Origin of the sequence: Streptomyces sp. NBC_01471 (genome assembly GCF_041438865.1) — a bacterium.
GTDB lineage: Bacteria > Actinomycetota > Actinomycetes > Streptomycetales > Streptomycetaceae > Streptomyces.
The window spans coordinates 1-109752 of the sequence record NZ_CP109451.1; the positions used below are offsets into that span (position 1 = coordinate 1).

118 protein-coding genes and 14 pseudogenes are annotated in these 109752 nt (G+C 68.1%); 51 read left to right on the forward strand and 81 right to left on the reverse strand.

Annotation, left to right across the window (positions count from 1 at the left end):
• Positions 1-764: 764 nt before the first annotated feature.
• Both OG285_RS35685 and OG285_RS35690 read right to left on the reverse strand, forming a co-directional pair.
• On the reverse strand, positions 765-1256 hold the full coding sequence (locus OG285_RS35685) for a GNAT family protein (protein ID WP_331759983.1): 492 nt from the start codon (positions 1254-1256) through the stop codon (positions 765-767).
• Between the two features lie 562 nt (positions 1257-1818).
• Positions 1819-3021: an MFS transporter gene (locus OG285_RS35690; protein ID WP_331759984.1), complete on the reverse strand. Its 1203-nt coding sequence runs from the start codon at positions 3019-3021 to the stop codon at positions 1819-1821.
• Positions 3022-3165: 144 nt separating this feature from the next.
• Here OG285_RS35690 and OG285_RS35695 point away from each other — a divergent pair, with 144 nt between their 5' ends.
• Positions 3166-3987, forward strand: a complete 822-nt coding sequence (locus OG285_RS35695; protein ID WP_331759985.1) for a helix-turn-helix transcriptional regulator — start codon at positions 3166-3168, stop codon at positions 3985-3987.
• Positions 3988-4197: 210 nt separating this feature from the next.
• On the opposite strand, the gene OG285_RS35700 is transcribed toward OG285_RS35695, so the two are convergent.
• The 6 genes and pseudogenes from OG285_RS35700 to OG285_RS35725 form a co-directional block, all read right to left on the reverse strand.
• Positions 4198-4563, reverse strand: coding sequence for a transcriptional regulator (locus tag OG285_RS35700; protein ID WP_331759986.1), 366 nt, complete (start codon positions 4561-4563; stop codon positions 4198-4200).
• Positions 4550-5068 (reverse strand): hypothetical protein, encoded by a 519-nt coding sequence (locus OG285_RS35705; RefSeq protein ID WP_331759987.1) that lies wholly within the window; start codon positions 5066-5068, stop codon positions 4550-4552. The genes OG285_RS35700 and OG285_RS35705 overlap by 14 nt, the downstream gene beginning before the upstream one ends.
• Positions 5069-5247: 179 nt before the next feature.
• The gene (locus tag OG285_RS35710; RefSeq protein ID WP_331759988.1) at positions 5248-6711 is read right to left on the reverse strand and encodes an amidase; all 1464 of its coding nucleotides are present in this window, start codon (positions 6709-6711) and stop codon (positions 5248-5250) included.
• A 190-nt stretch (positions 6712-6901) separates the two neighbouring features.
• Positions 6902-7378: pseudogene (locus OG285_RS35715) on the reverse strand (MFS transporter); the annotation flags it as partial.
• Between the two features lie 64 nt (positions 7379-7442).
• Entirely contained in the window at positions 7443-7868 is a 426-nt protein-coding gene (locus OG285_RS35720) for a RidA family protein (protein ID WP_331759989.1), read from the reverse strand.
• Positions 7869-7937: 69 nt separating this feature from the next.
• Positions 7938-8636 (reverse strand): HD domain-containing protein, encoded by a 699-nt coding sequence (locus OG285_RS35725; protein WP_331760526.1) that lies wholly within the window; start codon positions 8634-8636, stop codon positions 7938-7940.
• A 72-nt stretch (positions 8637-8708) separates the two neighbouring features.
• On the opposite strand from OG285_RS35725, the gene OG285_RS35730 reads away from it, so the two are divergent.
• Positions 8709-9653, forward strand: a complete 945-nt coding sequence (locus OG285_RS35730; RefSeq protein WP_331759990.1) for a DJ-1/PfpI family protein — start codon at positions 8709-8711, stop codon at positions 9651-9653.
• 454 nt (positions 9654-10107) lie between these two features.
• Here OG285_RS35730 and OG285_RS35735 read toward each other — a convergent pair whose 3' ends face one another.
• On the reverse strand, positions 10108-10320 hold the full coding sequence (locus OG285_RS35735; RefSeq protein WP_266862434.1) for a hypothetical protein: 213 nt from the start codon (positions 10318-10320) through the stop codon (positions 10108-10110).
• Positions 10321-10530: 210 nt separating this feature from the next.
• Between OG285_RS35735 and OG285_RS35740 the strand changes: the two genes are divergently transcribed.
• From OG285_RS35740 to OG285_RS35755, 4 genes are all read left to right on the forward strand, one after another.
• Positions 10531-11808, forward strand: coding sequence for a sensor domain-containing protein (locus tag OG285_RS35740; protein WP_331759991.1), 1278 nt, complete (start codon positions 10531-10533; stop codon positions 11806-11808).
• On the forward strand, positions 11798-12472 hold the full coding sequence (locus OG285_RS35745; protein WP_331759992.1) for a response regulator transcription factor: 675 nt from the start codon (positions 11798-11800) through the stop codon (positions 12470-12472). Before OG285_RS35740 ends, OG285_RS35745 begins: the two co-directional genes overlap by 11 nt.
• A gap of 100 nt (positions 12473-12572) precedes the next feature.
• Entirely contained in the window at positions 12573-13640 is a 1068-nt protein-coding gene (locus OG285_RS35750) for a CPBP family intramembrane glutamic endopeptidase (protein ID WP_371793694.1), read from the forward strand.
• 174 nt (positions 13641-13814) lie between these two features.
• Positions 13815-14975, forward strand: a complete 1161-nt coding sequence (locus OG285_RS35755; RefSeq protein WP_331759993.1) for a hypothetical protein — start codon at positions 13815-13817, stop codon at positions 14973-14975.
• A 1473-nt stretch (positions 14976-16448) separates the two neighbouring features.
• Here the strand turns inward: OG285_RS35755 and OG285_RS35760 are convergent.
• From OG285_RS35760 to OG285_RS35775, 4 genes are all read right to left on the reverse strand, one after another.
• Positions 16449-16808 (reverse strand): hypothetical protein, encoded by a 360-nt coding sequence (locus OG285_RS35760; RefSeq protein ID WP_371793695.1) that lies wholly within the window; start codon positions 16806-16808, stop codon positions 16449-16451.
• 411 nt (positions 16809-17219) lie between these two features.
• Positions 17220-17591, reverse strand: coding sequence for an antibiotic biosynthesis monooxygenase (locus tag OG285_RS35765; RefSeq protein WP_266862419.1), 372 nt, complete (start codon positions 17589-17591; stop codon positions 17220-17222).
• A gap of 199 nt (positions 17592-17790) precedes the next feature.
• Positions 17791-18096: a hypothetical protein gene (locus OG285_RS35770; RefSeq protein ID WP_331759996.1), complete on the reverse strand. Its 306-nt coding sequence runs from the start codon at positions 18094-18096 to the stop codon at positions 17791-17793.
• The gene (locus tag OG285_RS35775) at positions 18093-18557 is read right to left on the reverse strand and encodes a VOC family protein (RefSeq protein ID WP_323183983.1); all 465 of its coding nucleotides are present in this window, start codon (positions 18555-18557) and stop codon (positions 18093-18095) included. The genes OG285_RS35770 and OG285_RS35775 overlap by 4 nt, the downstream gene beginning before the upstream one ends.
• 100 nt (positions 18558-18657) lie before the next feature.
• On the opposite strand from OG285_RS35775, the gene OG285_RS35780 reads away from it, so the two are divergent.
• Positions 18658-19635, forward strand: a complete 978-nt coding sequence (locus tag OG285_RS35780) for an Lrp/AsnC family transcriptional regulator (protein WP_371793746.1) — start codon at positions 18658-18660, stop codon at positions 19633-19635.
• Positions 19636-20001: 366 nt separating this feature from the next.
• On the opposite strand, the gene OG285_RS35785 is transcribed toward OG285_RS35780, so the two are convergent.
• The 3 genes from OG285_RS35785 to OG285_RS35795 form a co-directional block, all read right to left on the reverse strand.
• Complete coding sequence (locus tag OG285_RS35785) at positions 20002-20253, reverse strand: hypothetical protein (protein ID WP_331759999.1); 252 nt, start codon at positions 20251-20253, stop codon at positions 20002-20004.
• 81 nt (positions 20254-20334) lie between these two features.
• The gene (locus OG285_RS35790) at positions 20335-21075 is read right to left on the reverse strand and encodes an APC family permease (protein WP_331760001.1); all 741 of its coding nucleotides are present in this window, start codon (positions 21073-21075) and stop codon (positions 20335-20337) included.
• A complete protein-coding gene (locus OG285_RS35795; protein ID WP_331760003.1) occupies positions 21069-21524 on the reverse strand; it encodes a hypothetical protein in 456 nt (151 codons plus the stop codon). Before OG285_RS35795 ends, OG285_RS35790 begins: the two co-directional genes overlap by 7 nt.
• Between OG285_RS35795 and OG285_RS35800 the strand changes: the two genes are divergently transcribed.
• Positions 21477-22031 (forward strand): XRE family transcriptional regulator, encoded by a 555-nt coding sequence (locus OG285_RS35800; protein ID WP_331760005.1) that lies wholly within the window; start codon positions 21477-21479, stop codon positions 22029-22031. The genes OG285_RS35795 and OG285_RS35800 overlap by 48 nt on opposite strands.
• Before the next feature lie 253 nt (positions 22032-22284).
• Positions 22285-22611, forward strand: a complete 327-nt coding sequence (locus tag OG285_RS35805; protein WP_371793754.1) for a hypothetical protein — start codon at positions 22285-22287, stop codon at positions 22609-22611.
• On the opposite strand, the gene OG285_RS35810 is transcribed toward OG285_RS35805, so the two are convergent.
• Positions 22514-23128, reverse strand: a complete 615-nt coding sequence (locus tag OG285_RS35810) for an FAD-binding protein (RefSeq protein WP_371793696.1) — start codon at positions 23126-23128, stop codon at positions 22514-22516. The genes OG285_RS35805 and OG285_RS35810 overlap by 98 nt on opposite strands.
• A 298-nt stretch (positions 23129-23426) precedes the next feature.
• Between OG285_RS35810 and OG285_RS35815 the strand changes: the two genes are divergently transcribed.
• Positions 23427-23732: a transposase family protein gene (locus OG285_RS35815; protein ID WP_371793697.1), complete on the forward strand. Its 306-nt coding sequence runs from the start codon at positions 23427-23429 to the stop codon at positions 23730-23732.
• Here the strand turns inward: OG285_RS35815 and OG285_RS35820 are convergent.
• Both OG285_RS35820 and OG285_RS35825 read right to left on the reverse strand, forming a co-directional pair.
• The gene (locus OG285_RS35820; protein ID WP_331760011.1) at positions 23704-24690 is read right to left on the reverse strand and encodes a hypothetical protein; all 987 of its coding nucleotides are present in this window, start codon (positions 24688-24690) and stop codon (positions 23704-23706) included. The two genes, OG285_RS35815 and OG285_RS35820, sit on opposite strands and share 29 nt — an antisense overlap.
• Before the next feature lie 74 nt (positions 24691-24764).
• Positions 24765-25622 (reverse strand): SDR family oxidoreductase, encoded by an 858-nt coding sequence (locus OG285_RS35825; RefSeq protein WP_331760013.1) that lies wholly within the window; start codon positions 25620-25622, stop codon positions 24765-24767.
• Positions 25623-25749: 127 nt separating this feature from the next.
• Here OG285_RS35825 and OG285_RS35830 point away from each other — a divergent pair, with 127 nt between their 5' ends.
• Complete coding sequence (locus OG285_RS35830; RefSeq protein ID WP_331760529.1) at positions 25750-26151, forward strand: helix-turn-helix domain-containing protein; 402 nt, start codon at positions 25750-25752, stop codon at positions 26149-26151.
• 271 nt (positions 26152-26422) lie between these two features.
• Here the strand turns inward: OG285_RS35830 and OG285_RS35835 are convergent, their stop codons facing one another.
• The 3 genes and pseudogenes from OG285_RS35835 to OG285_RS35845 form a co-directional block, all read right to left on the reverse strand.
• A complete protein-coding gene (locus OG285_RS35835) occupies positions 26423-26644 on the reverse strand; it encodes a hypothetical protein (RefSeq protein WP_371793747.1) in 222 nt (73 codons plus the stop codon).
• Between the two features lie 44 nt (positions 26645-26688).
• Positions 26689-27566 (reverse strand): annotated as a pseudogene (locus OG285_RS35840) (IS982 family transposase).
• Positions 27567-27622: 56 nt separating this feature from the next.
• Entirely contained in the window at positions 27623-28483 is an 861-nt protein-coding gene (locus tag OG285_RS35845; protein WP_331760016.1) for an AraC family transcriptional regulator, read from the reverse strand.
• A 90-nt stretch (positions 28484-28573) separates the two neighbouring features.
• On the opposite strand from OG285_RS35845, the gene OG285_RS35850 reads away from it, so the two are divergent.
• A complete protein-coding gene (locus tag OG285_RS35850) occupies positions 28574-29509 on the forward strand; it encodes an MBL fold metallo-hydrolase (RefSeq protein ID WP_331760018.1) in 936 nt (311 codons plus the stop codon).
• Here OG285_RS35850 and OG285_RS35855 read toward each other — a convergent pair.
• Positions 29506-30458, reverse strand: a pseudogene (locus OG285_RS35855) (IS481 family transposase). The gene OG285_RS35850 and the pseudogene OG285_RS35855 sit on opposite strands and share 4 nt — an antisense overlap.
• A gap of 121 nt (positions 30459-30579) precedes the next feature.
• On the reverse strand, positions 30580-30942 hold the full coding sequence (locus tag OG285_RS35860; protein WP_266862408.1) for a hypothetical protein: 363 nt from the start codon (positions 30940-30942) through the stop codon (positions 30580-30582).
• A gap of 69 nt (positions 30943-31011) precedes the next feature.
• On the opposite strand from OG285_RS35860, the gene OG285_RS35865 reads away from it, so the two are divergent.
• Entirely contained in the window at positions 31012-31662 is a 651-nt protein-coding gene (locus tag OG285_RS35865) for a TetR family transcriptional regulator (RefSeq protein ID WP_331760021.1), read from the forward strand.
• A gap of 964 nt (positions 31663-32626) precedes the next feature.
• Here OG285_RS35865 and OG285_RS35870 read toward each other — a convergent pair.
• Positions 32627-33580 carry an aldo/keto reductase gene (locus tag OG285_RS35870; RefSeq protein ID WP_331760023.1) on the reverse strand — a complete coding sequence of 318 codons (954 nt, stop codon included), beginning with the start codon at positions 33578-33580 and terminating at the stop codon, positions 32627-32629.
• Between the two features lie 141 nt (positions 33581-33721).
• Here OG285_RS35870 and OG285_RS35875 point away from each other — a divergent pair, with 141 nt between their 5' ends.
• Positions 33722-34639 (forward strand): helix-turn-helix transcriptional regulator, encoded by a 918-nt coding sequence (locus OG285_RS35875; protein ID WP_331760024.1) that lies wholly within the window; start codon positions 33722-33724, stop codon positions 34637-34639.
• A gap of 318 nt (positions 34640-34957) precedes the next feature.
• Here the strand turns inward: OG285_RS35875 and OG285_RS35880 are convergent, their stop codons facing one another.
• Positions 34958-35317 carry a helix-turn-helix domain-containing protein gene (locus OG285_RS35880; RefSeq protein WP_266862402.1) on the reverse strand — a complete coding sequence of 120 codons (360 nt, stop codon included), beginning with the start codon at positions 35315-35317 and terminating at the stop codon, positions 34958-34960.
• Between the two features lie 101 nt (positions 35318-35418).
• On the opposite strand from OG285_RS35880, the gene OG285_RS35885 reads away from it, so the two are divergent.
• Positions 35419-36258, forward strand: a complete 840-nt coding sequence (locus OG285_RS35885) for an enoyl-CoA hydratase/isomerase family protein (RefSeq protein WP_331760025.1) — start codon at positions 35419-35421, stop codon at positions 36256-36258.
• A 29-nt stretch (positions 36259-36287) separates the two neighbouring features.
• Here the strand turns inward: OG285_RS35885 and OG285_RS35890 are convergent.
• Positions 36288-36518 (reverse strand): annotated as a pseudogene (locus OG285_RS35890) (transposase); the annotation flags it as partial.
• On the opposite strand from OG285_RS35890, the gene OG285_RS35895 reads away from it, so the two are divergent.
• The gene (locus OG285_RS35895) at positions 36501-36818 is read left to right on the forward strand and encodes a hypothetical protein (RefSeq protein WP_371793755.1); all 318 of its coding nucleotides are present in this window, start codon (positions 36501-36503) and stop codon (positions 36816-36818) included. The pseudogene OG285_RS35890 and the gene OG285_RS35895 overlap by 18 nt on opposite strands.
• A complete protein-coding gene (locus OG285_RS35900) occupies positions 36809-37405 on the forward strand; it encodes a hypothetical protein (protein WP_371793698.1) in 597 nt (198 codons plus the stop codon). Before OG285_RS35895 ends, OG285_RS35900 begins: the two co-directional genes overlap by 10 nt.
• A gap of 44 nt (positions 37406-37449) precedes the next feature.
• Here the strand turns inward: OG285_RS35900 and OG285_RS35905 are convergent.
• Both OG285_RS35905 and OG285_RS35910 read right to left on the reverse strand, forming a co-directional pair.
• A protein-coding gene (locus tag OG285_RS35905; RefSeq protein ID WP_331760027.1) for an IS5 family transposase occupies positions 37450-38258 on the reverse strand; the annotation gives its coding sequence in 2 pieces (ribosomal slippage) (positions 37450-37910 and positions 37910-38258; 810 coding nt in all).
• A gap of 42 nt (positions 38259-38300) precedes the next feature.
• Positions 38301-38498 (reverse strand): annotated as a pseudogene (locus tag OG285_RS35910) (transcriptional regulator); the annotation flags it as partial.
• 718 nt (positions 38499-39216) lie between these two features.
• Between OG285_RS35910 and OG285_RS35915 the strand changes: the two are divergent.
• The 3 genes from OG285_RS35915 to OG285_RS35925 all read left to right on the forward strand — a co-directional run bounded on the left by OG285_RS35915 (position 39217) and on the right by OG285_RS35925 (position 43530).
• Complete coding sequence (locus OG285_RS35915) at positions 39217-41913, forward strand: DNRLRE domain-containing protein (protein WP_331760028.1); 2697 nt, start codon at positions 39217-39219, stop codon at positions 41911-41913.
• A gap of 14 nt (positions 41914-41927) precedes the next feature.
• Positions 41928-42260 (forward strand): hypothetical protein, encoded by a 333-nt coding sequence (locus OG285_RS35920; protein ID WP_331760029.1) that lies wholly within the window; start codon positions 41928-41930, stop codon positions 42258-42260.
• A gap of 467 nt (positions 42261-42727) precedes the next feature.
• Positions 42728-43530, forward strand: a protein-coding gene (locus OG285_RS35925; RefSeq protein ID WP_331760030.1) for an IS5 family transposase whose coding sequence is annotated in 2 segments (ribosomal slippage) — positions 42728-43067 and positions 43067-43530 — 804 coding nt in all. Because the reading frame shifts where the segments join, the coding sequence is not laid out codon by codon here.
• A gap of 234 nt (positions 43531-43764) precedes the next feature.
• Here OG285_RS35925 and OG285_RS35930 read toward each other — a convergent pair.
• Positions 43765-44637: an enoyl-CoA hydratase/isomerase family protein gene (locus OG285_RS35930; protein WP_331760031.1), complete on the reverse strand. Its 873-nt coding sequence runs from the start codon at positions 44635-44637 to the stop codon at positions 43765-43767.
• A gap of 75 nt (positions 44638-44712) precedes the next feature.
• Between OG285_RS35930 and OG285_RS35935 the strand changes: the two genes are divergently transcribed.
• Entirely contained in the window at positions 44713-45291 is a 579-nt protein-coding gene (locus OG285_RS35935; protein ID WP_331760033.1) for a TetR/AcrR family transcriptional regulator, read from the forward strand.
• Between the two features lie 1514 nt (positions 45292-46805).
• On the opposite strand, the gene OG285_RS35940 is transcribed toward OG285_RS35935, so the two are convergent.
• The 3 genes from OG285_RS35940 to OG285_RS35950 form a co-directional block, all read right to left on the reverse strand.
• Complete coding sequence (locus OG285_RS35940) at positions 46806-47651, reverse strand: hypothetical protein (RefSeq protein WP_331760035.1); 846 nt, start codon at positions 47649-47651, stop codon at positions 46806-46808.
• 389 nt (positions 47652-48040) lie between these two features.
• Positions 48041-48358 (reverse strand): hypothetical protein, encoded by a 318-nt coding sequence (locus tag OG285_RS35945; protein WP_371793699.1) that lies wholly within the window; start codon positions 48356-48358, stop codon positions 48041-48043.
• Positions 48359-48588: 230 nt separating this feature from the next.
• Complete coding sequence (locus OG285_RS35950; protein WP_371793700.1) at positions 48589-48909, reverse strand: MerR family DNA-binding protein; 321 nt, start codon at positions 48907-48909, stop codon at positions 48589-48591.
• On the opposite strand from OG285_RS35950, the pseudogene OG285_RS35955 reads away from it, so the two are divergent.
• Positions 48800-49237: pseudogene (locus tag OG285_RS35955) on the forward strand (enoyl-CoA hydratase-related protein); the annotation flags it as partial. The gene OG285_RS35950 and the pseudogene OG285_RS35955 sit on opposite strands and share 110 nt — an antisense overlap.
• Before the next feature lie 197 nt (positions 49238-49434).
• Here the strand turns inward: OG285_RS35955 and OG285_RS35960 are convergent.
• A pseudogene (locus OG285_RS35960) lies at positions 49435-49638 on the reverse strand (isochorismatase family protein); the annotation flags it as partial.
• 31 nt (positions 49639-49669) lie between these two features.
• On the opposite strand from OG285_RS35960, the gene OG285_RS35965 reads away from it, so the two are divergent.
• Positions 49670-49816, forward strand: coding sequence for a DUF6221 family protein (locus OG285_RS35965; RefSeq protein ID WP_331760037.1), 147 nt, complete (start codon positions 49670-49672; stop codon positions 49814-49816).
• A gap of 101 nt (positions 49817-49917) precedes the next feature.
• Here the strand turns inward: OG285_RS35965 and OG285_RS35970 are convergent, their stop codons facing one another.
• Entirely contained in the window at positions 49918-50550 is a 633-nt protein-coding gene (locus OG285_RS35970; protein WP_371793701.1) for a TetR/AcrR family transcriptional regulator, read from the reverse strand.
• 34 nt (positions 50551-50584) lie between these two features.
• Entirely contained in the window at positions 50585-51460 is an 876-nt protein-coding gene (locus tag OG285_RS35975; RefSeq protein WP_331760039.1) for a 3-hydroxyacyl-CoA dehydrogenase family protein, read from the reverse strand.
• A 140-nt stretch (positions 51461-51600) separates the two neighbouring features.
• Here OG285_RS35975 and OG285_RS35980 point away from each other — a divergent pair, with 140 nt between their 5' ends.
• Complete coding sequence (locus OG285_RS35980) at positions 51601-52350, forward strand: acetoacetate decarboxylase (RefSeq protein WP_331760040.1); 750 nt, start codon at positions 51601-51603, stop codon at positions 52348-52350.
• Positions 52351-52489: 139 nt separating this feature from the next.
• Here the strand turns inward: OG285_RS35980 and OG285_RS35985 are convergent, their stop codons facing one another.
• From OG285_RS35985 to OG285_RS36010, 6 genes and pseudogenes are all read right to left on the reverse strand, one after another.
• Complete coding sequence (locus OG285_RS35985; RefSeq protein ID WP_371793702.1) at positions 52490-52660, reverse strand: SpoIIE family protein phosphatase; 171 nt, start codon at positions 52658-52660, stop codon at positions 52490-52492.
• Between the two features lie 226 nt (positions 52661-52886).
• Positions 52887-52955, reverse strand: a pseudogene (locus OG285_RS35990) (hypothetical protein); the annotation flags it as partial.
• On the reverse strand, positions 52943-53170 hold the full coding sequence (locus tag OG285_RS35995) for a hypothetical protein (RefSeq protein ID WP_331760043.1): 228 nt from the start codon (positions 53168-53170) through the stop codon (positions 52943-52945). The gene OG285_RS35995 and the pseudogene OG285_RS35990, both read right to left, overlap by 13 nt.
• Positions 53170-53565, reverse strand: coding sequence for a hypothetical protein (locus OG285_RS36000; RefSeq protein WP_331760045.1), 396 nt, complete (start codon positions 53563-53565; stop codon positions 53170-53172). The genes OG285_RS35995 and OG285_RS36000 overlap by 1 nt, the downstream gene beginning before the upstream one ends.
• Before the next feature lie 307 nt (positions 53566-53872).
• Positions 53873-54802, reverse strand: coding sequence for an LLM class F420-dependent oxidoreductase (locus OG285_RS36005; RefSeq protein ID WP_331760047.1), 930 nt, complete (start codon positions 54800-54802; stop codon positions 53873-53875).
• Between the two features lie 149 nt (positions 54803-54951).
• Positions 54952-55314, reverse strand: coding sequence for a hypothetical protein (locus OG285_RS36010; protein ID WP_331760048.1), 363 nt, complete (start codon positions 55312-55314; stop codon positions 54952-54954).
• A gap of 515 nt (positions 55315-55829) precedes the next feature.
• Here OG285_RS36010 and OG285_RS36015 point away from each other — a divergent pair.
• The 3 genes from OG285_RS36015 (at position 55830) to OG285_RS36025 (ending at position 57202) form a co-directional block, all read left to right on the forward strand.
• A complete protein-coding gene (locus OG285_RS36015; protein ID WP_331760049.1) occupies positions 55830-56462 on the forward strand; it encodes an NAD(P)H-binding protein in 633 nt (210 codons plus the stop codon).
• 94 nt (positions 56463-56556) lie between these two features.
• Positions 56557-56679, forward strand: coding sequence for an SDR family oxidoreductase (locus tag OG285_RS36020; protein WP_371793703.1), 123 nt, complete (start codon positions 56557-56559; stop codon positions 56677-56679).
• Positions 56680-56725: 46 nt separating this feature from the next.
• Positions 56726-57202, forward strand: a complete 477-nt coding sequence (locus OG285_RS36025) for an SDR family oxidoreductase (protein WP_331760051.1) — start codon at positions 56726-56728, stop codon at positions 57200-57202.
• A 58-nt stretch (positions 57203-57260) separates the two neighbouring features.
• Here the strand turns inward: OG285_RS36025 and OG285_RS36030 are convergent, their stop codons facing one another.
• Together OG285_RS36030 and OG285_RS36035 are read right to left on the reverse strand one after the other, a co-directional pair.
• Entirely contained in the window at positions 57261-57665 is a 405-nt protein-coding gene (locus tag OG285_RS36030) for a helix-turn-helix domain-containing protein (RefSeq protein WP_371793704.1), read from the reverse strand.
• Positions 57666-57759: 94 nt separating this feature from the next.
• Positions 57760-58323 carry a TetR/AcrR family transcriptional regulator gene (locus OG285_RS36035; protein WP_331760053.1) on the reverse strand — a complete coding sequence of 188 codons (564 nt, stop codon included), beginning with the start codon at positions 58321-58323 and terminating at the stop codon, positions 57760-57762.
• 85 nt (positions 58324-58408) lie between these two features.
• Here OG285_RS36035 and OG285_RS36040 point away from each other — a divergent pair, with 85 nt between their 5' ends.
• Complete coding sequence (locus OG285_RS36040) at positions 58409-59548, forward strand: glycosyltransferase (protein WP_331760054.1); 1140 nt, start codon at positions 58409-58411, stop codon at positions 59546-59548.
• 182 nt (positions 59549-59730) lie between these two features.
• Here OG285_RS36040 and OG285_RS36045 read toward each other — a convergent pair whose 3' ends face one another.
• Positions 59731-60123: a hypothetical protein gene (locus OG285_RS36045; RefSeq protein ID WP_331760056.1), complete on the reverse strand. Its 393-nt coding sequence runs from the start codon at positions 60121-60123 to the stop codon at positions 59731-59733.
• Positions 60124-60306: 183 nt separating this feature from the next.
• Positions 60307-60516, reverse strand: a pseudogene (locus OG285_RS36050) (winged helix-turn-helix transcriptional regulator); the annotation flags it as partial.
• A 177-nt stretch (positions 60517-60693) separates the two neighbouring features.
• Here OG285_RS36050 and OG285_RS36055 point away from each other — a divergent pair.
• Complete coding sequence (locus OG285_RS36055; protein ID WP_331760058.1) at positions 60694-61185, forward strand: nucleotidyltransferase domain-containing protein; 492 nt, start codon at positions 60694-60696, stop codon at positions 61183-61185.
• Positions 61186-61858: 673 nt separating this feature from the next.
• On the opposite strand, the gene OG285_RS36060 is transcribed toward OG285_RS36055, so the two are convergent.
• The 3 genes from OG285_RS36060 to OG285_RS36070 all read right to left on the reverse strand — a co-directional run bounded on the left by OG285_RS36060 (position 61859) and on the right by OG285_RS36070 (position 65319).
• Positions 61859-62236, reverse strand: coding sequence for a nuclear transport factor 2 family protein (locus tag OG285_RS36060; protein ID WP_024757633.1), 378 nt, complete (start codon positions 62234-62236; stop codon positions 61859-61861).
• Between the two features lie 1058 nt (positions 62237-63294).
• A complete protein-coding gene (tuf, locus tag OG285_RS36065; protein ID WP_331760060.1) occupies positions 63295-64479 on the reverse strand; it encodes an elongation factor Tu in 1185 nt (394 codons plus the stop codon).
• Positions 64480-64545: 66 nt separating this feature from the next.
• Positions 64546-65319: a C1 family peptidase gene (locus OG285_RS36070; protein ID WP_331760061.1), complete on the reverse strand. Its 774-nt coding sequence runs from the start codon at positions 65317-65319 to the stop codon at positions 64546-64548.
• An 840-nt stretch (positions 65320-66159) separates the two neighbouring features.
• On the opposite strand from OG285_RS36070, the gene OG285_RS36075 reads away from it, so the two are divergent.
• A complete protein-coding gene (locus OG285_RS36075; RefSeq protein WP_331760062.1) occupies positions 66160-66315 on the forward strand; it encodes a hypothetical protein in 156 nt (51 codons plus the stop codon).
• A gap of 433 nt (positions 66316-66748) precedes the next feature.
• Here OG285_RS36075 and OG285_RS36080 read toward each other — a convergent pair whose 3' ends face one another.
• Complete coding sequence (locus OG285_RS36080; protein ID WP_331760063.1) at positions 66749-66922, reverse strand: CsbD family protein; 174 nt, start codon at positions 66920-66922, stop codon at positions 66749-66751.
• A gap of 519 nt (positions 66923-67441) precedes the next feature.
• Between OG285_RS36080 and OG285_RS36085 the strand changes: the two genes are divergently transcribed.
• Entirely contained in the window at positions 67442-68311 is an 870-nt protein-coding gene (locus tag OG285_RS36085; protein WP_331760065.1) for an RNA polymerase sigma factor SigF, read from the forward strand.
• A gap of 171 nt (positions 68312-68482) precedes the next feature.
• Here OG285_RS36085 and OG285_RS36090 read toward each other — a convergent pair.
• The 4 genes and pseudogenes from OG285_RS36090 to OG285_RS36105 all read right to left on the reverse strand — a co-directional run bounded on the left by OG285_RS36090 (position 68483) and on the right by OG285_RS36105 (position 70406).
• Positions 68483-68860: pseudogene (locus tag OG285_RS36090) on the reverse strand (STAS domain-containing protein).
• Positions 68857-69130: pseudogene (locus tag OG285_RS36095) on the reverse strand (SpoIIE family protein phosphatase); the annotation flags it as partial. The pseudogenes OG285_RS36095 and OG285_RS36090, both read right to left, overlap by 4 nt.
• Positions 69076-69612 carry an FUSC family protein gene (locus OG285_RS36100; protein WP_371793705.1) on the reverse strand — a complete coding sequence of 179 codons (537 nt, stop codon included), beginning with the start codon at positions 69610-69612 and terminating at the stop codon, positions 69076-69078. The pseudogene OG285_RS36095 and the gene OG285_RS36100, both read right to left, overlap by 55 nt.
• Before the next feature lie 143 nt (positions 69613-69755).
• Positions 69756-70406: a type III effector protein gene (locus tag OG285_RS36105; protein WP_331760066.1), complete on the reverse strand. Its 651-nt coding sequence runs from the start codon at positions 70404-70406 to the stop codon at positions 69756-69758.
• A 127-nt stretch (positions 70407-70533) separates the two neighbouring features.
• Here OG285_RS36105 and OG285_RS36110 point away from each other — a divergent pair, with 127 nt between their 5' ends.
• Entirely contained in the window at positions 70534-70968 is a 435-nt protein-coding gene (locus OG285_RS36110) for an Hsp20/alpha crystallin family protein (RefSeq protein WP_331760067.1), read from the forward strand.
• Positions 70969-71236: 268 nt separating this feature from the next.
• Positions 71237-71632 (forward strand): DUF2267 domain-containing protein, encoded by a 396-nt coding sequence (locus OG285_RS36115; RefSeq protein WP_356830416.1) that lies wholly within the window; start codon positions 71237-71239, stop codon positions 71630-71632.
• Between the two features lie 242 nt (positions 71633-71874).
• Here the strand turns inward: OG285_RS36115 and OG285_RS36120 are convergent, their stop codons facing one another.
• A complete protein-coding gene (locus tag OG285_RS36120; protein WP_331760070.1) occupies positions 71875-72822 on the reverse strand; it encodes a class I SAM-dependent methyltransferase in 948 nt (315 codons plus the stop codon).
• Between the two features lie 182 nt (positions 72823-73004).
• Positions 73005-73448 carry a MarR family transcriptional regulator gene (locus tag OG285_RS36125; RefSeq protein WP_331760072.1) on the reverse strand — a complete coding sequence of 148 codons (444 nt, stop codon included), beginning with the start codon at positions 73446-73448 and terminating at the stop codon, positions 73005-73007.
• A gap of 325 nt (positions 73449-73773) precedes the next feature.
• On the opposite strand from OG285_RS36125, the gene OG285_RS36130 reads away from it, so the two are divergent.
• The 4 genes from OG285_RS36130 to OG285_RS36145 all read left to right on the forward strand — a co-directional run bounded on the left by OG285_RS36130 (position 73774) and on the right by OG285_RS36145 (position 77095).
• Positions 73774-74547, forward strand: a complete 774-nt coding sequence (locus OG285_RS36130) for an SDR family oxidoreductase (protein WP_331760074.1) — start codon at positions 73774-73776, stop codon at positions 74545-74547.
• A 91-nt stretch (positions 74548-74638) separates the two neighbouring features.
• Complete coding sequence (locus tag OG285_RS36135; protein ID WP_331760075.1) at positions 74639-75508, forward strand: SDR family oxidoreductase; 870 nt, start codon at positions 74639-74641, stop codon at positions 75506-75508.
• Positions 75505-76155: a hemerythrin domain-containing protein gene (locus OG285_RS36140; RefSeq protein ID WP_331760077.1), complete on the forward strand. Its 651-nt coding sequence runs from the start codon at positions 75505-75507 to the stop codon at positions 76153-76155. Before OG285_RS36135 ends, OG285_RS36140 begins: the two co-directional genes overlap by 4 nt.
• 184 nt (positions 76156-76339) lie before the next feature.
• Positions 76340-77095: an SDR family oxidoreductase gene (locus OG285_RS36145; protein ID WP_331760079.1), complete on the forward strand. Its 756-nt coding sequence runs from the start codon at positions 76340-76342 to the stop codon at positions 77093-77095.
• 217 nt (positions 77096-77312) lie between these two features.
• On the opposite strand, the gene OG285_RS36150 is transcribed toward OG285_RS36145, so the two are convergent.
• Positions 77313-77696 carry a helix-turn-helix domain-containing protein gene (locus OG285_RS36150; protein ID WP_331760081.1) on the reverse strand — a complete coding sequence of 128 codons (384 nt, stop codon included), beginning with the start codon at positions 77694-77696 and terminating at the stop codon, positions 77313-77315.
• 121 nt (positions 77697-77817) lie between these two features.
• Between OG285_RS36150 and OG285_RS36155 the strand changes: the two genes are divergently transcribed.
• Positions 77818-78651 carry an enoyl-CoA hydratase/isomerase family protein gene (locus OG285_RS36155; RefSeq protein ID WP_331760530.1) on the forward strand — a complete coding sequence of 278 codons (834 nt, stop codon included), beginning with the start codon at positions 77818-77820 and terminating at the stop codon, positions 78649-78651.
• Positions 78652-78788: 137 nt separating this feature from the next.
• Here the strand turns inward: OG285_RS36155 and OG285_RS36160 are convergent.
• Both OG285_RS36160 and OG285_RS36165 read right to left on the reverse strand, forming a co-directional pair.
• Positions 78789-79187: pseudogene (locus OG285_RS36160) on the reverse strand (transposase); the annotation flags it as partial.
• Between the two features lie 196 nt (positions 79188-79383).
• Entirely contained in the window at positions 79384-79740 is a 357-nt protein-coding gene (locus OG285_RS36165; protein WP_331760083.1) for a MerR family transcriptional regulator, read from the reverse strand.
• 424 nt (positions 79741-80164) lie between these two features.
• Here OG285_RS36165 and OG285_RS36170 point away from each other — a divergent pair, with 424 nt between their 5' ends.
• Entirely contained in the window at positions 80165-81070 is a 906-nt protein-coding gene (locus tag OG285_RS36170) for an NADP-dependent oxidoreductase (protein ID WP_331760531.1), read from the forward strand.
• An 80-nt stretch (positions 81071-81150) separates the two neighbouring features.
• On the opposite strand, the gene OG285_RS36175 is transcribed toward OG285_RS36170, so the two are convergent.
• The 4 genes from OG285_RS36175 to OG285_RS36190 all read right to left on the reverse strand — a co-directional run bounded on the left by OG285_RS36175 (position 81151) and on the right by OG285_RS36190 (position 84168).
• Positions 81151-82020, reverse strand: a complete 870-nt coding sequence (locus OG285_RS36175) for an alpha/beta hydrolase (protein ID WP_331760084.1) — start codon at positions 82018-82020, stop codon at positions 81151-81153.
• Positions 82021-82077: 57 nt separating this feature from the next.
• Positions 82078-82545 carry a nuclear transport factor 2 family protein gene (locus OG285_RS36180; RefSeq protein WP_331760085.1) on the reverse strand — a complete coding sequence of 156 codons (468 nt, stop codon included), beginning with the start codon at positions 82543-82545 and terminating at the stop codon, positions 82078-82080.
• Positions 82546-82559: 14 nt separating this feature from the next.
• On the reverse strand, positions 82560-83504 hold the full coding sequence (locus tag OG285_RS36185) for a pyridoxamine 5'-phosphate oxidase family protein (protein ID WP_331760087.1): 945 nt from the start codon (positions 83502-83504) through the stop codon (positions 82560-82562).
• Positions 83505-83619: 115 nt separating this feature from the next.
• Positions 83620-84168 carry a carboxymuconolactone decarboxylase family protein gene (locus tag OG285_RS36190; RefSeq protein WP_331760089.1) on the reverse strand — a complete coding sequence of 183 codons (549 nt, stop codon included), beginning with the start codon at positions 84166-84168 and terminating at the stop codon, positions 83620-83622.
• Positions 84169-84307: 139 nt separating this feature from the next.
• Between OG285_RS36190 and OG285_RS36195 the strand changes: the two genes are divergently transcribed.
• The gene (locus OG285_RS36195) at positions 84308-84934 is read left to right on the forward strand and encodes an ABATE domain-containing protein (RefSeq protein ID WP_331760090.1); all 627 of its coding nucleotides are present in this window, start codon (positions 84308-84310) and stop codon (positions 84932-84934) included.
• Between the two features lie 424 nt (positions 84935-85358).
• Here OG285_RS36195 and OG285_RS36200 read toward each other — a convergent pair whose 3' ends face one another.
• Together OG285_RS36200 and OG285_RS36205 are read right to left on the reverse strand one after the other, a co-directional pair.
• On the reverse strand, positions 85359-86033 hold the full coding sequence (locus OG285_RS36200; RefSeq protein WP_331760091.1) for an NUDIX domain-containing protein: 675 nt from the start codon (positions 86031-86033) through the stop codon (positions 85359-85361).
• Positions 86030-86413 (reverse strand): DUF4406 domain-containing protein, encoded by a 384-nt coding sequence (locus OG285_RS36205; RefSeq protein ID WP_331760093.1) that lies wholly within the window; start codon positions 86411-86413, stop codon positions 86030-86032. Before OG285_RS36205 ends, OG285_RS36200 begins: the two co-directional genes overlap by 4 nt.
• Before the next feature lie 48 nt (positions 86414-86461).
• On the opposite strand from OG285_RS36205, the gene OG285_RS36210 reads away from it, so the two are divergent.
• From OG285_RS36210 to OG285_RS36225, 4 genes are all read left to right on the forward strand, one after another.
• Entirely contained in the window at positions 86462-87217 is a 756-nt protein-coding gene (locus OG285_RS36210; RefSeq protein ID WP_331760095.1) for a DeoR/GlpR family DNA-binding transcription regulator, read from the forward strand.
• Positions 87218-87795: 578 nt separating this feature from the next.
• On the forward strand, positions 87796-88101 hold the full coding sequence (locus OG285_RS36215) for a hypothetical protein (RefSeq protein ID WP_331760096.1): 306 nt from the start codon (positions 87796-87798) through the stop codon (positions 88099-88101).
• Positions 88102-88338: 237 nt separating this feature from the next.
• Positions 88339-89286 carry a helix-turn-helix domain-containing protein gene (locus tag OG285_RS36220; protein ID WP_331760097.1) on the forward strand — a complete coding sequence of 316 codons (948 nt, stop codon included), beginning with the start codon at positions 88339-88341 and terminating at the stop codon, positions 89284-89286.
• Positions 89287-89313: 27 nt separating this feature from the next.
• Positions 89314-89751 (forward strand): SgcJ/EcaC family oxidoreductase, encoded by a 438-nt coding sequence (locus tag OG285_RS36225; RefSeq protein WP_331760099.1) that lies wholly within the window; start codon positions 89314-89316, stop codon positions 89749-89751.
• 231 nt (positions 89752-89982) lie between these two features.
• Here the strand turns inward: OG285_RS36225 and OG285_RS36230 are convergent, their stop codons facing one another.
• From OG285_RS36230 to OG285_RS36260, 7 genes are all read right to left on the reverse strand, one after another.
• Entirely contained in the window at positions 89983-90153 is a 171-nt protein-coding gene (locus OG285_RS36230; RefSeq protein WP_371793706.1) for a hypothetical protein, read from the reverse strand.
• Between the two features lie 168 nt (positions 90154-90321).
• The gene (locus OG285_RS36235; protein WP_331760100.1) at positions 90322-90804 is read right to left on the reverse strand and encodes a hypothetical protein; all 483 of its coding nucleotides are present in this window, start codon (positions 90802-90804) and stop codon (positions 90322-90324) included.
• Positions 90804-91436, reverse strand: a complete 633-nt coding sequence (locus OG285_RS36240; RefSeq protein WP_331760102.1) for a DUF6000 family protein — start codon at positions 91434-91436, stop codon at positions 90804-90806. The genes OG285_RS36235 and OG285_RS36240 overlap by 1 nt, the downstream gene beginning before the upstream one ends.
• Before the next feature lie 392 nt (positions 91437-91828).
• Positions 91829-92746, reverse strand: a complete 918-nt coding sequence (locus OG285_RS36245; protein ID WP_331760532.1) for an AraC family transcriptional regulator — start codon at positions 92744-92746, stop codon at positions 91829-91831.
• A 70-nt stretch (positions 92747-92816) separates the two neighbouring features.
• Positions 92817-93725 carry a zinc-binding dehydrogenase gene (locus tag OG285_RS36250; RefSeq protein ID WP_331760103.1) on the reverse strand — a complete coding sequence of 303 codons (909 nt, stop codon included), beginning with the start codon at positions 93723-93725 and terminating at the stop codon, positions 92817-92819.
• Between the two features lie 153 nt (positions 93726-93878).
• Positions 93879-94043 carry a hypothetical protein gene (locus OG285_RS36255; protein WP_356830453.1) on the reverse strand — a complete coding sequence of 55 codons (165 nt, stop codon included), beginning with the start codon at positions 94041-94043 and terminating at the stop codon, positions 93879-93881.
• Between the two features lie 385 nt (positions 94044-94428).
• Positions 94429-95700 (reverse strand): RICIN domain-containing protein, encoded by a 1272-nt coding sequence (locus OG285_RS36260; protein ID WP_371793707.1) that lies wholly within the window; start codon positions 95698-95700, stop codon positions 94429-94431.
• Between the two features lie 322 nt (positions 95701-96022).
• Between OG285_RS36260 and OG285_RS36265 the strand changes: the two are divergent.
• Positions 96023-96867 (forward strand): annotated as a pseudogene (locus OG285_RS36265) (IS5 family transposase).
• A 15-nt stretch (positions 96868-96882) separates the two neighbouring features.
• Here the strand turns inward: OG285_RS36265 and OG285_RS36270 are convergent.
• Entirely contained in the window at positions 96883-97446 is a 564-nt protein-coding gene (locus OG285_RS36270) for a TetR/AcrR family transcriptional regulator (RefSeq protein WP_331760110.1), read from the reverse strand.
• A 138-nt stretch (positions 97447-97584) separates the two neighbouring features.
• On the opposite strand from OG285_RS36270, the pseudogene OG285_RS36275 reads away from it, so the two are divergent.
• The 3 genes and pseudogenes from OG285_RS36275 to OG285_RS36285 all read left to right on the forward strand — a co-directional run.
• Positions 97585-97776: pseudogene (locus tag OG285_RS36275) on the forward strand (SDR family NAD(P)-dependent oxidoreductase); the annotation flags it as partial.
• 129 nt (positions 97777-97905) lie between these two features.
• Positions 97906-98976 (forward strand): aldo/keto reductase, encoded by a 1071-nt coding sequence (locus OG285_RS36280; protein ID WP_331760112.1) that lies wholly within the window; start codon positions 97906-97908, stop codon positions 98974-98976.
• 69 nt (positions 98977-99045) lie between these two features.
• Positions 99046-99792, forward strand: a complete 747-nt coding sequence (locus OG285_RS36285) for an SDR family oxidoreductase (protein WP_331760533.1) — start codon at positions 99046-99048, stop codon at positions 99790-99792.
• 406 nt (positions 99793-100198) lie between these two features.
• On the opposite strand, the gene OG285_RS36290 is transcribed toward OG285_RS36285, so the two are convergent.
• Both OG285_RS36290 and OG285_RS36295 read right to left on the reverse strand, forming a co-directional pair.
• Positions 100199-100396, reverse strand: a complete 198-nt coding sequence (locus OG285_RS36290; RefSeq protein WP_331760114.1) for a DUF4158 domain-containing protein — start codon at positions 100394-100396, stop codon at positions 100199-100201.
• A gap of 73 nt (positions 100397-100469) precedes the next feature.
• On the reverse strand, positions 100470-101318 hold the full coding sequence (locus tag OG285_RS36295; protein WP_331760535.1) for a helix-turn-helix transcriptional regulator: 849 nt from the start codon (positions 101316-101318) through the stop codon (positions 100470-100472).
• A gap of 127 nt (positions 101319-101445) precedes the next feature.
• Here OG285_RS36295 and OG285_RS36300 point away from each other — a divergent pair, with 127 nt between their 5' ends.
• Positions 101446-102309 carry an NAD(P)-dependent oxidoreductase gene (locus OG285_RS36300; protein WP_331760116.1) on the forward strand — a complete coding sequence of 288 codons (864 nt, stop codon included), beginning with the start codon at positions 101446-101448 and terminating at the stop codon, positions 102307-102309.
• 319 nt (positions 102310-102628) lie between these two features.
• Here OG285_RS36300 and OG285_RS36305 read toward each other — a convergent pair whose 3' ends face one another.
• Positions 102629-104296, reverse strand: a complete 1668-nt coding sequence (locus OG285_RS36305) for a flavin-containing monooxygenase (protein WP_371793708.1) — start codon at positions 104294-104296, stop codon at positions 102629-102631.
• A gap of 67 nt (positions 104297-104363) precedes the next feature.
• On the opposite strand from OG285_RS36305, the gene OG285_RS36310 reads away from it, so the two are divergent.
• Positions 104364-104930: a Rieske 2Fe-2S domain-containing protein gene (locus OG285_RS36310; protein WP_371793709.1), complete on the forward strand. Its 567-nt coding sequence runs from the start codon at positions 104364-104366 to the stop codon at positions 104928-104930.
• Between the two features lie 78 nt (positions 104931-105008).
• Entirely contained in the window at positions 105009-105836 is an 828-nt protein-coding gene (locus OG285_RS36315; RefSeq protein ID WP_331760119.1) for a lipase family protein, read from the forward strand.
• Between the two features lie 368 nt (positions 105837-106204).
• Here OG285_RS36315 and OG285_RS36320 read toward each other — a convergent pair whose 3' ends face one another.
• The 5 genes from OG285_RS36320 to OG285_RS36340 all read right to left on the reverse strand — a co-directional run bounded on the left by OG285_RS36320 (position 106205) and on the right by OG285_RS36340 (position 109668).
• Positions 106205-106726, reverse strand: a complete 522-nt coding sequence (locus OG285_RS36320; RefSeq protein WP_331760121.1) for a GNAT family N-acetyltransferase — start codon at positions 106724-106726, stop codon at positions 106205-106207.
• Between the two features lie 600 nt (positions 106727-107326).
• The gene (locus OG285_RS36325; protein ID WP_356830470.1) at positions 107327-107812 is read right to left on the reverse strand and encodes a hypothetical protein; all 486 of its coding nucleotides are present in this window, start codon (positions 107810-107812) and stop codon (positions 107327-107329) included.
• 16 nt (positions 107813-107828) lie between these two features.
• Positions 107829-108047: a hypothetical protein gene (locus OG285_RS36330; RefSeq protein ID WP_331760123.1), complete on the reverse strand. Its 219-nt coding sequence runs from the start codon at positions 108045-108047 to the stop codon at positions 107829-107831.
• A gap of 70 nt (positions 108048-108117) precedes the next feature.
• On the reverse strand, positions 108118-109026 hold the full coding sequence (locus tag OG285_RS36335) for a PDR/VanB family oxidoreductase (RefSeq protein WP_331760124.1): 909 nt from the start codon (positions 109024-109026) through the stop codon (positions 108118-108120).
• 12 nt (positions 109027-109038) lie between these two features.
• Positions 109039-109668, reverse strand: a complete 630-nt coding sequence (locus OG285_RS36340; RefSeq protein ID WP_331760125.1) for an MSMEG_1061 family FMN-dependent PPOX-type flavoprotein — start codon at positions 109666-109668, stop codon at positions 109039-109041.
• Positions 109669-109752: the final 84 nt, after the last annotated feature.

Consider the following 109752-nt stretch of genomic DNA (forward strand, 5'->3'; position numbering starts at 1 on the left):
GCCCGGAGACACGACGCGACGGCCCTACGGGCCGTCAAAGATGCCGGGCGCTCCGCGCCCTTGGCGCCTTCGGCGCTTGAAGCGTTGTCACCTTCGGTGACACCGGGCCTCCGGCCCGAAAGGTCCGGCCTCCGGCCGAACCTGGCTGGCTATGTGTGACGGTGGCTCAGGAGGTGTGTTTGTGCGGGGAGTTGGGGGTTTCAGTGACCTCGTCTCCATGGGTGCAGGTTGTCGGTGTTGGCCGGCGTCCACTCCGTGGCCGCTCTTCAACTACCCTACCGTCACATTATGCAGTCGATCTATACCCGAGACAAGACTCCCCTCGACCGGGCAGCGAAGCCGCGATGAGCACACTTGATACACCATCAAGTGGTCTAGTCCACTGACTATTCCCTACCGAAGCGGGACGACGTGACGACAGGCCAGGTCCGATCTGCACCACGCCGTCCAGGACAGACACACGGTGGAGTCACCAACAACGCATCATCTCGATGACATCACCAGCCAACCCCAGGCCAGACACCCACGGCTATCCGACAACACCTGCTACAACCCCAACGCCACCCATTACTCAGACCCGCAAGTGGGCGACCACACAGTCGAGCACAGCCACTGCTGATAGCTGACAGCCCCGAACCTGGGACCCAGGAAGCCGTCATACCACTGCACTTGGGACGTTACAGATAGTTTGCGTTAGGTATGCCGCTTCGGATCGGACCGGGCTGGCAGTGGCGGGCGTAAGCGCCAGTCTCCGGCGAAGTCAGTCAGGTACGGCACGGCGTGGCGGGCAGGTCTCGGTCCCAGGGGCCGGCCGTCGGCGTGGCAGCCGGGTGCCACTCACGGCGAAGGAGGCCGAAGACCCAGGAGTCGGAGACGTCGCCATTGACGACGCAGTCCTCGCGGAGGGTCCCTTCGCGGACGAAGCCGAGCTTCTCCAGGACCCGGGCGGACATCACCTTGCGGGTGTCGGTCTCGGCCTGGACGCGGTTCAGATCCAGAGAGTCGAACGCCCACCGCAGGACGGCACGCGCGACCTTTATGGCGTAGCCGTCGCCCCACGCGGCGGCATCGAAGACATAGCCCAACGACGCACTGCGGAAGTCCGGGTTCCAGCCGGTCAGCTCGATCTGACCCTCACGGCCCTCGGACAGCCACCGCCACACCGTCCGCTCCGACACTCCCGCGGCCTCGGCCGCGATCCGCGCATGGAGTGTCCTGAGCGATCCGCTCTCGTCGACCGCCAGCAGACGCCGCATGACCACACCACGTAGCAGTCCCGCATCCCCCGACCCCGTAAAAGGGGTAGCAGACGAACTCTCTACCGACCGTTCCCAAGCCATACCCCCAGCACAAACCCCACTCACCGGCCATCACACAGGAACAGCGGCCCCCATGACAGCCAGACTCCTTTGTACTAGCCAGAAAACAGCAGCGGCTTGGTCACCTCATGACAGCAGCAGAACCATGACAGAACCCCAAACCACTATGAATTCCTCACCTCGAAACTACTGACGCCCACCCACCGCCACCACACCCCACACTCACAGATTGGACGAAAGAATGAGCCGCTATTTGCCGAACCGTTCCCACTCCCGGCCTCGATGGCACCCTCCAGGGCCTGCGCCCGGTGGACGAAACGGCCCTACGCGGAGCCGCGCGCCTGCGGCAGGTGTTCCCCTGGACGGGGATGAGCGAGCTGGACTTCAGTCGCTGCAACGGCTCGCAGGACCAGCACTCCCTGGTCCGGCGTGCAAGCTCCGCTCGCCCGACGTCGGTCTCCCGTTGCCGACGCCTGGGTGGGGCCCAGACGCAAGCAGGTCAACTGCAGTAACGGGCACGGCCCACGGCCGCTGCGATCGTCAGCGGGATGATGAGGATCGCAGCGGTCAGGAACAGGCCCCCGTACGCATGGTGCTCGGCAGGCCCGGCGGCCAGGGCACTGGCCAGAGCGCTGCCAACGTAGAGGGCCAGGCCGAACATCGCGACGCCGGTGGCGCGGGCCGCCGGGGATAGGCCAGTGGCCCAGGACTGGATCGTGGAGTGCATGAACGACCAGCCGCCGCCGAGCAGCAGCGTGCACACCACCAGTGCGGGCACCGATCGGCTTGCTGCGGCTACCCCGAACGCCAGGGCCATCTGCACCCCGCCGACCACGATCAGCCGCACCGGTGTCCAGCGTCCGACCAGCCGCTTGACCGTCTGGGCCGCGGTCATGGAGCCCACGCCGTACAGGGCGGATACCGCACCGGCCAGGGTCGCCGAGACGCCCTTGGCCTCAAGGGCCGGCGCAATGTATGTCAAAAAGCCGAGAAGAACGGCGCCTTCGAGCATGGCGACGGCCATGACGTACCACTGCCAGCGGGACCGTAGGACGACCTTGAACGGGGCGAGCAGCGCGCCGGGCTCTGCGCGCGGCGGCTCCGGCAGACGGCGCAGGGCGATGGCCAGGTAGGTGGCGATCAGGCCGGGCAGGGCGAAGACCAGCCGCCAGCTGACGTAGTGCGCCAGTGCGCCGGCAACGACGGTGGCCACGGCGGTGCCCAGGGCGAACGCGGTCATCAGTTCGCTGAGCGGGCGTTGGCGGACTTCGGCGGGCACCGTGTCCCCGATGTACGTGATGGAAGCCGCGATGGATGCGGCGAAGAACGCCCCGGCTGCGGCACGCGCCACGATCAGCACCGTCGCGTCGGGTGCGGACACCGAGCAGAGTGCGGCGACGGCGGCGCCGGCCAGGGAGATCCGCATCACACGCACTCGGCCAAGTCGGTCACTCGCCAGGCCCCAGACCGGCTGCATCAGGCCGTAGGCGAGGAAGTAGCCGCTTGCCGCGAGCATCACCGTGGGCAGCGAGACGCCGAGCTGCGTGCCAATGAGCAGCAGCATGGGGGTGATGCAGAAGCGGTCGAAGTTGCTGACGAATCCGGCGACGCGCAGCAGATGCAGCGAGGCACCGGGAAGCGAAGGGCCAGATGAGGTCGCAGGGGGTGCGGGGGTGGTGCGGGCTGAGTCGGTGGTGTCCATGGGTCTCCTTGTGGCGTGCCTGCCGGTGCTTTCGGACCGGCAGTTCCAGCTCACCATCGCTCGCAATCAAGGTGGTACCCCAGCCGATTACCCTTGCTCACACCCTGAGGGAATGGGGAGGTCTGCAGGCCAAGGGGAGTAGGTATGACCGGCGGAGGAGTCAACGGCCCGGACCGCGAACTGGGCGCATTTCTGCGCTCTCGCCGTGAGCGGCTGGCGCCCGCCGATGTGGGGCTGCCCGGTTCACCACGGCGGCGCACACCGGGTCTGCGGCGCGGGGAGGTCGCGGTGCTGGCCGGGATCAGCAGTTCCTGGTACGCGTGGCTGGAGCAGGGGCGGGTGCGTACGTCGGAGCAGGTGCTGCGGTCGGTGGCACGGGCGCTGCAGCTCGACGTGGACGAGACCGCGCATGTGATGTCGTTCGTGGAGCACGCCGCGCCGGCAGAGCAGCCGCCGGGGTGGGTGTCGCGCAACCTGCTGTCCCTGGTGGAGTCGCTGGCGCCGAACCCGGCCGTGGTGCTCGACCCGCACTGGGACCTGCTGGCCTGGAATTCGGGGTACACGGCACTGCTCACTGATCTGGCGCGGCAGGCTCCCAAGCAGCGCAATCTGCTGTGGCTGGTATTCCGCTGGCCGCCCGCCCGTACGCTGCTGGCCAGTTGGGAGCCGGAGGCGCGGAGTCTGCTGGGCCAGTTCCGGGCGAAGGCGGCCCGGTATCCGGAGGTCGGCCGGTATGCCGAGATCACCGCGGAGTTGCTTGCCGACCCGGACGCGGCGCGCTGGTACGACTGGCGGGAGACCTCGGCGTTCCATCCCGCCGTACGTCACTTTCGTCATCCGGTGGCCGGTGATCTGCGTCTGCGGTACGTCAAGCTCGCCGCCGTCGACGAGCCGGGCCACCATCTGCTCGCCTATCTTCCCGACGACCGGGCGACGGAAGAGGCGCTGGGAGTGCTGGTCGGATGAGTTGGTCCCCTGCGTGAGGACGGCCCGCGGGCAACGGTGACGGCCCGATCGCGCCGGTGGGCTGCTGTCGGGCCGTCACCTACACCGTCACCGGCGCATCGCGGGGTCGGTGGGTCAGGAAGTGAGTACTGTGGCGTGGGGTGTCAGGAGGTGAGCACCGCCTTCATCACCGACCCGCCGGCGACCGCGGCCTCCCGCCGCCGTGCACCGTCACGTCCCGTGTGCCGTGCGCCCGCCGCGCTCGCCGGGTCCCGGGTTCAGGACCCGTGCTTCGGAGCCCTCCGCCCGGGAGTCGTCGACGATCCGCTGCAACGCCGTGACCTGGCGCTCCAGGGCTTCGCGGCCCACGGTGGTGAGATTCAGCCATGTACGGGGTCGCTTGCCCACGTAGCCCTTCTCCACCTCGACGTATCCGTGCGAGCCCAGCGTGCCCACTTGCTTGGACAGGGCGGAGGCCGACAGTCCCGCCGCCTCGCGCACCCAGCCGAACTCCGCCCACTCGGTGCCGACGAGCAACGAGACGATCGACAGGCGGGTCGGGTCCAGCAGTACCGGGTCGAAGTCAGGACGATCCATCAAGCGCCCCGGATCGTCCGCGCTCCGCGCCCGCGGCCAGAGAGGCGAGAGCGCTCTGGAGGCGGCTCCCGAAGTGGATCAGGACCCCGCCCAGCACCGCGCCGGCAATCGTCCGCGCGTACGGGACGGACATGCCCGGGTGCGGCACGAAGGCGGCGACGATACCGAGGGCCAGCACCGCCAGGATGATCACCCTGCTCCACAGTGCGAACCGGGGCGAGACCGCGTCCTGCCGCACCCTGGTCCGCCGCCCCAGCAGCGCTGAACCGCGCCTGCTGCGCAGCAGCACCGCGTAGCCGACGGCCACGGCCGCGAAGGCGACGTTCACCGCGGACTCGACGCCCTGCCCGAAGAAGTCGGGCGCGGCGAGCAGGGCGAAAGCGGCAATGCCGAAGAGGACGGCGACCCAGCGCGAGTCCCGCGCCGAGCCGAGCGCCTCCCCCCGCCGCCGCTGGACGTCCTGGAGAGCCCGAGTTGCCTCGGCGGGTGTGGGGTTTCGGGTCATGACGGTCTCCCGTTTCTCGATCAGAACCTGTTTCCTGATAGGAAACTAGTTGCCTGGAAGGGGAGTGTCAAACGCCGGACGATGGCCGCAGAACAGTGGGCGTGCTGTCGAACGGTGGACAGGCCCGGGCCGCATCGCGTGCGACCCGGGCGAGCGAGGAGGGTTCCGTACCGATTCGTTCAGTCGAAGGGCGGGGGGCGCTCCCCCGACCAGGGAGCGGCCTGTTCGAGTTGTGAGGCCAGCTGGATCAGCACGTCCTCCCGTCCGTAGGCGGCGACGAGTTGCACACCGATCGGCAGCCCGTCGTCGCTGCGGTACAGCGGGAGGGAGATGGCGGGCTGGCCGGTGACATTGAACGGCACCGTGAAGGCGATGCCACCGCTCACGGCGGCCACCAGTTCCTCGGGGCTCTGCGCCGTGGGCGCGAGTTCGCCCAGCAGCGCGGGCGGCGCGGGCAGCGTCGGCGTGAGCAGCACATCGACCTCCTCGTCCCAGAGCCCTGCCACGCCACGCGCCCACCGCTGCCACGCCTGGGTGCCGGAGAGCCACTGCGCGGCCGTGACCGAGCGGCCCACCTCGGCCAGCAGCCCGTTCATCGGTTCGAGGTCCGCCGGTTCGAGGCGCTCACCGACACGCTCCGACCACTGGTCGAGTTCCCAGGCCAGAACCGCCGCGAACATCGGCACCAGTGCCTCGAAGAGGGCCGGATCGTCCAGGCAGGCGGCGCTCGTCGGCTCAACGCGGTGGCCGAGCGAGTCGAGCAGGCGGGCTGCGTGCTCGACCGCCGCCACGCAGTCCTTGTGGGCCGGGACCGTCGCGCCCGGCGGAGTCGTACGGAACCCGATCCGCAGGACGCCGGGATCGGCGCCGACCTCCTCGCGGTAGGGCCGCAAGGCGGGAGGGGCGGTGTACGGGTCGCCGGACGAGGGCCCCGCCGTCGCGTCCAGCACGGCCGCGGTGTCGCGGACCGACCTGGTCAGCACGTGTTCGTGCGTCACCGGCCCCCAGTATTCGCCGTATGCGGGGCCCAGCGTGGTACGCGCCCGCGAGGGCTTGAGGCCGACGACTCCGCAGGCGCTGGCCGGCATTCGGATCGAGCCCGCCATGTCGTTGCCATGTGCCACCGGGACCATGCCCGCGGCCACCGCGGCCGCGGATCCGCCGCTCGATCCCCCGGGGGAGCGGGTGAGGTCCCAGGGGTTCCTGGTCGCCCCGTGCGCGAGCGGTTCCGTGGTGGTGCTGGTGGCCAGTTCGGGAAGGTTCGTCTTCCCGCAGAACACGAATCCGGCCGCGCGGAAACGGGCCGCGAGGGCGGAGTCCTCAGGAGCGCGCCAGTCCCGGTCCCGCAGCGCGCGCATCCCACCGTAGGCGGGATCGCCCTCGGTGAGACAGAGGAAATCCTTGAGCAGCATGGGCACTCCGCGGAAAGGGCCGTCCGGCAGCCCGGGCGCACCCGCCGCGGCGAGAGCCTTCTCGAACAGCGGCGTGACCACGGCGTTGAGCCTGCGGTCGAGCCGCTCGATCCGCCCGATCGCCGCCTCCACGAGCTCCGTCGGCGACACCACCTTGCGGCGGACCAGGTCGGCTTGAGCCGTCGCGTCCAGCCATGCGAGTTCTTCCTCGGGTATCGAACTTCCCGTCATTTCCTACCCCTTCAGGCTGTGGTTGCTGTGTGTACCAGCGATGGTGCTACACACGTCAGGGACACCATCAACTGCCGGCCGCGACCGGTACGCGTCCCGCGTTCGAGGGCCCGCTCGACCTCACGCGGCCGCCGCCCTGTGCGGCCCGCTGCAGATGCCGTACCGCGGTCGCGGCCTCGGGCACGCCACGCAGTGCGCCGACGCCGGACCCCAGCCCCGGGGCGACGGCATTGGCACGGGTGCCGCGCTCGCGGTCGATGTCCAGCATCGCCGCGCCCAGCGCACCCAGGGCACCGCCGGTGGCGATGCCCTGCAGCACCCGCCCGGTGACCAGGGCGCCGACGCCGCCGGCCGTGCTGAACACCACCATGGCGATGACCTGCAGGGCCAGCGCGGCCAGCAGCACCGGCCTGCGACCGAGATGGCCGGACACCCTGCCCAGCACGAGCAGGGCGGTCAGGACGACGACGGCGTACACGCCGAGGACAACCGTGGTGGTGATCGGGGAGAAGTGCCACCGGGCCGCGTAGAGGGCGTAGACCGGCGTCGGGGCGCTCGACGCGGCGAGGAAGGAGACGGTGATCGACGCCAGCAGCACCGGGCCGGCGGGGCCGCCCGGACGTCGGACGGTCAAAGGGACGTCACTCGGTGGCGTCGTAGTCTTCATGACACACCTCACGGCACTGCTCCGGGGCCCCGGGGTCGAGCTCCCGGGGCCCCGGAGCGGTGCTCTATCGGGCCGCGTCGTCGGGGTAGGCGGCGGTCGCCTGGATCTCGACGAGGAGTTCCGGGCTGGCGAGGCCGCTGACGCCGATGATCGTCCAGGCGGGGTAGGGAGCCTTGACGAGGCGCTGCTTGGCGGCGAGGAAGCCGGGCATGTTCTGGCGGATGTCGACGTGGTAACTGGTCACGTCCACCAGGTCGCTGAGGCCGAGGTTCTCCAGCCGGAGGATCTCCTGGAGGCGCCGGATGGCGAGCTCGGTCTGCTCCTCGGCGGTCTCCCCGGGGACGCCGTCGGGGCGGCGGCCGATCTGGCCGGAGATGAACAGGTGCCCGTGCGAACGGATCGCGGGGGCGTGGCCGAAACGCGCGAAGGCGCTGGTGGTCCCTCCGAAGACCGGCGAGTTGTCGGGGACCTCTACAGGGTGGATGGCCATTGCGGTGTGTCCTTTTCTCTGGTGTCTGTGTCGTCTTCGCCGACCGTGTGGCGGGCAGGGCAGGGCCGGTCAGTTGCCCCATCGGGAGGAGCCGCAGGCGTGCTCCATCCGGGTCCGGCCGAAGGTCTCGCGTTCGCGCAGGAATTCACCTGGTATCGCGTAACGCGGGCCGTTCTTGGGGTTCTTGGCGGCTTGCGCGACGATCGCGTCGGTGAGTGAGCGGATCATCTCCAGCCGCGGGTAGGCGGCGTGGACGACGTCGGCCTGCTCGTCGCTGAGGGCGTCGGCGTAGGTGTTGCCCATCGGGCCGCCGAAGTCGAGCGCGACGCCTTCGCGGACGAGCACGCACAGCGTGCCGCGGCGCTCCGCGATGCCCGAGGAGGTGTGCAGGGCGATGGCCTGCCAGACCTCGTCGGCGTCCGCTTCGGACCGTCCGTGTTCGACGAGGAACGCGGCGGCCCGGTCGGCGCCCTCGACCTCGAACCGCTGGGTGTGCGGGCCGTCCGACGCCACGCCGAGGTCGTGCATCGTGCACGCCGCGAACAGCAGGTCGTCGTCGTAGTCCTGGCCGGCGGTCAGTTCGAGGCGCGCGGCCACGAGCCGGGCGAACAGGTAGGTGCGAATGCTGTGGTTGAACACCGAGGGCGATTCCACCGGCTTGATCAGCTGCACGACAGCACCGGTGAGCGGTGTGTCGGGCAGCGCGATCAGGCCGGTGGCCGCCTCGGGGGCCACCTGGTTGCGGGTCTTGCGGGTCGATCCGGTCATGTCCACCAGGCTGGCACGCACGCCCCTGACCAGGTGAGTGGCAACATTGACTGTTATCGATAGAATATTGCCATGACGACCCACCGAATCGCGATCCTGGCGTTGGACGGCGTCACTCCGCTCGACCTGGCCATCCCGGCGCAGATCTTCAACACCCGCCCGGAGACGCCCTACGAGACGACCGTGTGCGGGCTCGGCTCCAAGGTGACGACCACCGCCGGTTTCTCCCTCGTGACCGAGGGGGGCCTGGACCAAGTACGCGCCGCCGACACCGTGATCGTGCCGGGATACGAGCCGGGGAACGAGCCGATGGTAAGGCCGTCGGAGGAGGTCCTCGACACGCTGGCCCAGACGCGCGACCGGGGCCGCAGGGTGGTGTCGATCTGCACGGGCGCCTTCGCGCTGGCCGCGGCGGGCATTCTGGATGGACTGCACGCCACGACCCACTGGCTGCACATCGACGAGCTCGAACAGGACTTCCCGGCCGTCACAGTCGACCGCGACGTGCTCTACGTCGACGAGGGGGACGTCCTCACGTCGGCCGGAGTGTGCTGCGGCATCGATCTGTGCCTGCACATCGTGCGGCGCGATCTGGGGGCGATCGTGGCCAACCGGATCGCCCGCGGCCTGGTGGCCGCACCGCACCGCGACGGCGGGCAGGCCCAGTACATCCCGGCTCCGGTCACCGTGGCCGGGGAGACGTCCCTCTCCGAGACCCGGGGCTGGGCGCTGCGCCACCTCGACCAGCCGCTCACGCTCCGCGAGCTCGCCCGGCACGGGGGCGTCTCACCACGCACTTTCATGCGCCGGTTCGCCACGGAGACGGGCACCACACCCCTCCAGTGGCTGCTGGGCGCCCGCCTCGGCAAGGCACGCGAACTACTGGAGACAACGACCCACTCGGTGGACCAGGTGGCCCGGGACTGCGGCCTCGGCACAGCGGCCAACCTGCGTCTGCACTTCCGACGCACCCTCAACACCACCCCCACCGCCTACCGACGCACTTTCACGCACTGACACCGTTCGCGCGCCGACCACCCACCTCGGTCCGGCTCGCGGCGACCACCGCCGGTGAGCCTGTCCACGGTCCGGGTCACCGTGGCGGAAAACTGCGGCATCCGTCGCACCTTGTCCTGCGCATCGCTCAACCGCCAAACCCAGCGCCGAGGCGGTCGGCGCGGGCACCCGCTCGCAGTCGTCCATGACGGGCGAACGGGAAGTGACGGGCCTCGTCGGCCGGCGTCCGGCTCAGGGTCGACAGCACGGTCAGGTCGCCGTCCCGGTCACCGCCAGCGTCTGCGTCTGCGTCTGGCCGATGCCTCTCAGGCTCTCGACCACCGCCCTGATGTCGTTGTCTCTTCCCGCCAAAGCGTGCCGGTGTTGTGACAACCGAACGCTCCTTGTGATCGATGTTGTGGAGAGCGTGACACTCTTGCGGGCAGTAGCCCGGTTGTGAGGTGTCTACGGCCCGTCAGGCGGACGAATTCGCGCGCAGGGCGTGCGCGGCGAGGATGCCTGCGCCGAGCGCCGTCACGATGCCGCAGCCCAGATGAGTGCCGGTGTGTGAACCGCCGAAGGACGCCGCGACGTTGATGGCGGTGCTGACGCCTACGATGGCCCACAGAACGGACCGGAAGACGGTCCGACGGCGCGGCTGCGGGGGCGGGGAGACGAAGTTCGTCATGGGGGAAGTCCTCTGCGAATCTGGTGGTCGAAGGCACGCTTGACGCTATCGGCCGGTCTCCGCTCCGGACGATCCCGCAGACTGCTCGACCGCGGGTACGGCTGGCTGTTCGACCGGTGGTACAGCAGGCTGTAACTCTTCGCGGGTGATCTCGCCCGGCCGCCGGAACCCTTTTGGCACAGGAAAGCGGAAGCAATCGAGGAGGGAAGGATGACGGGGACGTTGCGGCGGACACCACGCCTACGCGGAGCGGAGCAAACCACCACCGCGGTGCTCAGAGCCGCCGGGGCCGCGATCGGTGAGCTGGCGGGCGGCTTCGGCACCGCGCTTTCCGCGCTCGCGCTCCTGATTCTGCTGCTGCTCACGGCTGCTCTGTCGCTCACCGGCATAGGTCTGCTGCTGGTGGGCCCCGCGTTGGGTGCGCTGCACGCCCTGGCCCGGCACGAACGCCAACGGCTCGCCCGCCGGGGCCACGAAATCATCGCTCCTGACCCGCCACCCACGCGCCCACGCGCAGGACTCGTCCATCCCACCACCCGGCGCGAGGTGCGCTGGCTGCTCCAGCACACCTCGGCCGGACTGCTGTTGGCACTGACGGGCATCGTCCTCCCCGTACTCGCGGTGCGTGACACGGCCTTCCCGCTGTACTGGCGGTTCGCCCCGAAGGACACCACCGCCGCTTCCATCGGCATCGGCACCGCGCACACATGGCTGGACGCGATCGCGGTCTCCCTGCTCGGGGTGGGTTGGATCGCTCTCATCCTGGGACTCGCTCCCTCGCTGGCCCGGCTCCAGGCGAAGCCCGCCCAGCGCTTCCTCGCCGCCGACTCCGACACCGACCTCTCCGCCAGAGTCCTTGAGCTGACCGCGAGCCGGGCCGCGGCCCTGGACGCGCACGCCGCCGAGCTGCGCCGTATCGAACGCGCCCTCCACGACGGCAGCCAGAACCGGCTGATCTCCGTCACCGTGCTACTCGGCGCGGCCCGCCGCCGGCTGGCCCGCGAGCCGGACCACACGCACGAGGTCATCGACATCCTGGAGCGTGCGCACTCCGCCGCCGAACAGGCCCTGGCCGATCTGCGCGGTGTCTCCCGCAGCATTCTCCCCCCGGTGCTGGAGGCCCAGGGCCTTGCCGGGGCCCTGACAGGACTCGCCGCCGACTGCGCGGTGCCCTGCCGTACAGACGTCGATGTCCCCACACGGTGCGCCGTCTCCGCCGAAGCGACTGCCTACTTCGTGGTAGCCGAGGCCCTGACGAACATCGCGAAGCACAGCGGTGCACAACAGGCCGCCGTGAGCGTGCGGGCCGACGGCGCGAACCTCCGCCTCACCATCACCGACGACGGCCGGGGCGGCGCCGACGAGGGCGGCGGCTCCGGTCTCACCGGCATCCGCCGCCGGGTCGAGGCACACGACGGAACACTCGGCCTGGCCAGCCCCGCCGGTGGCCCGACAACCCTTGAGGTGGTACTCCCCTGTGGACAGTGACCCGCGGATCGTGATCGCTGAGGACGACCCGCTGCTGCGCGAGGGCCTGGCCCTCCTCCTGCGTGCCGAATCGATCGAGGTGGTGGCAACGGCCGGCACCCCCGAGGCGGCACTCGCCGCCATCGACGAACACAAGCCCAATGTCGCCATCTTCGACGTGCGAATGCCGCCCACCCACACCGACGAGGGCATCCGCGCGGCCGTTGAGGCCAGGCGCCGTCAACCCGGCCTGGCGATCTTGGTGCTGTCCGCCTACGTGGAGCAGAGTTTCGCCACCGAGCTGCTCAGCGACGGCGTGGGCCGGGTGGGCTATCTGCTCAAGGAACGGGTGGGCCGGGTCGAGGAGTTCCTCGACGCACTGCACCGGGTGGCCGCCGGTGGCACCGCGATCGACACCGAGATAGTCGCCCAGCTCTTCACCCGGTCCCACCGGGACGCCCGTCTGGAACGGCTGACCCCTCGCGAGCGGCACGTACTCGCCCTCATGGCCGAAGGGCTGGGAAACAGCGCGATCGCGAAACAACTCGTCGTCACGGAGGGCGCGGTCCACAAGCACATCCGCAGCATCTTCGCCAAGCTGGACCTGTCGCCCACCGACCACGTGGACCGGAGGGTGACCGCCGTACTCAGGTATCTGGAGGGCGCCACGGCGAGGGCGAGGTAGAGCCTGCTGTACCCCGTTTCGAGGCGCACACGGGAATGATCCGACGGCGCGGCGATGGTGTGCTGAACACATCAACCGGCCCGCCCGAAGGAACAATCCAGTGCGCCAACACGAAACCCACACCTCCACCGGCAGCCGAGCAGGCGTCCCAGCAGTCCGGACTTCCCAGTCGGCCGGAACCCTCCATGCCGACCAGGATCAGCAGCCCAGCCACATTTCTGCTGACCGGATCCACACCGGCCTGCCTGACCGCCACCGCCCCAGGCCAGCGCCCAACGGTTCCGGACTGCGCGACAGCCTCCGACGCCGTCCGCTGCTCTGGTTCTTCCTGCTTGCCTTCTCGCTGAGCTGGGCGGCCTGGACCCCGTACGTGCTGTCCGAGAACGGCCTCGGCGTATGGCACTTCACGTTTCCAGGAGGCAGCAGCGGAAGCCAGCTGACCGGCGTGCTGCCCGGCGCCTATCTCGGACCCATCGCCTCCGCGCTCCTGCTGACCGGGCTCACGGAGGGGCGCCGGGGTCTACGGACCTGGGGCAGGCGCATGACCAGGTTCCGGCTCAGCTGGCGCTGGTACGTCGCCGTGCTGCTCGCCGTGCCCTCGGCACTCACCATCGCCGCGACCGCCCTGGGTGACCGCGGCCCCACCACCCCGACCGCCGCCGTGCTGGCGGCGTACCTGCCGGGCCTGGTCCTGCAGTTGATCACCACCGGGCTCGCCGAGGAACCCGGCTGGCGGGAGTTCGCCATGCCGCGCGCCCAGGAACGGTTCGGCCCGCTGCCCGCCACCCTCCTGGTCGGCGTTCTGTGGGGCGCCTGGCACCTGCCGCTGTTCCTCACCGAATGGGGCGGCGGCCCGCACGTACCTCTCGCCAAGGTGGGGGCGTTCCTCACCACGACGCTCTGTTTCAGCTTCGCAATGACCTGGGTGTTCAACCGATCCGGCGAGAGCATGCCGCTCGTGATGCTCATGCACACGAGTGTGAACAACTTCTTCTCCGTCGCCTGGACGGCCATGTTTCCCCGGCTCCCCGACGGCGACACCACCTACGCCTTCCTCCTGGTATCGGTGGCCGCGGCCCTCCTCGTCCTCCTTCTGACCCGGGGTCGGCTCGGCTACCGTCCGGCCACCGCCTTCGAGCCGGTCTCCGCTTCCCCGAGCGGCAGGTGACACGGCCGCCCGTCGGTGGATCGAGGCAGTGACCGACTTCCTCGTCGCGCTCGACCCCCCGCCTGACAGGCATAGGCCGAGCCCGCGCTCGGCGCACCACGCCTGTGGGCGGCCTCCTTCGGAGCCGGCGTCCGCACGACCTCGTGACCGCCTTCGCCGCCCTCCTCAGCCCGGGTGAGCCAGGCCGCCGCAGATGCTCTGGGTGGCACCGACCAGGACGTGATCACGTTCCTGCGCTCCGGCTGGGACACGGCGGTGCAGGACGAGACCCGTGGCGCGGTCTCGGAACTGAGCACCACCAGTCCGTACGAGAGCGTGCGCACGGCCGCGGCCAAGGCGCTGGAAGGGGATGCCAAGGCGGTCACCGACTTCTACACGACCGGCCAGTACACATCCGGCGCCACCGACATGGAGGTGGCTGTCTCCAAGGTCGTCAACGATGGCGGCATCAGCGTGCAGGAGGACGGTGAGGCCGCGGTCGCCGACGGCAGCGGCAAGGCCCTGGCTGCCTTCCTTGCGCACGGTCAGTACGTCGCCCGCAGCACCGACGAAGAGGCCCAGGCATCCAGTCTGGTCAGCGACGGTGGACCCGAGGTGAAGGACGCGGCGAAGATCGCGCTGGCCGGGCCGGTCAACAAACTGCACGACTTCATCGCGGTCGGGCAGTACATGGCCGACCGCAAGGACCAGCTGGCCGCCACCCACGTCGCCCAGGTCACCGGCCTGGTCGCCCAGGCCGACAGCATGGCCGCCAAGTCCGCGGCCACCGCCCGCAACGTGGCCGACGCCGCCGACCGCGACGCCGCAGCCGCCACCGGATCTGCCGCACAGGCCGCATGGTCCGCCAACTACGCGCAAAAGTCCGCCACCCAGGCAAACGAAAACGCAGCCCAGGCCAAGCAGGACGCCCTGGACGCCGGCAAGTCCGCTGACCAGGCCGGCGCCGATGCCAAAGCCGCATGGAAGCGCACCTACGACCTGCGCAAGCAGGAAGAGGAGGCAGCTCGCAAGGCCGCCGACGAAGTCCGCAAGAAGCAGGCCGCAGCCGACAAGAAGCCACACTGCGTCCCCAACAACAATGTCGCCGGCATCGACTGGAACCTGATCCGCTGCGTCAACAAGGGCGGCACCATCGAGGCCCCGAGTACGACCCCCGCCTCGTTGCCATCGCCTGGGCCGTCACCGGCACCGACCTCGCCGGGAAAACCGAGGAACAGGAGCCATCCGTCCCGCTGGCCCCGGAGAAAGCCCTGTGATCTTGAGGTATGCCCTCCCAGGCTGTGGGGGGACATCTGCACACAGCCACTGCGCACACGCCCCGCGTCCTCGGCCTGATGTCTTGGCCTCAACTCCGCAGCCTGGACTGTCTGGACTGCGGCGCTACGGCTCTAGGTTCGACAGGATCGGTACGTGACGCCAGGGGATCGGCCGGATCCTCCTTCGTGGATGGAGCAGCATGTTGGAACCGTCGGCGCCTCCCTTTGATCCTCAGCGGCGGGGCAGCATGATCGACCTCTTCTGGGGCGAAGCGCAGGATGTGTATCTGGGCATGCCCCCCGTGGCTCCAGCCCCCGGTGTTCTCCTCTCACCGGCAGGTCTACGTGTGGTCGGGCCCGATCCGCAGTTCTGGGAGTGGCCGGCTGTGACGGATCTTCGGGAGAGCGAGGTACCCGTCCGCTCGACTGTCACGCGGTGGGCTACACGTGCCGTGACAATGGCCGTGGCCGCCTTGGACGCGTGGGTGCCGGGCAGTCCTACGGAGATGACCGTGTCGGTCACCACTACGCACCAGGCCGAGTTCCAGACGCCGGTCCTCTCTGGCGCCGAGACTGCGTACACGCAGCGAGAAGCCAATCTCTCACACGGGCTGCTCGCACAACTCACCCGTGGCGAAGTCTCGCCCAGCGTCATGACTGACTGGTGGAGCGGTACTCAGTCCACCGCAGTGCCGCGTTCACACCAGCGGGAGGCCATACTCCAAAGCCGGCTGGCCACAGACTGAAACACCCTTCGGCCAACCCCGTTCGTATCATCCCTCGTTGACGAGAGGTCAGCCCCACACATGGACAGCATCACAGCAGAAGTGCAGCCTCTCAACACATGGTTCTGGCTTTCGACGGCGACTGCGGCTTCTGCCAGGCCGCCATCAACCAGATACGCGAGCGAAGCAAACCTCGTATGCGGGCCGCTGCCTGGCAGACTCTGCCGACCAAATGACGCGCCCTCACGTGCAGCGCCTGGACAGAGAAGTCCTCCTCTTGCATGGCGATGAGGTGCGCTGCGGCGGCCCACAGGCCCTGGCCCGTTACGTGGGCTCTCCTCCCCGGCGCTTCGCTACCTCGCCGCAGCCTTCTTCCTGCGGCTTCCCCTCGTCAGTCCAGCCGCCCACATCGTCTACCGGTGAGTGGCCGTGAACCGGCACCGTATGCCCGCCGGCACACCATCCTGCGCCATTCCCCGCAACCACAGCTGAGAGCCCCGATGTCCCAGGTCCCATCCGAGGCCCACCTGCGGTGGCGGGCCTACACGGTGGCTCTGTTCACGACTCGCGTCAGCAGTTGTTCACCGTTGCGGGAGGCATCTGCACTGCGGCGATGTCGATGTCGACGGCTTTGCGCAGCAACTCGGGCCATGGGCCCGACACCGGCAACGGTTCCGCCACTACGGACCACCTACCCCCGTGGCCAGCGCTTTTTCCCTGCACCTGCGGAAGCGGTACCGGCCGATCTCGCCTGCGGCCCCGAGCTGCGGCTCAAAGCCGTGAATATTCGACGCAGGCCAGCCGCCGCCGCGCCTCCCGAACTGCTGTCACAACGCTGCTCGCTGCCGTGTACGGATCCAGGTCCCGGCGCCCAGCAATTGAGCCGCGTTTTCGACAAGATTCGCGACACCGTCACGGCCCAGGGCGGCGACGCGACCGTCGAGCATGCCCTGCTGAAACAGGCCCGCATCTCCATTTGCTTCGGCACCCTCGACAACTGCCTCGTCGACGAAGCCAATCCGTGGTCCGATCATGCTGTTGCCGCAGCGATCCGGGCGGCAACGGTCCGGCAAGGGGCCGGAGTGTCCCGGTGGGATCACGGTGTTCTCCAGACAGATGGCACCCGACGAGAGATCACACCACACCCAGACGTGGTTGCGCCAGGACGCCGGCCGCTTGCCGAACACGTCATGGGCATGGTCTGGTCGGCGACGGATGCGGAGTGGGCGGACAACCTCGCGGCGGCCCTGTACGCGGCCCGGTACGGGACGCTCGCCGCGCCGCGCTGCGCGGGGGCCGTCAGCCCGGCTTCACTCGGAGCCGAGGAGCCGAGGGTGCGCGACGTCCGGCCACACCGCCCCGCGCTGGGAGAACATGGCCGTCCCCGACTCCCCAAGTGCGGCGATGAGTTCAACGGCCGCCTCGCCCCGCAAGGCGCCGGTGCCACGCGGCCATCGAACAGGCCCGTGAGGAGCAGACAGGGCGAGTAACATCTCCCAGCGGCAGACCGCGACGACTTCCACTTCTCCCGGCTCGCGGTACGTGCCCGCCGTGGACTGTTTATGCGGCGTTACTGCCCGCTGCCGTACGCCAACGCGTCAGGCGACGCAAATCCCCGGCACGGCCTGCGCTCGGAACAGGTGCGGGGTGGCGACGAGGCTGGCCGGGTAGAGTTCGCGAGCGGGTGCACGCACACTGTCGTCGAGCCGGGCCGCACGATAGTGGTCCGTCGACTCCCAGACGGCGTGATTGAGGAACGTGCTGCTGCCTGCGATACCGCGGTACAACTGGGTGAAGATGAAGCCCGGTTGATTCTTCAGAGCGGCCGCGTCGGTGGACCAGGCCAGCAGCAGCTGGTCGACGTCTTCGGGGGCGACGGACAGGACGTTGACGAGGATGACAGGTCCGCCCTCCTCGTTGAGCTGGTCAGCGAGGGCAACGTGGGCGTCCAACTCGTGGAATTTCGGCATGATGGTTCTCTTTCAGATACTGGCGGGGCGATCCGGCGCCCGGGTCAGGCCGTCTTCGACTGCAATGCCCGGTCCAGAGCGTCCAAGGCTTTTGGTGAGGCCGTGCTCGATCGATTCGGTAGGGCGTCCCCCCGCGGGTGGAGAAGTTGATCGATGAGCGGGATCGGGACGAAGCCGACAACGTGCAGCTGGAGCGAGATCATCGCCGGTTCGAGTGCCACGGCGGTTCGGGCCCCGGCTGCCACGCCACCGTAGCTGACCAATACCACCGGCTTGCCGCGCCCTTCCCAGAACAGGTGGTCCAGGGCGCGTTCTTCAGGGCGGCGTTGTAGCTGTGGTTGTACTCCGGCATCACGAAGAAGTAGGCCGCCGCGCGGTCTATGACCTCGATGTCGAAGACGCCGCTCCTGGCGGCCTGTTCGACGACCCACCGAGCGGTGGGCTTGCCCACACGGTTCGGCCGGGTGCTGGCGATCGGGACCTGGACGAGGGGACGGTCGGTCAACGGCTCGGTGATGACATATCCGGCAACTTCCCGTTCACCGTGATCTCCTCGATGAACAGCGGGTTGACGTGCTCGGCATCGAGCCCGCCACTGCCGTAGGGGCGTGTGACCATCTCCAACTCATGACCGCTGGGGTCGTTGAAGTAGACGCCGCGGCCGTCGTCGAGGCGGTTGATGTTGCCCGCGTCCTGATGCCGGGGGTCAGCCCAGTACTCCAGGCCCCGCTCCAGCACCCGGGCGAAGATCACATCGAACTCCGCCTCGCTGACCAGGAAGGCGTAGTGCTGCGCCGTGATGTCGCGGTCGGTGCTCATAAAGTCGAAGGTGACGTCAGGGCTCACCCGCACCATCACGAAGTGGCCCAGCTTCACCGGAGGCTCGAAGCCCATCATGTCGGCCAGAAAACGGGCGGAGGCCCCTGCATCGCGGGACCAGACGATCTGGTGGTTCAAAACGCTCATGCACCGAGTGTTCGCCACGCAACGGCGAAAGCTCCAGGAAGCCGACTAGAATTTGCCAATAACTCCCATGCGATCGGCCCAGAAGAACGAAACTTCACTGATGGATGTTTTAGATCAGCAAATCCTCCAATGCCTGATGCTCGACGGGCGAGCCCCGATGAGACGAATCGCCGAGGTAGTGGGGGTATCGGAGCAGACCGCGACCCGCCGCTACCGCACCATGCGCGAGGCAGGTGTGCTCCGCGTCCTGGTCAGTGAGGCGGCCGCCTCCGCCAGACATCCGCTCTGGCTGCTGCGGTTGCAGTGCCGCCCCACTGCCGCCGCACGCCTTGGCAAAGCGCTGGCCGCACGCAACGACGTCTCTTGGGTCGCTCTGCACTCCGGCGGCGCGGAGCTGATGTGCACCACGAGCCTGCCCGCCGATACGGAGGGAGGCACGGGAGTGCTGCCCCGGATCTCGCACACATCAGAAGTGCTCTCGTTCACCACCCACCTGGTGCTGCACTCGTACTCCGGCGGCCCCGCCGAGTGGTCGGGCTTCGAGGAACCGCTGAGCGAGGACGCGAAACGAGATCTTCTTCAGGGCTGCGATCCACGCCGACGGAAGGCCACGTACAGTCCGGTCCTCCTCGAAGACCGCCCGCTGTTGGAGGAACTGCGCAAGGACGGCAGATCCACCGCGTCAGCACTGGCCCGCACCCTCAACTGGCCGCTCTCCCGCGTCAGAGGCCGTCTCCAGGCGCTACTGGACAGTGGCGCGGTCACAGTGGACGTGGACGTGATGCTGGAAGCGTTCGGCTACCACACCTCGGCCACGCTGCTCCTTCATGTCTCACCGGACCGCATCGTCACGATCTGCGAAACGCTCTCCGCTTATCGACAGACCAGTTGGGTCGCCGCGGTCACGGGCGCCGCGAACATCGTGGCCGCAGTGACCTGCCGCGACAGCACCGAACTCTTCAGCTATGTCACTGAGCAGTTGGGCAGCCTCCCCGGCGTGACCCACGTCGAGGTCGTCCCGTTGCTCAGCAGGCTCAAGCAGGCCGCCACCCGAGTGACTGGCGGTCGCCTGGTGTGATCACGTCGGACCTCACTGGTCGGGAGTGAACTTTGACCGACCGACCACCAAGCCGTGCTACGGCCGCCCGGTGGCAAGGTACCCGCCGACCTGGCCACCGGCCGGCAGGGCACTCCCGCAGGCCGAGGCCCTGCAGCCCGGCCGCACCCGCCGTGGCGAGAGCCTTCTCGAACAGCGGCGTGACCACGGCGTTGAGCCTGCGGTCGAGCCGCTCGATCCGCCCGATCCGTCCGATCCGTCCGATCGCCGCCTCCACGAGCTCCGTCGGCGACACCACCTTGCGGCGGACCAGGTCGGCTTGAGCCGTCGCGTCCAGCCATGCGAGTTCTTCCTCGGGTATCGAACTTCCCGTCATTTCCTACCCCTTCAGGCTGTGGTTGTGGACTTCAGCACAACCGCGATGACGGGCTTGGACTGCGGGGCGAACCCGGTCGCGGTGTACATGGCGTGCAGGAGTTCGCCGGTGGTGTCAGCGAAGCCGAGGCCGTGCCGCTCAGCGAAGTCGGCGAGGAAGGGGTGCTGCAGCAGGGCCCGGGCCATCTGGGCGTCGTTCGATGTCCGGATCGCCGCCCCACCGACGGCCCGCCCCACCCACAGGCAGAACGCCCGAGGAAGCATCGACCGAACCACCTGCAAAGCCACGATCGGGATCGACATCCTGGCCCCACCGACCGCTCGACACCCGGCCCCAAGCCCGCACTACGCGGCGTTGGGAAGTCTGCTGTCCCGGGCCATCCAGCGCGGCAGGTACGCGTCCGCGGCGAGCGCCCGCGGGACCCGGGTGCTCGTCAGCAGGATCGCCATGAACAGCCCCACCAGGGCGAGCGCCGATCCCAGGGAGAGCAGCACCTTCAGCCAGATTCCGCCCAGGGCGTCGCCGACCACGATGAAGTCGCCCTGGGCCCAGTCGGCGGGCGAGCCCCGGTGCGGCCCGCTGCCGATGGCGGCGGTGGTGGGCAGCAGATAGGCGGCCATGATCAGCGGAACCGAGATCACCAGGGCCCGGGTGTAGGTCCGGTGCGTGTCGGCGACTTCGCCCAGCACGGTGCTCGGGCCGTCGAAGCCGAGGTACAGCCACACGATCACGCTGAGCGCACCGGCCACCGACGAGTGGACGCTCTGCCCCGGCACCATGAAGGGCGAGAGCACGTTGATCCCGTTGCCGACCGCATGCCAGATGCCGAGGACCGCCAGCACCGCGAACGGTGCGAGGATCAGCAGCATCATCTCGACCGAGTACTCGCTCACCGCCCTGGAGCCACGGTAGTTCAGGTACGCCATCGGGACGATGAGGGCGACGGTGACGATCCAGTGCAAGTCCACGACGAAACCGCCGTGGAACAGGTCCACGATCACCAGCCCCTTCCCGCGGGCGATGTCCGGGACCCCGGTGGCCAGGTAGTCGACCAGCAGGATCGGGTAGAGGGCGAGGTTCAGCACCGACCCGATCGAATTCCAGGCCCCGAAGACGAATGCCGCACCACTGTGGGCACGGGGGCGGTGGGCTGTGTGTCTGCGGGGGTCTTGGGCGTTTTCACCAGGACGGTCAGGGCGAGGACGGCTGCGGCCAGGAGGGCACCGGCGACGATGAACGTGATGCGGTAGCCGTGCAGGAAACCCTGAAGCTGCAGGGCGCGGGATGCTTCGCCACTGGCCGGGGCACGGGGGCCGAGGTAGCCGGTGATGGCGGTGAGGTAGAGGGTGTTGAGGAGTGCCGGGCCGAGGGTCGCGCCGATCTGCTGGCTGGTGGTGAGTGCGGCGCCGGCCACTCCGGCGTCGCGCGGATCGACGCCGGACAGCGCGACGTTGGGGCCTGCCAGGAAGAAGACGAATTCGAGAACGTGCTGGCAGGCGTCGGACCCCGACTGCGGGACCTGCGCCGCCGGCACGCCATCACCCTGGCCGCGCTGGCCGAACTCACCGGGATCTCGGAAAGCACACTCTCCCGCCTGGAGGGCGGAGGCCGCAAACCAAACCTGGAACTCCTGCTGCCCCTGGCCCGGGCCTACAACGTCCCGCTCGACGAGCTCGTCGGCGCTCCGGAGACGGGCGATCCCCGCCTTCATCTGCGCCCGGTCACGCGCGGCGGCATGACGTACGTACCGCTGACCCGCAGGCCGGGCGGCACGCACGCGCACAAACTCGTCATCAGCCCCAGCGCCGGCGAGCCCGGGCTCCGGACGCACGAGGGCTATGAATGGATCTACGTCCTCAACGGCAGGTTCCGCCTTCACCTCGGCGACCGCGTCCTGGTCATGGCGCGGGGGGAAGTCGCGGAATCCGACACCCACGTCCCGCACTGGCTGGGCCCCGACAACGACCAGCCGGTGGAACTGCTGGTCATCTTCGGCAAGCAGGGCGAACGCGCCCACCTTCGCGCCCGCCCCACCTCCTGACGCCCGCGCACCCGGGGCATGCCCTCCCGTTACCGGCCGGATTCGGGGGGCAGTATCGAATCCAGGCCGTGCCGCCGGTCGCCAAGGCCCCGCTCGCACACGATCGCCTCATCGGCCGCGCTGAAACCTGGGCGGACCGGCGGCGGGCCACTGCCTCGTCGGCGTCGGCGTTCACCAGGTCGGCGTTGACCGCCGCAGCCGCCGCCACACCGGACGCCTGCGCCGCCGGCGGACCGCCCATCGGATCGGTGACGTGTCCCGCCACATACACCCCGGGAGCCTCGGTCGCACCGCCTGGTTCGGCGGGAATACAGGTATCCACACCCATGGGGTGTTCCACCGGACCGACTCCCAGGCCGGAGAGAATCTCGCTGCGCGCCACGAACCGTGGTGCCACCACCAGCGCGCCCACGGGGACACGCTGGCCCGAGGCCAACCGGGCACCGCTCAGGGCATCGTCCGTGACTTCCAGGCCGGACACCTCACCCTGCACGACCTCGATGCCGCGTGCCGCGAGGCGCTCCCACTGCCCCTCGCTCGGCTCGGGGCCGGAGTGAAGGAACAGCGTGACACGCGGTGACCACTGATGGAACAGCAGCGCCTGGTGCACCGATGCGGCGCTGGTGCCCAGCACCCCGATCGTCCTGTCCCGCACTTCCCAGCCGTGGCAGTACGGGCAGTGCAGCACGTCGCGCCCCCACCGCGCCAAGAGACCCGGCTCCCCCCGGCAGTTCGTCCACCAGGCCCGTCGTCACCAGCAGACGGCGGGCACGAAAGGTACGGCCGCTCCGCGTGCCCACGACGAACCCGCCGTCCGTCCGGCATGCCGACGTCGCGCCTTCCTGGAGCAGCGTGCCTCCGTAGAAGGCGACTTCGATACGACCGGCGCGCAGCAGATCCCGTGGTGACACCCCGTCGCACGACAACAGGCCGTGGGCCGCGTCTGCGGGGGCATTGCGTGGTTGCCCGGTATCGAGTACCAACACCGAACGCCTGGCCCTGGCCAGGGTCAGCGCACCCGACAGACCTGCGGTTCCACCGCCGACAACAACGACATCGCACTCTTTCAGCAACTCTTCCGTGTTCACCCAGCACACCGTGCTGCGCCCTCGTCAGTAATGCCGCTCCTCTTGCCGAACCGGCAAGAGATAGCCGGCCGCCGGTCATCACCGACGAGAGGTCGCACACTGTGCTCCGCCGCCGCGCGAACGGCGAGAAGGCCGAGGAGATCCAGCCCAGACCTGCTCATCCAGTCCGAGAGCCCTTCAACGAACGGCAAGACCGTGACCAGGGCCAAAACCCTCGGCGGCCCTGCTAGTGCCGTGTCGTGGGGGCGCCCGCCGACGGCGCCCCGGAGCGGGGGCGAATTACGAACTCGCCTTCCTTGAACGGCTGGTGGCCACACTGGTCCACTTGCGGACCGGGCTGACGCAGGAGGCCCTGGCCGTGGCCTACGGGGTCGGGTCCTCCAGCACCAGCCGGGTGATCAACGCGCTCAGGCCCCTGCTCGCCGAACGCGGCTTCGCCGTCCCAGACCGGCCCGACTTGCGCCTGCGCACCCTGGAGGATGTCTTCGCCTACGCCGAGGCCGAAAAGACCGAACCCCGGCAGGGGCCCCGATGCGTCGGTACACCGGACGCCGCGAGCACAGCACCGAACCGACGGTGCGGGGTCAGTGCAGCGGCAGGCTTTCGAGGGTGAAGGCCGGGCTGGTCAGCGGATCGCCGTAAAGGAAGGTGTCCATCTGGGAGTTGGACACCAGCAGCTGGTCCTGGCTCACGGCGACGCCGGTGGTGGTGTCGGCCCCGGGGTAGGTGCGGGCGGAGACGACGGCGGCCCGGGTGGTGTCGCCGGACAGCCGCACCGCGTCGACCTCGTTGTTCACGGACCGGGCGACGTACAGGGTGTTCCCTTGCCGTGCTATCCCGTCGGCGCTGGCCAGGGCCGGTGCGGTGATCTTGCGGATCTCGCCGGTGGCGAGGGTGAGCCGGTAGAGCGCGCCGCTGTACCAGTAGCCGATGATCAGCGACTTGCTGTCGGGGGTGGTGACGATGCCGTTGCCGTTGGACTGGCCGTCCACGTAGTCCGGCAGGCGGTAGGCCACTTCCAGGGTCCGATGAGCGCCGGTGGCAGGGGCGTTCACCTCGGCGGCCGGAATCCGGTAGACGACGGCGCGGAAGGAGTCGGTGATGTAGACGTCCCCGTCGGGGGTGACGGTCTCATCGTTGACGAGGGTCGAGCCGCCTGTATCGGGGACGGTGTAGGAGGAAACGAGTTTCCCGGTGTTCGTGTAGACGAAGAAGCGTCCGGTGAAGGCACCGGCGACCAGCAGGCGGTTGCCGGCGGTCTTGATCCCGGTGGCCTGAGTACGGCTGTCCTGGCCGCCCGGCAGGAAGGGGTCGAGCGTCTTCGCTCCTGGGCGCCCGCGATAGACGGTGCCGTCGGCGATGCTGGCGGTGTAGACGTAGTGGCGGTCGGCCGCGACGCTCTCCGGGAAGGCCCGACTGCCGTTGACCGTGATCGTGTGGCCGTTGCCCTCGCGGTTGTGGGCGGGCGCGGCGGTGGCGGGAAGCGTGAGGGCCGCCAGGGTTGCGGACGTCGCGGTGAGGGCGAGGAGCATGCGCCGCCAAGTGGGGTGCGCGGTGGTGCGGGTGGACATCGTGTAGGACCTTTCCCCGGGTGACCGGGAGCGACGTGGGCGAGTGGGAGACGGAGCCGGTGGTCGACGGCCTGTCAGCGCAGCGCGTCGGCGATCACGTCGGCCGGCGGCGTGGTCGGCCGCCCGATCAGGCGCCGCAGGTCACCGGAAGCGGTGAACAGCTCGCCGCGACTCATGCCGAGGTCGGCGTCGACAAGGACGTGCGCCAGCTCGGCGGGCAGGCCGGCGCCGGTCAGCACCTGGGCGAGTCCGTCGGCCGGGAGGTCGCTGTACGTGATCCGCTTTCCGGTGGCGGCCGAGATCGCCGCGGCGAGCTCGGACAGGGTGAACGCCTCGTCGCCCCCCAGCTCGTACACCTCGCCCGCATGGCCCTCGGTGGTCAGCACGACCGCGGCGGCGTCGGCGTAGTCGGCGCGGGCCGCGGCGCTGATCCTGCCCTGGCCGGCCGACCCGACAACGGCTCCGTTGCGCAGTACCAGCGGGAGTTGGGCGGTGTAGTTCTCCAGGTACCAGCTGTTGCGCAGCAGCACGCTGGGGACTGCGCGCTCCCGCAGGTATTTCTCGGTGGCGCGATGGGTGGAGGCGAGGATCGTGGTGGCCGTGTTTGCGTGCGACATGCTCGTGTACGCCACCAGCGACACGCCTGCTGCCACCGCGGCGTCGATGGCGCGGCGGTGGTTGGCGACCCGCTCGTCCACGGTCGTGGTCGATATCAGCAGCAGCTTGTCCGCGCCCTCGAAGGCCGCCGCGAGGCTGTCCTGCTCCGCGAAGTCGGCCCGGCGTACCACGACGCCGCGGTCGGCGAAGTCCTTGATCCTGGCGGTATCCCTACTGGTCGCGACGATGTCTGAAGCCGGCACTCCGCGCGCCAGCAGTGTTTCGACGGTGAGCCTGCCCAGCTGACCGGAGGCTCCGGTGACAACGATTGACATGGGGTCGCCCCTTCCTGTCGCGGACCTCCCGCGGCACGAACCCCAGGATGACCTGGTCGCTCTCTTTTGGTAAGGAACCACTTCAAGGTAAGGTGGCCACCCGGACGAAAGTATCGAGGTGAGCACTGTGCCGGCCCCCGAGGATGTGATCGAGCCCATACCGTCATGGGACCCGTACGCACGTGGCTGCCCCTCGCGTGACGTGCTCGACCAGATCGGCAGCAAGTGGGCGGTTCTCGTGCTGGGCGAACTCGGCAAGCACGGAGCGTGCCGGTTCACCCAACTGCGGCAGCGAGTGGCGGGAGTGAGCGAGAAGATGCTCACCCAGACGCTGCGCACCCTCGAACGCGACGGACTGGTCCTGCGGACGGTGTACCCAGAGGTGCCGACCCGCGTGGAGTACGAGTTGACCCCGCTCGGCCAGACGCTGCGCGGTCCCCTGAGGGCGCTCACGGAGTGGTCGGTGCGGTACATCGAGGAAGTCCTCGCCGCCCGTGAGGAGTACGACGTCCGAACCACGAGACGTTAGTACTGCCACGGTCTTTGTCGTGATGAGATGGAAACGGATGGCGCCCGCCACTCACCGCGACGGCATACACACCCGGGCAAGGTGCCGCCGAGGAGCCATGAGCGCAGGTTCGCCCCGCCTCTGAGCAACAAGTGGCCGTTTTCAAAGAGCGTCATCAGAAGAACTGGCACTCATCGGGTACACACTCCTGCCGACCACCCTTCAGCCGAACCACCAGGCCAACGGACCCTCACATCAATCGCGGGTGAGGTCGCTAGCGGGGTGACGATTGTCAGCGCTCGCGTGCGGTCGAGCTGGTCCAGCTGGCCAGAAGATCGAGTGCCTGGCGTTCGGGTGAGTCGGGCTCGGGCGAGTAGATGGTGATACGGAGCCCGGGGTCAGCGGTCAGATCGAGGGCTTCGTACGGCAGGGCCAGGTTCCCGACGAGCGGGTGGTGGAGTTGCTTCACGCCGGAGCGGTGGAACTTCGCGTCGTGGCTAGCTAGATGATCAATTCCAAGAGTTAGTGGTCATAGGCGGTCAGTGAGCGCAGGACGGGTCATGCGGTGTGGTCGTTGTGCCAGATCGCAGTGGTCAGCGCGAGGATCCGCTGCATGACACGGGCGATGACACCGCCGGGTGTGCGTCCGCGGTGCTGTTCGAGGTTGAGCTGGCCCTTGAAGGTCTCGTTTACCGACTCAATGACCTGCCGCAACGGTTTGAGCATGGGTGTGCCGGGTCGTTCGGGTTCGCCCTTGCGGGCTGGTCGCGGCAGCCGGACGCCCTGCTCGACCAGTTGGTGTTCGAAGGCGCGGCCGAAGTGGTTCTTGTCGCCGATCAGTGTCTGTCCGGGTCGGGCGACGACGAGGCCGGGTTCGGCGGAGAGGAGGTCCAGCAGGGTCTGCCGTTCGTCGGCCTTGGCCCGGTCAGGGCGAAGGTGACCGGCAGGCCCTGAAGGGTGCACACGAGGTGCAGCCGAAGTGCCCAGAAGAAGCGGCTGTGGCTGGCGCAGTACCCGTACTCGGCCCATCCAGCGAGGTCGGAGCGTTTGACGGTCTCGCGTGAACGGCCGCACTCCACCGGCGTGGAGTCCACAATCCACACGTCGTCGCTCCACACCGAGGTCTCGGTGGCCAGCAGTCGGGAGATCCGCCGAAGCAGGCCGACAGCCTTGCGCAGGCGCTTGTTGTAGCCGGGCTGTTTGGGTAGATGAGGGAAGAGATGACGCAGATGAGCGCGGGCGTGGCGGAGCCACTTGGCCTCGGAGGTGAAGCCCAGCATGGCCTGCATCATCGCGAGCGTGACCAGCTCGGCGTCGCTCAGCTGCGGGGAGATCCCCACGGCTGGCCGCCACGGCGCGAGATGTGCTGAGCCCATCAGTAGATCGTCGGTCTTCACATAGAGTGCGGTTGCGAGAGAGTCCAACTCTGTATTCATACAATGACGTTGGCTTTCTCGCCTCATGCGCGCTGCCAAACCCTAGAATCGATCACCTAGCTCTGGTCGCGGTGCCGCAGCCGGTAGCGGCCCGGAGAGACGCCGTGCTCCCGCTTGAAGGCGGTGGCGAAGGCGAAGGCGGAGCTGTAGCCGACGTGTTGGGCGATCGGAGCCAGCGCGGTGTCGGAGTTGCGCAGGAGCCGCGCCGCCACGGTGAGCCTCCACAAGGTGACGTAGGTCAGAGGGGGTACACCGACCAGTGCGGCGAACCGGCGGGAGAACGTCGCTCGCGACAGGTTCGCCTTTTTGCCCAGAGCCTCGACAGTCCAGGGCTTTGCCGGGTCGTCGTGGATGGCGTGCAATGCGTTGCCGATCGCCGGGTCGGCGAGGGCGGTCGGCCAGCCGGTGGTTCCGCGTGCCGACTCGTCCTCGATCCAGGCGCGCAGCACGTAGAGCAGGAGGAGATCGAGCAGGGCGGGCAGGGCGGCGTCAGTGCCCGGCCGGGGGTTCTGCAGCTCGGCGCCGAGCAGGGAGACAGCGGCACGTAGGTCCTGATGTCGTCCGATCTGGGAGGGACGATGGATGGTCTCCGGCAGGGTGCCCAGCAAGGGGTGCGGCCGGGAGCGGTCCAGCTGGTAGCCGCCACACAGAAGGGCCGTCGACCCCTGCGCGCCGGCGCGGCCGGGGTCGGTCAGGGTGTGTCGGGTTCCGTGCGGAGTGAGCACGACGTCCCCCGTGGTGAGGTGTACCGCAGGCCCGTCCTCGGGCACGAGCAGGCAGGCCCCCTGCAGGACAACGTGGAAGCCCGCTCCGGCGAAGGGCTCGAAATGCGTGCGCCACACGCCCTCCCTGTCCTCACGGTTGGCGAACGGGCTGCCGGTCCGCACGGCGGCGACGACATCACTGAGGACATCCATACCCGCAACGATAGGCGGTGAGACGAACACGTATCAAATAAGCATGATCTCTTATAGTCCGTCTCGCCACGCGTCCATACGCTCGAGAACATGGAAACGATAGAGATCGGCAACATCGAGGTCACGCGCATCGTGGAGTGGCAGGGGCCCGTCGCTCCGGTCGGGGTGGTCTTCCCGGACTTCGCCCCCGAGAAGTGGCACGAGCACAGCTCGTGGGTCGCCCCCCACTTCTGGGACAGCGAGACCGACAACTACCTGGCCGCCGCGCAGACATGGGTGGTGCGCAGCGAGGGAAGGACCATTCTGGTCGACACCGGGCTCGGCAACCACAAGGAACGCTCGTACATGCCGACGTGGACCCATCTGGAGACCGACTTCATCGACCGCCTGGCGGCAGCAGGCGTGCGACCCGAGGACGTGGATGTCGTGGTGAACACCCATGTACACGCCGACCACGTGGGCTGGAATACCACGCTGCACGACCGTGAGTGGGTGCCGACATTCCCCAACGCCACCTATCTGATCCACCGGGATGACTTCGAGTACTGGAACCCCAGGAATGGCGTACCCAAGCGGGGAGGCATCGGCGGGGTCAACGCCGGCGTCGCCAACGGGCCGATGTTCGAGGACAGCATCGATCCCGTTCACCGCGCCGGCCAGACCCTGCTGTGGGAGACCTCTCATCGCACCGACGGCAATCTCCAGCTGGAACCCGCCCCTGGGCACACTCCGGGCTCAGCGGTGCTTCACTTGCGGTCCGGTACCGAACGGGCCCTGTTTGTCGGAGACTTGCTCCACACTCCCCTGCAGATCCTCGAGCCGCACGTCGATACGTGCCTGAGCGAGGATCAGCAGGCTGCGGCGAACTCCCGTCGGCGTGTCCTTGAATACGCAGCGGACACCAACGCCCCACTCATCCCTGCGCACTTCACCGGACCTGGAGCCGCTGAGGTCCGCCGTGACGGCTCATCCTTCGCCATCAAGAAGTGGGCACCGTTCAGCGCCCCCTTGGAATTGATCATCTAGGTGTATTGACCCGTAGCGTTGTTCACGCGGCTGACGGGTGGCTGGCCGTTGAGTGCGGTGTGGCAGCGGTGGTGGTGTAGGTGTGGAGGAAGTCTGCCAGGGCCGCGGTGCGTTCGGTGTTGGTGGTGTACGGCCGCTGGTAGGCCCATTCGTCGGCGAGGGTGCGGTTGAAGCGTTCGACTTTGCCGTTGGTCTGGGGCCGGTATGGGCGGGTGAGTTTCCCGGTGACACCGGGGTCGGCGAGGACCTGTTTCCAGGCGAGTCCCTTGCGGTAGGACCAGGCGTTGTCGGTGAGGACGCGTTCGATGCGGGTGATGCCGTGGGCGGCGAAGAAGGCCGCGGCCCGGGTCAGGAAGCCCGCGCAGGTGGCGACTTTCTCATGGGGGTGGATTTCGCTGTAGGCGAGGCGGGAGTGGACGTCGATCGCGGAGTGGACGTAGTCGTATCCCATGCCGCGGACGGGCCGTCCGGCCTCGCGGCCGGTGACGCGGTGGCCGCCGCCGTCAGGGATCCTGCCGAGCTTCTTCACATCGACGTGGAGAAGTTCGCCGGGCCGTTCGCGTTCGTAGCGGCGGATGACCTGCCCGGTGGGCCGTTCGATCCAGGCGAGGCGGTTCACGCGGTGGCGGGTCAGGATCCGGTGGACGGTCGAGGCGGGCAGGCCCAGGACCGGTCCGATCCGGGCCGGTCCCAGCTTGCGGGCCTGCCGCAGTTCACACACACGCTGCTCGGTGGCGGTCGGCGTGCGGTGGGGTGTCGTGTGGGGCCGACTGGAGCGGTCGGCCAGACCGGCCTCACCCTCTGTGCGCCACCTGCGGACCCATTTGTGGGCGGTGGCCCGAGAGATACCCATCTCAGCGGCCACATGAGCGACAGGACGCCCTGACACGACGCGTTCGACCAGCAGACGCCTCCCGAAGACCGTCAGCCGGGCATTACGGTGGGACACGAAGACCTCCGTGTGCGGTGTGGAGCCTAGACACCTCCACCACACCGGAGGTCTTCGCCTTTGATCAAGACCCCCGTGTCAACAACGTCCGTGATCAATACACCCAGCGACGACACTGCGTTCAGCCGAGCACGCGGGCTATCGCGGCCAGTGCGTCGTCCGGGTTGCGGACCAGGATGATCCGGGCGGCCGGCGCGTGCGCGTGGATGACGTTGAGGACCCGGTTGAACCAGTAGGTCGTCTGCTCCGTCGGCGGAAGATTCGGGTCTTGGCCGCTGATGAAGCTACCGATCACGACGCCGTCGTACTCGGCCTTGCCCAGCCTCGCGGCCAGTTCGGCGTCACCGCTCTCGTCGTCGGGAAGGACCATGATGTCGGCCGCCAGGCCGGCCTTCCGCAGGCGCGCCTGGACGACCGCGCCGATCTCCGGGTGCTTGCCGAAGCCGAGCACGCGCCACTCCTTGAGGAACTCCACTGTCGACAAAGCCTTCCCCTGTCCGTAGAATTGACTGGACCGTAAGTTTGTTGAATAGATGGTGAGTGTAGTGAAATCATGACAGGCGTCAAGGGAACCCAGCGCGCGTACCGCTCGGCGGTACGGGAGGAGGCCGCGCACCGCACACGCGAAACCGTGGTTGCCGCCGCCGCCGAGGTGTTCGCGGAGAAGGCCTACGCTGGGGCCACGATCGAACTGATCGCCGCCCGCGCAGGGGTCTCACGTGCCACCGTCTTCGGAGTCGGCGGCAAGGCTCAACTGTTCACCCTCGCCCGGATGCACGCGGCCACGGGCGGCCGTCTCACCGCAAACGACGAACGCTTCGAGCAGCTCCTGGCGACCCCTGGCGCGCACCGGCTGCTCAAGGAGTTCGCCGCCTTCACCGCCGCCATATCGCGTCGGCTCGGGCCCTTGCAGCTCGCGCTCGAACAAGCCGCGACGACCGACCCCGAACTGGCACAGCTACAGGAATCGAGCCAGCAGGAGCTGCTGGAGTGCGCCCGCGCCATCGCGGGGGCGGTGGCCGCCACGGGATTGCTGCGGCGCGACGTCTCGCCCAAGGCCGCGGGCGACATCCTCTGGCTTCAGATCCAGCCGACGAACTACCGGCGCCTGACGCAGGAGCGCGGCTGGAGCCACGAGGCGTTCGAGCGCTGGCACGCCGCGACCATGATCGCAGGCCTGCTGAATCACCACCCGGCCGACTGAACCACCCCGGTCGGCCGACAGGAGCGCAGGCCAGGAGCACACGGGCGCGGAGCCATCCTCCGGTCCCCCGCTCCGCCGCCCCGGCCACCCGGCGCCCGCCCGCTCGCCTGAGAACTCGAAAGGCGGGTCTCGCCGGGCGTAGAGGTTCAGTCATGACCGACGTGACGAGAAATCCGTTCGCGCCCGGATTCACGCGTCAAGTTCTTTGTACACGCTTACAGTTGGGCCCGATGTTCGAGTCGGCCTCCCGGCAGCGTCCGCCGCGGGTCGCCACCGAATGCGTTCCACCGCCCGAGGGCCCCCTGCCGGTCGGGGGGGCGGCGTGACCACCGTCTCGGCCCTCGGCCTTCGATCGCACAGGCACGGACCCTGCCAGCAATTTCGTAAAGATCTGCTCGGCGCATCCCAGATACAGGCGCATCGCACCGTACGGCCCCACCGCGCATCCGGTGCGATGCCCGTGCAGGTCCAGCTCCTCCACTGCTTGAACACCCGCGTCCATCTCCGGCATGTCGTCCGGCGGGACGAGAGCATGCGGCTCCTCCGACCACTCCCAGCCGAGATCGCGGAGCACGGATCGAGCTTCTTCCTGCTCCCAACCGCTTCGCGCCACCAGTCCGTGACAAGGGTCCGTCGAGAAGACGATGTCGGGGTTCGTCATCATCACGTCGTTGCTCCGCTGCGCTCAGATAGCTGGGGCTCCGCAGGGCCATCAACGGCCCGTGGGGCCAGGCTGCGAGCTGGAAACGCGCCGGCCTGCCTTCGTGCCGTCCGACTCTGCATTCGGCGCCGGCCTTACCGAGGGCCTTGTTCATCCGGGTGATAAAGCGGTCGTACTGCTCATGCCAGATCACGGTCGAGCCCTCATCCAGAACGACGGGGCTGTCCGGAGTGGGGCGGCGACGCCGGGCGAGCGTGCCGTGCGGCCGGCCGCAAGCGTCTTGGAGGAGTCCGACGACTGCTACTACATTTCGTGCTCCCACCAGCCGCGCGTGTCGACGTCTGCGGCATCCGCCAGCGCCTCCAGTTCCGCGATCTCCGCGCCGGCGAGCTCGATGCCGCGAGCTCGAACCAACCCGTCGACGTAACCCGCCTTCGTGACCCCGATGATCGGGGTGGTCCCCTTGGCGATCGCCCAGGCGGTGGCGACTTCGGCGGCGGACGCACCTCGATCCTCGCCGATCGCCCCCATCCGGTCCGTCAGCGCCTGCAGTCGGTGCAGGATGCCGTTGTAGACGGCTGCCCGGCTGCTGCCCTCCGGCAACGGATTGGCCGGACTGTACCTGCCGGTCAGCGCTCCTTGCTCGAGGACCATGTAGGAAAAGAACCGCACGTCGTGCTCGCGGCAGTAATCGAGGATGCCCGTGCGCTCAGAGCCCCGGTACAGGAGGCTGAAATGGTTCTGGACCGCCTCCACGCGGAAGCCGGCCTCGCCGAGGATCCGATCGGCAAGAGCGATCTCCTCCATGTTGTGGTTCGAGACGCCGACATGCTTGATTCTGCCGCTCCCCAGCAGCGGGATCAGAGACGGCGTCCACCGTGCCACGTCGGCAGGATTATGGATCCAGAACAGATCCACATAGTCCGTGCCCATTCGGTCGAGGCTCTGCTCCAGCATGTCGGCGACCGGATCGTCGCCGTCGCCCGCCATCTGCGGGGTGAACTTCGTCGACAGCTGGTACTCGCTGCGGTCATGGCCCGCCAGTGCCTGGGCGAGGACCGTCTCCGAGCGGCCCATGCCGTACGCCACGGCGGTGTCCCACAAGGTGAACCCGTTCGACTGAGCCTTCTCGACGACCTCTCGCAGACCGGACTCGCTCAACCGGCTTCCGAAGTAGCCGTCGCCCGGCCGGCCGCTGTCTCCCCAGGCCCACGTGCCCAACGCCACCGCCGGCACAGTCAGCGTGTTGCTCGTCATGTCTTATCTCCGTTGCTCTGGCTTCGTGTCGGAACGTCCGATCCCAGGAGACCGTGATCACCGCCAACGGAGAAGGTCGCGCTTATGGGGGGTATAACCTCAGCCCCCCTCGCGCAGAGACCAGCGGCTACCCTGAATGACATGGACCAACAGCCCGGAAGCCGCGGCGAAATCCGGGACTTCCTTGCCAGCCGACGCGCCAGAATCACCCCCGCGCAGGCCGGACTTCCGACCAGCGCCCGTCGCCGGGTCGCCGGACTGCGGCGCGAGGAGGTCGCCGTCCTCGCCGGCGTGAGCACGGAGTGGTACACGCGGCTGGAGAAGGGTCACATCGGCGGCGTGTCCGAAGTTGTTCTCGACGCGGTTGCTCGCGCCCTGCGACTGGACGACGACGAACGCACCTATCTGTTCGACCTGGCCCGGTCATCGCGGCACGGCGGCCGCACGCCGACGCGTCGCAGGGACGTCGAGGTCCCGCCCCGGGTCCAGTGGCTGCTCGACTCCATGACGACGTCCTCGGCATTCGTACGCAACGGCCGCACGGACATCGTGGCCGGCAACCCACTGGCCCGGACCCTACTCGCACCGATGTTCGACAGCGCCACCGTCGACAAGCACGGCCGCCCGAACATCGCTCGCTACATCTTCCTCGATCCCGGTGCACATGACTTCTTCGTCGACTGGGACGCCGCCGGCGTCGCCACCGCCGCACTGCTGCGTGCCGAGGTCGCGCGCGAGCCTCGCGACCGGGCCCTGCGCGGACTCGTCGGCGAGCTGTCCACCCTCAGCCCCGAGTTTCGCAGCCGATGGGCCGCGCACGACGTTCTGATGCGCCACGACGGCGTCAAACAGCTCCAGCACCCCGAGGTCGGCCACCTGGAACTGGCCTTCCAGTCCCTCAACCTGCACCTGTCGGACCGAGCCGTGCACGACCTGATCATCTACACCGCCGAACCCGGCACCGCATCCGAGGACCGGCTCAAACTCCTCGCCATCTGGGCAGCTACGCAATCTCGGGCAGCACAGCCCATCCGCCACTCCCCTCAGCCCGGACCCTAGAGTGCCGACGGCCAGGGCGGTTGGCGCGACGGGGACCCCCGCTGGGGGCGAGCACAGTCACGTGCTTGCCCGGTCCACCCCCGCTCGGGCGGAGGTAAACCGCGCCGGAGCGTTGACCCGCTCGGGGCGATAGGTAGTCTCCGCGCAGGCGGAGCGTCGCGATGGTGCGGCGAGGGCCGACCTCATCCTGGATATTGGCCCGGATCTGCTGGGCGATCGTTGGTACGGGTCTGACTCTGGCCGCACACACCGAACGGCCCGGCACGACCAGCTGGAAAAGTCCTCCCGGCGCCGCCCTGCGCCAGGCACGCCCGGATATCACTTGTCCACACGTCGCTCGTCGTAGTGACAGCGGGCGGCTTCGACCGCGTCGAGGTGACCGACGGCCCATTCCAGTACGGCGTGCACAGGGGGCCGAAGGGTCCGGCCCAGGGGGGTGATCCGGTACTCGATCGCCACCGGATCCGTGGACACGACCGCTCGCTCGACCATGCCGTTGCGCTCCAGTCGTCGCAGGCAGGCGGTCAGTGACTTCGGGGTGACAGCGGGCATGTGTTGCCGGAGTTCGTTGAAGCGTCGGGGGCGGTCGCACAATGCGGCCAGTACCAGTAAGGACCACTTGTCGAAGAGCTGGTCGAGCAACTGCCGGCCAGCGCCGTTGAGCTCCACTTCGGGCACGGCGGTCTCCCTCGCGATACCTGATTTCGTTGAAGTGTATCCGCACTACTAGGTATACCTCGTATACTTACCGACGACGGCCTGACGGCGGAACGGGAATCATGACCGACGCGTACTCGACCCTCAAGATCTCTCTCACCAGCGGCGTGGCACACGTCGTGATCGACAACCCTCCCATCAATCTGCTCGACGCCGCCCTGATGACCGACCTGGACCGGTTCGCGGACGCCATGTCCGGCGACCACGACATCCGGGTGATCGTTTTCGACAGCGCGGACCCGGACCTCTTCATCGCGCACGGCGACATGACGGCAGCCGACGACCCCGCGACGTTCGTCGGCCTGCCCATCGCACCCGGACAGGACCAGACCCTGAACCCGATGATGCGGCTCCACGAACGCATCCGGTCACTGCCGCAGATCACCATCGCCAAGCTGCGCGGACTGGCGCGCGGCGGCGGTGCGGAACTGCTGTCCGCGATGGACATGCGGTTCGCATCACTGGAGCGCGCCGGAATGGCCCAGATGGAGTGCCGGCTGGGAATCATTCCGGGCGCGGGAGGCACCGCGTACCTGCCCGGTCTCGTGGGCCGCGCCCGCGCCCTGGAGATCATCCTTGGCGGGCAGCTGATCGATGCCGCGACCGCGGAACGGATCGGCTGGGTGAACCGGGCCGTGCCGGACGCCGAACTCGACCACGTCGTCGACGCCCTCGCCGCCCGCATCGCCGCTCTGCCGCCCGGTGTCGCCCGTGCCGCGACCGAAGCGGTCGACACCGCGGTCGAGTCGACCACTCACGGCCTGCGGAAGGCCAACGAGCTCCTCAGTGGACTCTTCAGTGAGCCCCCTGCAGCCCGTCTTGCCAAGGCTGCACTGGCCGCCGGCGCACACACCCGCGACGGAGAGCGCCGCCTTGAGGCTCTTGTCGACGACATCACCTGACACTTCCTACCGTGATGCTTCAGGCGTCGCCAGCAGATGAGTCCGCATCCGAGGGTGAGGAAGGCTTCGTGGATGTCGTCGCGTGTCTCCCAGCGGATCCGCAGACGACGTAACGAGTGCAGGTGGGCGAACGCGCGCTCCACGACCCAGCGTTGGGTGCCCAGGCCGGAACCGTGCTCGGTGCCCCGGCGGGCGATCAGCGGCTTCACGCCGAGGTCCCAGACGAGCCGACGGTACTTGTCGTGATCGTAGCCACGGTCACCACCACCATCGTCGTCCGCGAACCACTCGACCCAACCCCCGCCCAACTACTGGTCCTTCACCGCTACGCCAACGCATCCCGCGCCTGCTTCAACTTCGCCTTCGGCCCTAAACACGACGCCCATCAGCGGTGGAGCCAGGGGCGCAACCGCCTGGTCGCCGAGGGGATGAGCCGTGAGGAGGCGAACCGGACGGCACCCAAGGTCTTCACTCCGCGTGGCTCGGATGTGCAGCGGATCTTCCAGGTTCGGAGCCAGACGGCGATGGCTGCCACGGTTGCGGTGCCGAGGTGGACGTAGCGGCGTTTGTCGTAGCGAGTGGCCACCGCCCGGTGCTGTTTCAGTCGGTTGATCCCTCGCAAAACCGCAGCACCGAGGCGTCGTACCGTGGCCCGGTGGGGAACGTATTTGGTGGTGGGGAACAGAGTCTGTACCTGTCCAACAGCGGCACGGAGGTGTTTATCGACGTGCTGATGCTGGCGGTATCTGATCTTGCCGATGACGTGTGGGACTACCGCTTCGCGGCTCTTCTGACACTGCAGGACCAAAACATGATGGGGCGAGGAGCTGTCGGATTCGACCTGCAAGACATCGCATGGGGCGCAACTCCGCGGAGTCGGGCCCGGTCGAAGGACTTCGTGCTGCGCGCCACCGCGCTTGCGTTGAGCCGCCATCGCTGGAACGAGCTGGGTTACGAACCTCCCTTCGCCCGTCGCTATCTGAGCCAGTTCAAAGCCATGGTCGAGGCATTTCCAACGGCCGGCGACACCCATCTCGTCGGAGCCTTCCCCGGACCGGACGAACGCGCGATGGCCTCATGCTCACAACACCGGATCCTTAGCGCGCTCCCGCACTGGGAGGGCTGCTTCCTCTGCACCACGCCATGACAAAAGCGACCCCGACTCTGGAGTCGGGTCGCTTAGAAGTTGTCTCATTTGGTGAGTATGCGGTAGCAGATGAGGGTGCAGGCGATGCTGGTGAAGGCGAGGAAGTGGTCGGCCTTGCGTTCGTAGCGGCGGTGGAGGCGGCGGCATCCGGCGAGCCAGGACATGGTGCGTTCCACGGTCCAGCGGTGGCGGCCCAGCCGTTGCGAGGACTCGACTCCCTTGCGGGCGATGCGGTGGGTGATGCCGCGCTCGCGTAACCATCGCCGCAGGTGGGCGTAGTCGTAGCCCTTGTCGGCGTGAAGTTTGCCGGGCTTACGCCGTCGCCGGCCGCAGCGCGAGCGGATCGGCGGGATGCCCTTCACGAGTGGGATCAGGGCCTGGCTGTCGTGCAGGTTGGCTCCGGAAATGCCGACGGATATGGGCAGACCCGGCCGTTCCGTGATCAGGTGGATCTTCGAGCCGTACTTGCCCCGGTCGACAGGATTCGGACCCGCCAGATCCCCCTTTTCAGGGCCCTCATGTTCACCGAGTCGATCGCGCAACGCGACCAGTCCAACTCGCCGCGCGCACCGAGTTCGTCGAGGACCAGGCGGTGGAGCTTGGCCCACACCCTGGCCTTCGACCACTCCGAGAACCGCCGGTGGGCAGTCGCTCCGGACGGGCCGAACGACGCCGAAGGCAACTGCTGCCAGGCACAACCCGACGTGGCCACGAAGACGATCGCGGCCAGCACTTCCCGGTCGCCGTGCCGACGCCGACCACCGCCCTGCGGCCGCGACGGCGCCTCCGGCACCACCCGCTGGAACAACCCCCACAACTCGTCCGGCACCAGCCGCTCAACGATCCCCACCATGACTCACAGAATACCGAGTCACCCCAATGAGATGACTTCTTAGGCTGGGCCCTCGGGCGTCTCACCCTTCGGTGTGAACGGGCTCGGCAGCAGGTTGCCGTCCAGCTTTCACCGACTCCTTGCCGCCTTCACCTTCGACAGGTTCACGTGGCTGAGGTCGACCAGCCAGGAGCCGGGCAGTTTCGGGTCGAACACCGGGTTCGTGACGTGCGTCGCCTCGCCCAGGCCGACCGGGAGGCCGGGGCGGTAGCGGGCGGTCAGCGTGAGGATGTACGCGTTGCCGGTGCGGGTGAGCGCGGTGCTGGTGTCGATGTTGAGCGGCCGGAAGGAGGGCTGTTCGAGGACCGCGCAGATGAAGTGCGGGTGGTTGCCGAGCGCGGCCGTGACGGCGTCCCAGGCGTAGGCCGCCCGCTCAGCGTCGAGGTCCGGCGTCGCGGAACCAGACCGTCTCGTCGCCGGGCGCGGCTTCGCAGGGCGGCAAGCCGGCGTGCGATTGACCGGCCATATCTCCCCATCGACAGCTCGCCTCAAGCGCCCCCGTACGAACCGGTCCACGAGCACCGACAGGTGGCGCACCGCGCAGAAGCCAAGCCGAGGCCTGTCCGGGTGTGATGCATAGGGCATGAAGGTCATCGAGCCGCTGCGTCGGCTCGGCGCGAGGGCGGGGGCGGGCGTGGCGCAGTCCGCAGGTTGCGTACCCCTCACCCATGTCGGGCAGAGACCGTGTCCGGGGCTGGGATCTCGTGGCGGAACACTGGGCCGAGATTGAACCAGCTTTCCAGAACGCGTAGTTGCGTACGTTGAGCCTCCATTAATCAATAGTACAGAAGTGATTTTTACGTGAAGGATTCGCCAAGTTTGTGTCAAGCATGGTTATATTTCGCCGCTAACGATCAAGCGCGCTGTCGCCGGGGGGCACGTCCGAAGGCGGCGTGGCGCGCTCTTGGGGAGAACCACGATGAAGAACACATTGCGTGCCAGCGGCATCGCGATGCTGACCGCCGGAGCGGTCTTGCTGGCCACGCCGAACGTCGCCGTAGCGGCGGGGCAACCTGCGGCGGACGACTCGGCCAGCGCGAGAGCCGGGGAAGCTCTCTCCTCTCTCGCGGAGTCAGTGGAGGCGCTGCAGGCCCATCCGATTTCGGAGGCGGAGAGCGTCGAAGCGGCGATGACGTCCGCGAAGGTGCAGGACCGGCAAGTAGAGGTCCTGCAGATGCGGACGGAGACCGACACCGTCTACGCCAATCCGGATGGGACCCTGACGCGTCAGACCGCTGCGGGGCCCGTCCGGATGATCCAGGACGGTCGCTGGGTGGACGTGGATGTCGACCTGCGGCGGGAGTCCGATGGCGATGTGGTCGCCAAGGCACACCCGGAAGGTCTCAGGCTCGCGGGCAAGGGGGGTTCCCTGTCGCGCTCGCTGAAGGCCGCGGCGGCGGCCCCGCAGGATTCGGCAAGGGATTTGGTCTCGTTGGGCAGTGGCGCATCGCGTATCGCGGTGCAGTGGAAGGGCGAGCTGCCCACTCCCGAGCTGTCGGGAAACACCGCGACCTATGCGAACGCCGTTCCCGGCGGTGACCTGATCGTCGAAGCGACCCGCACCGGCTTCGAGCAGTACCTGAAACTGCGCCAGGCGCCGCGGGACGGCGCCCCCCTCTCGCTTCCGATCGTTCTGCCCGACGGCATGAATGCGATAGCCAACGCCGGCGGCGGCATCGACTTCGTGGGCGATTCAGGGGAGATCATTGCCGTCATGCCTGCCCCGACCATGTGGGACGCGCAGGTCGATCCTCGCTCCGGTGAACACACCAACCGGCGCAAGGTGGCCATGGAGGTCACCCAGTCCGGGAACGTCGCACAGCTCACGCTGCGACCCGACACGCAGTGGCTGACCGACACGGCAACCCAGTACCCCGTCACCATCGATCCCGCGACGGACGCACTCGATGTCCTCTTCGACACGTTCGTGCAGGGCGGTGACACAACGGACCAGTCCGCGAACACCGATCTGAAGGTCGGCTGGCCAGGTGACTACGAGGGCAGCACCAAGCGCGTCGCCCGGTCGTTCCTCACCTTCCGCACGGAGAACTTCTCCGATGCCCTGGTCTCCAAGGCGTCCCTGAAGCTGTGGAACTACCACTCCTGGTCGTGCGAGAAGCGCGGCTGGGAAGTGTGGGCCTCTGGAGCAGCGGACAAGAACACTCGCTGGACCAAGCAGCCGCAGCTCCTGGAGAAGACCGCCACCTCCACGGATACCAAGTCAGCAACCTGCAACAACGCCGGATGGGCCACCGCCGACATCACCAGGCTGGCTCAGACGTGGGCCTCGGCCAAAGCCGAGACCGGTTCCGTCGCGCTCAAGGCCGCTGATGAGTCCGACACGTACGCCTGGAAGCGGTTCTACTCGGCCAACGCCACCAACCAGGACCAGATCCCGACGCTGGAGGTGACATACAACTACCGTCCCCTCAACGGCGCCAACCTGCAGGCAGGTGCCCCGTTCATCTCCAGCGGCGGCATCTTCAAGGTGAACACCACCACGCCGGTCCTTCGATACTCGACCGTCGACCCCAACGGCGAGGACGAGATCACCGGCACCTACGAGATCACGGACACGGCCACGGGCAAGGTCGTGGTGATGTTCAACGCCGCTCCTGCTCCCGCCAACAGCACCTCGCAGGTGACAGTCCCCGCCGGCAAGCTGACCACGGGCAAGACCTACAGCTTCCGCACCACCAGCTACGACGGCACCCACTACGCCAACGGCTGGTCGGACCCGGTGCGCTTCACCGTGGACACTTCGTGGAAGCCTACGGCCGCCGAGAACGCGCTGGGGCTTGCGAACACCCATTCCGACGCCGCCGACATCACCGCGGCAACGTCCTCGGACTCCACCTACGCCTCCATCGCGGTGACCGAGGAGAACGTCGTCTCCGTTCCCTGGGACGGCCAGAACAACGCCATCAACGTCCAGAACGAACTGATGCCTAACAAGCTGACCATCCCCGTGGCCAGCACCAAGGGCACCCAGGTCGGCGGAAATGTCGTCTACACCTCTTCCGGCCCCGTGGACACCGTGGTCCAGCCCACCGCCGACGGTGCCTCCCGCACCCTGGACATCCTCAAGAACAGCAGCGCCCCACACGACTACGAAACCGACTTCACCATCCCTTCCGGGATGTCCGCCGTCACCCACGACGACGGATCCGTCTCGCTCTACGCCCTGGGCGACCAGGACGCCGAGAAGGCTCCCACCACGGACGCCGCTGGGTTCTTCGACGCCCCCTGGGCCAAGGACGCCAAGGGCAACGACATCCCCACCAGCTACAAGGTTGTCGGCAACAAGCTGGTGCAGCACGTTGAATTCGACGCCAAGAGCGCCTTCCCCATCGTGATCGACCCCTCGTGGTGGTCGACAACCAAGAAGATCATCAAGTGCTCCGCGGCTGTTGCCGGGTTCATCTTCACTTTCACGCCGGCCGGAAGCTCCAAGCGCGTCATCACAGCCGTCAAGCTGATCAAGAAGATCGGTGTCAAGAAGGCCGCAAAGCTCATCCAGACCTACGCCAAGCGACGCAAACTGACCTCCGCCCACCGCAAGGCAGTGGCCGCCCTGCTCGGAATCCCCGCCGTCAAAAAGGCCTGCAAGTTCTGATTGGTAGAGCACTAGTGATCGCCATAGCAACCGCCGTCGCGCAGATCATCGTGATCCTGCTGCACCGCAAGCGGACCTACGCAACAGCCAGAACCACTACGACACCCTGGGCCTACATGGCCGCATGCCTGATTGCCTGCGCGGCAGGATGGCTCATCATCGGGCGACCCGCCATCGGGTGGGGAGACCTCTTCCTCACCCTCATGTTCGGGGTACTGCTCGGCTCGGAGACCGCAAAGGCGGTCGAAGAACTCTCCACCCGCCGCTGGGCAGCCTGGACAGCGGCTTGCGTCTCCGGCATCGGCTCGGCCACCTGGCTCTCCCAGAGCCCCTGGCCCTTCACCTGACCCAGAGAACAACTTCCGCTACCACTTCCACTCATCTCACCCCCAGGTGGAATGAGCATGTGTCACGCACGACGGCCAGCGACGACGGCCTCGTGAACGAGGGCCCGGGACCATCAAGGCCCCCGGGCCCTCACGCACGACCAACCTGCGCGCGGCTGTGTGCCTGTGGCTGCGCCGCTTCTACTCCTGTGCGGGGCAGGGTTTCTCTGTGCCCGGAGGCCTACAAACCCGGCACGAAGTGCGAGCACGGCTACTAGGGGTTCAGCCAAGGTGCCTGTAAAAGGGGCCATGACGTGATCTTGGACTTCTGGCTGGCCTTCTCGCCGCCCGGCCTGCTGTCATCTACCACCGCCCGGTGTTGTCTGTCCCGGGTATGGCGGTTTCGATCTTCGGTCTAACTGATCGTTTCAGAATGAAGTCTCATGTACCCCTTGGCAGTTGGGTGATGTGTCGGCAGGATCTGTTGGGTGTCTGCTGATCTTGTGTCTGATGACCTGTGGGAACGTGTGTCTCCGCTGCTGCCGGTTCGTGCGCCGCGTCGGCACCGCTACCCGGGGCGGTTGCCTGCCGATGACCGTGCTGCTCTGCGTGGGATCGTTTACGTGCTGCGCAAGAGTGTGAGCTGGCGAGACGTCCCCGCTGAGCTGGTCGGGTGCAGTGGGGTGACGGCCCGGCGTCGTCTGCGGGACTGGACCGAGGCCGGTGTGTGGCCCCGTCTGCACGAAGTCCTGCCGGCAGAACTTCGTGGAGAGGGACTGCTGGAGATGGACGACGCGGCGATCGATGCCTCGCACGTCAGGGCCCTCAAAGGGGGGCTCACACCGGACCTTCGCCGGTTGACCGAGCGCGGCCGGGCAGCAAGCACCACCTCATCGTCGACCGGAACGGAACTCCGATCGCTGTCTCTCTGACCAGCGGAAACCGTCACGACGTCACTCAGCTCATGCCCCTGCTGGACGCGATGCCCCGTATCCGTGGTCTGCGCGGCCGGCACCGGCCCCGGCGGCTGTTCGCCGACCGCGGCTACGACTACGACAAGTACCGCCGTCTCATCCGAGCCCGCGGCATCACACCCAAGATCGCCCGCCGTGGAGCCCCGCATGGTTCCGGCCTGGGCAAGACCCGGTGGGTTGTCGAGCGGACCTTTGCCTGGCTCCACCAGTTCAAACGGCTCCGCATCCGCTACGAGATACGCGCCGACCTCCACCTGGGACTCCTCCAACTCGCCTGCAGCATCATCTGCTTGAGGCGACTCAGAACCTCATTCTGAAACGATCAGTTAGTCACCGGTGTTGAGGTTGGCGCAGTCGGTCCCGAAGGCCGGGGACAGGGGAGTCGCCGACTCCTCCCGCACTGGCGGGTACTGCTGTGGCCATGCCTGCTTACGTGGCCGCGGCGGTGAGCAGTACGGCTGCGGTCATCCTTCTGTTCGTCAGGACCCTCGGCTCTGCTCACACTGCCGCCAGCCCATCCCTGGCTCTTGGGGATATGGCATAGCTTCTGATCAGAGGCTGTCGAGGATGCGCTCCAGGTCGCGTTCGCCCTCCCGGGTTTGCACGCCCGCGGCGAGCTGCTTGTGGGCCGACGCGACCATATCGTCGGTGAACAGGGAGAACAGGGCGGCGTTCTCCACGGCGTACGCCTGGTGGGGGATTTTCGGGGTGATGGTCTCGACGGTGGCCTTGATGGCGGCGACGACCTCGGGGCGCAGTCGAGCGATCCGGCGGGCCAGCCGGTCGACGAAGGCGTCGATCTCGTTGGCGGGGACCGCACGGTTGACCAGGCCGTAGCGTTCGGCCAGCTCGGCGTCGACCAGCTCGCTGCCGAGCAGCAGTTCCAGGGCCCGTGCCCGTGCCCGTGCCCGGCCGAGCAGACGGGCCATGTTCACCGTTCCGCCGCCGCCGGGAAGGATATCCATCACGGCCTCGGGCTGGGCCTGGCCGGATCGGCCGATCGCCGCGAACCGCATGTCGAGGTACATGAGAAACTCGTTGCCGGCGCCCCGGGCGAAGCCGGCGATCTTGCCGATGGTGACCTGCGGCAGGCTGCGCACCTCGTCGCTCACGGCCTCCAGGATGTTCATGCCGTCCGGGACGGGCACGTCCGGCGCGGCGGCGATCGCGGCGGCTGTGGCGGCGGGCAGCGCTTCCGGGTCGGTGAGGTAGGCCATGTCGCCGTGCGCGCTGAAGAACTCCGGGTCGGCGCTGTCGAACACTACGACGCGGACGCCGGTGTCGTGGCGCACCCGGTTGACGAAGCCGCGCAGTGACGGCAGCAGGACTCCGTCCATCAGGTTCAGCGGCGGGTGGTCGAGGGTGACGGTTGCGACACCGTTGTCCACCGTGATCCGCAGACCGGTCAGGTCGTCGTAGGGCATATAGACGCCTTCGATAAGTGGGGAGCTTCCCCGTTACGGAGTATGTGGGGATGCACTCCGGTTAGTCAATGAGGAGTGATCCTGGGTACAGCACGCCCGCTTCGCGCCGACGCGCAGCACAACCGCGACGCGATCCTGACGGCAGCACGCGAAGCGTTCGAGGCGGACGGAGTGTTCGCCTCGCTCGACGCGATCGCGTTGCGCGCCGGTGTCGGCAACGCCACCCTCTACCGGAACTTTCCCACCCGGGACGACCTGCTCGCCTCGGTTATCGAGGGCTTCTTCATCCGGGCGCTGACGGAGGCCGACGAGTTGTCCCGGACACTGCCGCCGGGCGGGGCGCTCGTCGAGTGGCTGGTGCGGGTGAGCTGGGGGATGCGGATCTGGCACGGCCTGCCGGTCTGTCTCGCCACCGCGCACCACGACGACGCCTCGCCGCTGCACTCGGCGAATGCGCCACTGGTGGAGCGGGTCGGCGTCCTGCTGGACACGGCCAAGGTGGCCGGCGAGGTGGCCGGCGAGATCACCGCGGACGAGGTGTTCGAACTGGCCCTCGCCCTGTCCTGGGGAATCGACCGTTTCGGTGACGACGAGGCGAGGGCGCGACATCGGGTAACGATGGCGACGGCAGGGATCTTCGTATGGCGTCAATGACCGGACCCTGATCCCGCCCATCCGCCGCGACCGGCGCAATCAACTTGGAAGAGACTCACGGTTCCGCCCACCTCAAGAAGGCGAATCCTCCCTGGGCTCCGTATCGAACCCGGCCCTCGGGGATGTGCCCCTGCGATGCCGACATTGCCGGCTTGTACCAGACCTGTGTGATCGGGGAGCGGTGTTTGGATGCGGCGATGGCGGTGAGGCAGTACCGGTGTCAACGTGCCGCGCGACCAACTGCACTACGCCACCACCTGTTCAACGCCCCCCGGCACAGCGGCCTTCAGCCCGGGCCAAGGTCACCGCCACCGGCCGCCTCGCCAAGGCAGCGAGGAGTGAGTAAGTCGACGCCTCGAACTTCACCCGCATCACTTACGGACTCCCATGGCGATCGCTGCCGCCGGCGTTCGGCACGTCACCCTTGATGCTCGAAACCGCAGGTTCGTATCGGTCTTTTTTAGGCATTTGAGCCTATAGATCGCAGACTCGCTCATGTGTACGTAATCTGCACTTTTGCAAGCTGGGGAGCATCTCCGGCTGCACAACCGAAGGGCGTACCCATGCGCTTCATGCGCGCAACAGCCAGTCCCCGGGCCCTCCTGATCATCGCGATCGCCGTAGCAGGTCTCGCCTCCGCCCCCACGCTCGCTTCCGCAAGTGCCCCAGCCGACGCGCGTGGCCCGCAGCCTCGGACCAGTCTGGGTGTCCCCGGTGGCAACGGTGCCAACGGGGTGGGGAGCAGTGGCGGTATCGGTGGCCTGGGCGGTACTGGCGGCGCCGCTGGCGCCAATGGCAACGGTGGCCTCGGTGGGTCCGGCGGGAACGCCAATGGCAGCGGGAGTACCGGCGGGGCTGGTGGCGCGGGCGGTGCGGGCGGCGCCAACGGAAATGGCGGCAGCGGAGGCAACGGCGGTGCCGCCACTCTCGGTGGAACCGGCGGGAAAGGCGGCGTAGGCGGCGTAGGCGATGCCGGTAGCGGGATTCCCGGAGGTAAGGGCGGCAATGGCGGTGCCGCCACAGCCGGCGGCGGCCACAAGGGCGGTACTGGTGGGGCTGGTGGCGCTGCCAGCCCGGTGTGCCCAGGTAAGCCTGGCGGCAACGGTACCGACGCCACGTCCACAGCAGACGGCACCACTGGCGCTACCGGTGCTGCCGGTCACACCACGCTCCCCTGCTGAGCAGTACACCGGGCAGGGATCCGGCTCCGTTCTCCGTTCCCTGCAGGGCTTCGGAGAACGGAGCCGGGTGCGTCGGGGCCCCAAGGTGGTGCATCCCCGATGGCGTCGCACCGTGAGATCACCCATCACTGACGCGTGGTGAGTAACGTTCAGATACAGGCTCGGCAGGGCGTGCCGACCGAGCGTTTCGCGTCGTCTGACCACGAACTGCCTGGTCACCACCGCCCCTCGCGCTGCGCCCGTGCCTGCGCGGCCTGAGTTCACGCCGACCGGGCCGCCTGCGCGCAGCCGTCCGCCCGGGGCGGGGATGGCCGGGGCGGGTCGGCGTGCTGATCAGCCGGTGCAGCTGGGGACCGCGGGAGCACTTCCGACGCAGTTGTTCGGGATATTGGCCGTGATGGGTGACGTGGTGACCGTCATCGTGCCGGCCTTGCGGAAGATTCCGCCTGCCGAGACCGACGCCCTGTTGGCGGAGACCGGTGTGCTGGTCAGAGTGAGGATGCCGTTGACGGAGGCGATGCCGCCTCCGCGGGCTCCCTTGTTGGTCCCGTTGATGAAGCTGCTGGTGAACGTCGCCGTTCCGAAGTTGTACAGACCGCCGCCATCGCCGAGCGCAGTGTTGCCCGAGAGCGTGCTGCCGGTGAAGGTGGCCGCTGACGCGCCGCCGCCGCTCTGGACACCGCCCCCGGTCCCTGCCGCGCTGTTGTTCTTCACGGTGCTGTTGGTGAGTGTCAGCGCGCCGAGGTTCAGGATGCCCCCGCCCGCGTTACTCGCGGAGAACAGCCCGGTGGCTGAGCCGTTGCTGAGGGTCACGCTTTTGAGGGTGAGGTTGCCCGTGGTACTGACTTGGACGATACGGAAGGCAGGGGCGCCGGCGCGGCGGGTGATGACGTTGGCGTTGCCTTCGAACGTGACGGCGGTGGTGATGGGCGGGAGGCCGTCAAGGCCGTGCGTCCCGTCGTTGCCGTGAGCGGAAGTGAGGGTGTACGTACACCCGGGAGTCAGGGTGATCACGCCCCCGCCCGCGGCGTTGGTGGTGTTGACCGCGCTCACGAGCGCGGTCTCGCTGCAGGCCACCGCGGCGGCCTTGGCCTGCGCGGTACCGGTGAGGAGAAGGCCCGCGCCCGCGGCGAGGACAACGGTGGCGGAGAGAAGCGGAATGGTGTGCATGGTGCGCATGACGACTCCAGTGGCCACGGCCGGTGTCATCCAGGAAGAAGCTCTGGATTTCCCGTTGAGAAACAGGCACCGACAGCCAGAAAGCAGCTATTCACGAAAGTACTGCATATCTCATGAAAATAGAATGGCCAGCACCATTAAAGATTGCCGCACGGCATTTTACGGGCCGCCCGGACCGGTGCACATGGGCGTATCGGCCCAGCGCACTCAGAACCACTCGCGCCATTTGCGCGCCCCCTGCTCCCGGTCACTCCGGCGCGAGGAAAAGGCGTGAGAAGAATGCGCCGCTACCTAGGGGGTCCTTCGGAAATGCGGAAGCCGCGCCCCCCGGTGCGGCTTCCGACTTCCCGGGCGACGACGGCCGGAATGGCCGCCGTCGACCAGACGCCCTACAGGGCGCCGGCGGCCCCCAGGATTCCGTAGAGGGTGCCTGTGACAATGCCGATCACGCTGTCGAGGAAACCTCCGGCAACGGGAACGCCGATGGGGTCGGCGCTGGCGGTAGGTGCGGTGATCAGTGCACATCCGAGAACGACAGCGACAGCACCAAGGAGAGAGGCGGTGCGGCGGATATTCATGGCAGGCTCCTGTCGATACACGAAGAAACCCATGGCTGACAGTCCAGCCACAGGACAGAAAACAAACCCTACGGTAAATTCCACACCCGAACGCGTGTAAGCAAGTGTTTCTGAAACTGTGTGGATCATTGGTCACATTCGAGGAAACCCGATCCGGTCATCTTGTGAAATGCGATTCCTGTTCGCAGTGTGACCTACCGGATCCTCAAGGATTCGCCAGGCGGAATCTCAACGTCTTGCAGTTGAGCGCTTTCACCTGGACCACCGACCCGAGGCCCAACATATAAGGCTAAGACCGTGTCCTACATGGTCTAATACTCCAGCCGTAGATCGCTGGTGCGCCGTCCGACCGACCGCGCCTACGGGTGCGTGTCCGTGATCGCGATGACCTCATCGAGGCGGTCCAGGGCGGTCTGCAGGTCGTCGACCTTGGCCTGGATACGGTCGCGCTCGGCGCGCAGCATGGCTCGTTGCTCGGCGTCGGTGCGCCCGGAGTCCCAGCACGGAAGGAGTTCGGTGATCCTTCGGCCGGTAAGGCCGGCGGCGAACATCTGCTGGAAGAAGCGCACCATCGAGGCGGCCGTCGACCCGGCGGCCGAGTCCTGGGCCAACATCAACGCCATGGACGACCTGGTAGGAGCGGTGCTGACAACCAACGACCGGCTCGTGGTCTCCGCCATGGGCGGCAACGCTGCCGCTGGTGGAGCGATGCTGGCCCTGGCAGCGGACGAGGTCTGGTGCAGGGCGGGCGCAGTACCGAACCCGCACTACCGGTTGATGGGCCTGTACGGATCCGAGTACTGGACCCGTACACTGCCGCGCCGCGCGGGAGCGGACGTCACCGGAGAACTGATGCGGCGGGCACTGCCGGTCAGCGCCGCTGCCGGGCAGCGCATCGGACTGGTGGACCGGATCGTCGACTGCGGCCCGCAGGACTTCCCAAACGTGGTCGCCCGGCTCGCGGCGCTACTCGCGTCGTCGTCCGGTGCGCAGTACCGGGCCACGGCCCCCATCAGCAGACCAAAGCTTGGGACCTGGCCAAGACCTACCTCGAATCACCATCAAAACCCTCCGCCGCCCGCCGGACTCGAAGGGCTTCGTCGTTCTTCCCAGCCGCTGGGCTGGTCGAACGCTCCTGGTTGTGGACCATTCCGGCCCGTCGGTGAATCCGTCGGCGGGCGGGGCCGTGAGGGAGGGCCGCTGAGTTAGCACTCGATGGCGTCGGTCCCACTGATGTCCGCGTTCATGTTGCGTCCCATCATGCGGGGCGCGGCATCGGCGAGGTCTTCGTGGATGTGGGCGACAGCATCCTTCGGGACGGTGCCCTTGAGATGTCGGATGTGGGCGTCGAGAGCGGAATACAGCACGCACTGCTCGGTGACTTGTCCGCAGAGAATCACGTGCCCGACAACGGCGAGGCTCTTCTCGACACCACCTCCCATGCTCGATCTGATCGAGCAACTGGCAAACGACTACAAAGTCATGGACACCTCGGACTCCCGCTCGGCCGGCCTGGCATACGCGCTGCGAGTCCTTGGCCAGTCGTACGCCGAACACCCTGGCCACCAGCAGGAATGGCGCCCATAGCCTTTCAAGGAGATAGTCCCCGGGTGTACTGGCCGGTGAGGTGAGGAACGCCTGGATTCTGTCAGGCCGATCGCACGAGACACCCCTTCAGCAAGAGGGCCTCAAGAGCCTTGCGGTTCACCGGGCTTTTCCAGCGGCTCGGTCAGAGCCTGCAGGATGCGCGGTGCGACGCGCTGCGGCAGTTGCTGGGCGTCGTCGCGGGTGCCGTGGCTGGCCCGGAGCGCGGCCAGGCCCTCGAACAGCGAGATCATCAGCCGGCTCAGGTCGGCTACGGGGATCGCTGGGCGGCGGTCCAGCCGGGCCAGTGCCACCGTCAGTAGCGTGGCCAGGCCCTCGACCAGCCGTTCTTCGTGGTCGGCCAGAGCCGCGGCCAGCTCCGGGTGGCGGGCCGCGTGCAGAGTGAACTCCATGGAAGCGAGAAACCATTGGGGCTCGCGAGCCCGCTCGCCGATCCGGGCGAGTAGCCGTTCGAGGGTGTCCGGCCCGGTCGCGGGCTCGGCTGCGGCCTCCTGCAATGCGGTGAGCAAGCTGTTGGTGTGCGCGTCATAGAGGGCGAGGAAGAGTTCCTCCTTGTCCCGGTAGTTGGAATAGAAGGCCCCTCTGGTCAGCCCCGCGCGCTCGACTATGTCGCTGATCGAGGTGGCGTGGAAGCCCCGCTCGGTGAACAGGGCCTGCGCGCTGTCGATGAGTGCGGCTCGGGTCACGGGCCGGCGCTTGGTCGGAGTCCTGGGCACGAGGCGCCTTTCCTGGGAGCGGGGTCGGATCAGCCTACGCGTCGTGGGATCGGTAGTCGTCGTAGAACCCCCGCCCCGTCTTGGCCCCCAGGTGCCCGGCGTCCACGTAGCGCCGCAGCAGCTCACGGGGGCCCTCGGGCAGGTTGGGATTCTCGGCGGCGTAGTGGTTCTCAATGTCGAGCACAACGTCCAGGCCGACCCGGTCCATCATCCGGAACGGTCCGGCCTTGAGACCCATGTTGATCTCCCACATCCGGTCCACGTCGTGCGGGGTGGCGACGCCTTCGGCGACCACGGCCAGCGACTCACGCTTGATGGCAGCCCAGATGCGGTTGAAGATGAAGCCCGTACTCTCCTTGCGCGCCTCAAAGGGGTAGACGCCATACCGGGGCAGCTCCTGGAGCAGGAAGTCCAGCACCGCGCGGTCGGTCTTCCCGTCCGACATCAGGTCGACGGCGGCCTGATGAGGCGGCATGTAGAAGTGCATGTTCACCACCCGTTCGGGGCGCGCCACGCCATCGATGAACTGACTGGTCGGGTAGGACGAGGAATTGCTGGCCAGGATCGCGTCGGAGTCCGCCTCCTCGTCGAGCTGGGCGAAAACCTGCTTCTTCAGGTCGAGACGCTCGGGCACGGCCTCCACCACCAGCCAGGCGCCGGCCAGCGCCGCCGCCTCGTCGGTATAGGCCACGGCCGTGCCGGGACGCCCACCCTCGACCTTGGCGGCGACCTCGGCCACGTGCTCCGCGACGAAGGCGACGGCCTGGTCGCCAACGGCCTGGTCGGGATCGTAGATCCGCGCCTCGCCGCCGCGGGTGGCGAACATCAGGGCGATCCTGCGGCCGAGGGTGCCGGCACCGATCACGGTGACCGGGCGGGAGTCAATGTCGGTGGGGAGGATGAAAGCCATGGCTGCGCTTCTTCCGGGAGCAGGATGCGGTGTCGGTGGCCGTTCGGCTTGCTTGGCACCACCTATCGGATACAGGATGTATCGGATACACCCTGTATGCAACTCGAATCCCCCCACCCCCCACCAGAGAGCGAGCCCTCATGCGTGCCGAAGACGTCCGCCGCCACATCAGCACTCCGCTGCGGACCCCCGTCTATCCCCCTCGCGCCACCCGGTTCACCGACCGGGAGTACTTCAACGTCGTCTACCGGACCGACCCGGCCGCGTTGCGAGAGGCCGTGCCCGAGCCACTGGAGCTCGGCGACGAACCGCTGGTGCGGTTCGAGGTGATGAAGATGGGCGATGTCGAAGGCTTCGGCCCCTACCTGGAGTGCGGGCAAGTGATCCCCGTCCGGTACGGAGAGGAACACGGCGAGTACCTGCACGCGATGCACCTGAACCACTTCGGCGCCACCGCCGCCGGCCGCGAGCTCTCCGCCTACCCCAAGACGATCGGCAGCCCGGCACTCTTCCCGGATCAGGGCGCCCTGATCGGCACCCTCGACTACGGCACCCAGCGGGTTGCCACCGCGACCATGGCCTACCAGTGGCAGCCGCTCGACCCGGCCGAGGCCCGCACCCAGATCGGTGTACCCACGTACGCCGTGAAGATCGTCCCCGGCCTGGTCTGCGAGCTGGTCCATACCCGGATCACTGACCTCACGGTCAAGGCCGCCTGGACCGGCCCGGCCCGGCTGCAACTCTTCGCGCACGTCATGGCACCGCTGGCGGATCTGCCAGTCCTGGAAGTGGTCTCGGCCAGCCACATCGTCACCGATCTCACACTGGCCCCCATGACGAAGGTGCACGACTACCTCGTCGACCCGGCACCGCCCCGCCACGGCGATTGATCCGCGTTCGCCACATGAGGCTGATTCTGTCGCGACGGAGATCGTTATCGGCGCCGTCGGACGACGAGCACGGCGACATCGTCGACGTGGTCCACGGATCTTGCGGCGGCAAGAACTTCGTCTGCGGTTGCCTCGATGCTCAGTCCGTCACGAATGCCCGAGCGGCCACGGTTCCGGCGTGCTCCAAGCCGGTTTCCAGCGTCAGGCCCGGTCCTTCGACCACACCATCGGTGACCACAACGAGCGCAGCGTCCTCGTCGAGGGTGAGCACCTGTTGCGGGCAGGCAGCCTCGGGCGATACCCCCAGCACCGTACCGCCCGGCAGCTCGCGGATTCATAACTGCCGTCACCGTGCACACACAACAGTGACACGTGACCCGCGTTGGCACCGGTGACTTTCCCGTCCCCGGATTGACATGACATACAGCATGATGCAGCTCGCGAACCGAGCCGCGTCCATCGTGACGAGCAACTCTTTGGTGCGCAAGCACCGTTGCCGGATCGGGGGCATGAGCAGCGATGGCACGCATCGAAGCGCGCACTTGCCCCATAAAGGCAGCGGCGTCCACGTCGTGCCCCTGGGCGTCGCCGATCACCGAGGCCACCGCACCGTCAGGTGTCTCGAACGCGTCGTACCAGTCTTCGCCACGTCCAGCCCGATACAGCTGCCCCGGTAGCGGGCTGCGATCTCCAGCCCGGGCAGGTGATCGGGCAGCGCCGGGAGCATGCTGTGCTGAACGGCCTTGGCCAGCTCGATGCGGGCCTGCTGGGCACGGATGCGCCTGAGCGCCTGCCCAGCAAGGTTGGACGGGGTGATCATCAGGCGCGTTCGTCCGCGGAGAGGCGGCACCCCTTGTCGTGGGTCACCATCCAGGCCCTCTGTGGCTGGTCGTCGCCGGACGGGCCGAGGGGGGCGACCGACCGGCCGACATCAGGGCCCAGCCACGGTTCACTGATCCCCTGCGGCCAGCGGCTGTGGTATTCAGCCCGGTCAGCCAGGAACTGCGGTCTGCCGCTGCGGATCGCGTGAAGCAGCGGGGTCGGTGCGTCGAGCGGCACGCTTCGCGCAACGTCGGCCAGCGTCAACGGGATCCCGGCGTCAGAGTAGATGCGCAGGTGGCCGGGGGCGACGAACACGAGCAGTGCGCCGGAATGGTGAAAGGTCGCGGCGAGGTGGGTGAGAATCACCTGCTGCAGCTCCTCCTCGGACAGCAACAACGGCCCATATGGCTTGTACGCACCGTAGACCGCCCACCCCACCGGGCGCCGACGGTCCCGGGCAAGAGGCAACAAGCTTTTCGCGATCTTCGCTCAGCAGTGGGACGTGCCAGTGCCCGCACGGGCGAACTGGCGAAGGAGCTCGCCGAGGTCGGCTTCGTTGATGCGTACGCGCCCCGCAGTGTCTTTCCGACCATGGTGGCACGTCGTCCTTGGGCGTGACTCTGAGCAGCTGGACAGGTCAGCTGTTCGTCAGCGACGTTGGAACCACTGGCGAGTTGACGCTGCATCAGCAGGTGCAAACTCAGTCGTTTGCCAGCTCGCCGAGCAGGCGCCAGGTGCGACGCTGGTCCTCCGGACCGCCCAGGTCCGTCTCGGTCGCGACGATCTCGGTGGCGCCCGCGGAGCGGTAGCGACGTATCGCGGCCGCGACGGTCTCCTCGTCGCCGATCACCGCCAGTTCCGCCGCGCGGTCCTTGCCTTCCAGGCCGACGACGCGGTGATAGGAGGGCAACTGGTCGTACATGGCGAGTTGCCGCTCGGCGCTTTCCCGGACGCGATCAACATCCGAGGTGACCACGATGGGAAGCAACGTGACTACGCGTGGCGTGGGCCGACCCGCCTTCTGGGCGGCAGAGATAATCGTGGGAACGATGTGCTCATCGAGCGTCTTCGGGCCGGCCAGGTAGGGGATGGTGCCGTCGGCGAGTTCACCCGTGACGCGCAGAGCCTGCGGGCCCATAGCCGCGACCAGTACGGGCACGGTCGGCTCGGCGCCGGGGACCTTCGCGGACATGAGCGTGGTTGTGCTGAGGCGTTCACCGTGGAAGTCCGCGGTCCCGGTCTCCACAAGGGAGCGCACCACGGTCAGGAATTCGCGCAGCAGGCCGATGGGACGGTCGTAGGGCAGACCGAAGGTGGCCTCCATGAACGCGGGCGCGCCGAGCGCGAGACCCAGATCGTAGCGCCCATGGGTGGCGGCCTGAGTGGTTTGCGCCTGGCTGGAGACAAGCAGCGGGTGGCGGCCGAAGATCGGAATCGCCGAGCTGCCGACACGCAACTGTGGCACTTCACGACCGACGATCGCGGCCAGTCCCGGCGAGTCGTAGTCAAATCGCTGCCCGAACCAGGCCGACCGCAGTCCGGCGGCGGCCGCCTCGCGGGCCTGTTCGACGATCGTGTCCACGTAGTTGGGCGCCTCGGGGGGCGCGAAGAGAACGACACCAGTGCTCATGGTGTTTTCACCTGCTCCGACATGGCGAGAAATTCCTTCGCATGAGTGAATGAATGGTGTTCCGGTGGGATGGAAACCGGACGTGCGCGGAGACGGCGAAGAACACCGTCGCGTGCAGCCGTTCTTGGTGTGGTGGATTGCGGGTGGGGTCAGCCGCGGATGGTGGTGGTTTCGCGGGTGAACTGGCGGTGGCCGATGAGTTTGTGGGCCAGGCGAGCTGGGGCCGGCAGGACCCGCATGAACCTCTGGCGTTCCGCGCCGTCGGTTTCCTCGGTGATGTGGCCGAGGATGATCAGCCGCCGGGTGAGGGGGATTGCGCTCATGCCGTATTTGCCGAGTGCGTCCCCTTCCCTTTGCGTCAGTGTGACGGAGACAACCGGGAGTATTTCCTGCTCCTCTTCGGCGAGGTGGTCGATGAGTGTCGGCACCATGGTGTCGATGACGGCCGCCATCCGCTCGCCGGCGGCCATCTCCAGGGCCACCCCGGCAGGTCGCACCGCGGCGTTGCGCAATTGTCGACGGCAGTGTCATTCGACTCTTAAGCCGCCACGCTAGTCAGTTATCTTTACTACTGTACACCGTGGCGGCGCCAACGGGTACGACGCGGCCGGGCGGACGGTGCGTGCAGGACACAGCGCACGCGAAGCGGTAGGCGCGCTGCCGCGGTCGGGTCGCCGCCAATCCGGCTCGGCGGCGTCGGCATCGGCGTGGAGCCCACGGTTTGGACGGGTAACGGGGGCACGAACGGCGTGGACGCCGAGCAGCGGGTGAAACCGGGGGTGGCGACTCCGCGAGATCACCGCCCCCTACGCGCGGTACGCCCGGCCGCACCGGCCCGCCCGCCCCCGAGTCCCGTACGCCGCCGAATCGCCGGGACCGGCGGGCGCCGGCTAGCTTCGACCCCGCTTTGACATAGTCAGTTCTATTGACTAAAGTGGGGAATCAGATCCTCGCCCCACGCAGGGCGTAACCACCGGTGGCGGCCCGACGAGGTTCGATTCGGGATTCACAGAGAAGGCGAAATGCCATGAGGTTTCTTGTCCTTGGAGCAACCGGTCGCACCGGCGTTCTCCTGGTCAAAAAGGCACTCGACCAGGGACACCAGATCAGCGCCCTCGTGCGGAGCGCCGGCGCCAACGTCGACCCACGCGCCCAGATCGTCAGCGGCGACGTCACCGACGCCACCGTCATCGCGAAGGCGGCCCGGGACCACGACGCGATCATCAGCACGCTTGGAGTGAAAAGCGTCAGCGAAACCCCCACGCTGATCACCGACGCCGTCCGTGCGGTCATCGAGTCCGCCAAGACATCAGGCGTTGACCGTTTCGTCATCCTGTCTGCGTTCGGAGTAGGCGACTCTCTCGCCAAAGCCTCATTCCTTGCAGGCCCGCTGTTCCGCACCGTGCTTCGGAAAAAGTACGCAGACAAATCCGCGTCGGAAGCACTCTTGAGGGCCAGCGATCTGAAATGGACCCTCGAATACCCCGGAGCATTGAATAATCGAGGCAGCAGCCGCTACACCGAGGCCGTGCTCGAGGACGTCACGAAGACGCCGCTCTTCCCCTCGACCTCTCGCGCAAACGTCGCCGACTTCCTGCTCCGCTCCGCTGCGGAAGGCACCTTCATCCGTCAGACCGTCGTCGTCATGGACAGCAAATAGGTCACCGACATGAGTCCTCGTCAGTTCGCTGACAGGCCCCCACTACGTCCACCCCGCACTCACCGAAGTACCGTTCCCCGCACTCCTCCGCTCCATGAGCGCACTCGGCCGGCTGGCCCAGCCCGACGAAACCGCCGCCGTGGTCGCGTTCCTCCTCTCCCCCGAGGCGTCCCTCATCACCGGCACCAGCATCGAAGCCGACGGCGGCTGGAAATAGATCGCCCACATGAACGCCCAGGCGTTCAGGACGAAGGAACAGGACCATGACGCTTCAGGGAAAGACCACGCTCGTGACGGGCGGCACTTCGGGTATCGGCCGCGCCGTTGCAATGAAGCTGGCGCACCGCGGCGCGTACCTGACCGCGACAATCGCGCCGCGGATGGCAGCCCGGGGCGGTGGCGCCATCATCAGCATCTCGACAATGGCGGCGACCATCGGCATGAGCGGCCTGGCCGCCTACGGAGCCTCCAAGGCGGCGATCGAGGCCCTGACCAAGTCCTGGAATGCCGAGTACGGCCCGCAGGGCGTACGGGTCAACGTCGTGGCCCCGGGACCCACTCGCACCCCGGCGAACGCCGCGATGGGCGAGATGTTCGACGCCCTGACCGCAACCGTGCCGGCACGACGAGGAGCGGATCCCGACGAGATCGCCGCGGCCGTCTGCTTCCTCGCCTCCGACGAGGCCAGCTTCATCTACGGGGCTGTGCTGCACGCCGATGGAGGCCGCGTCGCGGTCTGACCGCCGCTTGCGCGGCGCCGAACGACCGCCCGCCGCGCCGCCGGCACCGCACTGGGGGTCAGGACCATCGCTGCGCACCGCTGCGCGCGGCGATCGGCAGCGCGTCGCGACCCGGGACCATCTCCAGCGCCACGAAGGAGCCCTCCGGAGGTACGACCAGGGACACCGCGGCGCCCGTCTGTTCTCGCAGGCGCTGCTGGATGACCTTCGAGGACGTCTCCCGTAGACCGGCCAGTGGCTCCACGTGCCGCGCCAGACCCATCAGCGACGCCGAAAGGGCCCAGTGGCCGTCAGCCCACTCCACCGCGCCGGATCGGCGCAGCTGGCCGAGCAGCCGGTGCACCGTCGGACGCGGCAGCCCGGTCACCTGGGCGAGACACCCCCTGATGCTTCTGGCCGACCTCAGGAAGAGCCCGCACCACCCGGAAGGCACCATCGACGACACCACGCGACTCCCGCTCAACCACCACACGCTCTCCTTCTTGCGGCATAGCCGTCTCGGCGGCCCCATCTCCCTCCGACCCCGATCCAGTGTGCGACAGGGCCCAGACGGCCCCTCAGGTGAACGCCGTCACGATGGTGTGGCCGAGGTCCGCGAAATCGACGGGTGCCTCGACGGCCGCCAGGGTCGCGTAGCCGATGAGCGCGGCGAGGGCCGCGTCGGCGCGGGTCTCGTCCACCGCGGTCGGAGCGCCCCCGACGGCCCGCTCCGCGTAGAGCCCCGCCAGATGGTTCCGCAGGGACGTGTGGCGCTGGACTGCCAGCGCAGCCAGGGCCGCGGAGGTCGACGCCTCGGCCCAGATCTGGACGACCAGCCGGGCATGCTCCGCGGGCGCGCCAGGCGGGGTGACGTACCCCATGAGCCGCACCAGCAGATCCCGCGGCGTCTCGCCTTCGGGGAACGCCCCGTCCTCGGTGCCGTCCCGCCCGCTCACGATCTCGGCCACCAGCGCGGCCTTGCTGGGGAAGTAGCGGTAGACAGAGCCGGTGGACAGGCCGGACGCCTCGACGATGGAGGCCATCGACGCGCCGACGAACCCCTTCTCGGCGAACACCTTGCACGCCGCGTCCACGATGCCGCGACGGCGAGCATCCAGGTACTCCTGGCTGACCTTGGGCACGGACCCGTCCCTCTCGTGATCGGCCCGGCCGATAGGATCACGGCCAGGCATATAAAATGAACCTTCATTCAGTAAGGGGCTCGATATGCACGTTCTTTTCGGTGCCACCCCCTCCGGTGGCCACGTCCTTCCGCTGATCCCGCTGGCCAGGGCGGCTCATGCCGCCGGCCACAAGGTCGCCATTCTAAGCTGCGCGGCCCTGGCCCCCCTCCTGGAACCCTTTGACGTGCTGACCGCGGGTCCGGGTCTGGAGGAGCAGATGGAGGAGACCCAGCGGCGTACGGGACTGCACCCCTCCCAGCCCGGCCCCGCGGCCGTTGAGCACTTCGCCGGGACGAGGGTCGACCTCACCTACGCGGAGGCGCTCGCGCGGGCGACCGCCTTCCGGCCCGACCTGATCGTCACCGAACCGTTCGACTTCGTCTCGCCGATGCTCGCCGCCGCCTTGGACGTCCCGTGGGCAGCCCACGGCATCAGCGGCAGCGTGCCGGCCGAGCTGATGGTGTCGATGTACGAGCGCTGGCAGGCCCAACTCGACCGCCACGCGCTGCGCGCCACCCCGCGACTGGCCTACCTCGACCCCTACCCCGCCTCGCTGCGACAGGAGGGCGAGACGTTTGAGGCAGACCGGATCGCCGTACGGCCGGTCCCCTTCGACCGCGACGGGGACACCTTCGAGATTCCGAAGTTCGAGGACGAGACGCGCCCCCGCGCGCTGCTGACCCTGGGCAACACCGTAGGCGATCCGCACGCGGAGGAGGGGATGTCGCGCTCCCTGGTCGCGGCCGGGTTCAACGTGTTCGTCGCGGGGTCGCAAGAGCCGGCACGGTTCGAACAGCACGTGCACCGCACCGGGTTCGTCCCCCTGGCGCGGATACTCCCCTGGGCCGACGTCGTCGTCTCCGCCGCCGGCACCGGGACGATGCTTGCCGCGCTCTCCGCCGGGATACCCATGGTGGTCCGGCCGTTCCACGCGGACCAGCCGTGGAACGCGACGCGGCTGACCCGCGCCGGCCTCGCCAAGGCCGTCGACGCCTTCGAAGACACCGGCCCCGCGGCGCTCGATATCGTCTCCCAGCCCTCCTTCCGCCGGTCCGCCGGGCAGACGGCCGTGGAGATCGCCGGGATGGCATCCCCAGCCGAGATCCTGCTCACCCTGGAACGCGCGGTAGACGAGCGCGGCGACCACGAGAAGACCCCGGTGCGGTGGAGTCCGGCGAGGTAGGGGGTCCTGGTCCTGCCGTAACGATGGTCAGGTCGCTGACGACTACCAGCAGGGGGCGGCATACCACCGTCCCCGGCCGAACCGACGAACGGCGTCGCATCAGGCGGTGATCGGGGGTGAGGGGTGCTTGTCGGGATACCGATGCCCCAGGGCTCTGGTATCCCCGTGCTGCGGCAGGGCTGTCACGCCCCGCTCGGGCTGGGGCCGGGCGGGATGCCGGGCTCGTGGTGGTGCGTGAGCGCGTCGGCGAACCTGATGGTGAGTTCCGCGAAAGCCGCGCGATCTTCCGGGCTGAACCCTGCCAGCGCGGCGGTGATGACGTCCTCGACGTTCCGGGTGACCGCGGCCAGCGTCTCGTGGCCCGCGGGCGTCAGGCGGTTGTCCACGACGCGACCGCGGGCCTCGCTGCGTTCGATGAGCTTCCGGTCCTTGAGCCGGCGCAGCAGCCCGCTGAGCGTCTGCGGCGTATGGCGTATGGCGTATGGCGTATGGCGTATGGCGTATGGCGTGACGCTCGGGCCAGTTCGGAGGCGGAGGCGCCGGGATGTGTCGCCGTCTCCCCTAGCACTGCCCACAGGCCCAGGTTGGGATCCAGGGGCCGCAGGGCCTGGTCGATCCGCTGCGCCAGCAGGTGCTGTACGCGTTTGAGAGCCAGACCGAAGTCGACCAGCGGTGACGAATCCGGCCTGCCCTGCGGACGCCGAGGCGGTGACCGGAGCGAGTCAGCTCAGGACGACGGGGCGCTCGGGCACGCCTTCTCAGCTCTGAACGCGTTGGTCATAGGCCAATTGGTCCGCCCGGATCTCGTCCGCGTTGGTGACCGTCCAGTCGTACAACCGGCCGAAAGGGTCCCGCAGGGATGCGCCGAGCGGGGCGAGGGAGTACTCGACCCCGACCGGCGAGGTGGGCAGCACGCGGCGCACGATCATCCCGTTGCACTCCAGGCGGCGCAGGGACCGAGTCAGGACCGAGAGTGGTGCCTCCTCGGCTGGGCTTCGTCAGGATGGTGAGACGCCTGCTTCCAGGATTCGCACGGAAGGTGGCCGTTTCCTGGTTGGCTCGGGAGGCAGGTTCTAACCGGGCTTGGCCGCAGTCGAGGAATTCGTTCGCTGGCCGAGGTGATCGCTTCTAGTCTGCGTCGCGTGATGACGGCTGAAGACGTGTTGTCTGTTCTGACTTTGCTGCGACGGGCGGAGGTAGATGTCTGGATCGGGGGAGGATGGGGAATTGGCGCTCTGATCGGCGAACAGACCCGAGAACACCGCGACTTGGACCTGATGCACCGGCAAGACCAGGAAGCCGCTGTGGTGGCAGCTCTCTCTGAGGCGGGCTTCGTGGAGAGCCTGAGCTGGAGGCCCATCCGATTTGTCGTCACGGCTCCGGACGGGCGAGAGATCGACCTACATCCCCTCGTCTTTGGAGACGATGGCTCGGCAGTGCAGGCGTCACCCGAACCGGAGCGTCCTTTCGTCTATCCCTCCTCATGCTTCGTGACAGGCACCATGAAGGGGACGACTGTCCCGTGTCTGTCCGCCGAGCAGCAGGTCTACTTCCATCAGGGATATGAGCCCACGGAACGCGATCGGCACGACATGGCTCAACTCCGCCGAGCCTTCGGGATCGCCACCCACTTCTGAGGAGCAGCTCAAGCCGCTGCGCCGCTTCGGCGGGCAGGTGGCTGCGCTCTCGCCAGTGCGGGGAGGTGAACAGGCCGGTGAGTACGACGACTTCGGGATGCGTGACCAGCTCGATCCGGGCGCCGGTCGGTCGGTAGGGATCGCCGAACGGGTCCTCGCCCAGCACGTCGAGTCGGCGGGCCCACCGCTGCCGACGCGGTGGGCAGCTGGTTCGGACGCGAACCACTTGAGTGCGCGGTCGCGGCGTCGACGTAGGCCAGGCAGGTGGAAGGGGTGTGCCGCGGACGACAAGGCCGCGGATGTGACGCCGGGCCATGCGGAGCCAGCAGGCGGGACCCCGTCGGGGCTCGGTGACCTCCTCGGTGACCGAGCGGGGAAGTCGCAGACCGGGGTCGCCGATCGCGCCGAACGGTGGCATCGCGTGGATCAGGGAGGACGGGCTCCGGCCGGTCAAGGCGGCGAGCCGTCCCAGTGCTTCCGGGGTCCAGTAGCCGACTCGGTTATGGCTCGACGATGTTGCCAACCGCGAACTCACCCAGCCACAAGCGCGTCATCGGTCCGCTCGTGGCCAAGCGCGGACTACCGAAGCGTTGTGAAGGTGATCTCGGCTGGGCAGACCCGGAGCCCCGAACAGGGCCGGTTCAGCAGAAGGACGGCGCCAGAGGAGAATGACTCAGGAGGCGGAAGGCTCGATCTCCCCCGCGAAGACGATGACCTGGTCGATGAGGCTCCGCCGCAGATGGACGACGTCCGTTCCCGCCAGGCGGGGGCCTCCATCCGGCGTCGTGAAGACCCACTGGTACCGGGCCCACTCGTCCGGCATGTCCACCGCCGAACAGCGCACCATCGTGCCGGTCCCCGCGGGGTGGCGCCGGATGTCCAGCACGAACCGCTCGACCGCCTCGATCCCCTCACTGCGGCCCAACGGCCCCCAGAAGACCACGTCCGAGGTTAGGGCCTGGGAGAGCAGCGCAGTCACATAGCTGTCGTCCGAGGCGTTGAACGCGGAGATGAACGTGTCGATCGCTGACCGCGCGGTTTCTTCCTGCATGCACCAGTAATACCAGTCGCCTCGCGGACCGCGCTCGTCCCGTGAGCCGTCTCCCGACCACGGTGAACCATCCCGATCACAGCACTAGCGCCAAGCTGATGGCGTGCGCTGCACGGCAGCACGCCCGCCGCTGGTCCCGCAAGGTCCCTTCGTGCGCAGGTCAAAGCACCTCGTGCTGAATGCCGAGGAGGTTCACCTCCTCGGCGTTCGTCTGGGCGGGATCCAGGCGCTCACACGGATGCAAACTGGTGAACAACGGCGGACCAGAAGTTCTGCCAGCCGCTCCGGCGTCCGGGGAGAACGGCGCTGGAACAGGGGGTGTCACAGCGGTCGCAGTGTCACGCCCCCACCGTGGAGCCGGAGGAAGTGTGACAAATCGTGACGCCCTCTCTGTTTCAGCCCGATCCACCGGTTGATGTTCGGCGGTTACATTGACGGGACTGAGAAAGTGCCCTGTGACATGCGGTGATGGGAGTTCTTCAGGCTTCCGGATCACGGCATTGATGACCGTACGGTGGCAGCGCCACCGTCCACCCTGGCGCGGATGGTGTGGGAGAAGGTCTGCGATCTGCTCCCACCCTGGTCCGTCAGTTCGCTGTCTCGGTGCATGCCGCGTCAACGACGGACGCAGTACAGCGTGACAGGAAGCGGACGAACCAGCGACGTGTCCTCCCTCTGATGCCAGCATCGGTGTCCCTCAGTTGAAACGGCCGGGCGGCGAGGGACTTCGGCCGGCATGGAGGGTGCGGTGTCGGCCGGTTGGGGCGCGACGACCTTCTCGTAGCGGTCGCTCTCGAAATCAGATTCGGTGTAGCTGATCACCTTGTGGCCCTGGCGGTCGCGCTGGGTGGTGACTGCCCGGCGACGGACGCCTCACGCTCGTCTACCGCACTGCGGAAAACACCGTGCAGACGGTCACGCAGGCACTGCTGTGAGGCCGTGAACCGCCGCCGCGCTGCCTGACCCGTACATCCCGCGGCCAAGCGGCGTGCTGCTCGTGCTCCGACAACTGTCGGAGCACGAGCAGCAGGTGAGGAAGTGTCAGCGCGGCCCGGGCCCTACGCGATCACCTGGGCGACGACACCGGCGCCGACGGTGCGCCCGCCCTCCCGGATCGCGAAGCGCAGGCCGTCGTCCATCGCGATGGGGTGGATCAGGGTGACGCGCATGGCGATGTTGTCGCCCGGCATCACCATCTCGACGCCTTCGGGCAGCTCGATGGTGCCCGTGATGTCGGTGGTACGGAAGTAGAACTGCGGCCGGTAGCCCTTGAAGAAGGGGGTGTGCCGGCCGCCCTCGTCCTTGCCGAGGATGTAGACCTCGGCGTCGAAGGTGGTGTGCGGCTTGATGGAGGCCGGCTGTGCCAGGACCTGGCCACGCTCGACGTCCTCGCGTTTGATGCCGCGCAGCAGGACGCCGACGTTCTCTCCGGCCCTGCCCTCGTCGAGGAGCTTGCGGAACATCTCGACCCCGGTGCAGGTCGACCTGGTGGTGTCCTTGATGCCGACGATTTCGACCTCTTCGCCGACCTTGACGACGCCGCGCTCGACGCGGCCGGTGACGACGGTCCCGCGCCCCGAGATGCTGTAGACGTCCTCGATGGGCAGCAGGAACGGCCTGTCGACGGCGCGGGCGGGCTCGGGAACGTACGAGTCGAGGTATCCGGCGAGTTCGATGATCTTCGCCTCGTAGTCGGGGTCGCCCTCCAGGGCCTTGAGCGCGGAGCCACGTACGACGGGGGGGTCCTCGCCGGGGAAGTCGTACTGGCTGAGGAGTTCGCGGATTTCCATCTCGACGAGTTCGAGGAGTTCCTCGTCGTCGACCATGTCGCACTTGTTGAGGAAGACCACGATGTACGGGACGCCCACCTGCCGTGCCAGCAGGATGTGTTCGCGGGTCTGCGGCATCGGGCCGTCGGTCGCGGCGACCACGAGGACGGCGGCGTCCATCTGGGCGGCACCGGTGATCATGTTCTTGACGTAGTCGGCGTGGCCGGGGCAGTCGACGTGCGCGTAGTGGCGCGACGGGGTGTCGTACTCTACGTGACTCGTGTTGATCGTGACGCCCCGGGCCTTCTCCTCGGGTGCACTGTCGATCTGGTCGAAGGCCCGGGCATTGCCGCCGTACGTCTTCGCCAGGACGGTCGTGACGGCGGCCGTCAACGTGGTCTTGCCGTGGTCGACATGGCCGATCGTGCCCACGTTGACATGAGGCTTGGTGCGCTCGAACTTCTCCTTGGACACAGGGGTTCCCTCCCGAATTCCACTGCGACGACGTGTGTGCCGCACGAGTGAAGCGGTGCTGGGGTGTTACGGAAAAGTGGGCCAGGGGTTCCGCGAAGGCAGGTCGTAGGGGGCGGGGTTGAGGACGGGCTCCTCGGCCTCGGTGGCGATGCCGCACTGGTTGCTGTTGTTGCGGGACATGAGGGCGAAGCCCGCGTCGCCCCAGTCGACGCCGTAGTCGTTCTTGACGATCCAGTAGTCCTGGCCGGCCGGGTCGGTCCCGTAGCCGACGACGGTGACGTAGTGGTCCGTGTTCGACGACGAGCACAGCGGTTCGTCGTAGACGCCCTCGCTGTACAGCGTGAAACTCACGTGCGAGGAGTCGATCTTCGTACGGACCGGGCCCCGGGCCACCGCGGCCTTGAGTGCCTCCTCATCGCCGGAGGTAACAGGCGCCCACTCCTTGAAAGCGCCGGTGGGCAAAGACTCCCCCGCCGGGCGGGGCTCGCCGCACACGCTCGGGTAGACGTCCTGACCGTCGGCGTCGGTGATCAGTGGGGTGAACCTGGTGAGCGGGTTCTGGTCCTGCACCACCCAGGCGCCTTCCAGGGCTGCGGCGGTGGCGTACGCCTTGCCGGCGATCTCCGCGCACTGCCCCTTGTTCTTGGCCTCAGTCACCGCATGGCTCTCCCGCCAGTCGACGGCTGCGGGCAGGCCGTCCACCGTACCGGCCACGCTGGCATCAACACCCTCGGCGACAGGACTGCCGGCTGCGGCCGGTACGGCGAAAGCAGATGCGAGAAGAGAGACAGCCACCGTTCCGACGAGGGCGGCGCTCCGCGCCCGGCGTCTCTCCGGCATGGTACGAGAAGAGCGAGGCATGAGTTGGGTCATGTGTTCTCCGAAGTGAGCGGCAACGGGAGTGACACCACTGCGGTGTCACTCCCCGCAGCGCTCCTTCAGCGCATTGTTGCAATCCTGGGGCCGCGATTCAGGAGCTTGCGCCAATCGGGGCGACGCCCCGAACCAGCGTGCCGCCCCGTGCGGGACGCCGGGGGGAGCTGCTGGCTTCGGCCCCTCGGGCCCGGACGCCTTGTCTGTGTCCCAGACGCGGTGATCGGCACAGGTACCCACCGGGAAACACAGCCTGCGACGTGCGTTCCTCGCCTCTACGCCACCCCGGCTCCGGCCGGACCGACATCAATACAAGTGCCACTTTCTGTCCGCAACCACTCAGCTCAGACCGGGGACCGCAGACGGGGCGGGCGCCGTGGCAGATATCAGCGCCGGTGGCTGTTGTTGCACCGGGTCGTTGAAGACTCTGTGGAAGTCGACAGCGGTGCCATGTGCTGGCAAGAGCACCGTTTGAACCTCGGCAGGTCTTACGGCGAGCTCCCTGATCTGTTGAGTGGCTTCGCCCCGGACTTGGCTTCCTGGGCGAAGGCCCGGGGTGTTCGGGACGGCCAGCGGTTTCTGATCGGCCCGGATGGTCGCATCACATCTCGATGCGGTCGATGAATTCGTGCGCATGCCCAGGGGTTCGCTGGGCACATGGTGGTAGCAAGACGGGATCAGCAGCCGCGAACACGCGGTCTGCCGAGATCTCACCCAGTCCAGGCCACACAGCGGACGGAAATGGGTGCCGCAGGCCGGACGAAGAGAAGCCTGCACGCACGAAGAGACTTGAAGATCGGAATCGTAATGATCATCCTTGGCGTCATCCTCCTCCTCATTGGGATGCTGGTCGGAGTCCCGCTGCTGACGACGGTCGGAGGGGTGCTCCTCGTAGTCGGTGCGCTTCTGTGGATTCTCGGCGCGAGTGGACGCAAGATCGGTGGACGCAGGCACTACTTCTGACAGCCGGACGGGAAGTCCGTAATCACCGTGTGAACGCACCGAGACCAAGTTGACCCGGGGTCCTGCGGAGAACGCTCCTCCGCAGGACCCCGCCCGCATCCTTGGACACCTGACGGGGGTACAGGCGTACTCGTGTGAGCGCTCCACCAAGTTGGGAGAGACGTTCACCAGCAGGGAGGCTGCGAGCCAGTCACGTCATCGCGCGGTCCTGGCGGCGGCAAAGCGGTCAACTTTGCTGGCTGACCTGCGGTCTTGGCGACGGTTCAGTCCTCGTACATGGTGATCTACCGGCCGGGCTGGGAGTGCGTTCAGTAGGTGCAGTGGCAGGGAGTGAGTGGCGATCAGCCTGTAGACGTGTGTGTGGCCCGGCACAGGTGCCGGGCCACACACACGTCGCGGTCTTGGGGAAGCACCGCGGCAGGAATCTTGGAGCTCAGTGCTTGAAAGTGTCCTTGGTCTTCTCCTTGGCCTGGCGGGCGTCGCCCACGGCCTGCTCGGAGCGGCCTTCGGCGGTGAGGCGTTCGTTGCCCACGGTGCGGCCTGCGGCTTCCTTGACCTTGCCCTTGGCCTGCTCGGTCTTGGCCTGGGTCTTCTCGTTGGCAGCCATGTCACTCACACCTTGCTGTGCTCGACTTCAGGAACAACCACCGCCTCACCGCCATCGCCGCATCCAAACACCGCTCCCCGAAATCCACGGCTCACAGGAAGCGGGTAAAAGATGGGTGGGGTCGGAGAGTTCCAGGCATCCGGCTGGTCAGGATTCCCTCGTAGATAACGATCATCGCCCTCGTCGTCCGGCTTCTCGCTTTGTGATCCGGCCCACGAGGGCCGACGGTAAGCGCGCGGCCGCTGATACCGCTGGTAGTCCATAACCCCACCACGCCGTTCACCGCCGTTCTTCGGCCTTCGCTCGCGACCCGGGGATGCCAGGGGACGCCTGGCGTACGCAGTGCTGGCGGGGTTCCAGAGCGGACACGGTGCTGGGGCTCCCGCCACTGGTCCTGTACCTCGGCCGCAGCATCAAGCTCCTTTTTCGGCGTACTGGTGTGAGACGGGTTGGCTCGGGTACACGGCGCGTCGCGCGTACAGATCCGTATGGGCTATGAGCGGGAGGAAAACGATCACCATGGCGATATCTGTCGAGGCCACAGCGGTAAAGACCGGTCTTCCGGCCCTCCCGGAGATCGCAGATCCGCAGAAGATCGCCCCGAAGGACGCCCGCGCGATCAGCAAGCTGTTCTTCGACCAGTTGCAGGTCCTCGAAGAGGGCACCGCGGAGTACCAGTACGCGCGCAACACCTTGATCGAGATGAACCTGTCACTGGTGCAGTTCACCGCCAACCGCTACCGCAATCACGGCAGCGGCCAGATGGAAGACATCATCCAGGTCGGCACGATCGGACTCATCAAGGCCATCGACCGCTTCGAACTCAGTCGCGAAGTCGAGTTCACCACCTTCGCGATCCCCTGGATCGCCGGCGAGATCAAGCGATTCTTCCGCGACACCACGTGGGCCGTCCACGTCCCCAGGCGCCTGCAGGAGCTGCGCGTCACCCTCGCCAAGGCCAAGGAGGAATTCGCCACCACCCTGGGCCGGGAGGCCACGATCGCCGAACTGGCCGCGCACCTCGAGATCAGCGAAGAAGACGTCACCGAGGGTCTCATCGCTTCCAACGGCTACACCGCAGGCTCCATCGACCTGCCCATCGAGGGAGACAGAGACAGCGACGCCGGCCCCAGCCCAGCCGGCCGCACCTACGCCGACATCACCGGCAGCTGCGATCCGGGCATGGAACTGGTCGAGAACCTCCACGCCCTGGCCCCCCTGATGGAGACCCTGGACGAGCGCGAGCGTGCCATCGTGCAGATGCGATTCGGCCAGGAAATGACCCAGGCCCAGATCGGTGCACGCCTGGGGGTTTCCCAGATGCACGTCTCACGCATACTCAGCCGCATCATCACCAGGCTCCGCGACGGCCTGCTCACCCAGGACTGAGCCTGCCGCCATAGCTGACCGTGCTGTTGCTATGCAGCCGGCGCCCTCGATGCAGGCCGGAGGTTGTGGTCCGCGCAAGTTTCCATCCCCTGGAGCCGCGACGCTACTGAGCCGCCTGCACGTCGTGGGTCCACTCGTCCTCCATCATGATGTGCACCACGACCGCCCCCATTACGGACCTTCCATTCCGCCCACTGCCCCAGCCGTCACCCATGAGGCAGTGGCGGTGATGGAGTCCGGATAGACCGTGAATACCCGATCCAGGCCGATGATGTTCAGAACCCGCGCCGTGTTGGGCGGGACCGCGGCCAGGGCGAAGTCGGCGCCCTGATCGTGGCGATGTTGCGGGCCGCGATCAGGGCGGTGATGCCGCTGGAGTCGCAGAAGTCCAGCCGGGCCAGGTCCAGGACCAGCAGCTGGCCGCTGTTTGAGGGTGAGGTTCGTGAGAGTCTCACGGACTTCGGGGGCGGTTGCGTGGTCGAGGTCGCCGCTGATCTCCAGTACGGGACCAGTCGCGGCGTCTCGGGTGGTGACCGTCAGCGGCCTCATGTCAGGCTTTCACTCCCAGTGATATGCGATGGGGTAACGGGAATGCCGAGGACGAGCGGGGCGGTGTCGTCGTCCAGGCCGTCGCCGAGGCCGGCGAGGAGTCCGGTCAGGGCGGTGATCAGAGCCTGGGGGCCGGCCGGGGCTTGTGCGGGTGGTGAAGGCGTGGAGGGCGTCTTCGCCGTAGAGGTCGCGTTGGGGGCCGACCCGGGCCTCGGTCAGACCGTCTGTGTAGAGGAGCAGGGTGTCCCCGCGGGAAAGCACGGTGCTGGCGTGAGTGCCTGTCCCGAACTGGACGCGGATACGTAAGCAGAGAAGGCAAAGAGGGCCGCTGTGGCTACCTGGGGGCCCTGGGGACCCAGTGGCCGCCACCGGCCGATACTCAGCGCGACCAGGGCCACCAGAGCGAACGTCAGCAGATCGGGGCCGGCCAGCAGGCCGAGCGCGGCCTGCAGCGCCACGCCCGCCGACACGGCTCCGACGTAGCGCAGCGCCTGCGTCACCGACTGGTACACCGTGACCTGCATGATCAGGATCGCGGAGAACGGGGCGAAGGCCGGGGACACCGCGTGCATCACGTCGTAGGCGATCAGCCAGGAGATGGTGGCGGCGAGGGTGCTCTTCCCGATCAGTTCCAGGGTGTGCCGCTCATGCCCGTCCGAACCCGCTGCCCGCCGCAGCCACTGCCCCACCCGGGCGGACCGGCCCTGCGCCGCTGCCCGGGCCCTTGGGGGCGATGCCGCTGACTGTGCCATTCCCAACTCCCGGCCAACGCCGTGTCCACTCGGTTCCCGGTCCCCGGCTACCCCGCTCCCCCGTCCGCACCCGTAAGTGAGCAACCCGAAACACGACGCCACGCCACCTCAGTTGAACAGGCGTGGACCCCGGCACCCTGCTTTCAGCGGTCGTCGCTGCCGGCCTGTCGCAGTCGGTCGGCGTTGTGAGTGATGGTGTCGACACGGTCCGCCAGGTCCGGGTGGTTGGCCGCGAGGTGCGCGTGGGTGTCGGCGAGCGGGGTGATGAGGTTGGCGGCGTCGTTGTCGGCGAGGGCCTCCGCAAGGTTCGCCTGGGGTGTGCGTGCCCGGGCGGGGAGATCGGTGAGGGCTGTGATCTGACCGGAGAGCTGTCGCAGGTCAGCCGCATTGTCCCGGGCCCAGGCGGTGACGGTGCGGTCAGCGGCCCGGCGGCCACGGGTGGCCTGCACACGCTGTTCGCCGGTACTGCCGGGGGCTCCGGGGCGAACGCGCAAGTACCGGCGCTCTGCAGCCTGGCGGCTGGCGACGCCCAGGGGATGGGCAAGGTCGGCCCAGCTGGTGCCCGCCGCGCGGGCCGCTTCGATCAGTCCGGGCTCCCAACCGGCGAGCTCTTCGCGCAGCTCGCGCAGCGTCAACAGGGCAGCCAGGGCCTCGGCCGGACTGCCCTGCGGGTCTTTCGAGGGTGGTGGGATCGGGGCGTTCTGCGCGGTGCGGACGGCGTCGGCGATGGTGTTCAACGCGGCTGCGGCGGCGTGGAAGGAGGGGAGGTCGCCGGTGGGAGGGGATGCGTTCACGGTGGACTCTTTCCTGGTGTCACCCTTCGGATGACGCCTCACTTGTCATCACTTGGATGACATGTTACAACGGTGGCACACGAAGCGCATTGGCAGTTTCTGCCAGACCTGTGGAGGTGTTTTCGCGATGTTGATGCGCACTGACCCGTTCCGCGAACTCGATCGGATTGCCCAGCAGTTGACGGGTACGACCGGTACTTGGTCGAAGCCGTCGGCGATGCCGATGGACGCCTACCGGGAGGGCGAGGAGTATGTGATCGCACTCGACCTGCCCGGTGTCGCGAAGGACGCGATCGATATCGATGTCGAGCGGAACATGCTCACCGTCAGGGCCGAGCGCCGTCCGGCGGTGAAGGCGGACGATGTGCAGATGGAGCTCTCCGAGCGGCCGCTGGGCGTCTTCTCCCGCCAGCTGGTGCTGGCCGACACCCTGGACACCGAGCGCATCACGGCCGATTACGACGCCGGGGTGCTGACCGTGCGCATCCCGATCGCCGAGCGCGCCAAGCCCCGCAAGATCTCGATCGGCGGACAGTCCACGCACCAGCAGATCAACAGCTGAGGAACCGGGCGCGAGAGCGCCGATGATGGACGGGGCCGACCCCCTTGCGGCCCCGTCCACCCGGGCCCTGGCTTCGCTGGGCCGTGGCGTTGCCTCCGGCCGTACCGAGCGCATCCAGTCCGTGACTGCGGATGTGTTCACCCAACTTCATCAAGACTGCTGGCGCTCGTGCCGGCCGTCCCTTCCTACCGTCGAATCCGCCGTTGGACGAGAAAGGCAACCACCCGCGATGTTTCCGCTGCATGAATCGGACGCTGACCGGCCCCACATGACGTACCACCAGATGCTGGAAAAGATCCGGTACGAAGGCGCCTACCCCACCCGGGAGCAGGCCGAGGACGTCACCCGTGCAGTCCTGGCGGCTCTGGGCCGACAACTGACCGCCGATGAACGCGTCGACCTCGCCGGCCGCCTTCCCGTCGAGGCCGCCCTTGTCTTCACCAGCCAGTTCCCCGACAGCCAACCTCTCACCGGCTGGGGCTTCGTCAAAGACCTGGCAACCCGCACGGGCAGCACACCTGCAACCACCCGCTGGGACACCGGAGCCGTCCTCGCCACTGTCAGCCGCCTCGCGGGTCCCGGGCTCATGGACCGTATCCTCGCTCAGCTCCCGTCCGGATGGGCGCTGCTCTTCGGCCGCGCAGAACTCATCCAGGCCGCGTGACTGCCCCACGGCACCAGTCGGGGACTGACACGGGTGCCGATCCGTAACGCCGATGACCAGGGCTCGCGGTAGCGCGTGGCGTGCACGGCGAGGTTCTCGTCGGAGACGGTGCGGGCGCCGTGCAGAACTAGCGGCTCGGCAAGACCCACGCCGATCAGGCGGGCGGTGGCGTCGGGGGGTGCGAGCAGCTGGGTCAGCGTGAAAGTGGAGTGGCCCCCTGGGGAGGACCACTCCGCGACCATCTAACGAAGGACGACGGCGTGGTCCGGCCGGCGGCCGGCTACGAGTACCGGGCCGCCGGGCGCCGTGGGGATCTGGCGCAGGTCCTGGAACCCGAGGTCGCTCAGCGCCTGGTTCATCCGGTGTGAGGTCAGAGCGCTGCCGCCGTTGCGCGCCGCAGTCCAGTCGGCGACGGCTGCGAGCAGCGGCTCGGGCTGTGCCGGGTTGGTGCCGGCCACCAGCCATCCCCCGCTCGTGAGGGCAGCCGTCACGTGCGGGAGGCAGGCGTTCAGCGCGTCGTCGGACAGGAAAGGTGCGGGCAGCCAGATCAGGTCGTAGAGATCACGTTCGCGCAGATCGACGGCGTCCTGATGCCGCACCTCGACTCGGTCGGCGGATCCGGGCCCCGCCTTGTCCAGTTCCTGGCCGGCCAGCCGGATCGCCCGCTCCAGGCTGTCGATCCCGGTCACGTGGACATGCGGCAGGTCCTGGGCCAGCGCGAGGGCGAGTGCCCCGGTCCCGGTGCCGATGTCCAGAATGCGGCTGCCTGCGGTGGCGAGTCGGTCGGCGAGTCCCGGCAGGGAGGGCACGAGACGGGTGGCGAGGGCGTGCCCGGTGCCCGCGGAGGCACGTCCCTGATCAAGCAGTACGTTGTCGCTCTGCGCGTCCCACCCCGACACGGCCTCGCCGCTGGCAGCGGCGACCGCCTGCCGCATCGAGCTGAGCCGGGCGGACGCCATGTTGGAGGAGGCAGGTCCGAGCCGCAACACGGGGGCGGCTATCAGCTTCTCCCCGTCCCGACGCACGACGCCGGCCGCCTCCAGCACCGCGGTACGCGCCGGGTCCGCCGCCAGTGCTTCCTCCAACGAGCTCGTCCCGGTCTCCCGCAAGGTCGCGACCACCGCGGCCAGCGCCCACACCTGACCTTCCAGTAGGGCCACCGGATCGCTCTGCTCGACGTTGTCGTTCATGCCTCACTCCTTGTTCGAAAGATCGCGTTGCGTGGCATCCGCGCGGCCTATCGTCAGAATACCTGACGAACAAGTCAATTAAGCTGACTACATCAAAGTGGAGTCGAAGTGCTGGCACCCGCAGGCCGCAGCGGCTCGGGGCGAACGAGAATCGGGGTCCGACAGCTCGGCGCGGCCGGGGTCTACCGTGCGTAGGGGTCGGTGATCTCGCGGAGTTGGTCCAGGATCTGGTGCAGCAGCGTGAAGTTGCGGGTGCCGAGGTAGGTCTTCCACTCCGCGAGGATCTCGTCGAGTGTCGCCGAGGCAATCTCGACCGCCCGCCTGCCGCGTTCCTCGATCACGATCAGCCGGGCGCGGCCGTCCGTGGGGTCGGGGACCCGGCGGACGTAGCCCAGGCGTTCTAGCTGGTCGACCAGCACGCTGGCACTCTGCTTGCTCATTTGTGCCTGGTCAGCGAGGTCCGTGAGGCGCGAACCGTCAGAGGCGACGCGTTGGAACACCCGGCACTGGGCGAGGGTCCAGTCGTCGAACCCGGCATCCTGCAGGGCCCGGAACATCCGGTCCTCGGTGTACCGGTACGGGATGAACAACGACATCCCCAGGTCAACCCGCTGCTCGTCGTCCATACCACTCTCGGCTCCGTCGCCCGCCCGATCCCACGAGGTTCACACCCTACGACAACCGTCGCCGGGCCGGACCGCCGCCGGCCCCGGCCGCGGCACCGGCCCCGGCCGCGGCCGCGGTGGCGCGTGCGCGGCTCCGTGCCCGCCGTGTTCCGTACACGCCGCCCACCCCTCAGCCATCTCGCGCAGGTTGCGGTTGCCGTCGGCGCTTCCACATGACTACAGTAGTCAATGTTCCTGACTAAGCCAGCTGGCTCGCCGAGGGACGACCGATACGACCCCAGGGCTGTTCACATCCGGACAAGACAGAGAGAACGCAGGTAGCGCGATGACATCGACATCAAGTCTGGCTGGCAAGCGAGTCCTGGTCACGGGAGGCAGCAGCGGGATTGGCGCCGCGGTCGTGCGGCGGCTCGCCGCCGAGGGAGCCACGGTCGCGGTCAACTACCGATCCGATCAGGAGGCAGCCGAGGCGCTCGTCGGCGAACTCCGCGACAGCGGGCGTGCCGCGTCGGCCTTCCAGGCCGATATCGGTGACAGGGCGCAGACCCACGAGCTCGTCGGCGCGGTGGTGTCCGAGTTCGGCGGCCTGGACCTGCTGGTCAGCAATGCCGGGATCGAGCACTTCGGAGCGCTGGAAACCATTACCCAGGCCGACTTCGACCGCCTCTTCCAGACCAACGTGGCCGGACAGCTGTTCGTCACCCAGGCTGCGGTGGCAGCGATGACCGACGGCGGCCGGATCGTGCTCAGCTCCTCGGTCAGTGCGCGCCTGGCGGTCCGTCAGCACGCCCTGTACGCGGCGAGCAAGGCCGCTATTCCGGCCATGGTGCGCAATCTCGCCCCCGAGCTGGCCGAGCGGAACATCGCCATCAACGCGATCGCCCCCGGCGCCACCGCCACCCGCATGGCCGACTATGCCCCTCACTACGTCCACCCCGCCCTCGCCGATGTGCCGTTTCCCGCGCTCATCCGCTCCATGAGCGCACTCGGCCGACTGGCCCAGCCCGACGAAATCGCCGCCGCGGTCGCGTTCCTGCTCTCCCCGGACGCGTCCTTCATCACCGGCACCACCATCGAAGCCGACGGCGGCTGGAACTGACACACCGGCTCATCGCACTCGGCCGTGACACCAGGGTGATTCACCCACGCCGCGGCGCACTCACACCGAACACTTGTCGAAGGGAAAAACCATGTCCACTGTCATCACCGGAGCCTCAGGTCACCTCGGCCGGCTCACCGTCGATCAACTCCTCGCCGCCGGAACGCCGCCGGAACAGATCGTGGCCACCGGCCGGGACACCAGCAAGCTCGGCGACCTCGCACAGAACGGGGTCGTAGTACGGCGCGCGGACTTCGCCGACCCGGGCACCCTCGACGACGCTTTCGCAGGTGCCGACACGTTGCTGCTGGTTTCCACGACGACGGTGGGTGAGCGGTTCGACAACGCCCGCAACGCCATCGACGCGGCGCGCCGGGCAGGTGTCTCCCGCATCGTTTACACCAGCATCCTCAACGCCTCGACCGCGCAGATGACGCTCGCTGACGCGCATCGCCGCACCGAGGAGTACCTGCGTGCGAGCGGGGCGCCGTTCGTCATCCTGCGTAACGGGTGGTACCTGGAGAACTACACCGACCAGCTCCCGATGATCACCCAGTACCACGCGCTGCTGGGCAGTGCGCACGACGGGCGTGTCAGTGCGGCCGGCCGGCGTGACCTGGCGGCGGCCGCGGCCGCGGTGCTGACGCAGGACGGGCACCTCGCAGCGACCTATGAACTCGGCGGAACGCCGTTCACGCTGACCGAACTCGCCGCCACGTTCAGCGAGGTCCTGGGCACCCACATCGACTACCGGGACATGCCGGTCGCCGACTACACCGCGACTTTGACGGGTGCCGGGCTGCCTCCGGAGATGGCCGCCGCGGTGGCTGATGCCGATGCCGGGCTGGCCCGCGGAGAGCTGTTCACCGACAGCGACGACCTGGTGAAGCTCATCGGCCGGCCGGCCACCACGGCGCGTGAAGCCGTCCGGAACGCCGCGGGCGCCGAGGAGTCACGGTGAGTGCTTCCGGGCCCGGCGTCGACACCCACGAGATGGTGCTGATCCATCGCGTCCTGCGGCGCGAGTTCGGTCAGCTTCCGCGGTTGTTCCGCGCCGCGGCCGGTGACCGTGCGCGGTCCAAGGTCATCGGTGCGCACGCCCGGGAGATGCTGACTTTCCTCCACACGCACCACACCGGTGAGGACGAGCTGCTCTTTCCGCTGCTGCGTGAGCGAGCAGCCCTCGATCCGGAGCTGATGGACCGGATGGACACCCAGCACGCGCAGGTCGACGAGGCAGTGGCGGCCATCGACGCGGAGTTGCCGGCGTGGACGGCGAGCGCGGACGCTGCCGTGGGCGAGCGGATGGCCGCTCGCACCGACGCCATGATGCCGACACTGATCGAGCACCTGGCCGAGGAGGAGCAGGAAATACTGCCGATCGTCGCCGTCACACTGACGCAGAGCGAATGGGACGCGCTCGGCAAGCATGGCATGAGCGCGATCTCCCTCACGCGGCGGCTGGTCATCCTCGGCCACATCACCGAGGAAGCCGATGGCGCGGAACGGCGGAGGTTCATGAAGGTCCTGCCGGCTCCGGCTCGTGTGGCCTACAAGCTGATCGGCCACCGCCAGTTCACCCGCGAGACCAGCAAGATCCGCGGCTGACCCGCCCCACCACCCCGCACCACATCGCACCACCGAGCCCCCGCACTGGCCGTGGTGCCGATCGCCCGCAACACCACCAGCGGACCGGTAAACCAACACATCGACCGTACGAAACACCTTCAAGACCCAAAACCCGGACGCTCACTGGCACACCCAACGTCAACGGCATCAACAAGGAGAGCCAATGGCAGAGCAGGACCTCTCGGGGCGCACGGCACTCGTGACCGGTTCGACCAGCGGGATCGGGGAGGCCACGGCCAAACAACTAGCCAAGCACGGGGCGCACGTGATCGTGGTCGGCCGTCGCCAGGAACTCGGGGATGGCGTCGTCGCGGCGATCCGCGCGGCCGGCGGCAAGGCCGATTACGTCCGCGCTGAACTCAGCGACGCGGCGTCGGCCCGCGAGTTGGCCCAACGGGCACTGGAGACTTCCGGGGGCCAGATCGACATCCTGATCAATAACGCCGGGACGGCGGTGTTCGGCCCGACGGCGGAGACGCTGGAGGAGAACTGGGAGATGATGTTCAACACGAACCTCAAGGGCCACTTCTTCCTCGTCGCGGAGCTCGCGCCGAAGATGGCTGCTCGCGGCAAGGGTGTGATCGTCAACACCTCGACGATGGCTGGCCAGTTCGCCGTTCCGGGCATGGGGGTCTACGGCGCGACCAAGGCCGGACTGAACCTGCTCACCAAGTCCTGGGCCGCGGAGTTCGGCCCGGCCGGTGTCCGCGTCAACGCGGTCAGCCCCGGAACCACCAGCACCCGGAACGTCGTCAACGTCATGGGCGACGGACTCGATGAGCTCGGAAAGCAGGCGCCGCTTGGCTACGTCGCCGACGCCGACGAGATCGCCGACGCCATCGTGTACCTGACCACGGACAAAGCCAGCTACATCACCGGCACGATCCTCAACGTCGACGGCGGCCGCACCGCCATCTGACCACGGCGCCTCCGGACGACGGGCGCCGTCACGGCCGGGTCTCGCGCATCCCCTCCCGCGCGCCCCGGCCGCCCCCCGGGCCGTTGCACTTCACACTCCATCACGCCGGCACGATGAACCAGGGAACGCACGTACGCGTTCCCTTCGCACGACGACTTGCCTGCGGGCCGGCCCGGAGCGAGTCGGCTCAGGACGATGGGTTCTCGGGCACGCCTTCTCAGCTCTGAACGCGTTGGTCGTAGTCAGTTTGGTGCGCCCGAATCTCGTCCGTGTTGTCGACCGTCCAGGCGTACAACCGGCCGAACGGCTCCCGGAGGGATTCACCGAGCGGGGTGAGCGAGTACTCGACCCCCACCGGCGAGGTGGGCAGCACGCGGCGCGTGATCATCCCGTTGCGCTCCAGGCGGCGCAGAGTCTGGGTCAAGACCCGCTGGGTCACGCCTTCGAGGCGGCGTTTGATCTCGTTGAACCGAGTGGGCTTGTCAAGGACTGCCATCACCATCATCGACCACTTGTCAGCGATCTGGTCGAGGATCGGGCGGCTGGGGCAGTCGGCCCGGTAGACGACGCCGGCGTCGGCACCGGTTTCAGAAGTGGCCATATCGGTATCCTTCGCGATCCTTGCGATGCCTGAAGTGCGTTATTGACGCCGGTCGCTCGCCATCGCACCGTAAGTATGCATCAGGAACTAGATGCATATCAGGTACCGATCGGAGATCTCCATGAACCACGACGCCTACCCGACCCTGCGGGTGAGTCGCGAGGGCGGCATCGCCCGCGTCACCCTCGACAACCCGCCCGTCAACGTCCTGAACGTCGCCCTGATGGCCGACCTCCGGCACCTGCTGACCGCGCTGAAAAGCGACGACTCGCTCCGGGTGATCGTGTTCGACAGCGCCAATCCGGAGTTCTTCATAGCCCATGTCGACATGTCCCTCGTCGACACTCCGGACGCCTTCGACAAGCTCGCGGCCGACCTTCCGGACGGCGTCAACGTCTTCCAGGCTCTGGGGGAACTGCTCCGGCACCAGCCCCAGGTGACCATCGTCAAGCTTGCCGGGATGGCGCGCGGCGGAGGGGCGGAGTTCGTCACAGCTGCGGACATGACGTTCGCGGCGATCGGTCGCGCCGGGATCGGCCAGATCGAAGCTCTCATGGGCATCGTCCCTGGCGGAGGGGGCACGCAATATCTCGCCGGCCGGGTCGGCCGCAATCGCGCCCTGGAGGCGGTGCTGGGTGCCGATCTGTTCGACGCCGAAACCGCGGAGCGCTACGGCTGGGTCAACCGGGCCGTCCCTGCCGACGAGCTCGACGACCTCGTCGACCGCCTCGCCCGCAACATCGCCGCCTTGCCCGAGGGCGTGATCGCAGCGGTCAAGCGCGCCATCGTCCCCGAGGACCTGGCCGAGGGTCTCCTGCGGGAGCACCATGCGTGGGCGGGCCAGTTTGCCCGCCCCGAGGCCGAGCGTCTCATCCGCGGCGGATTGGCCCACGGTGCCCAGACCCGCGACGGCGAGCGCGATCTGGAGGGCCTGCTCCGGCGACTGCCCGGATAGGACCCGGACGAGGATGAAGGCCACATGGGAGACGTCGTGCGCGACGGCGGCCGCGGTGGTGGGGATCTGCGCCGGCGTGCTGGCCGTTGCCCCGGCCGGAGCCCAGGCTGGAAGTCATCTCAATTGGTGAGTCTGCGCTAGCAGATGAGGGTGCAGGCGATACCGGTGAGGGCGAGGAAGTGGTCGGCTTTGCGTTCGTAGCGTCGGTGGAGTCGGCGGCAGCCGGCAAGCCAGGACACGGTGGTGGGTTCGACAGTCCAGCGGTGGCGGCCAAGTCACCGCGTAGATTCGATTCCTTTGCGTGCGATGCGTTGTTGGATGCCGCGCTCACGTAACCATCGCCGCAGGAGGGAGTAGTTGTATCCCTTGTCGGCGTGGAGCTTGCCGGGTTTGCGTCGCCGCGGTCCGCGGCGGGAGCGGATCGGCGCTATTCCTTGCACGAGCGGGACCAGAGCGGCCTGGCTGTCGTGCAGGTTGGCCCCCGAGACTCCGATGGAGAGGGGCAGACCTGGTCGCTCGGTGATCAGATTTGTCCGACGGATTCCTTGAGCGATCTCATGATGGCGTCACCGCATCTCGCGACCTGCCCTGCCCACCGCTGCCCGGCGTGTGTCCGGGGCAGCGAGAGCGAAGAACGCTGTTTCGGCGGCCTCCGGATACGCCTCGGGCTTCCCCTGGGCGGCCAGGGCCCGGCATCTACCGGGCCCTGATCGACCCCTCGCGACGGGTCGATCAGTCCTGTGCCACGTTCGCCGCGGTCACATTCTCGATCACGCGGCCGAGTTTGATCCTGGCCCGGGTCAGGTCCTGGATGCGTGCGGCGATGCGGTCGCGTTCGATGATGAGCTGGTCGAGCATGGCGGGGGTCGCGACGCCGGTGCTCACGCACGGCAGAAGTTCGACGACGGTACGGCTGGAGAGGCCGGCCGCGTAGAGGTCCTGGATGAGCTGGACCCGCTCCAGGGCTTCGTCGGGATAGTCACGCTGGCCACCGGGCGTCCGCGCCGATTCCAGGAGCCGCTGTTCCTCGTAGTAGCGCAGGGCCCGCACGCTGACCCCTGACCGCCTGGCGAGCTGTCCGATGCGCATGATGCAGGCCACTCCCTTACCGCTCATACCTCACGTGCACGTCAGGTTTAGGCTAGCAATACCGGCTCCGGGGCAGCCCTCGGGGCCGATCGAACCGTTGCCGGCGCCGAGATTGATCATGACCCGGTGGCGGAACCGAGGGTGTTCACGCGGTTCACGTACGCACGGAAGCCCTCGCGTCGTGCCGGGATCGCCGAGCCCGCCCGAGGGCACATGGGTGTCGACCGTGACGGGCGGCGTGATCCCTCGTAGTGGCGCAGGCCTCCCCGCTCACCCCCGCCCACTCGGCAACCTCACCCATCCGCGCCTGCCCTCTTCCGGCCGGGCGGCACTACGGCTTGCACCTCACGTCAACGTCAGGTTCTAGAGTGACGAACGTCGGATGAACACGTCATTCCGGCCCGTCGAAGTAAGGCAGACCATGATGCGCGCAGCCCGGTTCCACGAATACGGCGGAGCGGAGAGCCTGGTGATCGAGCAGGCCCCCGACCCCCACCCCGGACCCGGTGAGATCCGTGTCCGCGTCGCGGCCGCCAGCGTCAATCCCATCGACTGGAAGCTGCGCGTCGGCGCCCTGCACCAGCTGATTCCCCTGGAGCTGCCCGCCATTCCCGGGCGCGACGGCGCCGGTGTGGTCGACGAGATCGGCGACGGGGTGCAGGGGGTGAGCATCGGCGACCGTGTCTTCGGGCTGGGCGGTGTCACCGGGGCGACCGCAGAGCTGCTCATCCTCTCGGCCTGGGCGCACACCCCCGCCACGTGGAACGACGAGCAGGCCGCTGGTGCCGGTCTCGCGTCAGTGACCGCGATGCGTGGGCTCGACGCGCTCGGCTCTCTCGCGGGGCGCACCCTTCTCGTCGAGGGCGCCGCCGGAGGCGTGGGCAGCGCGGCGGTCGAGATCGCGGTAGCGCAGGGTGCCACTGTGATCGGGACAGCCAGTGAACGCAACCACGAGTTCCTCACCGCACTCGGCGCCGTTCCCACCACCTACGGCCCCGGCCTCGCGCAGCGTCTGTCCGCCCTCGCCCCGCGCGGAGTCGACATCGTGCTCGACACCGCGGCCTCCGGATCGCTGGACGACCTCGTCGCGATCGCGGGCGACCCGAAGCGCGTCGCGACGGTCGCCGACCATGCGGGCGGGCAGCGCCTGGGCACGCATGTGGTCAACGCGGAGAACGATTCCACTCTCCTGTCCGCGGCGGCGGAACTGGGCGGGCAAGGCCGCTACACACCCCGTATCGAACAGACCTACCCTCTGGAGCGGATCGCCGACGCCCACGCGCACGCCGAGCGTGGGCGCACCCGGGGAAAGATCGTGGTCTGCATCTGAACAGGCCGATCCGTATCGGGGGTTGTCGCACGAAGCCGCCTCCCGGACAGAGGGGCGGCTTCGTGTTCTGGGGACGTCGGTCAGTACGGGGCGACCTTCTCGGCGTGGAAGCGGGCGATGTTGTCGGCGATGTAGTCGACGTGGTCCTCGGCGGCGAAGTGGCCGGAGTCGAGGCGGTGCATCTCTGCCTCGGGCAGGTCGCGGAGATAGGCATCCCCTCCTTCGGGGGTGAAGAAGACGTCGCCCTGGCCCCAGAAGACGATGGTCTTGGGCTGGTGCTCGCGCATGAACGCCTGCCAGGTCTCGTACAGCGGCGGGTTGGTCTTGTAGTCCTCCAGCAGGTCGAGCTGGATCTTCCGCCGACCGGGACGGTCGAGGAAGGCCACGTCCACCGTCCAGTTGTCGGGGGAGATGAGGGCGGGGTCGTTGTGGCCGCTGAGGTAGATCGACTTGACGCCGTCGGTCTGCAGGAACGGCAGCAGGGCTGCCTCGGTCTCCGGGGTGCGCGCCTGCCAGAGCTTGAACCGGATACTGTCCCACACCTCGGTGAAACCCTCCTCGTAGGCGTTGGAGTTCTGCACGACCTGCCACTGCAGCCACTCGGGGTGGCGTCCGGTGATCCGGTTGCCGATCGGGCCGCCGTAGTCCTGGTGGTAGAGCCCGAAGGAGGTGAAGCCGATCTGGGTCAGCCACTGTTCGACGACCTCGGAGACGCGGTCGAAGGTGTAGGTGAAGTCCTCGGGGGCCTCGGTGTAGCCGAAGCCGGGGTAGTCCGGCGAGACGACGTGGAAGCCACGGTCCGCGAGCGCCGGCAGGAGGTCGCGCCACTGGTGCGAGGAGGACGGGAAGCCGCCCAGCAGGACCAGCTTCGGTGCGCCCGGTTCGCCGGCTTCGCGGTAGAACATCTGGACTCCGGCCACGTCGATGGCGTGGAAGCGGACAACAGTCATGGCAACTCACTCCTTGCGGTGTTGTGTGCTGATCGGGTCGGGGCTCGGCCACTGGCTTCAGGCGAGGGGGATGTCGTGGCCCGGGCCGCGCTTGTCCTCGGGACGGGGCCCGAAGTGGCGGCGGTCGTTCTCGCTGATGGCGAGGTCGTTGATGCTGGCCTCTCGGCGGCGCATCAGGCCGTTGTCGGCGAACTCCCACAGTTCGTTGCCGTAGGAGCGGAACCACTGGTCGTCGGCGTTGTGCCACTCGTACTGGAAGCGGACGGCCATACGGTTCCCGTGGAAGCCCCACAGGCTCTTGCGCAGGGCGTAGTCGAGTTCGCGCTCCCACTTGTCGGTGAGGAACTCGATGATCTTGTCGCGGCCGGTGAGGACCACGTCCCGGTTCCGCCAGGCGGAGTCCTCGGTGTAGGCAAGGGCGACGTGGTGCGGGTCGCGGGTGTTCCAGGCGTCTTCGGCGGCCTGGACCTTGGTCAGAGCGCTGTCGAGGTCGAACGGCGGGAAAGGCGGGCGCGCGTCGGTCATGGCGGTGCGGTCCTTCACTGTGCGGAGTGCTGATCGGTCAGCGGCGGATTGTCAGGGGCTGCGGTGACGGAGTCGCCCTGCAGGGGAAGCAGGCGGCCGGCCACCAGGTGCTCCGGGGTGAAGTGGACGCGGCGGCCGGTGCGGTCGTCGTCACCCGCGATGCCGGGGCGGGTCCATTCCAGGTCGGCCCGGCCGGACAGGTGCAGAGTGCGTCCGGTGGCGAAGTCGCAGAAGAGCAGCGCGGCGGTGGGGTCGGCCTGGAGGTTGCCGAGGGTGTTGAACATGTTGTTGCCCCAGTAGTCGGGCCACCACAGCCGCCCGTCCTCGACGCGGACGAAGCCAGCCGGACCGCCCCGGTGCGAGGCGTCGTTGCCGCGGGTGGGGTGGGTGGTGCCGATCAGGAAGGTGTCGGACCGGCGGATCAGGTCAATGTCGTCCTGCGCGAGGGTGCTGCCGTGCCTGACCGGCTCCTCGCCCAAGGGGGCGGGCACGGGGTGGAGATGCCTGTTCTGGATGTACTGGGGGCAGTTGCCGTACGCCTGGTCGACCTCGACTTGCAGTCCGTCGTTGCCGGCGTGGGGCAGGGTGCCGTTGATCCGCAGGCGCCTGCGGGTGGCGAACTCGACGACGATCAGCCCGACCGGCTGGTGTACCGGCAGGTGATGAAGCGGGTCGCCCTCGGCCGGCAGGGTTCGCACTTCGAGGGCAGTCGGTGAGACGACGTGGAGGAACCCGGGCGGTCCCGCGAGGGGGGAGGTCCACAGAGTGCCGTCGGTGTCGCGTGCGGTGATCGCCGCGAAGGTCCTGTCAGCCAGGAACCGGGTGACGCCGCCGCGCAACTGGGCGCGGGCCAGCATGCCGGTAAGCCGGGCTGCTTCCTGGGCCATGCCGGCCCGCTGTTGCACGGCCAGCTCGCCTTCGTGGAAGCCCGCAGTCGTGTTGCCTACTGGGTTGCTCATCGTTCTTCCTTCCGCATGCGGGACAAGCGACGCCGGACGGCTGAGCGAGGGGATGGCCGCCGGCCTGACACCTGGTCGGGGGTGGGGCCGGGCCGGCGGGGCTGCAGGCGGGTGGTCAGGCCGCGATGCGCGGGGTGACCACGGGCCGGTCGTTGTCGACCTCGGCGAGGATGTTGAAGTAGTTGGTCAGGACGTTCAGCGCCAAGTGGCCGACGACCTCACCGATCTCGTCGTCGGTGGCGCCTGCGCCCCGCGCGGCCTGCGGAGCGGCGTCGTCGACCTGGCCGTGATCGCGGGCGATGGTGTCGGACAGGGTCAGCAGTGCCTGGGTGCGCGGGTCGGACGCCTTGGCGTCCCGGGCCGCCTCCAGATCAGTGGCGTCGATCTTGGCGGTGTTCGCGCCGATGTAGGTGTGGGCGGAGAGGCAGTACTCGCAGCCGTTGTACTCGGCGGTCGTCACTGCGAGGAGCTCGTGGACCGGGGCGGGCAGCACCCCGCTGGACAGTCCACCGTTCAGGGCCAGGTAGCCCTGAGGAGGGCCGGGCTGTTGGCCATCACCCTGGTCATGTTCGGCGTCGGGCCGAGGGCCTTCTGCACGTCCGCAACCAGGGGCGGCGGTCTTGCCGGTCGCGGTAGCCGGCTCGACGGGGGCGAATCCAGTCATGACAGAGCACTCCTTCATCCATCCAGTCCTGACGCTTGACCGCGCCGACAACCGTTAGAAAAACGATGGCACGCCCCATGCGCCGTGTCAAACGGTTGGAGGTGACCGTAACCGTTAGAGCTGCGGTAGCCTCGGCGTCATGGACACGGACACGAACGCGCCACTCCTGGGCGAGCCGCTCCCCGTCGAGCTGATGAACACCATCTGGGCGGACCGGGACGGCGTGCACGACGCGCTGCGCGATCCCGAGGGCACCCGGGCCTGGCTGCACGCCGTCTCTTCCCGCATAGACCTGATGACGCCGGATGCCCTCGACGCACTCACCACCTCCGACCTCGACAGCCTTGGAGGACGGCTGGTCGGCCTGCGCGACGCACTGCGCCGACTGGCCGCCGAGGCCACCGAGGACCCGCGCCGGGCAGCCGCTTCCGACATCCGAGAACTGGAGGCGGCCGTCACCGCGCTCAACCGGGCCGCCGGCGATACGCCTCACTGGTCCGCCCTGTCCTGGAAGCCTGACCAGGAGCCCTCACGTCACGTCCGCACCGGTGGACAGACCGCCTCGGCCGCCGTCTCCGCGATCGCCGAAGACGCCATCACGCTCTTCAGCCAGGGCACCCGCCAACACCTTCGCGCCTGTCTCGCACCGGGATGCGTCCTGTACTTCCTCAAGAACCACCCCCGCAGGGAGTGGTGCTCCGCAGGCTGCGGTAACCGCGCCCGCTCAGCCCGCCACTACCAGCGCCACCGCCACACAACCGCCTGACCACCGGGTAGCAAGCACGCAGCGCACCCCGGCCAGGACCAGCAATGGCTGCGCCGTTCCACTTCGAACGCAGGAGTCCACATGCGCGGGAGTCCACATGCGCGGGAGTCCACACGAGGCGTCAGAACACCACCGCTTGACGACACTTGGCCACCGTCCCGGTCCTGGACGGCCTCATCGCCGGCGTCGGCCGAGCTGACCCGTTCGACTGGACCGGGCCCGACTTCCCCTGCTCGACCAACTTCGAAGCCATAGCCCTGCACATCGTCGGCCAGCGGATCTCCATCGCCGCGGGGTTGACCATCTTCGCCCGCGTCACCGGCGCCGCGGGCGGCGCCGTCACCCCCGAAAGCCTCCTCGCCCTCGCCTACGAAGAATTGCGCGCCTGCTCTGCCTTCCTGGGCGTATCCGGCGAAGCCGACTTTCAGACGTTCCGCTGTCGGGCGAAGGGCCCGCACAGGGCTGCCCATTGCAGGAGCAGGATGGTCTTGCCGTCGGTGATGCGTCCGTCGCGGGTCATGGCGAGGGCCTCGGCAAAGGGAAGTTCGATGACTTCTATGTCCTCGCCCTCCTCCTCCAGTCCTCCGCCCGGGCCGGTCCGGTCGGCCGGGGTGTAGGGGGCGGCGAAGAAGTGGAGGCGCTCGGTGACGGAGCCCGGGCTCATGTAGGCGTCGAGCACGTGGGTGAGCGGGCCGAGTCTGATGCCGAGTTCTTCGTCGCTCTCGCGGCGGATCGCGGTGTGCGGGTCCTGCGCGTCGAGCAGTCCGGCCGCCGCCTCGATGAGCATGCCGTCGGGGTGGCCGTTCGCGTAGGCCGGGTAGCGGAACTGGCGGGTGAGCAGGACGCGGCTGCGTTCGGTGTCGTAGGGCAGGACGACGGCGCCGTTGCCGCGGTCGTAGGTCTCGCGCTGCTGGGTCTCCCACCGTCCGTCGCGGCGCCGGTAGTCGAAGGTGGTGCGGCGCAGGACGTGCCAGCCGTGGGAGGTGAGTTCGACGTCGCGTATCCGGACGCCGGGGTTGCGGTCGAGATCGCGTCCGGCGAGGTGAAGACCGGTGCGTCCGCGGTGATCGGGGGTGTCGACACCCGGGCTGCTCGTCACACGGCCTCCTGCGGGGTGCGGCGCGGAATCTCGGCGACGTCGTGGTAGACGGTCAGGCCGCGGCGGCGGGCGGTGGCGACGTCCTGGTCGGCGCCGGCGGATTCGCCCGGCAGGCGCAGCACGGCGTCGCAATGGGCGAGCAGCCGGTCGGCGGTCGGGTAGAGCACCTGGTCGGCGAGGGGGTCGGTGGGGCCCGCGCCGGCGGAGCGGAGGACGGGCAGGGCGATCCACTCGCCGATCACGGGGAGATGTCCGGCCGCGAAGACGGGCCAGGCCGCGGTTTCCAGGCGGGCGAGGTTGGCGGCCGTGGCCTGCGGGTCGCCGTCGGTACCGGAACGGTAGGGACCCGCGATGAGGATGAGCAGGGGCTTGTCGGTCATGGCGGTTAAGATACATGCAGAATCGTGCAAGAACAGGAAGGAACGTGAATGCTGGCTGCTGAACGACGCGAGCTACTGCTCGATCTGCTCGCCCGCACGGGAAAGATCGTGGCCAAGGACGTCGCCGCCGAACTGGGCATTTCCGAGGACAGCGTGCGGCGTGACCTTCGCGATCTCGCCGCCGAGGGGTTGTGCCAAAGGGTGTACGGTGGCGCGCTGCCCGCGTCTCCCGCAGTGGTGGACTACGAGGCCCGGCAGGCGGTGGCCCCGGACGGCAAGCGGAAGGTCGCCTCAGTGGCCGCCGCACTCGTGCGGCCGGGTGGCTCGGTGATCCTCGACGGCGGCACCACCGCCCTCGCCGTGGCGCGGACGCTCCCCGAGGACCTCGCCTGCACGGTGATCACCCACAGCCCGACGATCGCCACGGCTCTGATCGACCACCCGCGGGCGGAACTCTTCCTCCTCGGGGGGCGCGTCTTCAAGCACTCGGCGGTCACCTGCGGCGCCGCCGCGGTCGAGGCCGCGCAGAACGTCTCCGCCGACCTGTGCCTGCTCGGCGTCACCGGCGTCCACCCCGGGGCCGGACTGACCACGGGGGACGCCGAGGAGGCCGCGATGAAGCGCGCCCTGTCCGCGCGGGCCGCGGACACCTACATCCTCGCCTCCTGCGAGAAGATCGGTACGGCATCGCCGTACCGCGTCCTGCCGTGGGAGAAGATCACCGGGCTGATCACCGACGCCGATCCTCACGACACGGTCATCAAGCACCTCATGACACTCGGCGTGGAGGTCCTCGTAGCCTGATGAGAGCCGAATCCGGGATCTCGGACCGGCAGGAGCGCCGCCCTCTGATGTGCTGGGCCCGTAGCGAATCGCACCATCTCCACGCGCGGTGCCTCACGAAGTGGGGTTCTGGCACACCTTCCGTGACGGGGGCGCTGTGAGTGACGGTCGGGGGTCGTGTTGGCCTTCGGGAAGTTGCCTGAAAATGATCAGTGGCGATCTCGGATGGCCGACAGTCCGGGTCCGCGAAAGAGATGGTGCTGCGGTTGGAGGAGCTGCTGTTGCTGTTTTCGTCGGTCCGGACATCGCGGTGCTGTCGGTCGACGTGATCAATGAGGCGACACGGGTCGGGACTCGGTCACGATGGTTGGGGCCGAGTGCGCTGGGGTGCGGGGCGGGGGCTGGTCGGAGCGGGTCCACAGCTCCTCTCTGCGGTTTCCGCTGATGTGCCCGGTGCAGGCCAGCGGGTTCGGCTGTGCCTGTGGGTTCGCCGGTTCGTCCGCGAGAACCCGTTGGGTGAACGGCGGACCTTTGTCGAGCAGATAGCCGGGCTGACCCGAACGGTCTCACGGTGTACGGGAAGGCGTACGCGACGGCTCGTGCTCAACGACAGTGACGCGTCCGCCGTTCATGATCTTCCGCAATGCATCTGCATCTACATCTGCATCTGGGAACGGATCCGTGAAGTCGAGGCCGACGGGGAGCAGGCTGCCGCGAAGACACGTCATGTGGGCCGTCACACGCTGGAGCCAATGGTCCTCCGGGTGCCGGCAGCGGACCGGGGGCGAGGACGGGCCGGGGATGGTGGAGTTCGGGGAGACGCTGAGCACATCGTCTTCGAGGCAAGCGCTCAGGCGGAGACCTCGCTCGGCATCGGGCAGCGCGCTCTTGTCACGGTCGTGTGACTGAGCACTTCAGCCGACGAGTTAAGCACCGGTGTGCGCCGGTAAGGTCGCCCGTGGACGCTGAGCGGGCACCGGGCCGGGCTTTTACTGATGATGAGGTCGGACATGACGAACGTCGCCGAACGGCGCGCTGGAGAAGGCAGGCCCACGCCGCGAGGGCGTGATGTGAGGCTCGCCGTTCCGCGACGGTGCGCACAACGGCGGCATCCTGTACGGCGTTCCGCGTACTGACGGCCCATGAACAGCGCCGACGCATTTCTGGAGACTCTCGCGACAAGCGGCCTGCCGCCCCTGCGCGGCGGGCGGCACCCCGGCGACGACTTCCACGCCGACATCGTCACCCGCGATCTGGGGCCTCTACGGCTGGCCGAACTGGTAACCCCCGCGGGCGAGTGCTTCCGGGATGCGCGGTCCGCCCGCGCCACCGACAGCGAGCTGTGGCAGATCGAGCTGGTGACGCAAGGACGAGTGCGCGCCCAGCAGGGCCGCAGCACCGCTGTGCTCGGGCCCAGCGACCTGGTTCTGATCGACCCGGTGCGGCCAGTCCGGTTCGCCAGCACCGCGTCCACGCACGTGACCATGCTGGTACCGCGGCACTCACTACGGCTCGGACCGGACGATGCCGCCCGGCTGGCTGGAGTGCGTATTCGCGGCGACCAGGGCCCCGGGGCCCTGGTGTTCTCGCTCGCACGGGACATGGTGGGGTCCCTGGACGGGTTCCGCGCCGACGAGGCGGACAGGTCGGCGGCCGCAGTGATCGAGCTCATCGCGGTGGCACTCTCGGCTCAACTGGGCCATTCGCAACGGCCGGTCGCCGACGAGACGTTGCGCACCCGGATCACCGGCTTCATCAGGGCGAGGCTGTCCGACCGGGATCTCACTCCGGCGAAGGTGGCCGCGGCGCACCACATGTCCGTGCGCCGACTGCACAAGCTCTTCGAGGACCAGCCACTGACGGTGGCGGCCCTGATCCGCCGGCAGCGCCTGGAACGGTGCCACGCGGACCTGGCCGGAACCAACCGAACCGTCGCGGCCGTCGCCGCCGGCTGGGGGTTCACCGACCCTGCGCACTTCAGCCGGCTGTTCAAGGCCACGTACGGGTACAACGCCGCGGCACTCATGTCCAACAACCGTGCGCGGATGATCAATGCGTCCGCCGCCCGGCCCGCCGAGGATGGTGGCTGAGAGTATGGAAAGCAGAAAGGCGATCACATGGAACAGTCGGTCGAAGCAATGAGCGCCATCCCGGCCCGGATGAACGAGGGCTGGAACAGCGGTGACGCCACCGCGTTCGTCGCCGATTTCGCGGATGACGCCGAGCTCGTAGACTTCGAGGGAACCATTCACAAGGGACGCGAAGCGGTGATTGCGTTCAATCAACCGCTCTTCGACACCGTGCTGAAGGGTTCCCGGATGGTGCGGAGCGAGGTGCCGTTCGCCCGCATCGTCCGCCCGGGCTGGGGCGTGGTGCACCACCGCGTCGCCATGGTGATGCCGGGCGAGGAGGAGCCGCTGTCGAGCCGCTCCTTCATGCAACTACTCGCGCTCGTGTGGCAGAACGACCGCTGGGAGGTCGCGACACTGCAGAACGCGCGCTTGATCTCGTTGGAAACCGCGATGGCCCTGGACGCCCAGGCAGCCGCCGGGTAAGGGGCGCGGTCCCCAGGGTCGTGCGCGAGATCGTTGACCGGATCGTCGAAGGAGTTCCTGGCGTCCCCCGATCAATCGCGGCCGGGCGCCGGGCACCAACCCGGCCGCAAGGTGCGCACCGTCGGCCGGCCGCAGCCAGGCCCCGCGCTCAACCGGCCACCTCACACGCGCACTCGCCGAGTGAAGCGCTCAGTCACACCGGGAATTCAGCGGTCATGATTTCGCGCCTAATCAGTAGTCCAGGTCGAGGTGATCGATGTCGTTGACTGCCATGTCCGACAGTCCCATAGCGCGACCACCGCCGTTCCACTCCTGCAGCGCGGCCAGGGCCTGCTCGGCGCCCTCGGCCCGCTCGGCTGGGGTCAGCAGGGTGTCGGCGAGGCGGGCCGGATACGCGCGCAAGCGACAGCCCCTCTGCCGCTTGCGATCGCGGCCAGCCGGTCTTGGGCTTCCTCTGGGATACGGACGTTGGCATCGGACGATCACCGCAGCAGCTTACGCAGTGCCCAATGCGCCGACTCCCGGCCTGCGGACGACGACACGTGCAGCACGGCGGGGACGGGGGTGCGGTCAGGTGAAGTGCGGGTCAGCCAGCAGCACTACCCGGTCCGCCTCGACGTCGAAGCCGATCACCGGGTGACCGGGGTCGGTTTCCGGGGCGAACAGCACAGGTTTGCTCATGGCCCGTCCGATCACCCGTAGGAAGCTGCACAGCACGTTCAGTCGCGCCTGGCCCTGGAGCTCACGAAGGTCAACGTCGAAGTCGATCGAGTCGGCCGCATAGGGGCGAAAGATCGCCAATACTCCCGGAACCGGCCAGACCCTCAACATCACACTGGCCTCGACGCCCCGAGCCAGCATCCTCTCGGCCCGTGGAAGCCACAGCGCGGCACCGTCTTCGGAGTACTCGCACGTCCAACCCCGTGAGCGCACCAAGTCGAGCACCGCCTGCCAGTCATCGACGGAGGCATCAGCGATACTCACGTCCGGCAGGGTGCCCATCAAGTTGGGGTCGAAGAAGTTCTTGACGTCATCCCACAGCAGGTCAGGCATCAGGAATCACTGTCTGCTTTCAGCGAGGCGAAGAGTTCAGCGCACTCGCTGGCGAAGGAGCACAGCTGGTCCATGACCTGCCGATACTCCTGCGGATCCCGGTCCCTGCGCGGCGGAGCGTCGGCCCACTGCTGCCACAAGCCGCCTTCGGCAAGGTATCGGGATGCGCGCTCGGATCCGAGGGCGGCATCGAGGTGAAGCAGTGCGCCAAGGGCAAGGCTCTGGTCGTAGTCAAGGTCAGGCCGGGCCAAGTAGTGATCAAGGTAGTTGCACAGCAAATCGGCGTCCGCACCGGTGCCGAACGTGGCGAGGGTGACGCAGTAGGCCCCGCCGGCATAGGGCCCTTCGCTGGCAAGCAGGAGCTCGCCGATGCGGCTGCGGAACTCGGTCCTGCCAGCTACAACGACCAGCCAGGAAGCGGTCTTACGCTCTCGCCACCCGCCTTCGAAAAGGACGCAGAGTTCAGCGGACGTGATCTCCGAAGCAGCCTGGACCAACTCTCTCGTGAACACCTCGCGCTCGGGCCCGCTCAACCGCAGCAAGCTTCCACCCAACCGAAGGTACCTCCGCCCGGGCGTGACGAATCGGCGGACCAAGCCCAGCAGCTCAGGGTCAGTGGTGGCACTACGCATGGCAGCATCTTTGCCCGGCGAATGCCCAGCTGCCAGCGGTTTGCCCGAGGGGTCGCCGACTGGTGATCGCTAGTACAGAGAAGGCTCTTCCCCGGCCGCCAGCCCGGACAGGCGATGAATCCGGGCAGTCTCCAAGTCCACCTGCGGGAGATCGGCATCCCGCCACAGCGCGGCAGGGCCCCAGCGATCCGCCAGCTCGTCCTCCAAGCCCCGCCCCCGTCATCGCGAAGACGCCCGGTTACCACGGCAGGACAGCCCCCCGCCCGGTCACTGAAGCTGGAGGAGCCTGAAGCCGATACGCCTCCCGCGGCCACACACGGTGACACCATGGACGGCCTCAACGAGGAGTACGCGACACCTCAACATGCGAGCACACCAGGCCCGGGACCGGATCACTTGCGAAATCGAGAACGGTACTCGCCAGGGGCCGTGCCCCGGGCACGTCTGAAGGCACGGCTGAAAGCGTGCGGAGAGCCGTATCCGACCGCGCCGGAGATCGACTCGACCGGCTCATCGGTATCGCGGAGCCGGACGGACGCCAGGTCGATGCGCCACTGCGTCACGTACGCGCCCGGCGTCTGTCCGAGGGCGGACCGGAAGCGCCTGGACAGCGTCGCCCGGGAGACGCTCGTCGCAGCGGCCAGGGTCTCCGTGGTCCAGGGGCGTTCCGGCTGGGCGTGGACACATGCCAGAGCGTCGCGCACGACCGGATCACGCATCGCTCCCAGCCATGAGCCGGACTGCTCCTGCGGGTGGCGGGCCAGCCAGGCGCGTACGAACTGGACGAGCAGAAGGTCGATGATGCTGTTGATGGCGGCGGTGGTGCCGATCTGCGGCTGCGCGAGCTCCGCAGCGAGAAGTTCGACGGTCCTTCTGAGCTGCGCGTTCTCCCGGGCTGTGATGTGCATCGGCCGGGCGAGGGAGGTAAGCACCGGTGTGCGCACCTCCGGGTCCTGCTCGTAGTGCAGCACGATCACTTCCGTCTCCACCGGCGCCGAGCCCAGACGCAGGGCTCGGCCATCGCCAAAAGACCGGGCCGCCGCCTCACGGTCACAGGAACCCATCGTCGCGCCGGCACGGCCGGCTATCCCGTGTGCGGTGCCCGGCGACACCAGGACGGCGTCTCCGGCCTGCACCTGACGAAGTTTCTCGCCTGGGACATGGAGCCACATGGTGCCGCGGGACACCACGTGCAGTGCCGCTCCTGGAGAGGAGTCCAGCCGCAGGCCCCAGGTTCCTCCGGCCTTCAGCATGACCCCAAGTGCCCCACGCGCACCCGAAACCCGCAGGACCTCCGCCAGCACATCCATGGGTTTATTCTCGTCCACCACGGCGAACCGCCCACCGGCGGGCGGGGCGCATGTGTCCTCGTCCACAGCGTCAGGCCACGTCAAGAACGGCCTTTCCGTGCACCTTCCGCGCGAACAGCGCCTGGACGGCTTCGTCCACGTCCTGCCAGTCGCCTCGCAGCCCGACCGGTGCCGAGAGCCTCCCGGCGGCCATGAGGCCCAGCAGGTCCGTCAGCTCCCCGCTGGTCGGTGTCATGTCGCCGTAGGTGGCGATGCTGCGGGGTTCGCCGAAGCCGAACAAGGTCCCTGACGGGAACGTGGTTTCCTGCCCCGAGGAGTAACCGACCAGGTGGATGGTGCCGCCCTCGGCGAGGGAACTCCAGGCCTGGGCCACCAGTGGTCCGCCGACCGTGTCGAGGACGAGGTCGAACCGGTCCCCGGTCTCGGCCAAGTCGGTCAGGACCTTGTCGGCGCCGAGTTCACGGAGTCCGGCGGCCCGCTCCGGCGAACCGACGAGTGCCGTCACCCGGGCGCCCGCCAGCGCCGCCAGCTGGACGGCGAAGTGCCCCACGCCCCCGCTGGCGCCGGTGATCAGAACGTTGCGCGCCAGCAGGGAACGCTTGCGCAGCACCCGGAACGGGGTGACTCCGGCGATCCCCAGCGCGGCGGCGTCGGCCAGGTCCACGCCCTCGGGGACGGTGCCGAGCGAGGCGGGGCTGACTGCTACCCGCTCCGCCCACGCGTGGGGAGCCATTCCCACTGCGACGCGCGTACCTTCGGGCGGCCCCGAGCCGTCGGATGCGGCGCGCACCACGACGCCGGCCGCGTCGTGACCGTGTACAGCGCCGGCCGGCCACTGGTCCACGTAATTCAGCTCTCCGAAGTTGAGACCGATGTGCCGTATCTCCACCAACGTCTCACCGGCGGACGGTACGGGCTCATCGACATCGGCGAACCGGACGGGTCCGGCCTCACTGTGATCGACCACAAGGGCGCGCATAAGGGGTCTGTTTCCTTCTCTCGTGGGTGCGCCTGAACACTCGGCGCTGCAGCAGATCGAGTGCGCGAATGCCGCACTGCCGTCTTCTTGAAACCCTACGCAGGACCGGCACAGCGACCAGACCCGTGAGAATCAATCAGTTGACGATCTGTGTCAGTGCGACTCGCGGCGCGTCGAGCCGTGATCGGCGCGGGCCAGGGTCAGCAGGGCTTCGATGATCTCGGTGGAGCGTCTGTTGAGGACGAGCAGCTGGGACCCGGCGGTCCGAAGATCGTCCGGTTCGGGTGAGGCGAGCGCCACCTGGATGATGGTGCGCATGCTGGCGAGCGGGGTCCGCGCCACTGCCACTTCCGGCCGGTGCGGGGCCGGGCAGAAGTCAGTGGCGTGAGCTGCGCCGGGGCCCAGGGGGAAGAGCACACCCCGGCAGCCGTTCACAGGTGCCATTCCACCGGGCCGGGTGTTGCGTGACGGTCTCGGAATTTCCTCACCTTTACGCAATACGCGGGCTGTTGTAGCCGTGTGGCTCGGTTTCCGGTTCCGGCCGCCGTTCGGTGCGCAAGGGGGTGGTGCCGCAATGGGGCGGATCCGCAGCTGTCCTTCTCCCTTACGGGCAGCCCTTCGGGCAGATGGCCCATCACCGGACGCTTCCCGGGAGGGCGCCCGGGAAGCGCTTGCCGCCCCTCAACTGCGCCCCGGCCGAGGCCTATTGCTGGAAGCCGATCATGTTGTGGATGTCTTCGGGGGTGAGGAACATCCAGAGGCCGTAGCCGTACAGGTCGCCCCGCCTGAATCGCTGGGTGATGGCGGCGTCGTGCGGTGGGGCCAGTTGGACCGGGGCGCCCTCGTATGCGCCGGCCTGGAGGGCGAGCCCGGACTCCTTCGCGATGATCCGGTAGACGGTTCCCGTCTCGACGCAGGCATCCTGCCCGTCGTCGTACTCATCGCTGAACCCCGGGATCCGGCCGCAGTCGTGGAAGGCGTTGTCGCGGTAGACCTGAATGAGGAACTTCTGGCCGTCGCGGTCATGTGGTTCGCTCTGCACCACGCCGGCGCCGGATGTCGTGCCCGCGGCTTCCAGGGCCTTGCCCGAGTGGTGGACCAAGATGCGGTGGAAGCCCTGTCCGTCCGGCTCCAGCAGGAAGTGCTTCACGGTGAAGCTCCGAAAGTCCGGCACGGTGACCAGCGCGGTTCCCTCTCCCACCCCCCGGTCCAGCGGCGGCGCGGTATACGGGTGCGCGGGCCGGTAGCCGATCGCGGTGATCGCGTCCGCGACGTCGGCCAGGCGGCGTTCCGGGTTCAGCGTGCGGACGATGTCCTCGGTCAACGGGCGCAGGGCCAGGACCTGCCGGACGGCGTCGGCAATGGCGAACGACGACCGCTCCACACCCAGTGCGTCGTCGAACATGACCGTTGCCGGCGACGGCGCGATCAGGTCGGCGAGCACGGATTCGGCCCGGTCGTAGTCGATCCACCCTTCGACCGGGGTGACGGATTCGTCGGAGGAAGAGTCGGGGGTCTGCCATGCCGTGTCCCCCGGGAGACGCCACATCACCGCCGTGATGTACGGCAGGTCGACGCCCGTGTCCTCGAACGGTGACTTGCTCAAGTCGTTCCACAGGCAGGAGCGAAGGGAGTCGGGCACCTGGGCGAAGACCGTCCTCCACTCCGCCGCCGCCTCACCCTCTTCATGGGGCAGCAGCACCTCCGCGTCGATGTCCCACAGGAAGACCACCGCGCCGGCGTCCCCGTGAAAGTGCACCTGCACCCAACGGGACTCCGAATAGCCGGTAAGGACCGCACCGCTGCCGTGCGGGCAACCCGACGGCACGTATTCGTACCCGAGGTCGTTGTGCTTGTCGGCGATCAAACTGATCGCCGCGAGTGCTCGCGCCCGGTCCTCCAGCTCCGGAACGTCCCACATCGCCGCCGCGGCCCGGTCGACCGTGAAACCGGTCTGTATTTCGCTCTCGTTCATGACAGCCATGAAACAGGCCGCCACTGACAACCTCCATGAGCGACGGCTCGCTGCAGATCCCGCACCCGCCGAGGTGCAGCAGCGCCGACCGGGTCGATCGCTGGGGCCGGATCTTCCACGACTGCCCGGCCCGCGCCCGCTCCACACGAGCCGGCTCCTGCCGCACGGCAACCTCCAGCTCCCATCGCCGTTACCGCTTCTCCTGCTCGTATCCACCCCTGACGGCCCCGTTCTCGTAGAGCTACGGCGAACGGACATGTGGCGCAGGATGAGGCTCGGGGCTAGGCCGTTTCTTTCGGATCATCTGATCGTCGGTTGATGTGTGTCGTTGACTGACGCCCAGTGGGCGCGGATTGAGCCGTTGCTGCCGGACCGGACGCCTCGGCGGGGCGGACGGTGGCGTGATCACCGACAGGTGATCGACGCGATCGCGTTCAAGTACCGCACCGGGACGCCGTGGATGGACCTGCCCGAGCGCTTCGGGTCGTGGAAGGGAGCCCACAGCCGGCTGCGGAAGTAGGCCGCCGACGGCACCTGGGAGAAGGTCCTCACCGCCCTCCTCGCACAGGCCGGCGCTGATGGCGACCTCGACTGGGTCGCGGCCGTCGACTCCACCGTCGTCCGTGTCCACCAGCACGCGGCCGGGGCCCGTCAAAAGGGGCCTCGGCCGACGAGCCGCGCGATCACGCCCTCGGCCGGTCCTGCGGTGGACTGACCACCAAGATTCACCTGGCCGCCGACAGCAGATGCCGGCCACTCGCGTTCGTCATCACACCCGGCCAGGACGGTGACGCCCCCGCATTCCCCCAGCTCATGGCCCGCTTACGGGTGCCCAGGCCAATCGGCCGCCCCGGAACGACCCCCGAGGCCGTCCCGGCCGACAAGGCGTATTCATCCCGTGCCGTCCGTTCACACCTGCGGCAACGCGGGATCCGGGCAGTGATCCCTCAGCCCTCCGACCAACTCGCCAACCGCAAACGGCTCGGCCACCGTGTCGGCAGACCCCCGGCGTTCGACCGCGAGACCTACAAACACCGGAACACCGTCGAGCGCTGCATCAACAAGCTCAAACAGTGGCGCGGCCTGGCCACCCGCTACGACAAGACCGCAACCAGCTACCTCGCCGCACTCCACCTCGCCGCCATCTTCATCTGGTCAGCCACATGATCCGAAAGAAACGGCCTAGCGGGGCCTGAGTCCGTCGACGACGACGTCCAGCATTCGGTTCAGCTGGGGGCGCTGCTCGGGTGCGCCGGCCACGGAGAGCAAACCGGCGAGGATGCCGCCTACCTCGACCGGGTCGATGTCGCTGCGCAGTTCTCCTGCTGTGGCGCCGGCTTCGAGCACCATCGCCAGGACCTGCTGGACCTCGTCGCAGACCGGTCCGGTGCCGAAGCGGCCGGAAGCGCTCATGGCGACCAGGGCCTCGCAGATGCCGCGTCGTTCACCGGCCCAGTCGGCGAATCGGAGCATCCACGCGTGGAGGGCCTGCGCGGGTGGCTCGGTGGCCAGCAGGGTGCGCGCATCTTCGCGCAAGGGCCGGATCTGGTCCCGGTAGACCTCTTCGACCAGATCCTCTCGGGTGGGGAAGTGCCGGTACAGGGTGGCGTTCCCCACTCCCGCGCGCTTGGCGATCGCATCCAGCGAGATCGCGCGTCCGGACGCGAAGGCTTCGGCGGCCGTGGCGATCAGCTGCTCGCGGTTGCGCTGCGCGTCGGCGCGCAGGGTGCTGCGTGGAGGTGTCATGACCTTCGCGATCGTGAGTGTCGGATGAGGCTCGGAAACGATTCGGGGATGTCCCCGGTTCAGTGTACGGTGAGACAACCGGGGAGTTCCCCGATTACCGGTGGTCCCACCCGTCCCTTCAGCGACGAAAGGTTCGCCATGCCTACAGCTCTCATCACCGGGGGAACGACCGGGATCGGCAGAGCGACGGCCGAGCTGCCGCACGCCCGCGGCTGCCAGGTCGCGGTCACGGGACAGAATCCCGAGTCCCTCGCGCGGGCGCAGTCCGAACTCCCCGGCGCCGTGCTTGTCGTCCGATCCGACGGGCGCGTGCTCTCCGACACCGACGCCGCCGGCCACATCACCGGCCAGGACATCACCGTGGCCGGTGGCTACGGGCTCGGCGCCTGAAACCCGGGCGAGTCGACCACCAATCCGCACCTTTCGAACGCCACGAACCGCACCTCACAGGAGAACACGATGGCACTCACTCTCGACACCTATCGGCTGCTGGGCCGTTCCGGACTCCGGGTCTCACCGCTGGCGCTGGGCACGGCGACCTTCGGCACCGAGTGGGGCTGGGGCGCCGAGCGCGACGAGGCGCGCAAGCTCTTCGACCGCTACACCGAGCTCGGCGGCAACTTCTTCGACACCGCCAGCACCTACACCAACGGCAGCTCCGAGCGACTGCTCGGCGAATTCGCCCGCACCAACCGCGACAAGATGGTGCTGGCGACGAAGTACTCGACGCTGCGTCAGCCCGGTGACCCGAATTCCGGGGGTACCCACCGCAAGAGCATGCTGGCGTCGGTGGAAGCCAGTCTGCGGCAGCTGAACACCGACTACATCGATCTGCTCTACGTGAACGCATGGGACTTCAGGACGCCGGTGGAGGAGATCCTGCGGGGCCTGGACGACCTGGTGAAGCAGGGCAGGGTGCTGTACGTGGCGATCGCCAGCGCCCCGGCCTGGCAGGTGTCGCGCATGCAGGCGATCGCCGACCTGCGCGGCTGGTCGCCACTGGTCGCACTGGAGACCGAGTACAGCCTGATCGAGCGCACCGCAGAGCGTGACCTGATCCCGATGGCACGCGAGATGGGACTCGGCGTGGTCCCCTTCTCCCCGTTGGGCGGCGGGTTGCTCACCGGCAAGTACAGCCGGGAGGACCAGAACCCGACGGGCTCCGTTGTCGGCGAAACCGCCAGCAACCGCAAGAGCCTCAACGCCGCCCTGGGATGGGTCACCGACCGCAACCTCGCCATTGCCGATGCGGTGAAGGAGGTGGCCTCGGAGCTGGGCCGCACACCCGCCCAGGTCGCACTGGCCTGGACCCTGAATGCCCCGGGCGTGACGGCACCCATCATCGGCGCCCGCACCCTCGCGCAGCTGGAGGACAACCTGGGTGCCCTGCAGGTCGACCTCACTCCTTCCCAGCTGGCCCGCCTCGACGAGGTCAGCGCCATCGACCTCGGCAATCCGCACGACCTGCTCGCCAGCGATCACATCCGCACGGTCACCACAGGCGACATGAAGATCGAAAATCGCCGTTGATTCACTTCATGAACCACGGCATCCAGACATATCACCACGTTTTTGATGAGGGAACGGAGCAACCTCGGCATGGGTAAGTACAGCGACAAGAATGTGGTGATCACGGGTGGCAGCAGCGGCATGGGGCTCGCGCTGGCGGAGCTGCTGGTGCAAGGCGGAGCCCGCGTGGTGATCACCGGCCGTTCTCAGGCCAAGCTCAACGCGGCACGCGAGCGGCTCGGCGAGAATGCCGTGGCCGTCCAGGCGGATGTGGCCTCACTGTCCGACCTGGATATACTCGCCGGCCGTGTAAAGAGCGAGCTCGGCTCGATCGAGGCTTTGTTCGTCAACGCCGGCATCTCACCCCTCACGCCCCTCGAGTCGACGACCGAGGACGTGTACGACGAGCTGTTCGCGATCAACGTCAAGGGCGCCTTCTTCACGGTGCAGAAGCTCGCTCCGCTGCTGAGCGCGAACGCCGGCATCGTCCTCACCACCTCGATCGCGAACGTCATCGGCATGGTGGACACCAGCGTCTATGCGGCCGGCAAGGCGGCGCTGCGCTCAATGGCCCGCACCTTCTCCCGCGAGCTGCTTCCGCGGGGAATCCGTGTCAATGCGATCAGCCCGGGTCCCATCGACTCGGGGATTCTGGAAACGATGAACTTGTCCAAAGAGGCCGCCAGCCAGTTCAGGGCGGAGCGGACCGCGAGCAACCCCATGAAGCGCTACGGCACCGTCGAAGAGTTCGCCAAGGCGGCCGCATTCCTCGCCTTCGATGCCACGTACACCACCGGCATCGAGCTGGCCGTGGACGGCGGCGAAACCCAGCTCTGAGCTCGTCTGCCCTCCCGCCACGGGCATAAGGCCCGCTGCCACGGCGGTTTCAGGGGGCGCTGCAATACGTGGTCGTGTCGATCAGGCCGCGAACAGTTTAGGCAGGCGCTCGGCTGGGGTTTCCCAGCCGAGCGTTTTGCGTGGGCGGCCATCGAGTTCGGCGGCGACGGCGTCAAGCTGCTCACACCGGGAGGTTGTCGCGGCCCATGAAGACACGCCGACTGAACCTTCCCCCGCGAAGTGGACACCTTTTTGTGTCGTTATGCGGCGAGGGTGCTGGTGACCAGATGCTGTTCGTAGGCGATCGGAGCCCCAGCTCCTCACCCCAGGGCCGCCGGTCTGCCCCCGGGAGCGTGCGGCCTGGGCACGGCGTCCCGGGCGGTCAGGTCCAGGTCGAGGCGTCTGTTCATGTCGCCACGTACTCCACCGCGGCGGTCGGCACCTCCTGGGCCGACTCGGGGAGCCGGGCCTCCACCTCGAAAAACTTCAGCAGCAGCGCGAACCCGAGCCGAGTCGCCCCGGACTTGTTCCGCACCCGCTTCATGTCGTCTTCCAGCAGCGTCCAGACCTCGATCAGGTCCTCCGGCTCCCAGTCCTGCCGCACCCGTACTCCTCGCCCCACCCCGACGCGCCACGGCGCAGAGACTGCGCATGTCGTACGTGGCGCGGGCCCGGGTTCAGACCACCCGGGCGCAGCTGAGGGGGATGATGCCGCCCCGCAGCAGTTCCAGGCGCTGTTGGGCGATGCTGCCGGGGCGGGCGGTGAAGACGATCAGCCGCTGTCCGTGGTCGGGGCTCAGCACCACCTCGCAGTCCAGTTCGATCTCACCGACCAGCGGATGGACGATCGTCTTGGTGTCGTTGCGTCGGACCGCGACGTCATGCGCCGCCCACAGCTCCGCGAATTCCGGCGAGGCTGCCAGTAGCCTCCGCACCAGCGCCCGTGCGCGGGTGTCGTGCGGTCCGGCGGCGACCACCGAGCGCAGCTGCGCTGCGTGCATCCGTCCCAGACGGTCATGATCGTCCGCAGTGAACCGCATGCGGAAGTCCGGCATGGTGAACCAGCGCCAGAACATGTTGCGTTCGATGCCGGGTGCGCTGCTGTTGTCGCCGATCAGCGCCATCGACATGGCATTCTGCGCGAGCAGGTCCCCGATGTCGGACATCACGTGCGCCGGGGTGTCGTGCAACCGGTCGAGGATCAGCAGCAGCCCCGGCCTCACGTGGCCGCTGCCGCTGGAGGCACGCGGCGGGGCCTGCCCGGCGAGGTGGTAGAGGTGGTCGCGCTCGTCGCCGGTCAGCCGCAGCGCCCGGGCCAGCGCGCCCAGGAGTTGCGCGGACGGGTGCGGGCCGCGCGACTGTTCCAGCCGGGTGTAGTAGTCCGCGGACATCCCGGCCAGTTGTGCGACTTCCTCGCGTCGCAGTCCGGGGGTGCGCCGCCGGGCCTGGTCCGGCAGGCCCACGTCGGCCGGTGCGAGGCGGGTCCGCGAGCGGCGGAGGAAGTCGGCGAGCTGGGCGCGGTCCATGTCCCAAGCATCCATCTCCTGCGGCGACTCATCCAGGGATTCCCGATCCCAGGATCACCGGGTCTCTCCCGTCGCTGCGGACCGGTGCCACAGTGGAGTCAGATCCGGCGAGTGAGGGAGCACGACGATGAACACCGTTCTGGTGACCGGGGCCACCGGCCAGGTGGGAAAGCGTTTCGTCCCGCGGCTGCTGCAGTGGACCGCCAACGGGGAGACGGTGCGGGTACTGGTGCGGGACGCGCCGCGCGGAGAGCAGTTCGCCGCGCTCGGCGCCGACGTCGTCGTCGGCGACCTGCGCGAGGAGGCCGACCGGGCCAGGGCGCTCGACGGCGCGAGCGCGGTCGTCAATGTCGCCGCCGCCTTCCGTGACGTGCCGGACGCGGAGGCATGGGCAGTGAACCGCGACGCCGCCGTCGCCCTGGCCCGCCAGGCACTGGCCGCGGGTGTCAGTCGCTTCGTGCAGACCAGCACCAATCTGGTCTACGGAGCGGGCCGCGGCCGTCCCGCCCAGGAGGTGGACGAACCGTGTCCCGGTGAGGACCGCGGTGTCTACCCGGCCTCCAAGGCCCAGGCCGACGCCGCACTCGAAGTACTGCGAACGACCCAAGGCCTGCCGTTGGTGACGGTCCGGCTGGCTTTCGTCTACGGCGAGGGCGACCCCCACCTGGCCCAGGCCCTGCGCTTCGCTGCCGGTTGGGCCGCTCACCAGCGGATGCCGATGGTGCACCACGCAGACGTGGCCCAGGCTCTCTGGCGGGCGCTGCGCGTGCCCGGTGTCGAAGGCCGGATCTTCCATGCCGCCGACGACGCCCCGGTCACCGCCTTCGACCTGTACCGGCTGGCCGGAGTCCCGCTGCCCGACGGCGCCGCTGACCGACAGGATCCCGACCCGTGGCGCGGTGTCAGCGACAACCTCCCGCTGCGCGATGACCTGGGCTGGCGCCCGGTCTACCCGTCGGTCTGGACCGCCCGCGACGCCGGGGCGCTGTAGCCGATGGGCAGCCGTTGAGTGCCTGATCCCTCTTTCCCGTTCCGACCGCAGTGACGGCCGGCACCCGGGCGCCGTGAGGCGCAAGCCGCTGACCTGTGGAGTTGGCCCGCTTACGGAGAAGGCTGTCGTGGCGCCGGCCACCCACGTCTGCTGTCCCTGTGCGGTGGGCAAGGCAAGGGGTGGCATCAGAAATTCTGTGACACCGCGTGGTATTGGAACGGCCCGGCCGGCCGGGGCGACAGGCTCTCCGACGTCTGACGCCGCTGGATTCGCCCGTTCTACCCGATGGCCGTGCTGTCGACGCGCGCGTGACCGGGGGCTACCGGAGTCGGTCCGAGGGGTGGGCGGGCACACCGTCGCGCTCGGCATCAGCCTGGGCCGGCAGCGGCAGCCACCAGGTGTAGACGTCCGGGTCGAAGGCGTGCAGGCGCTTGACGAGCCTGGCGGTCGACCAGGGCCAGCAGAAGGTGTTGACGCCCGGGAGGCCGAAGTAGTAACCGGTGCCGCCACCGGCGTTGTAGACGGTGTTGCGCAGCGCCTCGTGCAGAGCCCGCTGGTGGGCTGCTTCGGCCTCAGGCTTGACGTCCAGAGCAGATGCCCCACTGGCGCGCAGCTGGTTGAGGGCAGCGGTGATGTAGCGGAGTTGGGCTTCGAGGACGGTGGGGACGGCCGTGGTTCCGGTGAGCAGATTCGGGCCGATGAGCAGGAAGAGGTTGGGATATCCGCTGACGCTGGTACCCAGGTAGGAACGGCGGTCGTCGGTCCAGCTCTGGGCCAATGTGCCCTCGGTGCCGTGCAGACGGGGAGCCAGCGGGATGTCGCCGATGTGGAATCCGGTCGCGAGGACGATGATGTCGGCGCGGGTGCGGGTGCCGTCGGCGCCGATGACGTCGGAGCCCTCCACGGCGGTCACGCGGGTGGGATGCAGCCGTACGTTGGGCCGGGTGAGGGCGGTGTAGTAGGTGCCGGAGGTGATCAGGCGGCGGCCGCCGAAGCGGTAGTCAGGAGTAAGGGCCCGGCGTAGAGCGCGGTCCCGTACCGAGGCACGCAGATGGAGGCGGGCCAGGGCCTCCAAGGGCCGCAGCAGGCGGGGGTGGCGCAGGGGGAATCCGATGGCCTCCTGGGTCCAGTGGTGCAGGCCGCGTAGTGCGCGGCGCACTGCCGGGTGGTGTTCGAAGTACCGGTGGAGCCCCGGAGGGAGGGGGTAGTCGGGCTTCGGAAGGACCCACTGCGGTGTGCTTTGGAAGACGTCGACATGAGCCGCCTTCGGCTGGATCTCGGGCAGGAACTGGACCGTGGACGCACCGGTGCCCACCACTGCCACGCGCCGTCCGGTCAGGTCGACTTCGTGGTTCCAGCGGGCGGAGTGGAAGGCGGTGCCGGTGAAGGTGTCGAGGCCGGGGATGTCGGGCCGGCGGGGCTGGTGCCAGGGGCCGGTGGCCAGGATCACGGCGCGGGCGGTGTACGTGCCCGATGTGGTCTGCAGGTTCCAGCGGTGCGCTTCCGGCTCCCAGCGGATGCTCAGCACCTCGGTGTTGTAGCGGATCGCCTTGTGCGCGCCGTGCGTTGCCGCGGTGGTGTCGAGGTAGTCGAGGATCTCGGACCGGTCGGCGAAGCCCCGGCTCCACGTGTGGGGTGCGAAGGAGTATTCGTACAGCACCGCCGGTACGTCGCAGCCGCATCCGGGGTAGGTGTTGTCGCGCCAAGTCCCGCCGAGCCGACCTGACTTCTCCAACACGACGACGTCGTTGAAGCCGGCCCGGCGCAGCGCGATCACGGCGGCCACGCCGGAGAGGCCGGCTCCGATGACGACGACTTCCGCTTCACGATGGTGTTCGATGCTGTCGTCGGCCACCAGCACGCGCCCCCTGTCTGCGTCGTGAGCATCCCGGCGCTGCTGCCAGGCCACCCCCGACCGTTTGCTCAGAGCGACGATCCTAGGGTTGCCCGCGATCACTCGCATTGAGATGACCGGCAGATACCTCATCAGGGTGATCTTGCTGGGTACATCGGAATGCGGTGCGTTCTCCTGTGTTTGGATACCGACCATGCCGATGAGGGGCGACCTTCCCCGACCTCGTGCTCCCCACGCCGACGCCGACCAGCCCGAGCGGCATCTGCCCTACCCCAGTGGCTGGTTCTGCCTGGCGCGCTCACGAGAACTGCCCCCTGGCAAGGTCGTGACCCGCCGTTTCATGGACGAGGACATCGTCCTCTACCGCACCCGCTATGGCCGGCCCCGCGCTGTACATCCCTACTGCCCTCACCTCGGCGCCCACTTCGGCGCCGGCGGCACCGTCGAGGGCCAGAATGTCGTATGCCCCTTCCATCACTTCGTCTTCGGCCCCGATGGCACCTGTGTCGCCACGCCCGACGGCCCGCCCCCACGCGCCCGCCTGCAACACCACAACCCCGCCACTGGGCCCGACAGTTCTACCCGGAACCGTGAGGGAACGTGGCGGTCGACCGACAGGAGCACGGCCACGTCGAACCTGGGGCGGAGGCAGAGGGCCGCGCGACCTCGACCTCAACAGCCCGCGCCCTGGAACGGCTCACGAGCAGCCAGGCCGCCCACATCCACGTGGCACCGGTGCGAGGCCGGTCGCCCGTCCGGGTGGTAACGAGCGCGTCCGGTACCGCCGTGTTCAGCGTGTGGCTACGTTGCTGGCAACCGGAACCGACTCTCGTGAAGGACACCGATGACCATTCCCGCCCTGGACCACGCGACGACCCGCTACTGTCTGCCGCACGCCTACTGGATGGGCCGGGCGGCCGGGCTGGCCTCCCTGGACCAGGACGGCATCGAGACCCAAGCCCATGCCTGGGGATTCAGCCGGGTGCGGTACTTCGAGTCGAGCCACAAGATGCCGTTCCCGATCGAGGACACCCAGGCCTACGTCATGGCCAGCGACCAGATGATCGTCACGGGCTTCCGCGGAACCGAGGTCGCCAAGATCCGCGACTGGCTCACCGACGTCGACACCCCGCCCGTTCCCGGACCGGGGAACAAAGGCTTCGTGCACTACGGCTTCCACCAAGCCCTGGAGTCCGTCTACCCCCACGTCCGCGACACGGTCCTGGAGTTCCGCGACCGGGGGCAGAGCATCTGGTTCACCGGTCACAGCCTCGGTGCGGCATTGGCGATGCTGGCCGGCGCCCGCCTGTACTTCGAAGCACCGCGGCTCCTCGCCGACGGCGTGTACACCTACGGCCAGCCCCGCACCTGCGAACGTCTCCTCGCCCACGCGCACAACCAGGCATTCGCCGACCGCTGCTACCGCTTCGTCAACAACAACGACATCGTCCCCCACCTCCCGCCCGAACCCGCCTACACCCACGTCAACGCCCTGCGCTACATCGACGCAGACGGAAAACTCCACCAGAGCATGCCGCTCCTCGCATCACTCCAGGACCGGGCAGAAGGATTCGCCGCCGACCTGTTCGCCACCGAAACCGACGCCATCAAGGACCACCACCTCCCCAACTACATCGCCGCGCTCGAAAAGAACCTCACCCCGACCGGCTGAGTACCGGCGCTCGGCTTCGCGACCCCGCCCGGGGGCGTCCCACCGCGCGGTACAGAGCCACATGACACGGCGTCACGGTCACTGCGCTCGACCCCGCCCACACCCAACAGACCTGCCACCGGTACGGGCACGTCGACCGCAAGAGCCGGAGCCGGCCCACGGGAGTCCCTGAAGCGGCCACTGCTGATTCTCGATGTCGACGGGCCGCTCCACCACGTCAACCCGCGGGTCGGTTCGAGCGGAGCGCGACTTCCACAGGCTCGCCGAGTTCTCCCGGGCACTGGACGCCCCGAAAGCCGCCGGCTGAGCACATCACACCTATCCCGTCCAACCCCGTCCACGTCCGCATGGCCTGTACGGGACAAGCCTCAGGAGCGTGGGTCAGTACGCGTAGCTGCGTCGCTCCAGGTGATCTTGTAGAACTTGAGTCGTCCGTCTTCTGCGACCAGGCGCATGCCAGCTGCGGTCATGACGCGTTGGGACGCGATGTTGTCGTGGTCGGTGTCGCCTTCCACGCTGGTGATGCCGTGTGCACGCGCGAACGTCAGCAGCGCGCGTAGAGCCTCGGAGGCGTATCCCTTGCCTTGCGCTGACGGGATGAGGCCGTAGCCGATCGTGACGTTGCCGTTCTCGTCCGCGGTTCCGTGGAAGTCCACGCCGCCGATGGCTTGTCCGTCCTGGCGGTGACGGATCTCGTACATGCCGAACGGCTGGGGGTCACCGGTGTTCGCGCAGGTGTGCAGGAAGCGCCGGGCCCCGGACACGTCGCCTTCGGCGGGGTATCCGGGTGCCCATCGGGCGCCGTCGTCCGGCTCGCCCGCCACCAGCCGCTCCGCCTCGATCACGCTCATGGGATGGAGCACGAGCCTCGCTGTCACAAGATCGTCCATGGCAGGCAGGAATACCACGCGCGGTGGCCGGACCGCACCGGGATTACCCCGGCCGGGCACCCCCCGACCGCGTCCCAACGGCCGGGACGGTGGTGAAGCCGTGGCTTACGTGTTGCCGCCCCGGCAGGGGAGGACGCAGCCGGGGGACCGCAACGGTGCCGTCCTGGCCCAACACGCGGTGAACGCCTTGAGGGCCCGCACCATTGGTCTGATCGACGACCGCACCGCCTACGGTCCGGGGCTGGCCAGTTCCTTCGCGAGGGCGGTGAAGGCGGCCGGGGGGGGCAACATCGTCGCCACGCAATACACCAGCGACAAGGCGACCGGCTTCAACGCCATCCTGACCAGTATCAAGAGCAAGAATCCCGCCGCAGCCCGGCGTCTACCGCCCGCGCCTGGCCGCTCTCACCCACGACGGCGTAACCGGCCCCCTCAGCTTCGACACCAGCGGCAGCCTCCGCAACGACGCGGTCAGCCTGTTCACCTTCGACGGCGGCCAACTCGTCGCGATGAAGCAGTAACACCTGCGAAGACTCGTGGGCGAGCCCCGGGCTCCCTCGGGCGCGTCGTGCGCGTCGTCTCCACGCGCCCCCCGCGGTGTTACTGGGAGAACGCGTAGGTCCGGACACGGTCGAGGTGCAGTTCGTAGGGCCCGAAGCAGTCGGCCGCGAGGGTCGCGACCGGAACGCCGCAGGGGCAGGCTCGGTTGAGTCCCTCGTCGCCTGTCGGCCCACAGCACCCATTGCTGTTCGCCCAGTTGGGCAGCGGCTGGAGGCCGGTGGCGTCGTCGGGATGCACCAGCACTGTGTGTCGCGTGCCGGCCGAGATGACGAAGCCCTCTTCGCGGCAGACCACAGGTCCGCGCGACTGAGCCGGTTTCGGGTCCTCCTGATCGTCCTGCACGACGTAGGGAGGTCCCCAGGGTTCGGGATCGATCGCGTAGTGGCCCCGCGGAACGGTGGAAGGCGTTCGGCGTGTCTCCTTGTCCCGGTCCCGCTCGCCGTCCGAGACCTCAGGGACGGCGGCAAGCTCGGCCAGCTCCGGCGTGATGGCGGTGCCGCACTTGGAACAGAGGAAGACGGTCATCCCCCCGTTGTAGTGTTCAGGACTGCTGCTTCGCATCCTCATTTCGCTGCTCCGAGCCGATGCACGCGACGGCACCACGGAAATCGGGCACGCCCAGGTGGACGGTGGTGTGCCGGGCCGCGAGGTCGCGCATGGCGGCGAGCTTCTGCTCGGCGCCGGCGAAGCTGGCCTCGATCGCAGCGACCTCGCCGAGCCAGCCCTGTCCTTGCCCCCCGACACCCGCGTCCTGAGCCACCGCGAGCCTTGAGGACGCGGTCCCGTACGCGAAGGTCCCGCGGTCGGGGCAACAGCTCCAGGGAGCCGTCCTACAGGTCCAGAACCAGGCGTGGCGAAAGCGAGCGGGACACGCACGGGTACATCCGGCTCTCGGGTGCGCCGATGTCGTCGCGGTGGTCGGGCTCGCCGTCCAGGACATTGAGCTCGCAGCTGCCGCAGACACCTTCGCGGCAGCCGGACGGGACCGGCCGGCCGGCGTGGTTCAGCGCGTCCAGCAACGACTTCCCGGCGTCGACTTGGATCGTCTGTCCACTTCGGGCGCACACCGCTTCGAACGCCGTGTCCGGTGCGAATTCTCGCGCGGTGGGCCGGAACCTCTCGGCGTGCAGCCGTCCGGCGGGAAACGCCTCCTCGACCGCGTCGAGCATCGAGGCGGGGCCACAGCAGTAGGCCAGTGCGCGGGGACCCAGACCGGCTGCCATTGCTGCGAAATCCGGCCTGCCGTGTTCTTCGGTCGCAACGATGGTCACCCGGTCGCCGTATGCGGCGCGTAGCTCGTCGGCGAAAGGCATGGAGGCGCGAGATCGGCCCACGTACACCAGTGTCGCCTGGGCGCCCCTTTCGGTCGCCGAGCGCAGCATCGGCCGGATGGGTGTGATGCCGATCCCGCCGGCCACGAAGAGGTACTCCGGGGCGGGTTCCAGCGGGAAGTGGTTGCGTGGCAGGGAGACTTCGAGTGTCCGGCCGAGCTTCAGGAAGCGGTGCACGTACTCCGAGCCGCCCCGGCTGAGCTGCTCGAAGCGGACCGCGATGCGATACCGGTCGCGTTCCGCGGGGTCACCGCACAACGAGTACTGCCGCGTCAGCCAGTTCGGCAGGGTGAGGTCGATGTGCGCTCCCGGCTGCCACGGCGCCAGCGGCCCGGCGGCACCGCGCAGGGCCACCGCCACGACGTCGTCGGCAATCTCTTCGATCCGGTCGATAACCGTCTGTTGCATGGAAATCCCCCGTCAGTACAGTTCGCGGTAGCCGGCTTCGAGCCCCGCTTCGAGCATCACCGGATCGATGTCGACGCCGAACTGGGCAGCGGCGACCTCACCCACCGACGGAAGTTCGTCGGCCAGCGCCTGGCTCGCGGGATCCCACAGCCGGGACCGGATCAGCGCGCGACCACAGTGGAAGTACGCCTCGGCCACCTCGACAATGATGGCCAGGACGGGTTCGCGCGCCTCGGTCTGCATCCGGGCGAGTACATCGGGCTCGTCGGTGGGATAGCCGTGTCCGTTGACCCGCAATGTTTCCCGGGCGCCGGGGATCAGGAAGAGCAGCCCGACCCCGTCGTGCTCGGCGAGGTTGGTGAAGGAGTCGGCGATCTTGTTGCCGGGCCGGTCGGGAATGGCGAGCGTGTGCTCGTCGAGCACCTTCACGAAGCCCGGGTAGTCGCCGCGGGGTGAGCAGTCCAGGTGTCCGTCCGCGCTGGAGGTGGCCAGCGAGAGGAACGGGGAATGCGCGATGAAGCGGCGGGAGAAGGCGTCGATGTGATCCTGCTTCTTCTCCTTGAGCATCGCCTCGGGCTCGCCCAGCCGGGCGCGGACCTCGGCGGGCGCCACCCGGCGTGGCCGGACGCGGGTATGCGTCATAACAGACTCCTTTCGGATTCTTCCTGGGTGGGATGCACGGGGATGCGCAGTCGGCGCGGCGGGAGAACTCGGCTCAGCCGCAGG

Coding starts and splice junctions, on each gene's coding strand:
- OG285_RS35950 (WP_371793700.1), bottom strand. CDS start 48,909: ATGGCGGAGACCACGAGCCGGTCGTTGGTTGTCAGCACCGCTCCTACC.
- OG285_RS35965 (WP_331760037.1), top strand. CDS start 49,670: ATGCTCGATCTGATCGAGCAACTGGCAAACGACTACAAAGTCATGGAC.
- OG285_RS35865 (WP_331760021.1), top strand. CDS start 31,012: ATGACAGGCGTCAAGGGAACCCAGCGCGCGTACCGCTCGGCGGTACGG.
- OG285_RS36285 (WP_331760533.1), top strand. CDS start 99,046: ATGGGTAAGTACAGCGACAAGAATGTGGTGATCACGGGTGGCAGCAGC.
- OG285_RS36080 (WP_331760063.1), bottom strand. CDS start 66,922: ATGGCTGCCAACGAGAAGACCCAGGCCAAGACCGAGCAGGCCAAGGGC.
- OG285_RS36260 (WP_371793707.1), bottom strand. CDS start 95,700: ATGAACGAGAGCGAAATACAGACCGGTTTCACGGTCGACCGGGCCGCG.
- OG285_RS36245 (WP_331760532.1), bottom strand. CDS start 92,746: ATGGATGTGCTGGCGGAGGTCCTGCGGGTTTCGGGTGCGCGTGGGGCA.
- OG285_RS36135 (WP_331760075.1), top strand. CDS start 74,639: ATGTCCACTGTCATCACCGGAGCCTCAGGTCACCTCGGCCGGCTCACC.
- OG285_RS36240 (WP_331760102.1), bottom strand. CDS start 91,436: ATGCGTAGTGCCACCACTGACCCTGAGCTGCTGGGCTTGGTCCGCCGA.
- OG285_RS36220 (WP_331760097.1), top strand. CDS start 88,339: ATGAACAGCGCCGACGCATTTCTGGAGACTCTCGCGACAAGCGGCCTG.
- OG285_RS35690 (WP_331759984.1), bottom strand. CDS start 3,021: ATGGACACCACCGACTCAGCCCGCACCACCCCCGCACCCCCTGCGACC.
- OG285_RS36020 (WP_371793703.1), top strand. CDS start 56,557: ATGAGCGCACTCGGCCGGCTGGCCCAGCCCGACGAAACCGCCGCCGTG.
- OG285_RS36255 (WP_356830453.1), bottom strand. CDS start 94,043: ATGCGCACCATCATCCAGGTGGCGCTCGCCTCACCCGAACCGGACGAT.
- OG285_RS36270 (WP_331760110.1), bottom strand. CDS start 97,446: ATGACACCTCCACGCAGCACCCTGCGCGCCGACGCGCAGCGCAACCGC.
- OG285_RS35720 (WP_331759989.1), bottom strand. CDS start 7,868: ATGGCCATCCACCCTGTAGAGGTCCCCGACAACTCGCCGGTCTTCGGA.
- OG285_RS36295 (WP_331760535.1), bottom strand. CDS start 101,318: ATGGACCGCGCCCAGCTCGCCGACTTCCTCCGCCGCTCGCGGACCCGC.
- OG285_RS35695 (WP_331759985.1), top strand. CDS start 3,166: ATGACCGGCGGAGGAGTCAACGGCCCGGACCGCGAACTGGGCGCATTT.
- OG285_RS36145 (WP_331760079.1), top strand. CDS start 76,340: ATGGCAGAGCAGGACCTCTCGGGGCGCACGGCACTCGTGACCGGTTCG.
- OG285_RS36340 (WP_331760125.1), bottom strand. CDS start 109,668: ATGACGCATACCCGCGTCCGGCCACGCCGGGTGGCGCCCGCCGAGGTC.
- OG285_RS36155 (WP_331760530.1), top strand. CDS start 77,818: ATGAACCACGACGCCTACCCGACCCTGCGGGTGAGTCGCGAGGGCGGC.
- OG285_RS35700 (WP_331759986.1), bottom strand. CDS start 4,563: ATGGATCGTCCTGACTTCGACCCGGTACTGCTGGACCCGACCCGCCTG.
- OG285_RS36190 (WP_331760089.1), bottom strand. CDS start 84,168: ATGACTGGATTCGCCCCCGTCGAGCCGGCTACCGCGACCGGCAAGACC.
- OG285_RS36055 (WP_331760058.1), top strand. CDS start 60,694: ATGACGGCTGAAGACGTGTTGTCTGTTCTGACTTTGCTGCGACGGGCG.
- OG285_RS35870 (WP_331760023.1), bottom strand. CDS start 33,580: ATGACGAGCAACACGCTGACTGTGCCGGCGGTGGCGTTGGGCACGTGG.
- OG285_RS35740 (WP_331759991.1), top strand. CDS start 10,531: ATGACGGGGACGTTGCGGCGGACACCACGCCTACGCGGAGCGGAGCAA.
- OG285_RS36060 (WP_024757633.1), bottom strand. CDS start 62,236: ATGCAGGAAGAAACCGCGCGGTCAGCGATCGACACGTTCATCTCCGCG.
- OG285_RS36310 (WP_371793709.1), top strand. CDS start 104,364: ATGAGGGGCGACCTTCCCCGACCTCGTGCTCCCCACGCCGACGCCGAC.
- OG285_RS35875 (WP_331760024.1), top strand. CDS start 33,722: ATGGACCAACAGCCCGGAAGCCGCGGCGAAATCCGGGACTTCCTTGCC.
- OG285_RS35765 (WP_266862419.1), bottom strand. CDS start 17,591: ATGCCGAAATTCCACGAGTTGGACGCCCACGTTGCCCTCGCTGACCAG.
- OG285_RS36325 (WP_356830470.1), bottom strand. CDS start 107,812: ATGACCGTCTTCCTCTGTTCCAAGTGCGGCACCGCCATCACGCCGGAG.
- OG285_RS35780 (WP_371793746.1), top strand. CDS start 18,658: ATGGATGTTTTAGATCAGCAAATCCTCCAATGCCTGATGCTCGACGGG.
- OG285_RS36125 (WP_331760072.1), bottom strand. CDS start 73,448: ATGGACGACGAGCAGCGGGTTGACCTGGGGATGTCGTTGTTCATCCCG.
- OG285_RS36005 (WP_331760047.1), bottom strand. CDS start 54,802: ATGAGCACTGGTGTCGTTCTCTTCGCGCCCCCCGAGGCGCCCAACTAC.
- OG285_RS36185 (WP_331760087.1), bottom strand. CDS start 83,504: ATGAGCAACCCAGTAGGCAACACGACTGCGGGCTTCCACGAAGGCGAG.
- OG285_RS35915 (WP_331760028.1), top strand. CDS start 39,217: ATGAAGAACACATTGCGTGCCAGCGGCATCGCGATGCTGACCGCCGGA.
- OG285_RS36315 (WP_331760119.1), top strand. CDS start 105,009: ATGACCATTCCCGCCCTGGACCACGCGACGACCCGCTACTGTCTGCCG.
- OG285_RS36025 (WP_331760051.1), top strand. CDS start 56,726: ATGACGCTTCAGGGAAAGACCACGCTCGTGACGGGCGGCACTTCGGGT.
- OG285_RS36150 (WP_331760081.1), bottom strand. CDS start 77,696: ATGGCCACTTCTGAAACCGGTGCCGACGCCGGCGTCGTCTACCGGGCC.
- OG285_RS35775 (WP_323183983.1), bottom strand. CDS start 18,557: ATGAGCGTTTTGAACCACCAGATCGTCTGGTCCCGCGATGCAGGGGCC.
- OG285_RS35685 (WP_331759983.1), bottom strand. CDS start 1,256: ATGCGGCGTCTGCTGGCGGTCGACGAGAGCGGATCGCTCAGGACACTC.
- OG285_RS36070 (WP_331760061.1), bottom strand. CDS start 65,319: ATGCCGGAGAGACGCCGGGCGCGGAGCGCCGCCCTCGTCGGAACGGTG.
- OG285_RS35725 (WP_331760526.1), bottom strand. CDS start 8,636: ATGACCGGATCGACCCGCAAGACCCGCAACCAGGTGGCCCCCGAGGCG.
- OG285_RS35945 (WP_371793699.1), bottom strand. CDS start 48,358: ATGATCCACACAGTTTCAGAAACACTTGCTTACACGCGTTCGGGTGTG.
- OG285_RS35975 (WP_331760039.1), bottom strand. CDS start 51,460: ATGGCTTTCATCCTCCCCACCGACATTGACTCCCGCCCGGTCACCGTG.
- OG285_RS36110 (WP_331760067.1), top strand. CDS start 70,534: ATGTTGATGCGCACTGACCCGTTCCGCGAACTCGATCGGATTGCCCAG.
- OG285_RS35705 (WP_331759987.1), bottom strand. CDS start 5,068: ATGACCCGAAACCCCACACCCGCCGAGGCAACTCGGGCTCTCCAGGAC.
- OG285_RS36115 (WP_356830416.1), top strand. CDS start 71,237: ATGACGTACCACCAGATGCTGGAAAAGATCCGGTACGAAGGCGCCTAC.
- OG285_RS36075 (WP_331760062.1), top strand. CDS start 66,160: ATGATCATCCTTGGCGTCATCCTCCTCCTCATTGGGATGCTGGTCGGA.
- OG285_RS36300 (WP_331760116.1), top strand. CDS start 101,446: ATGAACACCGTTCTGGTGACCGGGGCCACCGGCCAGGTGGGAAAGCGT.
- OG285_RS35980 (WP_331760040.1), top strand. CDS start 51,601: ATGCGTGCCGAAGACGTCCGCCGCCACATCAGCACTCCGCTGCGGACC.
- OG285_RS35785 (WP_331759999.1), bottom strand. CDS start 20,253: ATGCTTCCTCGGGCGTTCTGCCTGTGGGTGGGGCGGGCCGTCGGTGGG.
- OG285_RS35995 (WP_331760043.1), bottom strand. CDS start 53,170: ATGATCACCCCGTCCAACCTTGCTGGGCAGGCGCTCAGGCGCATCCGT.
- OG285_RS36335 (WP_331760124.1), bottom strand. CDS start 109,026: ATGCAACAGACGGTTATCGACCGGATCGAAGAGATTGCCGACGACGTC.
- OG285_RS35940 (WP_331760035.1), bottom strand. CDS start 47,651: ATGCGCACCATGCACACCATTCCGCTTCTCTCCGCCACCGTTGTCCTC.
- OG285_RS35930 (WP_331760031.1), bottom strand. CDS start 44,637: ATGCCCTACGACGACCTGACCGGTCTGCGGATCACGGTGGACAACGGT.
- OG285_RS36130 (WP_331760074.1), top strand. CDS start 73,774: ATGACATCGACATCAAGTCTGGCTGGCAAGCGAGTCCTGGTCACGGGA.
- OG285_RS36305 (WP_371793708.1), bottom strand. CDS start 104,296: ATGAGGTATCTGCCGGTCATCTCAATGCGAGTGATCGCGGGCAACCCT.
- OG285_RS35885 (WP_331760025.1), top strand. CDS start 35,419: ATGACCGACGCGTACTCGACCCTCAAGATCTCTCTCACCAGCGGCGTG.
- OG285_RS36180 (WP_331760085.1), bottom strand. CDS start 82,545: ATGACCGACGCGCGCCCGCCTTTCCCGCCGTTCGACCTCGACAGCGCT.
- OG285_RS36085 (WP_331760065.1), top strand. CDS start 67,442: ATGGCGATATCTGTCGAGGCCACAGCGGTAAAGACCGGTCTTCCGGCC.
- OG285_RS36320 (WP_331760121.1), bottom strand. CDS start 106,726: ATGGACGATCTTGTGACAGCGAGGCTCGTGCTCCATCCCATGAGCGTG.
- OG285_RS36250 (WP_331760103.1), bottom strand. CDS start 93,725: ATGCGCGCCCTTGTGGTCGATCACAGTGAGGCCGGACCCGTCCGGTTC.
- OG285_RS35820 (WP_331760011.1), bottom strand. CDS start 24,690: ATGTCCACCCGCACCACCGCGCACCCCACTTGGCGGCGCATGCTCCTC.
- OG285_RS36175 (WP_331760084.1), bottom strand. CDS start 82,020: ATGACTGTTGTCCGCTTCCACGCCATCGACGTGGCCGGAGTCCAGATG.
- OG285_RS36235 (WP_331760100.1), bottom strand. CDS start 90,804: ATGCCTGACCTGCTGTGGGATGACGTCAAGAACTTCTTCGACCCCAAC.
- OG285_RS35735 (WP_266862434.1), bottom strand. CDS start 10,320: ATGACGAACTTCGTCTCCCCGCCCCCGCAGCCGCGCCGTCGGACCGTC.
- OG285_RS36170 (WP_331760531.1), top strand. CDS start 80,165: ATGCGCGCAGCCCGGTTCCACGAATACGGCGGAGCGGAGAGCCTGGTG.
- OG285_RS35730 (WP_331759990.1), top strand. CDS start 8,709: ATGACGACCCACCGAATCGCGATCCTGGCGTTGGACGGCGTCACTCCG.
- OG285_RS36280 (WP_331760112.1), top strand. CDS start 97,906: ATGGCACTCACTCTCGACACCTATCGGCTGCTGGGCCGTTCCGGACTC.
- OG285_RS36225 (WP_331760099.1), top strand. CDS start 89,314: ATGGAACAGTCGGTCGAAGCAATGAGCGCCATCCCGGCCCGGATGAAC.
- OG285_RS36205 (WP_331760093.1), bottom strand. CDS start 86,413: ATGACCGACAAGCCCCTGCTCATCCTCATCGCGGGTCCCTACCGTTCC.
- OG285_RS36120 (WP_331760070.1), bottom strand. CDS start 72,822: ATGAACGACAACGTCGAGCAGAGCGATCCGGTGGCCCTACTGGAAGGT.
- OG285_RS36040 (WP_331760054.1), top strand. CDS start 58,409: ATGCACGTTCTTTTCGGTGCCACCCCCTCCGGTGGCCACGTCCTTCCG.
- OG285_RS35710 (WP_331759988.1), bottom strand. CDS start 6,711: ATGACGGGAAGTTCGATACCCGAGGAAGAACTCGCATGGCTGGACGCG.
- OG285_RS35845 (WP_331760016.1), bottom strand. CDS start 28,483: ATGGATGTCCTCAGTGATGTCGTCGCCGCCGTGCGGACCGGCAGCCCG.
- OG285_RS35850 (WP_331760018.1), top strand. CDS start 28,574: ATGGAAACGATAGAGATCGGCAACATCGAGGTCACGCGCATCGTGGAG.
- OG285_RS36210 (WP_331760095.1), top strand. CDS start 86,462: ATGCTGGCTGCTGAACGACGCGAGCTACTGCTCGATCTGCTCGCCCGC.
- OG285_RS36195 (WP_331760090.1), top strand. CDS start 84,308: ATGGACACGGACACGAACGCGCCACTCCTGGGCGAGCCGCTCCCCGTC.
- OG285_RS36100 (WP_371793705.1), bottom strand. CDS start 69,612: ATGGCACAGTCAGCGGCATCGCCCCCAAGGGCCCGGGCAGCGGCGCAG.
- OG285_RS35825 (WP_331760013.1), bottom strand. CDS start 25,622: ATGTCAATCGTTGTCACCGGAGCCTCCGGTCAGCTGGGCAGGCTCACC.
- OG285_RS36165 (WP_331760083.1), bottom strand. CDS start 79,740: ATGCGCATCGGACAGCTCGCCAGGCGGTCAGGGGTCAGCGTGCGGGCC.
- OG285_RS36015 (WP_331760049.1), top strand. CDS start 55,830: ATGAGGTTTCTTGTCCTTGGAGCAACCGGTCGCACCGGCGTTCTCCTG.